This is a genomic window from Ohessyouella blattaphilus (assembly GCF_024721265.1).
Lineage (GTDB): Bacteria > Bacillota > Clostridia > Lachnospirales > Lachnospiraceae > Aequitasia > Aequitasia blattaphilus_A.
In genome coordinates this window covers 230685-346027 of sequence record NZ_JAMXOC010000001.1, presented here as the reverse complement: position 1 = coordinate 346027, position 115343 = coordinate 230685, and the positions used below count along the sequence as shown (strand labels likewise).

Annotated in this window: 99 protein-coding genes, 4 tRNA genes, 1 pseudogene and 1 other annotated feature (2 of these 105 cut by a window edge); of the genes and pseudogenes, 83 read left to right on the top strand and 21 right to left on the bottom strand. The window is 45.2% G+C overall.

Translation table 11 applies throughout. The features are described from left to right. The 14 genes and pseudogenes from NHH16_RS01420 to NHH16_RS01355 form a co-directional block, all read left to right on the top strand. Window positions 1-1071 carry the 3' portion of a type I restriction-modification system subunit M gene (locus tag NHH16_RS01420; protein WP_262067813.1) on the top strand. The gene continues 549 nt to the left of window position 1, outside the view, so the window shows 1071 of its 1620 coding nt (coding positions 550-1620); the start codon falls outside the window, past its left edge; the stop codon is at window positions 1069-1071. 142 nt (window positions 1072-1213) lie between these two features. Beyond that, complete coding sequence (locus NHH16_RS01415) at window positions 1214-2191, top strand: beta-ketoacyl-ACP synthase III (protein ID WP_262067812.1); 978 nt, start codon at window positions 1214-1216, stop codon at window positions 2189-2191. Window positions 2192-2252: 61 nt separating this feature from the next. After that, the gene (gene acpP / locus NHH16_RS01410; protein WP_262067811.1) at window positions 2253-2477 is read left to right on the top strand and encodes an acyl carrier protein; all 225 of its coding nucleotides are present in this window, start codon (window positions 2253-2255) and stop codon (window positions 2475-2477) included. Between the two features lie 30 nt (window positions 2478-2507). Then, window positions 2508-3446 carry an enoyl-[acyl-carrier-protein] reductase FabK gene (fabK, locus tag NHH16_RS01405; protein WP_262067810.1) on the top strand — a complete coding sequence of 313 codons (939 nt, stop codon included), beginning with the start codon at window positions 2508-2510 and terminating at the stop codon, window positions 3444-3446. Continuing rightward, window positions 3439-4347, top strand: coding sequence for an ACP S-malonyltransferase (gene fabD, locus NHH16_RS01400; protein ID WP_262067809.1), 909 nt, complete (start codon window positions 3439-3441; stop codon window positions 4345-4347). The genes fabK and fabD overlap by 8 nt, the downstream gene beginning before the upstream one ends. After that, entirely contained in the window at window positions 4340-5074 is a 735-nt protein-coding gene (gene fabG, locus NHH16_RS01395) for a 3-oxoacyl-[acyl-carrier-protein] reductase (protein ID WP_262067808.1), read from the top strand. The genes fabD and fabG overlap by 8 nt, the downstream gene beginning before the upstream one ends. A gap of 27 nt (window positions 5075-5101) precedes the next feature. Next, window positions 5102-6340, top strand: a complete 1239-nt coding sequence (gene fabF, locus NHH16_RS01390) for a beta-ketoacyl-ACP synthase II (protein WP_262067807.1) — start codon at window positions 5102-5104, stop codon at window positions 6338-6340. Between the two features lie 14 nt (window positions 6341-6354). Then, on the top strand, window positions 6355-6783 hold the full coding sequence (gene accB / locus NHH16_RS01385) for an acetyl-CoA carboxylase biotin carboxyl carrier protein (protein WP_262067806.1): 429 nt from the start codon (window positions 6355-6357) through the stop codon (window positions 6781-6783). 13 nt (window positions 6784-6796) lie between these two features. Continuing rightward, on the top strand, window positions 6797-7225 hold the full coding sequence (gene fabZ / locus NHH16_RS01380; protein ID WP_262067805.1) for a 3-hydroxyacyl-ACP dehydratase FabZ: 429 nt from the start codon (window positions 6797-6799) through the stop codon (window positions 7223-7225). Between the two features lie 7 nt (window positions 7226-7232). Beyond that, a complete protein-coding gene (locus NHH16_RS01375) occupies window positions 7233-8588 on the top strand; it encodes an acetyl-CoA carboxylase biotin carboxylase subunit (protein ID WP_262067804.1) in 1356 nt (451 codons plus the stop codon). Then, window positions 8579-10282 carry an acetyl-CoA carboxylase carboxyltransferase subunit alpha gene (locus NHH16_RS01370; protein WP_262067803.1) on the top strand — a complete coding sequence of 568 codons (1704 nt, stop codon included), beginning with the start codon at window positions 8579-8581 and terminating at the stop codon, window positions 10280-10282. The genes NHH16_RS01375 and NHH16_RS01370 overlap by 10 nt, the downstream gene beginning before the upstream one ends. A gap of 11 nt (window positions 10283-10293) precedes the next feature. Then, complete coding sequence (locus NHH16_RS01365; protein WP_262067802.1) at window positions 10294-11352, top strand: NAD(P)H-dependent flavin oxidoreductase; 1059 nt, start codon at window positions 10294-10296, stop codon at window positions 11350-11352. A gap of 90 nt (window positions 11353-11442) precedes the next feature. Then, entirely contained in the window at window positions 11443-11832 is a 390-nt protein-coding gene (locus tag NHH16_RS01360) for a MarR family winged helix-turn-helix transcriptional regulator (protein ID WP_275982017.1), read from the top strand. Between the two features lie 2 nt (window positions 11833-11834). Continuing rightward, window positions 11835-11924, top strand: a pseudogene (locus NHH16_RS01355) (MerR family DNA-binding transcriptional regulator); the annotation flags it as partial. Window positions 11925-12012: 88 nt separating this feature from the next. Here NHH16_RS01355 and NHH16_RS01350 read toward each other — a convergent pair. The 5 genes from NHH16_RS01350 to hydE form a co-directional block, all read right to left on the bottom strand. Further along, on the bottom strand, window positions 12013-13695 hold the full coding sequence (locus NHH16_RS01350; protein ID WP_262067799.1) for an ATP-binding protein: 1683 nt from the start codon (window positions 13693-13695) through the stop codon (window positions 12013-12015). A 123-nt stretch (window positions 13696-13818) separates the two neighbouring features. Further along, complete coding sequence (locus NHH16_RS01345) at window positions 13819-14466, bottom strand: putative ABC transporter permease (protein WP_262067798.1); 648 nt, start codon at window positions 14464-14466, stop codon at window positions 13819-13821. A 72-nt stretch (window positions 14467-14538) separates the two neighbouring features. Continuing rightward, window positions 14539-15726, bottom strand: a complete 1188-nt coding sequence (hydF, locus tag NHH16_RS01340; protein ID WP_262067797.1) for a [FeFe] hydrogenase H-cluster maturation GTPase HydF — start codon at window positions 15724-15726, stop codon at window positions 14539-14541. Window positions 15727-15741: 15 nt separating this feature from the next. After that, entirely contained in the window at window positions 15742-17163 is a 1422-nt protein-coding gene (gene hydG / locus NHH16_RS01335) for a [FeFe] hydrogenase H-cluster radical SAM maturase HydG (RefSeq protein WP_262067796.1), read from the bottom strand. Next, the gene (gene hydE, locus NHH16_RS01330) at window positions 17156-18196 is read right to left on the bottom strand and encodes a [FeFe] hydrogenase H-cluster radical SAM maturase HydE (protein ID WP_262067795.1); all 1041 of its coding nucleotides are present in this window, start codon (window positions 18194-18196) and stop codon (window positions 17156-17158) included. The genes hydG and hydE overlap by 8 nt, the downstream gene beginning before the upstream one ends. Before the next feature lie 54 nt (window positions 18197-18250). Between hydE and NHH16_RS01325 the strand changes: the two genes are divergently transcribed. The 7 genes from NHH16_RS01325 (at window position 18251) to NHH16_RS01295 (ending at window position 28743) form a co-directional block, all read left to right on the top strand. Continuing rightward, window positions 18251-19195 carry an AEC family transporter gene (locus tag NHH16_RS01325; protein WP_262067794.1) on the top strand — a complete coding sequence of 315 codons (945 nt, stop codon included), beginning with the start codon at window positions 18251-18253 and terminating at the stop codon, window positions 19193-19195. Between the two features lie 62 nt (window positions 19196-19257). Continuing rightward, window positions 19258-19476, top strand: a binding site (T-box leader). A 59-nt stretch (window positions 19477-19535) separates the two neighbouring features. Then, window positions 19536-22187 (top strand): valine--tRNA ligase, encoded by a 2652-nt coding sequence (locus NHH16_RS01320; RefSeq protein ID WP_262067793.1) that lies wholly within the window; start codon window positions 19536-19538, stop codon window positions 22185-22187. A gap of 17 nt (window positions 22188-22204) precedes the next feature. Further along, entirely contained in the window at window positions 22205-24388 is a 2184-nt protein-coding gene (locus NHH16_RS01315) for an LTA synthase family protein (protein WP_262067792.1), read from the top strand. After that, window positions 24385-25605 (top strand): bifunctional folylpolyglutamate synthase/dihydrofolate synthase, encoded by a 1221-nt coding sequence (locus NHH16_RS01310; RefSeq protein ID WP_262067791.1) that lies wholly within the window; start codon window positions 24385-24387, stop codon window positions 25603-25605. The genes NHH16_RS01315 and NHH16_RS01310 overlap by 4 nt, the downstream gene beginning before the upstream one ends. After that, window positions 25592-25726 carry a hypothetical protein gene (locus tag NHH16_RS01305; RefSeq protein ID WP_262067790.1) on the top strand — a complete coding sequence of 45 codons (135 nt, stop codon included), beginning with the start codon at window positions 25592-25594 and terminating at the stop codon, window positions 25724-25726. Before NHH16_RS01310 ends, NHH16_RS01305 begins: the two co-directional genes overlap by 14 nt. A gap of 16 nt (window positions 25727-25742) precedes the next feature. Beyond that, window positions 25743-27074, top strand: a complete 1332-nt coding sequence (locus NHH16_RS01300) for a tetratricopeptide repeat protein (protein WP_262067789.1) — start codon at window positions 25743-25745, stop codon at window positions 27072-27074. Between the two features lie 25 nt (window positions 27075-27099). Then, window positions 27100-28743, top strand: a complete 1644-nt coding sequence (locus NHH16_RS01295) for a Na/Pi cotransporter family protein (RefSeq protein WP_262067788.1) — start codon at window positions 27100-27102, stop codon at window positions 28741-28743. A gap of 52 nt (window positions 28744-28795) precedes the next feature. Here NHH16_RS01295 and NHH16_RS01290 read toward each other — a convergent pair whose 3' ends face one another. Continuing rightward, window positions 28796-29059: a hypothetical protein gene (locus NHH16_RS01290; RefSeq protein WP_262067787.1), complete on the bottom strand. Its 264-nt coding sequence runs from the start codon at window positions 29057-29059 to the stop codon at window positions 28796-28798. 97 nt (window positions 29060-29156) lie between these two features. Between NHH16_RS01290 and NHH16_RS01285 the strand changes: the two genes are divergently transcribed. From NHH16_RS01285 to pepI, 13 genes are all read left to right on the top strand, one after another. Beyond that, window positions 29157-29600 carry a protease inhibitor I42 family protein gene (locus NHH16_RS01285; protein WP_262067786.1) on the top strand — a complete coding sequence of 148 codons (444 nt, stop codon included), beginning with the start codon at window positions 29157-29159 and terminating at the stop codon, window positions 29598-29600. Between the two features lie 226 nt (window positions 29601-29826). Further along, the gene (locus NHH16_RS01280) at window positions 29827-30891 is read left to right on the top strand and encodes a PTS sugar transporter subunit IIC (protein WP_262067785.1); all 1065 of its coding nucleotides are present in this window, start codon (window positions 29827-29829) and stop codon (window positions 30889-30891) included. Between the two features lie 14 nt (window positions 30892-30905). Continuing rightward, on the top strand, window positions 30906-31430 hold the full coding sequence (locus tag NHH16_RS01275; protein WP_262067784.1) for a cob(I)yrinic acid a,c-diamide adenosyltransferase: 525 nt from the start codon (window positions 30906-30908) through the stop codon (window positions 31428-31430). 56 nt (window positions 31431-31486) lie between these two features. Then, window positions 31487-32149, top strand: coding sequence for a GTP pyrophosphokinase (locus NHH16_RS01270; protein WP_262067783.1), 663 nt, complete (start codon window positions 31487-31489; stop codon window positions 32147-32149). A gap of 109 nt (window positions 32150-32258) precedes the next feature. Then, window positions 32259-33149, top strand: coding sequence for a substrate-binding domain-containing protein (locus tag NHH16_RS01265; protein WP_262067782.1), 891 nt, complete (start codon window positions 32259-32261; stop codon window positions 33147-33149). A 134-nt stretch (window positions 33150-33283) separates the two neighbouring features. Then, window positions 33284-34156, top strand: a complete 873-nt coding sequence (locus NHH16_RS01260; protein ID WP_262067781.1) for a substrate-binding domain-containing protein — start codon at window positions 33284-33286, stop codon at window positions 34154-34156. Beyond that, entirely contained in the window at window positions 34153-35028 is an 876-nt protein-coding gene (pstC, locus tag NHH16_RS01255; protein WP_262067780.1) for a phosphate ABC transporter permease subunit PstC, read from the top strand. The genes NHH16_RS01260 and pstC overlap by 4 nt, the downstream gene beginning before the upstream one ends. Then, window positions 35021-35854 (top strand): phosphate ABC transporter permease PstA, encoded by an 834-nt coding sequence (gene pstA / locus NHH16_RS01250; RefSeq protein ID WP_262067779.1) that lies wholly within the window; start codon window positions 35021-35023, stop codon window positions 35852-35854. The genes pstC and pstA overlap by 8 nt, the downstream gene beginning before the upstream one ends. A gap of 12 nt (window positions 35855-35866) precedes the next feature. Continuing rightward, window positions 35867-36631 carry a phosphate ABC transporter ATP-binding protein PstB gene (gene pstB / locus NHH16_RS01245; RefSeq protein WP_262067778.1) on the top strand — a complete coding sequence of 255 codons (765 nt, stop codon included), beginning with the start codon at window positions 35867-35869 and terminating at the stop codon, window positions 36629-36631. 1 nt (window position 36632) lies between these two features. Beyond that, window positions 36633-37289, top strand: coding sequence for a phosphate signaling complex protein PhoU (phoU, locus tag NHH16_RS01240; RefSeq protein WP_262067777.1), 657 nt, complete (start codon window positions 36633-36635; stop codon window positions 37287-37289). Then, window positions 37290-37961, top strand: coding sequence for a response regulator (locus NHH16_RS01235; RefSeq protein WP_262067776.1), 672 nt, complete (start codon window positions 37290-37292; stop codon window positions 37959-37961). Window positions 37962-37970: 9 nt separating this feature from the next. Then, on the top strand, window positions 37971-39293 hold the full coding sequence (locus NHH16_RS01230) for a sensor histidine kinase (protein WP_262067775.1): 1323 nt from the start codon (window positions 37971-37973) through the stop codon (window positions 39291-39293). Between the two features lie 37 nt (window positions 39294-39330). Next, complete coding sequence (gene pepI / locus NHH16_RS01225) at window positions 39331-40215, top strand: proline iminopeptidase (protein WP_262067774.1); 885 nt, start codon at window positions 39331-39333, stop codon at window positions 40213-40215. 81 nt (window positions 40216-40296) lie between these two features. Here the strand turns inward: pepI and NHH16_RS01220 are convergent, their stop codons facing one another. Beyond that, complete coding sequence (locus tag NHH16_RS01220) at window positions 40297-41760, bottom strand: carbon starvation CstA family protein (protein ID WP_262067773.1); 1464 nt, start codon at window positions 41758-41760, stop codon at window positions 40297-40299. Window positions 41761-41868: 108 nt separating this feature from the next. Here NHH16_RS01220 and NHH16_RS01215 point away from each other — a divergent pair, with 108 nt between their 5' ends. Further along, a complete protein-coding gene (locus tag NHH16_RS01215) occupies window positions 41869-42429 on the top strand; it encodes a cyclase family protein (RefSeq protein ID WP_262067772.1) in 561 nt (186 codons plus the stop codon). Window positions 42430-42449: 20 nt separating this feature from the next. On the opposite strand, the gene NHH16_RS01210 is transcribed toward NHH16_RS01215, so the two are convergent. Then, entirely contained in the window at window positions 42450-44570 is a 2121-nt protein-coding gene (locus tag NHH16_RS01210) for a PTS sugar transporter subunit IIC/EAL domain-containing protein (protein ID WP_262067771.1), read from the bottom strand. A gap of 145 nt (window positions 44571-44715) precedes the next feature. Between NHH16_RS01210 and NHH16_RS01205 the strand changes: the two genes are divergently transcribed. The 10 genes from NHH16_RS01205 (at window position 44716) to NHH16_RS01160 (ending at window position 59298) form a co-directional block, all read left to right on the top strand. After that, window positions 44716-45927, top strand: coding sequence for an FprA family A-type flavoprotein (locus NHH16_RS01205; protein WP_262067770.1), 1212 nt, complete (start codon window positions 44716-44718; stop codon window positions 45925-45927). After that, on the top strand, window positions 45928-47259 hold the full coding sequence (gene glnA / locus NHH16_RS01200; protein WP_262067769.1) for a type I glutamate--ammonia ligase: 1332 nt from the start codon (window positions 45928-45930) through the stop codon (window positions 47257-47259). 34 nt (window positions 47260-47293) lie between these two features. Beyond that, complete coding sequence (locus NHH16_RS01195; protein ID WP_262067768.1) at window positions 47294-47842, top strand: ANTAR domain-containing response regulator; 549 nt, start codon at window positions 47294-47296, stop codon at window positions 47840-47842. A gap of 21 nt (window positions 47843-47863) precedes the next feature. Next, entirely contained in the window at window positions 47864-49078 is a 1215-nt protein-coding gene (locus tag NHH16_RS01190; protein ID WP_262067767.1) for an LL-diaminopimelate aminotransferase, read from the top strand. A gap of 220 nt (window positions 49079-49298) precedes the next feature. After that, entirely contained in the window at window positions 49299-49988 is a 690-nt protein-coding gene (locus NHH16_RS01185) for a response regulator transcription factor (RefSeq protein WP_262067766.1), read from the top strand. A 13-nt stretch (window positions 49989-50001) separates the two neighbouring features. Then, entirely contained in the window at window positions 50002-50673 is a 672-nt protein-coding gene (locus NHH16_RS01180) for a response regulator transcription factor (protein WP_262067765.1), read from the top strand. Window positions 50674-50699: 26 nt separating this feature from the next. Beyond that, the gene (locus tag NHH16_RS01175) at window positions 50700-52109 is read left to right on the top strand and encodes a histidine kinase (RefSeq protein WP_262067764.1); all 1410 of its coding nucleotides are present in this window, start codon (window positions 50700-50702) and stop codon (window positions 52107-52109) included. Continuing rightward, on the top strand, window positions 52106-52807 hold the full coding sequence (locus NHH16_RS01170; RefSeq protein ID WP_262067763.1) for a hypothetical protein: 702 nt from the start codon (window positions 52106-52108) through the stop codon (window positions 52805-52807). The genes NHH16_RS01175 and NHH16_RS01170 overlap by 4 nt, the downstream gene beginning before the upstream one ends. 140 nt (window positions 52808-52947) lie before the next feature. Further along, entirely contained in the window at window positions 52948-58398 is a 5451-nt protein-coding gene (locus NHH16_RS01165; RefSeq protein WP_262067762.1) for an InlB B-repeat-containing protein, read from the top strand. 141 nt (window positions 58399-58539) lie between these two features. Further along, window positions 58540-59298: an SDR family NAD(P)-dependent oxidoreductase gene (locus tag NHH16_RS01160; RefSeq protein WP_262067761.1), complete on the top strand. Its 759-nt coding sequence runs from the start codon at window positions 58540-58542 to the stop codon at window positions 59296-59298. Window positions 59299-59347: 49 nt separating this feature from the next. Here the strand turns inward: NHH16_RS01160 and NHH16_RS01155 are convergent. The 3 genes from NHH16_RS01155 to NHH16_RS01145 all read right to left on the bottom strand — a co-directional run bounded on the left by NHH16_RS01155 (window position 59348) and on the right by NHH16_RS01145 (window position 60345). Then, window positions 59348-59421 (bottom strand) — tRNA-Pro (locus NHH16_RS01155). A 34-nt stretch (window positions 59422-59455) separates the two neighbouring features. Further along, window positions 59456-59526 (bottom strand) — tRNA-Gln (locus NHH16_RS01150). Between the two features lie 138 nt (window positions 59527-59664). Next, the gene (locus tag NHH16_RS01145; RefSeq protein WP_262067760.1) at window positions 59665-60345 is read right to left on the bottom strand and encodes a response regulator transcription factor; all 681 of its coding nucleotides are present in this window, start codon (window positions 60343-60345) and stop codon (window positions 59665-59667) included. A 152-nt stretch (window positions 60346-60497) separates the two neighbouring features. On the opposite strand from NHH16_RS01145, the gene NHH16_RS01140 reads away from it, so the two are divergent. From NHH16_RS01140 to nadC, 10 genes are all read left to right on the top strand, one after another. Next, the gene (locus tag NHH16_RS01140) at window positions 60498-62111 is read left to right on the top strand and encodes an ABC transporter permease (RefSeq protein WP_262067759.1); all 1614 of its coding nucleotides are present in this window, start codon (window positions 60498-60500) and stop codon (window positions 62109-62111) included. Window positions 62112-62125: 14 nt separating this feature from the next. Continuing rightward, window positions 62126-62755 carry an ABC transporter ATP-binding protein gene (locus NHH16_RS01135; protein WP_262067758.1) on the top strand — a complete coding sequence of 210 codons (630 nt, stop codon included), beginning with the start codon at window positions 62126-62128 and terminating at the stop codon, window positions 62753-62755. A gap of 112 nt (window positions 62756-62867) precedes the next feature. Then, the gene (locus tag NHH16_RS01130; protein WP_262067757.1) at window positions 62868-63620 is read left to right on the top strand and encodes a glucose 1-dehydrogenase; all 753 of its coding nucleotides are present in this window, start codon (window positions 62868-62870) and stop codon (window positions 63618-63620) included. Window positions 63621-63694: 74 nt separating this feature from the next. Further along, entirely contained in the window at window positions 63695-64402 is a 708-nt protein-coding gene (locus tag NHH16_RS01125; RefSeq protein WP_316043918.1) for an MIP family channel protein, read from the top strand. Between the two features lie 72 nt (window positions 64403-64474). Continuing rightward, complete coding sequence (locus tag NHH16_RS01120; RefSeq protein WP_262067756.1) at window positions 64475-65830, top strand: MATE family efflux transporter; 1356 nt, start codon at window positions 64475-64477, stop codon at window positions 65828-65830. Window positions 65831-65902: 72 nt separating this feature from the next. Beyond that, the gene (gene asnA, locus NHH16_RS01115) at window positions 65903-66910 is read left to right on the top strand and encodes an aspartate--ammonia ligase (protein ID WP_262067755.1); all 1008 of its coding nucleotides are present in this window, start codon (window positions 65903-65905) and stop codon (window positions 66908-66910) included. A 3-nt stretch (window positions 66911-66913) separates the two neighbouring features. After that, the gene (locus tag NHH16_RS01110; RefSeq protein WP_262067754.1) at window positions 66914-67531 is read left to right on the top strand and encodes a hypothetical protein; all 618 of its coding nucleotides are present in this window, start codon (window positions 66914-66916) and stop codon (window positions 67529-67531) included. Next, on the top strand, window positions 67531-68454 hold the full coding sequence (gene nadA, locus NHH16_RS01105; RefSeq protein WP_262067753.1) for a quinolinate synthase NadA: 924 nt from the start codon (window positions 67531-67533) through the stop codon (window positions 68452-68454). The genes NHH16_RS01110 and nadA overlap by 1 nt, the downstream gene beginning before the upstream one ends. Before the next feature lie 9 nt (window positions 68455-68463). Beyond that, window positions 68464-69723, top strand: a complete 1260-nt coding sequence (locus NHH16_RS01100; protein WP_262067752.1) for an L-aspartate oxidase — start codon at window positions 68464-68466, stop codon at window positions 69721-69723. Next, window positions 69716-70564 (top strand): carboxylating nicotinate-nucleotide diphosphorylase, encoded by an 849-nt coding sequence (gene nadC / locus NHH16_RS01095; protein ID WP_262067751.1) that lies wholly within the window; start codon window positions 69716-69718, stop codon window positions 70562-70564. Before NHH16_RS01100 ends, nadC begins: the two co-directional genes overlap by 8 nt. A 60-nt stretch (window positions 70565-70624) precedes the next feature. On the opposite strand, the gene NHH16_RS01090 is transcribed toward nadC, so the two are convergent. After that, window positions 70625-70697, bottom strand: a tRNA-Ala gene (locus NHH16_RS01090). 107 nt (window positions 70698-70804) lie between these two features. Between NHH16_RS01090 and NHH16_RS01085 the strand changes: the two genes are divergently transcribed. Beyond that, the gene (locus NHH16_RS01085) at window positions 70805-71092 is read left to right on the top strand and encodes a putative quinol monooxygenase (protein WP_262067750.1); all 288 of its coding nucleotides are present in this window, start codon (window positions 70805-70807) and stop codon (window positions 71090-71092) included. Window positions 71093-71098: 6 nt separating this feature from the next. Then, window positions 71099-71186, top strand: a tRNA-Ser gene (locus NHH16_RS01080). Between the two features lie 48 nt (window positions 71187-71234). Here the strand turns inward: NHH16_RS01080 and tpx are convergent. Then, entirely contained in the window at window positions 71235-71729 is a 495-nt protein-coding gene (gene tpx / locus NHH16_RS01075; RefSeq protein WP_262067749.1) for a thiol peroxidase, read from the bottom strand. Window positions 71730-71909: 180 nt separating this feature from the next. Here tpx and NHH16_RS01070 point away from each other — a divergent pair, with 180 nt between their 5' ends. Both NHH16_RS01070 and NHH16_RS01065 read left to right on the top strand, forming a co-directional pair. Beyond that, the gene (locus NHH16_RS01070) at window positions 71910-73154 is read left to right on the top strand and encodes a GGDEF domain-containing protein (protein WP_262067748.1); all 1245 of its coding nucleotides are present in this window, start codon (window positions 71910-71912) and stop codon (window positions 73152-73154) included. Beyond that, a complete protein-coding gene (locus NHH16_RS01065) occupies window positions 73154-74014 on the top strand; it encodes a DUF4767 domain-containing protein (RefSeq protein WP_262067747.1) in 861 nt (286 codons plus the stop codon). The genes NHH16_RS01070 and NHH16_RS01065 overlap by 1 nt, the downstream gene beginning before the upstream one ends. Window positions 74015-74078: 64 nt before the next feature. Here NHH16_RS01065 and NHH16_RS01060 read toward each other — a convergent pair whose 3' ends face one another. Continuing rightward, window positions 74079-77786: an ATP-binding protein gene (locus NHH16_RS01060; protein ID WP_262067746.1), complete on the bottom strand. Its 3708-nt coding sequence runs from the start codon at window positions 77784-77786 to the stop codon at window positions 74079-74081. A 172-nt stretch (window positions 77787-77958) separates the two neighbouring features. Here NHH16_RS01060 and NHH16_RS01055 point away from each other — a divergent pair, with 172 nt between their 5' ends. From NHH16_RS01055 to NHH16_RS01030, 7 genes are all read left to right on the top strand, one after another. After that, a complete protein-coding gene (locus NHH16_RS01055; protein ID WP_262067745.1) occupies window positions 77959-79410 on the top strand; it encodes a Y-family DNA polymerase in 1452 nt (483 codons plus the stop codon). Beyond that, window positions 79407-79814, top strand: a complete 408-nt coding sequence (locus NHH16_RS01050) for a hypothetical protein (protein ID WP_262067744.1) — start codon at window positions 79407-79409, stop codon at window positions 79812-79814. The genes NHH16_RS01055 and NHH16_RS01050 overlap by 4 nt, the downstream gene beginning before the upstream one ends. Window positions 79815-79976: 162 nt before the next feature. Next, the gene (gene pckA, locus NHH16_RS01045; protein ID WP_262067743.1) at window positions 79977-81581 is read left to right on the top strand and encodes a phosphoenolpyruvate carboxykinase (ATP); all 1605 of its coding nucleotides are present in this window, start codon (window positions 79977-79979) and stop codon (window positions 81579-81581) included. A gap of 124 nt (window positions 81582-81705) precedes the next feature. Then, entirely contained in the window at window positions 81706-82677 is a 972-nt protein-coding gene (locus NHH16_RS01040) for a metal ABC transporter substrate-binding protein (RefSeq protein ID WP_262067742.1), read from the top strand. 12 nt (window positions 82678-82689) lie between these two features. Beyond that, window positions 82690-83160 carry a metal ABC transporter ATP-binding protein gene (locus NHH16_RS01035; RefSeq protein WP_330643404.1) on the top strand — a complete coding sequence of 157 codons (471 nt, stop codon included), beginning with the start codon at window positions 82690-82692 and terminating at the stop codon, window positions 83158-83160. Beyond that, window positions 83133-83387, top strand: coding sequence for an AAA family ATPase (locus NHH16_RS15605; protein WP_330643403.1), 255 nt, complete (start codon window positions 83133-83135; stop codon window positions 83385-83387). Before NHH16_RS01035 ends, NHH16_RS15605 begins: the two co-directional genes overlap by 28 nt. Continuing rightward, a complete protein-coding gene (locus tag NHH16_RS01030; RefSeq protein ID WP_262067741.1) occupies window positions 83387-84226 on the top strand; it encodes a metal ABC transporter permease in 840 nt (279 codons plus the stop codon). The genes NHH16_RS15605 and NHH16_RS01030 overlap by 1 nt, the downstream gene beginning before the upstream one ends. Window positions 84227-84366: 140 nt before the next feature. Here NHH16_RS01030 and NHH16_RS01025 read toward each other — a convergent pair whose 3' ends face one another. From NHH16_RS01025 to NHH16_RS01015, 3 genes are all read right to left on the bottom strand, one after another. Beyond that, the gene (locus tag NHH16_RS01025) at window positions 84367-85977 is read right to left on the bottom strand and encodes a DUF975 family protein (protein ID WP_262067740.1); all 1611 of its coding nucleotides are present in this window, start codon (window positions 85975-85977) and stop codon (window positions 84367-84369) included. Between the two features lie 91 nt (window positions 85978-86068). After that, on the bottom strand, window positions 86069-86983 hold the full coding sequence (locus NHH16_RS01020; protein WP_262067739.1) for a nucleotidyl transferase AbiEii/AbiGii toxin family protein: 915 nt from the start codon (window positions 86981-86983) through the stop codon (window positions 86069-86071). Beyond that, complete coding sequence (locus NHH16_RS01015) at window positions 86967-87593, bottom strand: DUF6088 family protein (protein ID WP_262067738.1); 627 nt, start codon at window positions 87591-87593, stop codon at window positions 86967-86969. The genes NHH16_RS01020 and NHH16_RS01015 overlap by 17 nt, the downstream gene beginning before the upstream one ends. Window positions 87594-88067: 474 nt before the next feature. Between NHH16_RS01015 and aspS the strand changes: the two genes are divergently transcribed. Genes aspS through gatB form a run of 5 tightly spaced genes read left to right on the top strand, consistent with a single transcriptional unit; the run spans window position 88068 to window position 93638 of the window. Then, window positions 88068-89375, top strand: a complete 1308-nt coding sequence (gene aspS, locus NHH16_RS01010; RefSeq protein ID WP_262067737.1) for an aspartate--tRNA(Asn) ligase — start codon at window positions 88068-88070, stop codon at window positions 89373-89375. A 15-nt stretch (window positions 89376-89390) separates the two neighbouring features. Next, window positions 89391-90422 (top strand): hypothetical protein, encoded by a 1032-nt coding sequence (locus tag NHH16_RS01005; RefSeq protein WP_262067736.1) that lies wholly within the window; start codon window positions 89391-89393, stop codon window positions 90420-90422. 12 nt (window positions 90423-90434) lie between these two features. Further along, window positions 90435-90722 (top strand): Asp-tRNA(Asn)/Glu-tRNA(Gln) amidotransferase subunit GatC, encoded by a 288-nt coding sequence (gene gatC / locus NHH16_RS01000; protein WP_262067735.1) that lies wholly within the window; start codon window positions 90435-90437, stop codon window positions 90720-90722. 11 nt (window positions 90723-90733) lie between these two features. Further along, window positions 90734-92212, top strand: coding sequence for an Asp-tRNA(Asn)/Glu-tRNA(Gln) amidotransferase subunit GatA (gene gatA / locus NHH16_RS00995; RefSeq protein WP_262067734.1), 1479 nt, complete (start codon window positions 90734-90736; stop codon window positions 92210-92212). After that, entirely contained in the window at window positions 92205-93638 is a 1434-nt protein-coding gene (gene gatB, locus NHH16_RS00990) for an Asp-tRNA(Asn)/Glu-tRNA(Gln) amidotransferase subunit GatB (RefSeq protein WP_262067733.1), read from the top strand. The genes gatA and gatB overlap by 8 nt, the downstream gene beginning before the upstream one ends. Before the next feature lie 51 nt (window positions 93639-93689). On the opposite strand, the gene NHH16_RS00985 is transcribed toward gatB, so the two are convergent. Next, the gene (locus NHH16_RS00985; RefSeq protein WP_262067732.1) at window positions 93690-94199 is read right to left on the bottom strand and encodes a CarD family transcriptional regulator; all 510 of its coding nucleotides are present in this window, start codon (window positions 94197-94199) and stop codon (window positions 93690-93692) included. Window positions 94200-94426: 227 nt separating this feature from the next. Here NHH16_RS00985 and NHH16_RS00980 point away from each other — a divergent pair, with 227 nt between their 5' ends. The 3 genes from NHH16_RS00980 to htpG all read left to right on the top strand — a co-directional run bounded on the left by NHH16_RS00980 (window position 94427) and on the right by htpG (window position 100456). Beyond that, window positions 94427-95128 (top strand): ABC transporter ATP-binding protein, encoded by a 702-nt coding sequence (locus NHH16_RS00980; RefSeq protein ID WP_262067731.1) that lies wholly within the window; start codon window positions 94427-94429, stop codon window positions 95126-95128. A 20-nt stretch (window positions 95129-95148) separates the two neighbouring features. Further along, window positions 95149-98349, top strand: coding sequence for an FtsX-like permease family protein (locus NHH16_RS00975; RefSeq protein WP_262067730.1), 3201 nt, complete (start codon window positions 95149-95151; stop codon window positions 98347-98349). A gap of 115 nt (window positions 98350-98464) precedes the next feature. Then, a complete protein-coding gene (gene htpG, locus NHH16_RS00970) occupies window positions 98465-100456 on the top strand; it encodes a molecular chaperone HtpG (protein WP_262067729.1) in 1992 nt (663 codons plus the stop codon). Window positions 100457-100509: 53 nt separating this feature from the next. Here the strand turns inward: htpG and NHH16_RS00965 are convergent, their stop codons facing one another. Further along, window positions 100510-100935, bottom strand: coding sequence for a DUF5721 family protein (locus tag NHH16_RS00965; RefSeq protein ID WP_262067728.1), 426 nt, complete (start codon window positions 100933-100935; stop codon window positions 100510-100512). A gap of 66 nt (window positions 100936-101001) precedes the next feature. Between NHH16_RS00965 and NHH16_RS00960 the strand changes: the two genes are divergently transcribed. The 4 genes from NHH16_RS00960 to NHH16_RS00945 are packed head-to-tail and all read left to right on the top strand — an operon-like array spanning window position 101002 to window position 105411. Then, the gene (locus NHH16_RS00960; RefSeq protein ID WP_262067727.1) at window positions 101002-101760 is read left to right on the top strand and encodes a pseudouridine synthase; all 759 of its coding nucleotides are present in this window, start codon (window positions 101002-101004) and stop codon (window positions 101758-101760) included. Continuing rightward, window positions 101696-103681 carry an NAD-dependent DNA ligase LigA gene (gene ligA, locus NHH16_RS00955; RefSeq protein WP_262067726.1) on the top strand — a complete coding sequence of 662 codons (1986 nt, stop codon included), beginning with the start codon at window positions 101696-101698 and terminating at the stop codon, window positions 103679-103681. Before NHH16_RS00960 ends, ligA begins: the two co-directional genes overlap by 65 nt. A gap of 10 nt (window positions 103682-103691) precedes the next feature. Beyond that, on the top strand, window positions 103692-105113 hold the full coding sequence (gene clpX, locus NHH16_RS00950) for an ATP-dependent Clp protease ATP-binding subunit ClpX (protein ID WP_262067725.1): 1422 nt from the start codon (window positions 103692-103694) through the stop codon (window positions 105111-105113). A gap of 22 nt (window positions 105114-105135) precedes the next feature. Next, the gene (locus NHH16_RS00945) at window positions 105136-105411 is read left to right on the top strand and encodes a hypothetical protein (protein ID WP_262067724.1); all 276 of its coding nucleotides are present in this window, start codon (window positions 105136-105138) and stop codon (window positions 105409-105411) included. Window positions 105412-105459: 48 nt separating this feature from the next. On the opposite strand, the gene NHH16_RS00940 is transcribed toward NHH16_RS00945, so the two are convergent. After that, the gene (locus NHH16_RS00940) at window positions 105460-106395 is read right to left on the bottom strand and encodes a D-2-hydroxyacid dehydrogenase (RefSeq protein WP_262067723.1); all 936 of its coding nucleotides are present in this window, start codon (window positions 106393-106395) and stop codon (window positions 105460-105462) included. A gap of 117 nt (window positions 106396-106512) precedes the next feature. Here NHH16_RS00940 and NHH16_RS00935 point away from each other — a divergent pair, with 117 nt between their 5' ends. From NHH16_RS00935 to NHH16_RS00920, 4 genes are all read left to right on the top strand, one after another. Then, window positions 106513-107376 carry a C39 family peptidase gene (locus NHH16_RS00935; RefSeq protein WP_262067722.1) on the top strand — a complete coding sequence of 288 codons (864 nt, stop codon included), beginning with the start codon at window positions 106513-106515 and terminating at the stop codon, window positions 107374-107376. A gap of 115 nt (window positions 107377-107491) precedes the next feature. Further along, window positions 107492-110074 carry an ATP-dependent chaperone ClpB gene (gene clpB / locus NHH16_RS00930; protein ID WP_262067721.1) on the top strand — a complete coding sequence of 861 codons (2583 nt, stop codon included), beginning with the start codon at window positions 107492-107494 and terminating at the stop codon, window positions 110072-110074. A 1-nt stretch (window position 110075) separates the two neighbouring features. Next, a complete protein-coding gene (locus NHH16_RS00925; protein WP_262067720.1) occupies window positions 110076-111179 on the top strand; it encodes a Y-family DNA polymerase in 1104 nt (367 codons plus the stop codon). A gap of 29 nt (window positions 111180-111208) precedes the next feature. Further along, the gene (locus NHH16_RS00920) at window positions 111209-112087 is read left to right on the top strand and encodes a YitT family protein (RefSeq protein ID WP_262067719.1); all 879 of its coding nucleotides are present in this window, start codon (window positions 111209-111211) and stop codon (window positions 112085-112087) included. A 42-nt stretch (window positions 112088-112129) separates the two neighbouring features. Here the strand turns inward: NHH16_RS00920 and pepT are convergent, their stop codons facing one another. Further along, window positions 112130-113347 (bottom strand): peptidase T, encoded by a 1218-nt coding sequence (gene pepT, locus NHH16_RS00915; protein ID WP_262067718.1) that lies wholly within the window; start codon window positions 113345-113347, stop codon window positions 112130-112132. A gap of 129 nt (window positions 113348-113476) precedes the next feature. On the opposite strand from pepT, the gene priA reads away from it, so the two are divergent. Further along, a protein-coding gene (gene priA / locus NHH16_RS00910; RefSeq protein WP_262067717.1) for a replication restart helicase PriA crosses the window boundary here: on the top strand, window positions 113477-115343 show its 5' portion. It continues 362 nt past the right edge of the window; the window shows 1867 of its 2229 coding nt (coding positions 1-1867); its start codon is at window positions 113477-113479; the stop codon falls past the right edge of the window.

Sequence of the window (115343 nt, the reverse complement as noted above, 5' to 3'; positions counted from 1 at the left end):
AATGCTGGCAAGAAAGGCGGCGAGTTCTATACGCCCCATGAAGTTAGCCAAATTTTAGCTAAAGTCGTTACTAGCGACGCTAAAGACTGTAATGAACAGTTTCGGGTATATGACCCCACAATGGGTTCAGGCTCACTTTTGCTTACCGTTCAGAAGGAGCTTCCGAACGGCGATAAAGAAGGTAGTGTTGATTTTTACGGACAAGAGCTAAATACCACGACTTATAACTTGGCTCGCATGAATCTAATGATGCACGGTGTAAACTATAAAAACATGGAACTAAGACGCGCCGACACTTTAGATGCCGACTGGCCTTTTGCCGAGAAAGATGGAATTCAGACCCCGTTAAAGTTTGATGCGGTGGTGGCTAATCCCCCTTATTCTCAGAAATGGGATATAAAGAATATTGATCGGGAGAAGGATGTTCGCTTTAAGGGCTTTGGCGTAGCGCCAGCTTCAAAGGCAGACTATGCATTTGTTCTTCACGGTTTGTATCACCTAGATAAGACGGGAACGATGGCGATTGTATTGCCCCATGGCGTTCTGTTTCGCGGAGCTTCTGAGGGTAGAATCCGTCAGAATATCATTAATGAAAACTTGCTTGATGCGGTCATCGGCTTACCGGCAAATCTTTTCTATGGAACAAGCATCCCTACGTGTGTCCTAGTATTTAAAGGGCGGGAAGCTCGTGGTGAGTGCAAGGACATTTTATTTATAGATGCTTCGGCTGAGTTTGAAAAGGGTAAAAACCAAAATAAATTGACGAAGGAAAACATCGACAAGATTATTGAGACTTTCCATAATCGTAGCGATGTTGAGAAGTATGCACATGTGGCAGGGATAGAAGAGATTAAGGAAAATGACTACAATCTTAATATCCCTCGTTATGTGGACACCTTTGAAGAAGAGGAAGTTGTTCCCTTGCCGGAAATAGCGAAGGAGTTAAAGGAAGTTCGTGAGGAAATTCAAACGACTACGGCAGAACTATATAAACTCATGGGAGAATTAGAAGGGACATCAGATGAAGCAAAGGCGGAGCTACAAAGTTTTATGGAACTTTTAAAAATGTAGTCGACGACTGTTAAACAAAGCGTATTAACCGATTAAATCCTGGCTTAGGCTGGGATTTTTTTGTTGACAGATTTTTCTCTTGTGATATACTTTGATAGTCAAACTAATTTAAAATCAAAGTATCTATAGACGAGGAAATGAGATGACAGGAAAGATAATCGGTACCGGTTCTTATGCACCGGCCTATATAATGGATAACAATGAATTAGCAACCTATGTAGAGACTTCCGATGAGTGGATCAGGGAGCGAACAGGGGTTGCGAGAAGACATATCGCTGGTGAAGAGACGGTATCTTCGATGGCAGCAGCGGCAGCGAAAGCGGCACTAGCAGATGCGAAGGTGGAGGCAGCGGAGATTGAACTGATTATCTTGGCGACGAATTCACCAGACGCCTTGATTCCGGCCTGCTCTTGCCTAGTACAAAGAGAAATCGGCGCAGTGAATGCGGTCTGTTTTGACATAACGGCAGCGTGCACCGGTTTTGTGCTAGCTTATAACACCGCTCAGGCTTACATTGCTTCTGGGTTATATAAGAAGATTCTTATTATCGGAAGTGAGACGTTGTCTAATATTATTGATTGGAGCGATAGAGGAAGTTGCATTCTCTTTGGCGATGGGGCAGGTGCCGCAGTTGTTGGTGCTAGCGAGGGAACTTATTATACACCGGTTGCCCATACCGACGGAAGTAAGGCAGAAGCTTTGACACTGACGAATCGCTTTGTGGGAAATAGTATTACAAAGAAGCAGGAGACGACTTATACTAGTCCAGAGTTCTTTATGCAGATGGACGGGCAAGCGGTGTTTAAGTTTGCCGTTTCGAAAGTAACAGAGGTCATCGGTGAGGTGCTAGAAAAGAACAATCGGCGACCAGAAGAGATTGATTACTTTATTTTACACCAAGCCAATCAGCGGATTGTGGAGGCGATATCAAGACGGATGAAACAGCCGATTGAGAAATATCCGATGAATTTAATGGATTACGGCAACACTTCAAGTGCTAGTATTCCGATTATCTTAAGTGAACTAGGCCGGGATGGCACGCTAAAGCCAGGTGATAGAATCGTGATTGCCGGTTTTGGTGGCGGGCTAACTTGGGGTGCGAGTATTATTGAATGGTAACCACGCCGTACGCGGCGATGTTATATAAATCTTATTTTCAAAATAAAAGGAGAATGGAACTATGTTAGAAAAATTAAAAGAAATGATCGCAGAGAACTTAGGAGTTGACGCAGCAGACGTAACGGAGACTTCAAATTTTAAAGAGGATTTGGGTGCGGATTCTTTGGACTTATTTGAGCTAGTGATGGCGATGGAAGAAGAATTCGGCGTGGAAATTCCTACCGAGGATTTAGAAAAAATCGCAACCGTAGGTGATGTAATTGAGTATATCAACGCTCATAAATAATTAGTAAGTTATAAGAAAGGGCAAAAGTTTATGAAAACGGAAGTGACAAAAATATTAGGAATCGAATATCCAATTATTCAAGGAGGAATGGCTTGGGTGGCTGAGTATCACTTAGCTGCCGCTGTTTCTAATGCTGGCGGCCTCGGGTTAATTGGCGCCGCTAGCGCTCCGGCGGATTGGGTAAGAGAGCAAGTCCGGGAAGCAAAAAAGCTGACGGACAAACCTTTTGGGGTAAACATTATGCTAATGAGTCCTTATGCCGATGAAGTGGCAAAAGTGATTGTAGAAGAAGGTGTCCCAGTGGTTACCACCGGTGCAGGAACTCCGGAGAAGTATATGGAGATGTGGAAAGCTGCCGGCATTAAGGTGATTCCTGTAGTTGCTTCCGTCGCTTTTGCTAAGAGAATGGAAAGAGCTGGTGCGGACTGCGTTGTCGCCGAAGGTAGCGAAGCCGGTGGTCATATCGGCGAAAGCACGACCATGGTACTTGTTCCTCAGATTGTGGATGCCGTTAATATTCCAGTAATTGCCGCTGGCGGTATCGCTGATGGTAGAGGGATGGCAGCTGCTTATATGCTAGGAGCAAAGGGCATGCAGTTAGGGACTCATTTCGTGGTTACCGATGAAGCTCAGGTCCACGATAATTACAAAGAGAGAATCATTAAAGCCAAGGATATCGATTCCCGAGTGACGGGAAGAAGTACGGGTCATCCAGTCCGGGCTTTGCGAAATGAGATGACGAAGAAATACATTGACTTAGAAAATAATGGTGCAAGTTTTGAAGAACTTGAATTACTTACCCTAGGTGGCCTTAGAAAAGCGGTGGTCGATGGGGATATAAAAGCCGGCAGCGTAATGGCCGGTCAGATTGCGGGAATGGTGAAAGAACGCATGTCTTGTCAGGAGCTGATTCAGAAGCTGGTTAAAGAAACAGATGATTTAATCGGAGGGATGGGCTTTTATGAGTAAAATTGCTTTTATATATCCGGGACAAGGTGCCCAAGCAATCGGGATGGGGAAAGATTTTTATGACCGCAGCGAGGCGGCGAAAAAGATTTATGAAGAGTCCTCAGCTGCTTGTGGACTAGATCTTGCGTCCCTTTGTTTTAACGATAATGACAAGCTAGATATTACCGAGTATACCCAGCCAGCGATGGTGGCAACGTGTCTGGCGATGACAGCGGTCTTTATGGAACAGACTGGGATACGCCCAGATGTCTGTGCTGGTCTTAGCCTGGGGGAATACGCGGCTATTGCTACCTGCGGGGCCCTAAGTGCTCAGCAAGCGGTAGCCTTGGTTCGCAAAAGAGGAATACTAATGGAGCATGCCGTTCCTACGGGAGAGGGTGCTATGAGCGCCGTTATCGGTATGGAAGCCGAAGGGATTGCTGCGATTACAGAGACCATCGGCGGGGTTAGTATTGCTAACTATAACTGTCCAGGGCAGATAGTGATTACAGGAGAAAAGGCAGCAGTAGAAGCAGCGGGTATTGCTCTAAAAGAGGCGGGAGCGAGAAGGGTTTTGCCGCTTAAAGTAAGTGGCCCTTTTCATTCGCCGATGCTAAAAGGGGCTGGCGCGGAGCTTAGGAAAGAGCTGGAATCAGTGGCTTTTGATAAGCTGGAAATTCCCTATATTACGAATGTTACGGCTGACTATGTAGAGGATAGCAGTGAGATTAAGGAACTACTCGTTAGCCAGATTAGCTCGTCTGTTTGCTGGGAGCAATCCATGAAAAGGCTAATTGCTGATGGGGTAGAGACCTTTATTGAGATTGGTCCAGGAAAGACTTTGAGTGGTTTCCTAAGAAAAATAGATAAGAGCGTAAAGGTGAGAAATATCTCGAAGTGGGAGGATTTGCAGAATGAGTAAAGTGGCAGTAGTAACTGGGGGCGCTAGAGGAATTGGAAAAGCGATTGCCAGACGCCTTGCTAGTGATGGCATGAAAGTAATCATCAATTATAACGGTTCTGCCGATCAGGCGGAAGCTTTAAAAAAAGAGATTGAAGAAAACGGCGGCGAAGCTTCCACGTATCAGTGTAACGTCGCTGATTTTACCGCCTGTGAAGCGTTTATTAGCGAGGTGATTAAAACCGAAGGTAGCTTAGATGTGCTGGTTAATAACGCAGGGATTACTCGAGACAATCTGTTGATGAAGATGTCGGAAGCGGATTTTGATGAGGTTATCAATACCAATTTAAAAGGAGCCTTTAATACGACCCGCTTTACCGTTCGTCAGATGCTAAAGCAAAGAAGCGGCCGAATTATCAACATCTCTTCCGTGGTGGGTGAAACAGGGAATGCGGGACAGGCCAACTATGCGGCTTCAAAAGCAGGGGTTATCGGGCTGACGAAAGCAACGGCGAGAGAAGTCGCTAGTAGAGGGATCCTCGTTAACGCCGTAGCTCCAGGATTTATCAGCACCGATATGACGGAGGAATTATCCGATAAAGTAAAAGAAGCCACCTTATCCCAGATCCCTTTAGGGACTTATGGTAGCCCTGAAGATGTGGCTGGCGTGATTTCTTTTTTAGCAGCAGACGAGACAAAGTATATAACCGGTCAAGTCCTTAATGTAGACGGCGGCATGGTGATCTAGAGGAATCTGGAGATAGGAGAAAAAAGGATGAAGAAAAGAGTAGTGGTAACTGGGCTAGGAGCCGTAACACCTATCGGAAATAACGTGGAAGAATTCTGGTCTGGCATTCGTGCAGGCAAAGTGGGGATTGAGGAGATCACCCGCTTTGATACAACCGATTATAAAGTAAAGTTAGCCGGAGAGGTGAAGGGCTTTGTAGCGAAAGAGCATATGGATTTTAAGATGGCAAAAAGGATGGACTTATTCGCTCAGTATGCCGTCTGTGCAGCTCTAGAGGCTCTTAAAGATTCGGGAATTGAAATCGAAAAGGAAGACCCGTACCGGGCTGGTGTGATCGTGGGTTCGGGAATTGGCTCCTTACAGGAGCTAGAGAGAAGCTATCAGAAGCTAAAGGATAGAGGCCCGTCAAGGGTCAACCCGCTACTAGTACCGATGATGATTTCTAATATGGCTGCCGGTAACGTCTCCATTGCCACCGGATTTAAAGGCAAGTGCACCAACGTGGTAACCGCTTGTGCCACAGGGACTCACTCTATCGGAGACGCATACAGGGCGATTCAATATGGCGATATGGACTTTGGTCTAGCAGGTGGCGCAGAAGCGTCGATTTGTGAAATTGGTACCGCCGGTTTTCAGGCGCTTACGGCTCTTTCCACCAACCCTGATAAGGAGACAGCTTCTAGACCTTTTGATAAAGACCGTGATGGCTTTGTTATGGGCGAAGGCGCTGGGGTGGTGATGCTGGAAGAATTAGAGCATGCTAAGAAAAGAGGGGCAAAAATCTACGCGGAGATTGCCGGTTATGGGGCGACTGCGGATGCCTTTCACATTACCTCACCGGCAGAGGACGGTGCTGGGGCGGCGAAAGCCATGGAAATTGCGATTAAGGAAGGCGATTTGGTACCAGCGGATATTGATTATATCAATGCCCACGGAACCAGCACACCGCTTAATGACAAATTCGAAACCCGGGCGATTAAGCTGGCCTTTGGCGAGGCCGCAAAAGACGTGGTTATCAACTCCACCAAGTCCATGATTGGCCATCTTCTTGGCGCCGCTGGCGGAGTGGAATTTATCACCTGCGTGAAGTCCATTGAGGAGGGCTTTATCCATCAGACAGTGGGAAGTGTAGAGCCTGAAGAAGAACTAGATTTAAACTATGCAATTGACGGTCCAGTTGAGAAGGAAGTGAAGAATGTATTGACAAATTCCTTGGGATTTGGTGGTCATAACGCGACCTTGCTACTGAAGAAGTACGAAGGTTAAACGAGGAGAAGATTATGAAGCAAGAGCATATTTTAGAACTGATAAAAGCAGTATCGGCATCAAATTTGCAGACGTTTAAATACGAAGAGAGCGAAACCAAATTAGTATTATCGAAGCAAAAAGGTAGTCAGGTTAGCGTCTCCAGCGTTGAGGCAGTACCAGTAGAAGCCGTACCAGTGGTCGCTCCGGAAAGCGCTGCCGAAGTTTCAGGAAAGGTGGTAACCTCTCCCCTTGTAGGGACCTTCTACGCTGCTCCTGGTGAAGAGGAGCCACCCTTTGTAAAGGTAGGGGATACCGTTAATAAAGGCCAGACGCTAGCAATTGTCGAAGCCATGAAGCTGATGAACGAAATCGAAAGCGATTACCAAGGGGTTATTGCCGAGGTACTAGTGGAAAACGGTGAGATGGTGGAGTATGGCCAACCGCTATTTAGAATAAGCTAAGGAGGAGAGGACGATGAAGCATTTAGGAATTGAGGAAATTCAGGAGATTATTCCTCATAGACATCCCTTTTTACTACTGGATTATATTGAAGACTACGAACCAGGAGAATACGCTGTGGGATATAAGTGCGTATCTTACCGAGAGGAATTTTTTGCAGGACACTTTCCCCAGGAACCGGTTATGCCAGGGGTATTAACGATTGAAGCCCTAGCCCAAGCGGGGGCGGTGGCGATTCTTTCCAAAGAAGAGAATAAAGGGAAAATCGCTTACTTTGGCGGCATTAACAAATGCAAGTTTAAAGGCAAGATTATTCCCGGCGATAAGATTCGCCTAGAGACGAGAATCATTAAGCAAAAAGGCCCTGTGGGAATTGGCGAAGCCAAGGCCTCAGTGGACGGGAAAGTAGTTGTGAGCGGGGAATTAACCTTTATGGTTGGATAGGACGATTATGATTAAGAAAGTACTAATTGCAAATAGAGGAGAGATTGCCGTCCGGATTATCAGGGCCTGTCGTGAAATGGGCATTGAAACGGTGGCGGTATACTCAGAAGCCGATAAGGAAGCGTTGCATACTCAGTTAGCCGATGAAGCGATTTGCATCGGCCCAGCACCAGCCACTAAGAGTTACCTGGAGATGGAAAAGATAATCAGCGCAACCTTAGTATCCGGTGCAGATGCCATTCATCCAGGGTTTGGTTTCTTATCAGAGAACGCTAAGTTCGCCGAGCTTTGTGAAAAGTGTAATATTATTTTTATCGGTCCGAAAGCCGAGGTGATTGCTAGCCTTGGCAATAAGCAAGAAGCCAGGAAGACCATGATGGCAGCGAACGTCCCGGTTATCCCCGGGACCAAGGAGGCGGTTTACGACTGGGAGACTGGGTTTACACTGGCGGGAGAGATTGGTTATCCGGTTATTATTAAAGCTGCCCTTGGTGGCGGTGGTAAAGGAATGCGAGAAGCCCATAGGGAAGAGGAGTTTGAGCAGGCGTTTAAGACGGCACAACAAGAGACCCGTAACGCCTTTGGGGATGACACGATGTACATTGAACATTTTGTACAAAATCCTCGTCATATTGAATTCCAGATCTTGGCAGATGAACACGGTAATGTAGTTCATCTCGGGGAGCGTGATTGCTCGATTCAGCGTAATCACCAGAAGATGATCGAAGAATCTCCTAGTGTGGCCTTAACGAAAGAGCTACGAAAAGCTATGGGTGAAGCGGCTGTGCGGGCGGCTCGGGCAACGAACTACCAAAATGCGGGAACGATTGAATTCCTACTTGAGAAAGATAATAATTTCTATTTTATGGAGATGAACACCCGTATTCAAGTGGAACACCCGGTGACAGAATGGGTTACGGGAATCGATCTTGTGAAGGAGCAGATTCGCATTGCCAGTGGCGAACGCTTAAGCGTTACCCAGGAGGATGTTCGTCTTTCCGGTCACGCCATTGAGTGTCGTATTAATGCGGAAAATCCCAGGAAGAACTTTGCACCTTCTCCCGGTACGATTAAGGATATGTATCTGCCAGGCGGTAAGGGGATTCGCATTGACTCGGCAATCTATAGTGGCTATACGATTCCGCCGTACTACGATTCTATGGTGGCGAAGCTGATTGTCTGGGCGAAGAACCGGAAAGAGGCGATTGCCAAGATGCAAAGTGCCCTAGGTGAGGTAATCATTGATGGGGTCGAGACAAATGTAGATTATCAGTATGAAATTCTCAGTAACGAAGATTTCTGTAAGGGAGATATCGATATTGAGTTTATCGAGAAACATAAAGGTGAAATCTTATGCAGTTAACGAATGTTTTTAAAAAAACAAAGACCGTTCATAATACTCGCAAAACTCTGCAGACGATTAAGCAGGAGAAACCAGAAGTGCCAGAGGGGCTGCTGAGAAAGTGCAATAAATGCGGAGCGGCGATTATTACCGATGATGTAAAAGAAAATTTTTACACTTGTCCTAAGTGTGAGGGCTATTTTCGCGTCCATGCCAGAAGGCGAATTGAAATGGTGGCCGATAGCAACTCGTTCGTTTCTTTTGACGATGATTTAGTTACTAAAAACCCGTTAAACTATCCTAAATACGAAGATAAAATCGCCGAAATTCAGACAAGGACCAGCCTGCAAGAAGCGGTTATTACCGGCTCCTGCCAGGTGGAAGGAAATCCAGCTATAATCGGAGTGATGGATGGTCGCTTCCTGATGGCTAGTATGGGTCAAGTAGTAGGTGAGAAGATTACTAGAGCAGCAGAGCGAGCCACCAAGGAGAATCTGCCGCTGATCCTTTTTGCTTGCTCCGGCGGAGCGAGGATGCAAGAAGGCATTGTTTCTCTCATGCAAATGACCAAAACCAGCGCGGCTCTTAAGCGCCATAGCGATAGCGGGAATCTTTTTATTTCGGTCTTAACGGATCCCACCACCGGCGGGGTCACAGCTAGCTTTGCCATGCTAGGCGACATTATTCTGGCAGAGCCAGGAGCGTTAATCGGTTTTGCCGGTCCGAGGGTTATTGAACAGACCATTGGGCAGAAGCTGCCAAAAGGCTTTCAGCGAGCTGAGTTTTTAAAGGAACACGGTTTTGTAGATAAAATTGTCGCTAGACCAGAACTAAAGAAAACGTTAGCCGAGATTCTCAGTCTTCATTCACAAACGCCGACTACTTTGCTAGCGGCAGCGCCGCTAGAGAGTGCCAGCGAAGTGAAGAATGAGATTGCTGGTGCTTGGGACAGGGTGCTACTTTCGCGAATGAAGGATCGGCCCGTAGGTGAGGATTACCTAACCCATTTGTTTGAGGATTTCACCGAGTTTCACGGCGATCGTTATTACGGCGACGACGAAGCGATCATCGGCGGCGTGGCTCGCTTTAAGGGCCTACCCGTAACGGTCATTGCTCAGGCCAAAGGTAAGGATACGAAAGAAAATATCCGCCGCAACTTTGGCATGCCCTCTCCGGAAGGGTATCGCAAAGCTCTTCGGCTAATGAAGCAGGCGGAGAAATTCGGTCGTCCGATTATCTGTTTTGTGGATACACCGGGAGCCTTTTGCGGCCTGGAAGCGGAAGAACGGGGCCAAGGAGAGGCAATTGCCAGAAATCTCTACGAGATGTCTGCTCTTAAGGTGCCGATTTTATCCATTGTTATCGGTGAGGGTGGCAGTGGTGGAGCTCTTGCGATGGCGACAGCCAATGAGGTCTGGATGCTGGAAAATGCCATTTATTCGATTCTTTCTCCGGAAGGCTTTGCCAGTATCTTGTGGAAGGATGCTAGTCTTGCTAAAGAAGCGGCAGAAGTAATGAAGCTGACAGCGAAGGATTTACTGGAAATGGGGATAATTGAACAGGTCATAGAAGAGCCAGGTCATTTTACTTTGCAGAATTTAGGAGTAGTAACCAAGCAGTTAGAGCAGGGTATTACGAGATTTTTGCAGGATTATCAGGATTTAAGTGGGGATGAAATCAGCGAACGTAGGTATCAGCGATTTAGGGAGATGTAGGAGATATTGACATGAAGGTGACACCTTTGCAGATAGGTGATTTAACAGCGGAAATTCCTCTGATTCAAGGGGGAATGGGCGTTGGGATTAGCCTCGGTAATCTAGCCGGGGCCGTAGCAAAAGCTGGCGGTATTGGCGTGATAAGTAGTGCCCAGATTGGTTTTCGCGAGCCGGATTTTGACACAGATGTAAAAAGTGCTAATGATAGAGCCCTGAGAATGGAGATTAAGAAGGCGAAAGCAATAGCTCCAGACGGTGTTGTAGGGGTGAATATTATGGTAGCCCTTAAGCATTATAAGGAACACGTAATGGCGGCAGTAGGGGCTGGTGCGGATATTATTATCTCCGGAGCCGGGTTACCGGTTGAGCTGCCAAAGCTTGTGGCTGGAGCGAAGACGAAGATTGCTCCGATTGTTTCTTCCATAAAAGCAGCAAGTGTCATCCTTAAGCTGTGGGATAAAAAGTACCAAAGAGTGCCTGATTTAATCGTGGTTGAAGGTCCAAAAGCCGGTGGTCATCTAGGTTTTTCAAAAGAAGATGTGGAAAGTTTGGACGAATTGACTTATGATAAAGAAGTAAAAGGCATCTTGGAAGTGGTGAAGGAATACGCATGTAAGTATCAGAAGAAAATTCCGGTGGCCTTTGGTGGCGGGATTGAATCAAAAGAAGATGCTAAACGGGCATTTGCTTTAGGGGTAGACGCCGTTCAGGTGGCAACTAGGTTTATCACTAGCAAAGAGTGCGATGCCGATTCCCGTTATAAGGAAGCATATCTGGCCGCTAGCAAAGAAGACGTGGTGATAACTAAGAGCCCAGTAGGGATGCCAGGACGTGCCCTTAGGAATCAGCTAATGGAACGGGTAGAAGCCGGTGAGCAGATTTCTCACTCACCTTGCCATCAATGCTTGGCGCGTTGCAATCCTCAGGATATTCCCTATTGCATTACCGATACCTTGGTGGCAGCGGCCAAAGGAGAAGTGGATCAGGGCTTGCTCTTTTGCGGCGCCAATGTGTATAAGCAAGAGAAGTTAGAGACGGTGCCAGAAATTATTGCCAGTATTTTTGAATAAAGAATAATAGAGACGGAAAGGAGGTTGTTGCTAGTGGAATTAGAATACTCTTCATTGAATGAAGTATTAGTGAAACTTTTTAATGAGATTATGGAAGAAGAAGGCAAAGCGATTATCAGCGGCGAGTTTAAAGACTTGACGAATAACGATATGCACGTGATTGAGGCGATTGGCTTGTCCGAGCAGAAGAATATGACTTCTATTGCTTCTCATTTGGGTATCACGGTGGGTTCCTTAACAACAGCCATGAACTCTCTAGTTAATAAAAAATACGTTGAGCGCTTTCGCAGCGAAAAGGATCGCCGAGTAGTCTTCGTAAAGTTAACAGAAAGCGGAATGCGGGCGTTTCACCACCATGAGGAGTATCACCATCAGATGACAGAAGCGATTCTAAAGCGCTTAACGCCGGAAGAGATGCCGGTTTTGATGAAGCTTTTAGAATCTCTTAACGAATTCTTTAAAGAACGAAAAGGTGAGTAGCTTTGCAGACGTACAGAACATCCCAAGTAGCGGCGATTGTTGGCGTTCACCCCAATACGGTTCGCCTGTATGAAGAGTTAGGCTTGATTCCAAACTATATATACAGGCAAAGAAAGCGACCGGCTAATCATTATCCGGTCGCTTCGTTGTGCCAATTATTCTCTTGAGGCCCAGATGCTCTTAGAGATATTTCTTTAGCTTCATCATCACTTCATCAATATCTAAAGGCTTGCCAATATGGTCATTCATACCTGCGGCTAAGCAAGTCTCGATATCTTCTCGAAAGACATTTGCCGTCATGGCGATAATCGGAGTATTACAAACACTCGGGTTTGTCGTAGAACGAATGGCTTTCGTCGCTTCATATCCATTCATTTCTGGCATCTGTACATCCATAAGAATAATATCATAAGGAGTCGTTTCCTCACGTAGGAGAGAATCATAGGCGATGCGGCCGTTCTCAGCGCTTTCAAGGGTGGCACCGGTATCTCTCAACAGGGCGTGAACAATCTCACGGTTAATTTCATTATCTTCGACCACTAAGATACGTCTTCCGGTAAAGATTCCCTTAGTTTCTTCAGTCAAATCTTTCCCTTTTTTCGTATCAGTATTTCCGACAGCGCCCCTTTTAACCTGAGCGGTAAATTTAAAAACGGAGCCTTTACCAACATCGCTTTCTACCCATATGTCGCCATTCATTTGCAGAATAATGCTCTTTGATATGGCAAGACCAAGACCTGTTCCGCCATATTTGCGGGAGATACTAGAATCTGCTTGTTGAAAAGACTGGAATAGCTGCTTTTGTTGTTGTTCTGATATACCAATCCCGGTATCAGCTACATCGACCTGAAGTGTACAAATGTCATCCTGCTCGGATAGATTGCGAATACGTAAATCAATACAACCACCTTCGGGAGTGAATTTTATCGCGTTGGAAATGAGATTAGTGATAACTTGAGAGAGCCGTTGTTGATCGCTGATAATAAAAGGAGGGACATTTTTATCGACGTCAATGGTGAATTTCTGTAGTTTCTCATTTACTTTAAAACTTGTGACGGTCACAATCTGCTCGATTAAGTCCTCAAAGGCAAATTCGGAATCAGAGAGTGTAAATTTGCCGGCTTCTATTTTGGACATATCGAGAATATCGTTAATAACGCCCAAAAGGTGGGCAGATGCACTCTCTATCTTTGTCAGACATTCGTCCTTTTTGTTGATTTCGTTTGACTCTCTAGCAATATGAGTCATACCAATAATCGCATTCATGGGTGTGCGTATTTCATGAGACATGTTTGCGAGGAAAATTCCTTTGGCTTCACTGGCTTTTTTTGCATCTTCACGAGCGATACTAATATCTGTCACGTCGATAAAAAGTAAGATTGCACCAATAGCTTGACCACGTGTGTCCGAAAGAGGGCGAACGTATTTTTTATAATAGCGTTTTGAAGTACCAGGTATAAAGGAGAAGAAAATCTCTTCTTCAATAGTAATACCGCTTTCCATTGCATCGATTAGTTCTTGCTCGGCGCTGCTAATCGCCTGTGCGTTTGGATATTCAAGTCGCTCGGGAATCGCCGGCGTTCCGATGATTTCGTCATAACTTTTCATGCCAGCTGCCGCTAAATACGATTCTGAACACATAATAACCTTTAAGTCGGTATTGATAAAGAGTACTATTTCAGGCATTATTCGAAGAAGAGAATTTAAGTATAACTCCCGCAAAGGTTCTTTCTCTTCATTCATTTTTTGTTCGTATTTTTCTATTTTTTCATTTGCAGAAGCTAATCTGCCACGAAGATTTTGAAGCTCTGCTTCCAATTCTGACAGACGAGTATCTTTGTCATGGTTATATTTGTTTATCATCGAGACCTCTCCCCTCGCTAAAACTCTGCGTGTTCACTCATCAAATTATAACATAACAGTTTGTTTTTTAGAAGACATGGATTGGCAGATATGCTGTAAAAAGCGGAGTCTGAGGTAATTCCCTCAGGCTCCGTTTCTGATAAGTGGTGAAATTGTATGAAAGACTGTATAAGTAACCCCTCGACCCATATTTGGCGCCTGGGAAGAGGTGATGATATCAAAAATCAAGAGGAACAACAGGAGAAGGGCTAAGGCGCTGATAAAGCGGCTAGAAAAGCGCTCGGTAAATTCATCGATTCGCGGGGCAGCAATATAGACAATAAATAGTCCGGCCGTGCCGAAGAAGATTAGACCCCGTAGACAAATTCGTCCGTGTAGCTGAAAGGTCAAATCCCGGTAGTCCCACCACCGCATACCATAGGTCTTTTCTAAAAAGACGCCGGTAGCGTACTCGATGATTCCTGCAAAAAGCATAATCGTTCCCAAAAGATAGGTTGGTCGCTTGTTTTTAAGCAGCTGGTACACTAGCAGGGACATCACCGCTCCTGTACCGTAGACCGGGAGCCAAGGTCCGTTTAAGACGCCGCGATTGGCGGCCTGGCCTTCTGTTAGGTATGTATATAATATTTCCCATAACCAGCCAATGCAGGAAAAAGTAAAAAAGATAATCACATAGCTAGTCTTCTTATACGTTCGTTCGTAATCGTAGCGCTGGGCTGCGTTTGTAGCAGTATTGCTTAGATACTCTAAGCCACGTGCAATTGTATTCATAAAAATCCCCATTTCCTTATAGATAACAAAGTATATCATACAGGAAAATGGGGAGAAAATAAAGAGCGAATTTTACTTCTGTTTTGCGAGAGGTGCTAAGCTTTCAGCGAGAATACCCTTCATCTGGGCAATCGCCATCCCGTAATTGGTAATAGGAACATTTGCCGCCTGAGCTTTAGCGATGCGGTATTTCATTTCCTTTTCATTTAACATGCAGCCACCGCAGTGGATAATGAGATCATACTCGTTTAAATTCTGAGGAAATTCACTGCCGCTGGTAAAGGAGAGAGTAAGGTCTTCTTTCGTATATTCCTTTAGCCACCGGGGGAGCTTTACGGTGCCGATATCATCGCATTGACGATGATGGGTACAGCCTTCGCTAATTAAAATCTTGCTATTAGCCGTTAAGGAATCTAGCGCCTTAGCACCCTCCCATAACGGCTCCAAGTCGCCCTTATAGCGGGCGAATAAAATGGAAAAGGAAGTCAAGGGAAACCGCCGGTTATTGATGCGACTAACAGTGCCAAAGACTTGGCTATCGGTAATAATAAGGGCGGGCGCTTGGCTTGTTAGTGCGCTTTCGAGGGCGTCTTCTTTGACAATGGTTACTAGGTTACCGTGATCTAGTAAGTCACGAATGGTCTGTTGCTGGGGAAGGATTAAGCGTCCTTTAGGGGCGGCAGAATCGATGGGTACAACCAGGAGTACGAGGTCTCCAGGGGTAACTAAGTCAGCTGCGATAACGTTGTCCTTTTCTAGCGCCGGTGCCAGCGCGCCGAGCGCGTTTTTTAGTTCCTCAATGCCATCCCCGGTTTTGGCACTTACTACTAATGAAGGGTTAATGAGCGTCTTAGGTGCTTCATCTTTTAAGTCGCTTTTATTATAGACCACCAGATAAGGAATTTCTTTTTCTTTAATCAGTTCTAAAATTTCCAGTTCCGCTTCTTGGAAGCCGGTATTTATATCCACAACTAAGAGCGCGATGTCCGTCTTATTTAAGACTTGATACGTCTTCTTTACCCGTAGTGCCCCAATTTCCCCGGTATCGTTCAGTCCAGGGGTATCGATAATGACGACGGGGCCAAGAGGCAACAATTCCATTGCTTTTTGAACCGGATCTGTGGTGGTTCCTTTGATTTCGGAGACGATGGCTAGGTCTTGGCCGGTAAGGGCATTGATTAAGCTTGACTTACCGGCGTTGCGATTTCCAAAGAGACTAATGTGGACGCGTTCGGAACTAGGTGTGTTCTGTAAACTCATATATTGCTTATCTCCTTAAAATACAAAATCTCGTTTGTTGTTATTACGGATTAGGTCTAAGTTGCGGATCACGATCTCTCTAGCTTTTTCACTAGGGACGTTGCTAATCTCTCGGTCGATGATTTTTTCACCGATAATCTTTGTCTCGGGAGATGCGTAATCCATCAAATACTCCTGAAGAGTCATTAAGGCGTTAGGATGACAGCAGTTTTGAATCTGTCCACTTTTTAGAAGAGACATAAACCGGTCGCCAGTACGACCCTCCCGGTAGCAAGCAGTACAAAAGCTAGGGATGAAATCCATTTCCATTAGCCAGCGTACGACCTCGTCTAAGGTCCTGGTATCACTTAACTCGAACTGGGAGGAGTCACCTAATTCAGGTTCGCTATCTACGTAGCCGCCCACACTGGTCTTGGAGCCACCACTAATTTGGGAAATACCCAGGTGAAGGACGCGTCCTCTAACATCCTGGCTCTCTCTAGTGGAGATAATCATGCCGGTATATGGAACGGCTAGACGGATACAGGCCACCAGTTTGGCGAAGGTCTCGTCATCAATACCGTTTGTAAAGGTAGATGCATCGATATCATCGGCATCCTTTAATCTAGGGACACTAATCGTATGAGGTCCCACGCCAAAGGCCGCTTCTAAGTGCTCCGCATGCATTAAAAGCCCGGCGAACTCATAACGGTATTTATCAAGGCCAAAGAGCACTCCGATGCCCACATCGTCGATGCCGCCGGCCATCGCCCGATCCATTGCCGTGGTATGGTAGTCGTAGTCGGACTTAGGACCTGTCGGGTGAAGTTCCTGATAGCTGGCTTTGTGATACGTCTCTTGAAAGAGAATATAAGTACCGATTTCCGCTTCCTTTAAAAGGCGATAATTATCCACGGTGGTAGCAGCGATATTCATATTTACCCGGCGGATAGCGCCGTTTTTGTGTTTCACGTCATAAATCGTGCGAATCGCCTCTAAGTAGTAATCCATGGTGTTATGAACGGGATCTTCGCCGGCTTCTAGCGCTAAGCGCTTATGCCCCATATCCTGGAGGGCGATGACCTCTGCCCGGATTTCTTCCATCGAAAGCTTCTTCCGGGGAATTGTCTTGTTCTTTAAGTGATAAGGGCAGTAGGTACAGCCGTTAATACAGTAATTAGATAGATATAAGGGGGCAAACATCACAATGCGGTTGCCGTAAAAAGCCAATTTGATTTCGTTTGCCAGTTTGTATATTTTTTCGTTGGTTGCTTCGTCCTCGCAAGCTAGGAGCACCGAAGCCTCTCGGTGGGTAAGGCCTTTCATCTTGGCGGCCTTTTCTAAGATAGTTTCAATTAATGTTAAGTTATTTTTGTTTTCATCGGCAAAGGCTAACGTCTCTTCGATTTCCTCGTGATTAATAAAGTCCTCTGCTAATTTTGAATGTGCATCATACATTTTTCGAGTCCCCTCTTTCTGATACAATTGCGTATCCTAATTGTTCTAGCTCTTTAAAGAGCGGGTTATCCGGGCTTAAGTCGATATCCTTGGCCCGTTCTTTGTTGTTGTAGAGAGTGTAATTTAATCGCTGGGCGCTAGGAGTCACGTTTTGCATGAGGACGTTGGCACCAGCGAGAACGCCCTTCTTGCGTCCGTCTAGTGCAAGAGCTCCTAGGGATGTAGTCGAAGGAAGTAAGACCTTTGGTAGCATTAGGCGCAGTAGGGCAATACACAGTAGTGTATCGGCCACGGTCCCCGAGGTCATTGCCCCAAAAGGCGTATCCTTATGAGCGATGAACGGGCCAATGCCAATCATTTGGGGATCCAGTTCCTTAAGATATAGAAAGTCCTCGGCTAAGTTTTCCGGAGTTTGGTAAGGAGAGCCCACCATAAAGCCGCTCCCTGCTTGATAGCCGATTTCCTTTAAGTCCGTTAAGCACTTCTGCCTGGCTTTGGCACTTAAGTTCTCCGGATGAAGCCTGGCATAGTGGCTAGGGCTATACGTTTCGTGTCTTAATAAGAAACGCTCGGCACCGGCTAAAAAGAAGGCTTCGTAATCCTCACGAGGACGCTCGCCAATGGAAAGGGTGATGGCCACCTCTGGGAACTTTCGGCGGATTGCTTCGATAATTTCACAGAGCCGTTCCTTGGTAAAGAAAGCGTCTTCACCGCCTTGTAAGACCACGGTACGAAAGCCAGCTTCGTAGCTTAGCTGGCAACAATCGAGGATCTCTTCGGTTGTTAGACGAAAGCGGGATACCAGTTGATTTCCCGAACGAATACCGCAGTAATAGCAGTTATTACGACAGTAATTGGTAAATTCGATTAAACCCCGAACGAAAATTTTATGCTCGTAGTGTTCGTAAGTTCGCGCTCTGGCAAGGGCGAATAGCTCCTCCCTATCGATTAAATCCCGGTGCTCAAAGAGCCAAATCCATTCCTCTTTTTCAAGTGTACTTTTCTCATCCAGTTTTCTGATTAAATTTCTCATATACCACAGTATATCACACATGTTATAATGAAAAAAACCAAAATGGAGCTAATTATGGAAAACTTACTATTTAGTATGGGCGCTACCATGCCCATTTTTTTAATGATGATACTGGGAGCTTTCTTACGAAAGCAAGGGATAATTGACGAAGAGTTTGCTGCCAAAATCAATCGTTTCGTCTTCTTAGTCCCTTTGCCAGCGCTGGTGTTTAACGACTTACGAGGCGAGGATTTTCGGCGAGTATTCGATTTGCCCTTTTTCTTGTTTTGTCTAGCAGTCACCATTCTTTGTATTTTAATTGCCATCGGCTTGTCTCTTTTCCTAAAGGAGCGGGGCCTGCGAGGAGAATTTATCCAGGCGAGCTATCGCAGTTCGGCCGCCCTTATCGGTATGGCCTTTCTCCAAAGTCTATATGGAAAGACGACAGCGGCCGCCGTAATGATTATCGCTAGCGTCCCCCTTTATAACGTAGTAGCGGTGATTGTCCTTTGTCTGTTAAAACCAGGGGAAGGCAAAATCGACAAAAAAAGGCTTAGAGAAACCTTAGTTGGCGTTATCAAAAATCCGATTATTATCGCCATCGCCATCGGGATTCTGTGGTCGTTCTTCCGAATTTCGATGCCGCCGGTGTTAGAAAAAAGCGTAGAAAGTGTGAGCAATCTAGCCACCCCTCTCGGTCTGATGGCTATGGGAGCGTCATTCACCTACAGCGCCTTAGACAAGGAGAAGGTGCCGGTGCTTTGTGCCACCTTTTTAAAGCTAATCGGGTTTGCCGCTTTGTTCTTGCCGGTAGCAATCGGCTTTGGCTTCCGCGCGGAAAAGCTAGTTACTATTCTCGTGATGTTAGGCTCAGCGACCACAGTTACTTCTTATATTATGGCCAAGAATTTGGGAAACCAAGGTAGTCTCACAGCCGGAGCGGTAACGCTTACCACCTTTCTTAGCCCCTTTACGCTGACAGCGTGGCTCTTTCTACTGCGTACACTTAGGCTTGTGTAGAATTAAGGCACGTAAATCTTGACAGAAAGCGGTTTTTTTCGTAAGATAAGGGTAGTTTAATAGCAAATGCGTGGATAAAGAGGAGTACGTATATTCCCCCTGTTAGAGAGAACGGTTCGTGGCTGAAAGACGGTTCCTGTGGCGGTATACGGAAGGTAGCTTTGGAGCAGGGTGGTTGAACCGTGTAGTAGATCACTTCGGAGTCGTTCCCGTTAACAGACATGATGAGATATGCCGTAGGCATAAATGAAGGTGGTACCGCGACTATAATCGCCCTTTTTGATAAAGGGCGTTTTTTTATGTAATAGAATGTGTTGATTGTGTGAAGGAGATGAAGACGATGAGTCAAAATTTAGAAACTACTTATAATCCGAAAGGAATGGAAGACCGTTTGTACAGCAAATGGTTAGAAAAGAAATATTTTCATGGGGAAATCGATCGTAGCAAAAAGCCGTTTACGACGGTAATGCCGCCCCCGAATATTACCGGAAAGTTGCATATGGGTCATGCCCTTGATAATACCTTGCAGGATATCTTGATTCGTTACAAGAGAATGCAGGGCTTTAATGCGCTTTGGATTCCGGGAACGGATCATGCGGCAATCTCTACGGAAGTAAAGGTTACCGAACAGCTGAAAGAAGAAGGCATTGATAAAAGAGAGTTAGGTCGTGAGAAATTCTTAGAGCGAACCTGGGAGTGGAAAGAAGAATATGGCGGCACCATTAAGAATCAGCTGATGAAGCTAGGTGTTTCCTGTGACTGGGATAGAGAGCGCTTTACTTTAGATGAAGGATGTTCGGAGGCCGTGGAAGAGGTCTTCTTAAAATTGCATAGAAAAGGGTTTATTTATCGGGGCAACCGCATCATCAACTGGTGTCCCGTATGTAAGACCTCGCTTTCGGATGCAGAAGTAGAACATGAGGAACAAGCCGGTTCTTTTTGGCATATCAAATATCCGTTAAAGGACGGGGAAGGCTTCTTAGAGATCGCGACCACTAGACCGGAGACCATGCTTGGGGATACAGCGATTGCTGTTAATCCTGAGGATGAAAGGTATACGGACTTAATTGGCAAGATGGCGATTTTACCCCTTGTGAATCGGGAGATTCCCATTATTGCTGACGAATATGTGGATAAGGAATTCGGTACGGGAGCCGTAAAGATTACACCGGCACACGACCCAAATGACTTTGAGGTGGGACAGCGCCACAACCTGCCAGAGATTAATGTGATGAACGACGATGCCACTATTAACGAAGAAGGTGGTAAATACGCAGGTATGGACCGCTACGTGGCTCGTAAGGCGATTGTTGCCGATTTAGAGGCCGCTGGACTTCTCGTTAAAGTAGAAGAGCACATTCATAATGTAGGTACTCATGATCGCTGCGGGACAACGGTGGAGCCGTTTCTTAAAAAGCAGTGGTTTGTGCGGATGGAAGAGCTGGCCAAACCAGCGATTGAAGCCCTTAGTAACGGGGATTTAAGCTTTGTTCCTGAGCGCTTTGATAAAGTGTATTTGAACTGGTTAAATAATATTCGCGATTGGTGTATTTCTCGGCAGATTTGGTGGGGACACCGAATTCCTGCCTACTACTGCGATAGCTGCGGCGAAATCGTGGTGGCGAAAGAGAAGCCGGCGACTTGTCCGAAATGTGGTGGTACTAGTTTTACTCAGGATGAGGATACTCTAGATACCTGGTTTAGCTCAGCCCTTTGGCCTTTCTCAACTCTTGGTTGGCCAGAAATGACAGAGGATTATCAGTATTTCTACCCAACTGATGTGCTAGTTACCGGTTACGATATTATCTTTTTCTGGGTAATCAGAATGGTGTTCTCCGGTTACGAACAGACGGGAAAATGTCCGTTTAATACCGTGTTTATCCACGGTCTTATTCGCGATTCCCAGGGAAGAAAGATGAGCAAATCTCTTGGAAACGGTATCGATCCCCTAGAGATTATCGATCAGTACGGTGCGGATGCTCTTAGAATGACCCTAGTAACGGGAAATGCACCGGGCAATGATATGCGCTTTTATATGGAAAGAGTAGAGGCTAGTCGTAATTTTGCCAATAAGGTTTGGAATGCGTCTCGCTTCATTATGATGAATATTGAGAAAATCGGGGTTAGTGAACCAAAGTCAGCATCTACCGATCCAGCCGATCGCTGGATTATCTCCAGGGCCAATGAACTGGTGCGGGATGTAACCGAAAATATGGATAAGTTTGAGCTAGGAATCGCCCTTTCAAAGATCTATGAATTCCTTTGGGACGAGTTCTGTGACTGGTATATTGAGATTGCGAAGTACCGGATTTACCACGCGGATGAAGATAAGGAAAGTGCGAATCAGGCCCTTTATACATTAAAGAGCGTGTTACAAATCGGACTTAAGCTTCTGCATCCCTATATGCCGTTTATTACCGAAGAAATCTACGACAAACTGGTTCCTGAAGAAGAGTCATTAATGATTTCCGCTTGGCCAGTTTTTGATGAGAAGAAGGAAGCGCCTGCAGAGGTGCGCGTTTTAGAACACTGCAAAGAGATCGTGCGTAGCGTGCGAAATATCCGTTCAGAAATGAACGTGCCAAATGGTCGTAAAGCAACAATCTATGTGGTGACAAAAGATGAGCAACTAAGCGCTGGGCTTAGTGAGCTTAAAGAGGCGATGAAACTAATTGCTAGTGCCGCAGATGTGGTTATTCAGGTAGATGAAGAGGGCATCGCCGAAGACGCTGTATCCGCAGTTGTACCGGATTGTGTGGTTTATCTGCCACTTAGCGATTTGGTTGACTTTGAGCAGGAGCGAGAGCGACTTGCCAAAGAAAAAAATCATTTGCAAGGGGAAATCAAGCGGGCGACGGGCATGCTGGCCAATGAACGCTTTGTCTCGAAAGCTCCAGAAGCGAAAGTGCAAGAAGAGAAAGATAAGCTCAAGAAGTTTGAAGAAATGTTAAAGCAAGTAGAAGAGCGCTTAGAGGCGTTAGCCGGTAAATAGGCGAAGGAGAGATCTGCGTGAAGAAATTTAATTTAAAAAAGTTTAATCTTAAAGATTTTTCGTTGGCAGATTTAAAGGAATGGTTCAGGAAGAGGGAGATTCGCCGGGCAGAAATATTAGAAAAGCGGCGAAATAGTGAGTGGGCAAAGAAGATGGCCCCAGTTTACACATTTTTAAATAGATATTCATTGTTGTTTCATATCGTCTTGGCGATTGTTATTAACTTGGTAATTGAGGCCCTTTCTCGGCACTCGCTTTTTAAAGCGATCGGTTTTTTGGCTGGGTCCCCCCTGGTGTTCCTCTATAATGCATTTATGATTTTTTGTACGCTTTCCATTGTCTATGCTTTTAGAAGACGGACCTTTGCCAGAATTATCATTACGGTTTTATGGTTTGTACTAGGAGTAGCGAATGGTTATATGCTTTTAAAGCGGGTAACGCCTTTTAATGCTCAGGACCTTACTAACGCTAAGGACGGCTTGAGCCTAATTACCAATTACTTTAGCGGTTTTGAGATTGTTGTTCTAGCGGTAGGTCTTGTGGCCTTGGTGCTATGGGTGGTTTCCATGTATAAAAGAGGCGCTCAGTTTCAAGGACGGATGCACCGCGTTGTCGCGCTAATCGGGACGGGAATCTTTTTTGGAATCTTTTTTCTTGTCTCTAGCCTGGCCGTAGAAAAGCGAGTGATTTCCACCTATTTTGGTAATATCGCCTTTGCTTATGAAGACTATGGTCTGCCCTATTGCTTTATGACTAGCGTGTTTAATACCGGGATTAATCAGCCTAACGGTTACGACGAAGAGGCGATGGCGAAGATTAATGAGAACGACGAGCTAACTAAGTCAGAGACAGGGCGGGCGTTAGAGTCAAGGCCGAACATCCTCGTGGTCCAGTTAGAATCTTTCTTCGACGTAAATGAGGTGGAATTTTTTGACACTAATGTAGATGCCCTACCGAATCTACGCAGTATGTTTGAAAACTATTCCTCAGGTTACTTTAAAGTGCCCTCAATTGGGGCAGGGACGGCTAATACTGAGTTTGAAGTGTTAACGGGAATGAATTTGCGTTACTTTGGGCCTGGTGAGTATCCGTATAAGACGTATTCTAAGGAAAAACCCACGGAAAGTGCGGCGACGGCACTTGCGAGCCTTGGTTATAGCACTCATGCTCTTCATAACAACGGCGGGAATTTTTATAGCCGGGCCAAGGTTTTTGACAATATGGGCTTTGATTCCTTTACCAGTAAAGAGTTTATGAATATCTTACAGACCACGCCAAACGGTTGGTCTAAGGATGATATCTTAGTTCAGCACATGATGGATGCCATGGATACGTCGGAGGGGACGGACTTTGTCTTTACGATCAGCGTGCAAGGACACGGGGATTATCCAGAGGAGAAAGTCATCGAGAATCCGGTGGTAGAGGTTACTGGCATTGAAGATGAGGCTTTAAAAAATAAATGGGAATACTACGTCAACATGGTCTATGAGATGGATCAGTTTGTGGGACGTTTGCGAGATGCGGTAGAAAAGCGGGGAGAGCCAACGGTAATCGTATTTTACGGGGACCATTTACCCACTTTAGGTCTCGAGTCAGAGGACTTGCATAGCCGCTATCTCTACAATACGAATTACGTAATTTGGGATAATATCGGGCTTCCAAAAGAGGATGAGAATGTGACCTCTTATCAGCTTTTAGCGGATCTTTTTAATCGCCTCGACATTCATTCAGGAACGGTGTTTAATTATCATCAACAGCGCCGAAAGACTAGTAAGTATCTGGAGGATTTGGAGCTGTTGCAATACGACATTCTCTACGGAAAACAATATGTCTACGACGGGGATCCGCCGATTACTGAAGGGCATATGATGATGGGTGTAAAAGACGTGACACTGTCAAATGTAATCGAAGTTCCCGAAAAGGGCTATAGTCTCTACGGGACTAATTTTACCAAAGGAAGTAAGGTGTATGTTAACGGCGAAAAGCAGAAATCTACCTTCTTAAATAATACCCATATTACGTTACCAGAGACTACTCTTTCAGATGGCGACGAGATTGTAATTAAGCAGATGGGCTCTAGCAATACGGAATTTCGGCGAAGTAATCAGTATATATATGAAGACGGAGCGTTAACAGAGGTACCGGATACAAAGACGGATTTAACCACTTCTTGGGTGCATCAGCAGCAGGAGGAAGAATGATAATTAGCGAAGCCTATGAGTATTTAGCAGGGATTCCCAAGTTTACCAGGAAGCATCCCCTAGAGCATACGCGAAAATTAGTTGCTCTTCTAGGAAATCCCGGTGGGAACAAGAAGGCAATTCACGTGGCCGGAACCAACGGAAAGGGCTCGGTGTGTCACTATCTACAAGCCATAATTTTGGCTGGTGGCCATACCACAGGGATGTTTACCTCGCCACACCTGGTGCGGGTTAATGAGCGCTTTATGATAAATGGCGAAGAGGTATCTGATAGCTTATTCCTACAGGCCTTTACGAAAGTCTTAACGGTTGCCCAAGATCTTGAGGAAGCAGGAGAAGGACATCCTTCTTATTTCGAATTTTTATACGCCATGGGGCTACTGATTTTTGAGGAGAGCCAGGTAGAATACCTTATCTTGGAAACGGGTCTTGGCGGTCGCTTAGATGCCACCAATAGCTACCAAATGCCTCTTGTCAGTGTAATAACTTCGATAAGCTTAGATCACCAACAGATTTTAGGAGAGACCATTGCCGAAATTGCCGGTGAGAAAGCAGGGATTATTCGCGAAGGCGTGCCGGTAGTTGCCGATGGCAGTAGTCCAGAAGCCCTTGCAGTCATTAGCCAGGTGGCAAAAGCAAGAAGGGCCCCTCTTAAGGTGGTTACACCAGAGGAAGGAAGAGCCTTATCTTGGCAGCTTAGCGGTAGCGATTACCAGCGGATGAATGGCACCCTAGCGGTTGCCGCTGCCGGGTATTTGCCCCTTTCCCTTGAGCGAGAGAGCCTGCGAAGAGCTCTCGAAGAAGTGCGCATACCGGGACGCATGGAAGAAGTGTTGCCGGGAGTATATGTAGAGGGCGCCCACAACGAGGCTGGAATCGCTGCTTTTTGCCGAAATATTCAGAGGGAAGTAGCCCCGGTGATTTTATTTTCGGTAGTCAGCGATAAAGATGTGAGTGCGCTAATTAAAATTTTATGCGATAATATAGAAGCGACTGCTTTTGTCATTACGGGAATTAAGGATGCCAGAAGGGCGTCCACAGAAGCGCTGGCAACTGAGTTTGCCAAATATACAAAGTGTCCCATCTACCAGGAAGAGGATTCTCTAGCGGCCTTTCGCTTAGGCTACCGTTTAAAAGGAGCTAAGAGGAAGCTATACTGTGTGGGTTCGCTATATTTGGTCGGTGAAATAAAGGAGGCTCTAGATGTTGGATTTTGATGAAGAATTAAAGAAATTTCAGCCTAGCTTGGAAGTAGAAGATGTGGAAGATGCGGTGTATCAGGATGATTTGACCGATATGACCGATATTCTAAAAGAAGTAATCGAAAATATTAAATAGCTTAAAAGGACGAGCCATGGAATATACAGAAAAGGTCATCTACCAGTCTAACTACTGGTACAATGATGGTTTAAAAAAAGCAAACATCCGTGACCTATCAGGGGCGATAACCTCCCTCAAGCGCAGCCTGCAGTTTTACAGCGATAATATTGCTGCGCGTAACCTCTTAGGTTTGGTTTATTACGGCCGGGGGGAAGTGATTGAAGGCCTAGTAGAGTGGATTTTAAGTGCCAATTTAAGGCCAGAAGATAATATTGCGATTCATTACATACGCACCCTTCAAGAGGACCGAGATGGGTTGCAGATAGTTAATGGCGCTATTAAAAAATACAATTTAAGTCTGGATTTGGCAAGGCAGGGAAGCGATGATTTGGCGATTATCCAGTTAACCCAAGCGGTAAAAGAACACCCTACGTTTGTGAAAGCCTATCAGCTCTTAGCCCTTATCTATATCCGCAAGGGTGATAAGAAAGAGGCTAAGGATTGCCTTAGGGTAGCTCATAGTCTTGATAAGACCGACGAGCGCACCCTGCGTTATACCCATGAGTTAACTGAGCTAGGAAAAGAGCCGAACCGTGTGCGCCGGATGCCAGGGTTACATGTGCAGAAAAGCAAAAATGCAGTTTCTTACGCCAATGGCAATGACACCATTATCCAACCAGTCTTAGGGGCGTTTAAAGAAAGCACCCGTCTCCAGACCTTACTTAATATCATCGTGGGAGCGGTGATTGGTGTAGCGGTGATGCTGTTCCTGATTATGCCTGGGATTATCTATAACAACCAAAAGGACATAAATAAGCAGATTTTACAGTTTAGTGAAGATATAGCTACGAAAGATACCCAGATCAATGCTCTTAAAAAGGAGCTGAGCGTTTACGTCTCCGATAGCGATACCAATGCCGCAAATGCGGCGACGGCAGAAACTACCAGACAATCATATGAGATTGTGCTGAGCGTCTACCAGCATTATCAGGCGAATGATATGTCGGACTTTGATATGGTGTCCCAGTTAGTGAATGTACTTCCTGATGCCTTAGGTGAAAGTACTAGGGCCCAGTACGATGAAATGGTAAGCGCAATTTACCCCCGCTCCATAGAGCGGATGAGCGTAGATGGCCGCTCGGCCTTTGACGCTGGCAATTATCCTGAGGCCATTAATCAACTAAAATTGGTGGTGGGGATGGATCAGAGTGCAGAAGAAGGCGCGATTTATTTGTTACTAGCAGAGGCGTATGAAAAAAGTGGCGATAATGACAATGCCAAGCTAGCCTATGAAACCATAGCCGGCAATTTGGGCGGCACCGAGGCCGCGACGACGGCGTCAGCAGCATTAGAGAGACTTCAGTAGGAAAGAGAGTATTTCGGAGGAAAAAATGGATTACTTAACAATTTTATTAGGATTTGTCGGTGGACTAGGAATGTTCATTTACGGCATGCAGATTATGGCAGGAGGCCTTGAGAATGCTGCCGGTAGCAAGATGAAGACGCTTCTTGAAGCGCTCACAAAAAACAAGCTGATGGGCGTACTACTAGGAGCAGCGATTACCGCCGTTATCCAAAGCTCTTCGGCGACCACCGTTATGGTGGTAGGTTTCGTAAATGCCGGAATCATGAATTTGACCCAGGCGATGGGTGTTATTATGGGTGCCAATATCGGTACCACAGTTACCGGTTGGCTCGTATCTTCAGTGGAGTGGGCGGAGTTTTTAAGCCCAGCTAAGCTAGCCCCCGTTGCTCTAGCCCTTGGTGTGGTGATGATGGTAATCGGAAAGCGTCAGCGTTCCAAAGACATTGCCAATATCGTAATTGGTTTTGGTTTGCTTTTTATCGGTATCACGACTATGTCAAATTCCGTATATCCCTTAAGAGATGCTCCAGCTTTCCAAGAGGCTTTTATAAAGCTTGGCAAGAATCCTTTCCTCGGTATTCTTGCCGGTCTAGCAGTTACCGCAATTATTCAAAGTTCTTCTGCCTCAGTAGGTATTCTTCAGTCGTTAGCCGCAGTTGGTCTAGTACCTTTTGGCGCGGCTGCCTACATTATCATGGGTCAGAATATCGGGACCTGTGTAACGGCGATTTTATCCAGTATCGGCGCTAAAAGAAATGCCAAGACAGCAGCGATTATGCATTTGCTTTTTAATATCATCGGTACAGTTATTATCGGTGGTCTGGCGATGATTTACCTAGAGTTTATTAATCCGGTGATGGCAGCAGGCATGATTAGCCAGACCCAGATCAGTGTAATCCATACCTTGTTTAATATCGTGACCACAGTTGTGCTTTTCCCTTTATCCAATTGGATTATCAAGTTGGCCAAGAAGATTGGCCGGGTGGACGAAGAAGGAGTGGATCCAGGTCAAGTATACTTAGACGATCGTATCTTAGAGACACCGAGTATCGCGCTCCAGTCAACGGTTAAAGAAATCGGTCGTATGGGCGATTTGGTTGAACAGGCTTTAGATGTGTGTAAACGCGTCCTTTTTACCCGTAAAGATGAGGATATTAAATATCTAAAAGAAGAAGAAAGTGTGGTTGATAAGCTGACCAATGGCATCTCTGATTACGTTATCAAGATCAGTATGAAACAGATTAGCGAAAAGGAACATCAAGAGGTGGCGCACATGCTGCAAATCGTTTCCGATATGGAGCGAATCAGCGACTATACGGAGAATATCTCCGAGTTTGCCGAAGCTCTTAAAGATAAGAAGGTAGAGTTCTCCGATGTGGCGAAAGCCCAGCTAGAGGAGATGCTAGATGTGTGTGTGTCTAGCTACAGCTACGCTCTAAAAGCGTATGTGGATCAAGACAAAGAAATGGCCCTTAAAGTGATTGAGCAAGAGACGAAGGCCGATGATCTAGAGGTTAAGCTTCGTAGTTCCCACATTAAGCGACTGGCCCAAAATCTATGTAATACCCATGCCGGCATTGTCTTCTTAGATGCTCTCGTGTGTTTGGAACGTATTTCTGACCACGCACGTAACATCGCCGAAGAAGTGCTGCAACAGGTAGCAGAATAAAACAAAATAGAATTTGCTTACATAAAAGAGTAGGGCGGACAAAATGTCCGCCCTACTCTTCAATTACATGAATTTCCAAAAAATCAAAATCAATGCTATCCACAAAGTTATCCGCGTAGAAGCGGGTCTTATCTAAGCGCTTAAACTCAGCGATATTCTTATCTAGCCAAATTGGTTTGCTCAAATCAAAGGCGTAGCAGATGTCATCAACAGCGGCAAAGATCTTCTTGGTGCGGCTTTCCTCGCTATCATTTTCTACCACCATGTCTTTTAGCATGCGGTTGTCTTTAAATTCTTTAGCCCATATTCTAAACATTCTTTTTCTCCAATATCTTTAAAAATCTAGCATTAAGTATACCACATGCAGTATAATGGTAAAAGAATTATAAGAAAATAAAGGGGGATTTGTTTTTATGAAAAAAGTAAGTATGATGGTGGCCGTTCTTTTGCTAGCACTTGGGCTTATTGCCTGTGGTAAGAAAGAGCCTAGTGAAGTGGAGATTACCTTAGCCTCTAACCCGACGACGGGTTACGTCTGGGAATTGACAGAGGACAAAGACGAAGTCTTGAAGTTTGAAGAGATGGAAGAGGATTATGATACCGATGAGGACGCTGCTGGTACCGCAGGTAGTGAAAGCTATCAGTTTGTTGCTAAAACCGCTGGTGAGGCAACGATTGTCTTTGAGTATTTAAGACCGTGGGAAGATGGAGAAAAGGCGTATCGCGTTACCTATGATTTTAAAGTAGATAAGGATCTCCAGGTGGAGTTTGTGAATAAGAAGATCGAAATCCTCGATGAAAGTGTAGAGACGGAAGCGGAACTTGATAAGAAGCTTAAAGATCCCGTGATTGACTAAGGAGTTTTGATATGCAAAAGAGATGCGGCCTCATGGCCGCATCTCTTAAGGAAAGGAAATGAAAAAAATAATTTAAAGGATAAAAAGGAATAAGTAAATAGTAATTATTTACTTATTTGTATAATAAGGCTTAAATATGTATAATGTATGTCGGATAAGTAAAAAAAACCTAAAATGAAGAACAATTTAGTTTAGAAATACGTTATGAATGGAGAAGAATATTTTTATGAAACCAGTTAAAAGCATTTTAAATCACCTCTTTATAGACGGCTTAAGCGCCATGGCACAGGGGCTTTTCGCAACTTTGATTATCGGTACCATCATTCAACAAATCGGTTTATTTGTGGGTGGGCCTCTTGGGGCTCTATTGGTAACCGTTGGCAAGGTGGCCGCGAGCATGACCGGCGCCGGTATCGGGGTGGCGGTCGCTACGAAGTTTGGGCATCCGCCACTAGTTACGGTCTCCGCCGGGGTGGCGGGCTTAATCGGTGCTTTTGCCGGGAGCGTTGTTTCCGGTGGAGTGCTCGGTGAAGGGGCGATGGTCTATGCGGGACCAGGTGAGCCTCTAGGTGCTTTTATCGCCGCCTACGTCAGCATTTTAGTGGGCGGGATTATTTCCGGGAAGACGAAGCTCGATATCGTGCTGACGCCAATTGTAACCATCGGCTCAGGTAGTGCCGTGGGCTTACTTATCGGACCGAGTATTTCAAAGTTTATGGCCTTTATCGGCTCTTTGGTTAATTGGGGGACAGAGCAGCAACCATTCCTAATGGGCATCGTGGTATCGGTCCTGATGGGCATGATTTTAACGCTTCCCATTAGCTCGGCGGCGGTAGGTATTATTCTTAATTTGTCTGGCCTTGCAGCGGGAGCGGCTACCGTTGGCTGTTGCTGTAATATGATTGGCTTTGCTGTAGCTAGCTTTCGGGAAAATAAGTTTGGTGGTCTGCTAGCGCAAGGAATCGGGACCTCCATGCTACAGGTACCCAATATTGTCCGAAAGCCGATTATTTGGTTACCGGCTATTATTTCCAGCGCCGTTCTCGGACCAGTAGGAACGATGCTCTTTAAAATCACTAGCAACGCTACCGGATCGGGTATGGGAACGGCCGGTCTGGTGGGTCCGATTATGGCTTACCAAACTATGATTGTGGGAGAGCCAGGGACAGTCGTTCTTATTAAAATCGTTGTCTTACTCTTCCTGTTGCCGGCCGTAGTAACGCTGGCGGTTTCGGAAGGGATGCGCAAGTTGAATTTGATTAAGCCAGGGGATATGAAGCTGGATTTGTAAAGGAGAGGTAGAAGATGAGAGGAACCGGTCGAGTACATATTTATTATGGATATGGAAAAGGAAAGACCACAGCGGCCATCGGAGCCACGGTCCGGGCAGCAGGGGCTGGTCTAAAGGTTTTATTCTATCAGTTTTTAAAAGACAATTCCTCGTCTGAACGAGCTATCCTTGAGGAAATGCCGAATGTGACTTGCCTACCGGGGAAAGAACATGTGAAATTTTACACCCAGATGAACGGCGAGGAGAAAAAAGAATATCGACGCTATTATACCAAGGCTTTAGATGAAATCGTTAAGTTTTGTTCGGGATTTGATGTGCTTGTGCTCGATGAGATCCTCGACGCGGTAGCCCTAGGCGTTATTAGTGAGCAGAAGGTGCTTAGCTTCATTGATCACAAACCTCGGGGCTTAGAACTGGTGCTTACTGGCCACGATATTTCGGAGGAGATGGAGGCTAGAGGCCATTACATTACCTATTTTGAGAAGGAAAAGCATCCTTATGATCTGGGGATAATCGCCCGGGAAGGAATTGAGTATTAGTAGGAACTATGCTATACTTTTTAATGTAAGATCTATGGAGAAGACGAGGTAGATTTATGGAAGAAAATAACAACGGCTACGACAGCGTGGACAGTTGGAAGACGATTATGTTCCTCTACAATTCGGCGCTGAAAGAAGTGGGAACGAAGCTGGAGATTCTTAATGATGAATTTCAGTACGTGCATCAGTATAATCCCATTGAACATATTAAAACCAGAGTCAAGACGGCAGAGAGCATCGTCCAGAAGCTACGGCGTTACGGCTATGAATCATCGATTGATAATATGGTTAAGTATGTCAACGATATTGCTGGGGTAAGACTGATTTGTTCCTTTACTTCAGATATCTATGTGTTGGCAGAAATGATCGGTAAGCAGAGTGACTTAAAAGTTATTTCTATTAAAGATTATATTAAGAATCCTAAGGAGAGCGGTTACAAAAGCTATCATATGTTAGTTACGGTACCGATTTACCTTTCAGATAGTGTGGTAGATACGAAAGTTGAGATTCAGATACGAACCATTGCCATGGATTTCTGGGCAAGTTTGGAGCATAAGATTTACTATAAGTTTGAAGGTAACGCTCCCGAGCACATCAGTCAAGAGCTGAAAGAGTGTGCGGACATGATTTCGGTGTTAGATGAGAAGATGCTCACCCTCAACTCAGAGATTTTGAGTTTTGCGGCAGAGGAAAAGAGAGAAAAGGAAGCTGAAGGGTAAAACCTTCAGCTTTTTACGTTACTTTAACGAGACGCCGAAGCTAGCTTTACAATCATCCTCTAAGATAAGCTTTGTAAAAAGTTGAATTTTAGAGGAGGACTTAAACGAAATGAAAAGAAGAATTGTAGTAAGTTTGTTAGTGGCCGCAATTGCTGCTGTGAATTTGACAGGCTGCCAAAAATCGGTGCAGGCTGGTAGTGACGGAGCAGAAGTCCTTTCTGGGGATATTACCGTTATTTCTAGAGAGGAGGGGTCTGGCACGCGCGGCGCTTTTGTAGAGCTTATCGGTATCGAAGAGAAGATTGATGGTGAAAAGGTGGACCAAACCACCCCGGATGCTCAGATCACTAATTCCACTTCGGTAATGATGACCACCGTTGCTGAGGATGAGAACGCTCTTGGTTATATCTCCCTAGGCTCTCTCAATGACACGGTTAAAGCCATTAAGGTAGACGGCGCCGCAGCCACCGAGGAGAATATCAAGAAGGGCACGTATAAAGTAGCACGTCCGTTTAATGTAGTGAGAAAAGAAGGGAATAAGAACGCCGTTGTAGATGATTTTATCGACTTTATTTACAGCGAAGACGGCCAGGCGCTGGTGAGTGATAACGGTTATATCCCTACCTTGGAAAGTGTCGTTTTTGAAAGTGCTAAGCCGAAGGGGAAGGCGGTAATCGGCGGTTCTTCGTCCGTCTCGCCGTTAATGGAAAAGCTAATCGAAGCGTATCAGACTATCAATCCCCAGGCTTCGCTCGAACTTCAAACAACGGATTCGACGACGGGGGTAAGTAGTACTTTAGATGGTAGTTATGACTTAGGAATGGCTTCTCGGGAGATTAAGGCAGAAGAGATAAATAAAGGGGCGATACCTTTAGCTATCGCTACCGATGGCATCGCCGTGATTGTCAATAAACGCAATTCCCTTGAAGATATTACCAGTACCGACCTTAGGGCTATTTACGTAGGGGAGATACTTGCTTGGGATGAAATAGTTAGATAAGAAGAAAGAGGTATTTGCCCGGAGCAAATACCTCTTTCTTTACATAGATTTAACAGAAAGCTGGCGGTAGACTTTACATAGACTTAATACAATTATCTCATCAGACAGCGGTTAAGCATTTGGGAGATATGATTATGTGTAGAAAATGTAAAGTTTTAATTCTTTGGCTTGTCCTCGTTCTAATCCTTAGTGGTTGTGGACACGAGGAAGTGTGGAATCCCGATAACGATATTACCATTGTGGCCAGAGAAGATGGTTCGGGGACGAGAGGCGCGTTTACAGAACTGTTTGCCCTAGAACAAGAAGAAGGTGGCAAGCTCCTTGATATGACTACCTTAGAAGCGCAGATCACTAATTCCACCGCGGTTACTATCGGTACGGTGGCAGAAGACGAGTACGCGATTGGCTATATCTCTTACGGTTCTCTTAATCAGTCGGTAAAGGCACTGGCGATTGACGGTGCCAAGATTAGCGAAGAGACCATCAAAAGTGGGGACTATCAGATTGCGAGACCTTTTAATATCGTTACAAAGACGTATAAAGAAAGTTCAGAGGTTGCCGATTTTATCCATTTTATCAAAAGCCGTCAAGGACAAAAGGTGGTAAGTGAGGCTGGTTTTGTCTCCTTAGAGGCAGATGCGGATTATAAAAGTTCAGGACTTTCGGGGAAACTCGTGGTAGGCGGTTCCTCTTCTGTTAGTCCGGTAATGGAGAAGTTAATAGAAGCGTATCAGCAGGCGAACCCCCAGATGGAAGTGGAGATGCAAAGTACAGACTCGACGACAGGGGTTACGGCGACGCTAGAAGGTGGTTATGATATCGGCATGATTTCCCGGGATCTTAAGCCTTCAGAAGGCAGCCGCGGCCTACAGGCGACGGTGATTGCCGTTGATGGCATCGCCATTATCGTCAATAAATTAAACGACTTAGACGCTCTTACTAGCGCCGAAGTGCAAAAGATATATCTAGGAGAAGCGATGACTTGGGAGGCGGTGACACAGCGATGAAGTTAAATAAGTTTAAAGAATATTTTATGCAAGGGGTGTTTTTCTTAGCAGCCTGTGTTTCCATTCTAGCGGTTGCCATCATTTGCTACTTCCTCTTTGAAGGCGGCTTACCGGCGATTCTCAAGATTGGTCCTCTAAAGTTCTTAGGAGGTCAGGTATGGCGACCAAATAACGATATGTACGGGATCTTCCCAATGATTGTGGGAAGCCTTTACGTAACAGCAGGTGCTCTTCTCTTTGGTGTGCCTATTGGAATCTTGACCTCTGTCTTTATGGCGATGTATTGCCCAAAGGTTCTCTACCGGCCACTAAAGACCGCTATCGAGCTACTAGCAGGCATTCCTTCTGTGGTCTACGGTTTCTTTGGCCTAGTGGTATTAGTACCGGCGATTCGCAGTATCGGCCGCACGCTAGGGCTTGGCGGCAATGGCAACAGTATTTTGACCGCTTCGTTATTACTGGGAATGATGATTCTGCCAACGATTATCGGAGTTACCGAATCCGCCATTCGGGCAGTGCCTTCTTACTATTATGAAGGTGCGTTAGCTCTTGGTGCTACCCATGAGCGGGCGATTTTTCGCACCGTGTTACCGGCGGCAAAGTCAGGGGTGGTGGCTGGTGTGGTCCTAGGCGTGGGCCGAGCGATTGGGGAGACGATGGCGGTCATCATGGTAGCTGGTAATCAGCCTCGCTTACCAAACGGTCTCCTCCGGGGCATCCGAACTTTGACGGCTAATATCGTCTTAGAGATGGGCTACGCGACGGATTTACACCGGGAAGCGCTGATTGCCACAGGCGTGGTGCTTTTCGTCTTTATTTTACTAATTAATGTGAGTGTGTCATTGCTTAACAGGAGGGATAAAAATGCTTAAAAAATACAAAGGTCATCCCGGTTCGCTAGTGGTGATGCTATTAGTGGTAGGAGCAGCCTTGATCACGTTTACCGTCCTTCTATTTCTGGTGGCGTACGTCTTGATAAAGGGAGTACCGCATTTGCGACCGTCCTTATTTTCCCTGTATTACACTTCGGAAAATGTTTCGCTGATGCCGGCTCTAATCAACACCGTATTAATGACGCTCTTATCGCTAGTGATTGCGGTACCAATTGGAGTGTTTAGCGCCATCTTTCTGGTAGAATACGCCAAAAAGGGCAATCGCTTCATCGGCCTTATTCGCCTAACCACCGAGACGTTAACGGGAATTCCTTCTATTATCTACGGTCTCTTTGGAATGCTATTTTTCGTCACTACCTGTGGCTTTGGCTTTTCCTTATTAGCAGGAGCCCTAACCTTAGCGATTATGATTCTTCCTTTAGTTATGAAGACGACCGAGGAAGCGTTAAAATCGGTGCCGGACTCCTTTCGAGAAGGAAGCTTTGGCTTAGGCGCAGGGAAGCTACGAACGGTCTTTAAGGTAGTCCTCCCCTCGGCTATTCCCGGAATTTTGGCCGGTATCATCTTAGCCACTGGGCGGATCGTGGGAGAGACAGCAGCCCTTATTTACACCGCCGGGACGGTTGCCAAGGTACCGACTTCGGTGATGGAGTCAGGGCGTACCCTAGCCGTGCATATGTATAATTTATCCAGCGAAGGCTTACATATGGATCAAGCCTACGCGACCGCGGTGGTACTGCTAGCTTTAGTCTTAGGTATCAACACGCTGTCAGGATTCGTTGCCAAAAAACTTACGAAAGTATAAGCGAGGACAAACATGGAAAAAAACGAAACACCGAAAGTTGGTGTCAACAATCTAAATTTATATTATGACGACTTTCACGCCCTTAAAAATATCAATATGAAGATTGAGGAAAAGAAGATAACCGCCTTTATCGGTCCCTCCGGCTGTGGTAAATCCACCCTCTTAAAGTCTATTAACCGGATGAACGATCTAGTAGAAGGCTGTCGCATCCAGGGAGAGATTTATTTGGACGGCGAAAGTATTTTTAAAGGGATGGATGTGAACCTGTTGCGCAAAAGAGTCGGCATGGTCTTTCAAAAGCCTAACCCGTTCCCGATGAGCATCTACGATAACGTGGCGTATGGACCGCGGACCCACGGAATCAAAAGTAAGGCTAAGCTGGATGAGATTGTGGAAAAATCCCTAAGAGCAGCGGCTATTTGGGAGGAGACGAAGGATCGTCTTAAAAAAAGTGCCTTAGGGATGTCAGGGGGGCAGCAGCAGCGTCTGTGTATCGCTAGAGCCCTAGCAATTGCCCCTGAAGTGCTGCTAATGGATGAGCCCACTTCGGCTCTTGATCCTATCTCCACCAGCAAAATCGAGGACCTTGCGATGGAACTTAAAAAAGACTATACTATAGTCATGGTTACCCATAACATGCAGCAAGCCGCCAGAATATCAGATAATACCGCCTTTTTTCTAATGGGTGAGGTTATTGAATATAATGATACAGAGAAGCTATTTTCGATTCCGTCAGACAAACGAACGGAGGACTACATTACAGGGAGGTTTGGTTAATATGCGTAAGGGTTTAGACAGACAATTAGAAGAACTAAAGACACAGCTTACACAGATGGGAGAGCTGTGTGAAGTAGCGATAAATAAAGCCACCAAAGCCATTAAAAATGGGGACGTGGAACAGGCGAAGAAAATCCGCAAGGCCGACCAGGCCATTGATAGCATGGAAAAGGATATTGAGGCTTTGTGTATGAAGATGCTTTTAGAGCAGCAACCGGTTGCTCGGGATTTGCGTCAAGTTTCTGCAGCGCTTAAGATGATTACCGATATGGAGCGGATTGGCGATCAAACCTCCGATATTGCGGAAATCGTTATCTCGGAGAATTTTTCCGGCGAAGTACCGGTTCCTGTAGAGAGCTTGACCGAGATGGCAGTTGCCGCTAGTCAAATGGTAAAAGATAGCGTAAAGGCCTATGTAAATCAAGATATCGCTTTGTCACGGCAGGTAATTGAAGCCGATGATGTGGTGGATCGACTCTTTTTGGAAAATAAAAAGCAATTGATTAAATACCTATCAAAGGATAAAGGCAAGCACGGCGAGCGCGCTCTTGACCTGGTAATGGTGGCGAAGTACTTAGAGCGGATTGCCGACCACGCGACGAATATCGCCGAATGGGTGGAATATTCCATTACCGGCATCAGAAAAGAGGGAAACTAGATGATTTTTTGTGTAGAAGATGACAGCAACATCCGTGACCTTGTGGTCTACACTCTAGAAACCACCGGTTTTACCGCCAAAGGTTTTGAAAACGGACGGGACTTTTTAAGTACCCTAGCCTTTGAAACACCGGAGCTGGTGCTCCTAGATATTATGCTCCCAGGAGATGACGGAATTACGCTTTTAAAGAAGCTTAAGAGTTCGGCAAAGACGAAGGAAATTCCAGTGATTATGATTACGGCGAAGTCGACGGAATACGATAAAGTTATCGGCCTAGACCTAGGTGCAGATGATTACGTAACGAAGCCCTTTGGCATGATGGAGCTGATATCGCGAATTAAGGCGGTCCTGCGCCGGAGCAATAAAGATGCAGCGAAAGAGAAAGTATTAGAAGCAGGTGACCTGATTATGGATCACAAGAAGCGCGAAGTGACTGCTGGCGGCCAGGTGGTGCCCTTAACCCTTAAAGAGTACGAGCTGTTACACCGTTTGCTAAGCCATCCCAATATCGTCCTGACAAGAGATCAACTCTTAGAGGATATCTGGGGCTATGACTTTGACGGCGAGACTAGAACCATCGATGTGCACATCAGAACCCTGCGACAAAAACTTGGCAATTACGCCTCGCTAATCGAAACGATTCGCGGCGTGGGCTATCGCATCAGCAAGTAGGAGACCAGTATGAAATTACAGAAGAAAATCGGACGAAGTATGTTGCTGATGATTATCCTTACCTTGGTAGTCAGCTATCTGGCAACGACGATTATCGTCTATCGACAGACTATAGATATTGTGGAAAATGAATTGGAACAAGAGGCCGACTATATGATTGCCGCCATGGAGATGGCTGGCGAGGATTACTTGGCTCAGATCGATGCCGTTCGGCGCCCCACGAGGGTGACTTTGATTGACGAAAACGGAACGGTTCTTTATGATTATAATGAAGCGGCACTACAGGAAAATCACAAAAGCCGTCCCGAAGTTATCAGCGCCATGAAGACTGGCGAAGGGCGAGATATCAGGCGCTCTAGCACCCTTAATAAGGATATGGTTTACTACGCTAAGGAATTAAAAGATGGCCGTATTTTCCGGGTTTCGAAAAGTGTAGATACGGCATTTATTCTTTCCCTGCGCGTTCTCCCTTATATCGGTATTATCGTGCTCATAATGGCGTTAATCGCCTGGCGACTTTCCAAGCGCCAAGTAGCGAAGATTATTGAACCGATTAACAAAATGGATGTTGAAAATCCTCTTCACAATGAGATATACGAAGAGCTGACGCCACTTCTCGTAAATATGGACGAGCAGATCCGGGAGAAAGAATTAGTGGCGAAAATGCGCCGAGAGTTTACCGCTAATGTATCTCATGAGCTAAAGACGCCACTTACATCTATTTCCGGCTATGCGGAGATTATGAAAGACGGCATTGTTAGACCAGAAGATATGCAGAATTTTTCTGAGCGTATTTATAAGGAAGCCAGCAGTCTGATTTCCCTAATCGATGATGTAATCAAGCTCTCACGCCTTGATGAAGAGCGGGTAGTAAAAACCGAGCCGGTGGATCTCTTTCAGCTTTCCCATGGGGTAATCACTAGGCTGACACCACTGGCGAAGAAGAGTAAGGTACGCCTAGAGCTTACCGGTGAGCCGGTAGAAATTATGGGAGATTATCGAATTCTTGATGAAATGATTACCAATTTGGTGGAAAATGGTATAAAATATAACCGTGAAGGTGGAAGCGTAGCAGTTTGGGTCGGAAAAACCCTACAAGGAGTTAGAATTTCCGTTTCCGACACCGGCATCGGCATCCCCAAAGACCAACATGAGCGTATCTTTGAACGCTTTTACCGAGTGGATAAAAGCCACTCAAAAGAAGTGCCGGGCACAGGTCTTGGCTTATCTATTGTCAAGCACGGAGCCGCTCTCCATAAGATGGGGATTTTCGTAGAAAGCGAAGAAGGCAAGGGCACGACGATTATACTGGGGACAGAATACTTCAAATAATGAAGTATTAATATAAATGTCAAGGAGGAAGTAACAAATGAAGATTCAAGAAGGTTTTATGCCCTTTGGGGAATTCAAAACGTATTACCGCGTTGTGGGCGAAAAAACTGGAAACAAGAAACCCCTATTATTACTCCACGGAGGACCAGGGTCTACTCACAATTATTTTGAAGTGTTAGACCGCTTAGCTGAGGAAGATGGCCGCCAGATCGTTATGTACGACCAAATCGGTTGTGGCGAGTCCTTCATCGAAGGCCATCCGGAGCTCTTTACTCCAGAATCTTGGGCAAAAGAGTTGATTGAGATGAGAAAGCATTTAGGTCTTGATGAGGTTCACATCTTAGGCCAGTCTTGGGGTGGTATGCTTTTACTAGATCACGTGTGTAACTATGACCACGATGGTGTAAAAAGCGTCATCTTATCCAGTACCCTACCAGCGTCATGGATGTGGGGTGAAGAACAGCACCGCTTGATTAAGTATCTGCCAGAGGATTACCAAGAGGCGATTGCTAAAGCAACATCCACAGGTGACTACAGCGATCCGCTATATCAAGCAGCTGAAGCTGAATATATGCGTCGTCACGCTGCAGGAGCCGTTACTGAGGATTCACCGGAATGCTTACGTCGCCCTGTTAAAAAAGGCGGCGAGGCTTACGTAGTAGGCTGGGGCCAGAATGAATTTACCCCAACGGGAACGTTAAAAGACTTCGATGTAACCGCTCAATTAAAAGACATCAAAGAACCAACCCTCGTTATCGATGGTGGCGATGATCTTTGTACGCCATATATTGCTAAGTATATGTATGACCGTATTCCGGGAGCAGAGTGGGAATTATTCAGAACTTGTCGTCATATGTGCTTTGTAGAAGACAACGATAGATATGTGGAACTGATGAAAGAATGGTTAAATAAACACGATTAATACCATCGGGGACACACTTTTTTCAAATTTCAAATGGGGAGGTCGTTTTTTTAAAAAAACGACCTCCCCATTTACCAATTATTATCTTGATAATTTTAGTGGTACATCTTCAAGGTGTTTTCCCTTTAGGGCAGGAATTAAGGCTCTAAAGAGATAAATTAAAGCGAAGAGAACGGCAACAGCTATGCCAACGGGATAAGCGATGCCAGTACCTAAGCGTAGTCCTTCATCAGCATAGATGATATACGTGATGCTTACTGCTGACATAAAGGTGGCAGGAATGGCTGCCATAAGCCCTGATAACGGTTTCTTGGTATACAGGGTTAAGTAAGTTGCGCCGGCCCAAAGTGCCATCATGGCTAGAGTTTGGTTTGACCAAGAGAAATAACGCCAGACAACTTGATAGTCAATCAGTGAAATCAGATAACCAACGGCGAGTAAAGGGAAGGTCAAGGCTAGACGTTTGACCTTATTACTTTGATCGATTTTAAACCAGTCCGCAATTGTTAAACGTGCACTTCTAAATGCGGTATCACCAGAAGTGATAGGGCAGGCAATTACGCCGATCATAGCTAGAACGCCACCTACTGGTCCTAGAAGACCGATAGACATCTCATAGACGGTTGTGGAGTTACCACCACCCATAGCTAAAAGTCCTGTCATAAGTCCGCCCTCTGTTTGGTAAAAGGCGCAGCCGGCAGCGGCCCAGATCAGAGCGATAATTCCTTCCGCAATCATGGCGCCGTAGAATACTCGACGACCTTGTTTCTCGCTAGATAGAGTACGCGCAATCATTGGTGACTGAGTAGCGTGAAAGCCAGAAATAGCTCCACAAGCAACAGTAATAAACATCAGTGGCCAAATGGGTTTACCTTCTGGATGGAGGTTAGCTAAAGTGATTTCCATCATTGGTCTGGTACCGTTATTAAAGATAGTCGCACCACCAATACCAAGAGCCATGACAATTAGTGCAATACCAAAGACAGGATATAGTTTACCGATTATCTTATCAATTGGTAATAGAGTTGCCAAGAAGTAGTAAATCAAGATGACAACCGTCCAGAAGGTCACGTTTAAGACATCTGGGGTCAGTAGGGCGATGAGTCCAGCCGGTCCAACCATAAAGACAGTACCGACCATCACTAGAAGGACTACAGAGAAAACGCGCATAACTTGCTTCATGGCAGGTCCTAGGTATTTGCCTACAATTTCGGAGATACTAGCGCCGTCATTACGGATAGAAAGCATACCCGATAAGTAGTCGTGAACGGCACCGGCGAAGATGGAGCCAAAGACAATCCATAGGAAGACAGAAGGTCCCCAAATGGCACCGGATAAAGCACCAAAGATAGGTCCAAGGCCGGCGATGTTAAGAAGTTGCACCAAAAAGGCGCGCCAAGGTTTCATCTCCACATAGTCCACACCATCAGGGTGCTCGACAACGGGTGTTTTACGGTCATCAGGATGGAATACTTTTTCCACAATTTTACCGTAGATGAGATACCCAACAATAAGTGCCGCAAGGCACAAAAAAAATGATATCATAGCTATTATTCTCCTTTAGAATTATTTTAATATCAGCCACAGTATAGCACTTTATTCGGAAAGAGCCAGCTTTTGGCGAAAATTCTACAAATAGGAAAGGAATTGTGTATGAAAATTTTTGATATTACTAAAAATTTGTTCAATTTGCCAGTATATCCTGGAGATCCGGAACCGAAATACTCAATTGTAAAGGATATGAAACAGGGCGACGAGTATAATCTTACCTACGTCTGCCTTTGTCCTCACAATAGCACTCACGTGGACGCCCCGAAGCATTTCATAAATAACGGCGAGACCATTGAGAGTGTAAGTTTAGAAGATTACTTAGGGAAATGTCAGGTGGTTATCGCAGAGGGAGAGGTTGATAAAGAGCGGGTGCAAAGCCTAGTAAGCGATGGCACCAAACGACTATTATTAAAGGGAAAAGCGACTCTTACCATAAGTGGTGCACATGAACTAGTTAAAAGAGGGGTGGTGCTCGTAGGCATAGAATCGGGTTCGATTGGTGATACGGCCATTCACCGAACGCTTTTAAAAGCCCAGATGGCTATTTTAGAAAACGCGGACTTAAATCTAGTAGAAGCTGGTGAATACACGCTAGTTGCCCTACCGCTAAAATGGGAGGGGATAGAGGCTTCGCCGGTACGCGCAATATTGATTGCTGAATAAACAAGAGAAAAGCCGATTCTTTACGAATCGGCTTTTCTCTTGTTTGCTGAAAAAATCGTGAGATAATCTAAGAGCTCATTAATCGGTAGGGGACGGCTAAAATAGTATCCTTGATAAACGTAGCAGCCAAGCTCCTCTAAAAGATCGCGCACGTCCTTCGTCTCCACAAATTCAGCGATGATCCGGAAGTCAAGGGTGCGGGCGAGTTGGACGATACTAGCGACAATCTCTTGGGAGCGCGGGTTATCCACTAGTTGAGTCACGAGAGAACCGTCTAATTTCACTTCGTCGAAGCTTTGTTCTTGTAGTCTTAAGATGGAACTATGCCCCATTCCGAAATCATCGATACTAAATTCGTTTCCTTGCTTTTGCATATCTTTAATAACATTAAGCTGTTCTTCACCGGCGGTCATAACCGTTCGTTCAGTAAATTCAAGTACCGGATGGATACCGACTTCCTTCGCGTTTAACATTAGGTGGTTAGCATGAGCTAAAAAGGCTTGACTCTCCATATGTTCGGGAGAAATATTAAGGGAAATGTAGACTTCTTGCCCCATTTTCTCCACCATCTTGGCCCCGTCTTGATTGGCTTTTCCCATTAAATAAAAGGTAAGCTCATCCAAAAATCCTGATTCACTAGCAAGAGCCACAAGGAGGGGCGGCGCGATATAGCCAAAGCTTGGATGTTTCCACCGCAATAATCCTTCGACGCCGTGTAAGGTGCCCGTGTTGGTTATCTGAGGCTGATAGAAAAGCACCGGTTCGCCCTTCATTAAGCCAACTCGCAAATCTTCTGCCAGAGTTTTGGCATAGTAACTGTATTTATAAGTATTAGATAGAAGCTTTAGAGCGCTATTGTTAGCTTCGCTGTCAAAGACGTCTTGCTCTAGTTTTTTAACAATATCCTTATACGAATCCACCTGAGCGTTTTCTGTAATCTTGATAAAAGGAATGTAGATGGCAATTCCGATAACAAGGTTAAATAGCTGTAAGAGAGCGCCGCTAAAGGATTTGGTACTCATATAGCCACTGAGAATAAGGGGAACCGTCCAGCCTACCGCTTCGGTAGGAATTGGAACCAGACCCGTTACCATCGCCACATAGGAGGTTAAGGTTAACACCACCGGCGTCAGCACAAAAGGTATAAACATAGTCGGTGAAAAGACAATCGGAAAGCCAAAAATCGGAATCTCGCTGATATTAAATAGGGTAGTGGATAGGGAAAATACCCCCAAGCGTCGATTGTGATTTTTTTTCGAAACTAATAATAAGGCGATTACGAAGGCCAGTGCCGTCCCGCAGCCCCCGAGAAAGACGAAGGAATCAAGAAAAATCCGGTTAAAGATTTCCGTAGGCGCCTTGCCAGCGGCAATCAGCGCTTCGTTAATCTCAAAACTCGGTCCAAATAAGTCGATGGCCACCGCCTCTAACGTATTCGTGCCGTGAATTCCAAAGAACCAAAGAATATGCACCAAGACCACGTAGAGGATTACTCCTGGTAGGGTAGCACCGATATTTCTGAAGACCCGGACAAAGATGTAGGAACCAAAGTTATTCACGTTAGCATCGCCCGTTAAGTTTCGGAGAATAAAACCAAGTAAAGCCAAGGTGCAGATAATTGCCAGTAGCGGCAGAATATAAGTGATGGCTAGGTTGTAGTAGTAACCGGCACCGGTAGAGTATAGGGGGAAGTTCTTTATTCGACGCTTTTCAAAGAAATGAAAATATTTGCAGGCGATAATCGTAACTACCATCGCTGTAAAAATCCAAGTGGCATTGAAAATAGAAGATTCATAATCGGTCAGTCCGCCACAAAAAGCCATAAAAGAAATCAGCGAAAAGACCGGATAGAGGAAGTAAAGTTCTGAACCGATCATTTGTCCATAGGAGACACTGATAGTTAAAATCAAAAGCAAAGCTAAAGAATCTAACGTTACGCTATAGACGGTTATTAAAAATTGAGAGATGATGCCATCAAAGAAACTTTCCTTAATAAAAGTCTGAAAAGCATCAATAGGAAAATTATTAATTAATAGTGCGAAAGAACCAATAATAAGAAATGGAATAGTTAACGTGAGTCCTCGCTGGATCGCGCCACTAAGTACCCCCCCGGTTACTTTCTGAGATAGTTTTAGTCGCATGTCACACTCCTTGTTTGCCTGAGATAAGTTTAACTGTAAAGTATCTAAAAGTCAACGCTACCACCTATTAAATAAGGTTTACAGAAATTAATAATATGTTTATAATTACAAAGTACGACAACTTACATATAGAAGGAGGATCAGCATGCAAATTACTAGAAAAATCAGCGATGATATAGTATATGTGGGGGTAGGAGATAAACGGTTAGCTCGTTTTGAGAACCTGTTTCCCTTGCCAAGTGGCGTCACGTACAATTCATATCTGATTTTAGATGATAAGGTTGCGCTTATGGATACCGCGGACAGCGATGTTACCGATCAGTTTATCGATAATATTGAGACCGCTTTAGAGGGGAGAACCATCGATTACCTTGTAGTACATCATATGGAGCCCGACCACGGTGCCAATATTAAGCGTTTATTAGATCGGTATCCGCAGATGAAAGTAGTAGGGAATACCAAAATCGAGACGATGATTCATCAGTTCTTTGATGTGGATCTAACAGATAGAATGGTGATAGTAAAAGAAGGCGATAGCTTGCCTCTTGGAAAGCATGAACTTACCTTTGTGATGGCCCCGATGGTCCATTGGCCAGAAGTGATGGTTTCCTATGATAAGACCACGAAGACCTTGTTTTCTGCCGATGCCTTTGGCACCTTTGGCGACTTAGATGGTGCCCTTTTTAATGACGAGGTAGATTTTCCGGAGGATTACCTAGACGAAGCTAGAAGGTACTACGCCAATATTGTGGGCAAGTACGGAATGCAGACTCAGGCCTTGCTAAAAAAAGCCGCCGGTCTTGAAATCGAGATGATTGCTCCTCTTCACGGTCCCGTTTGGCGTAGTAACCTTGAGTACTTTATCGATAAGTACCAAACTTGGAGTAGCTACGAGCCAGAGGAAAAAGGCGTACTAATCCTGGTGGGTTCGATTTACGGACACACACACAGAGCGGCCGATAAGCTAGCCGCGGCCCTTAAAGAGGAGGGTGTAAGTAAGGTGAAAATGTATGATGTGTCCAAGACCGATGTTTCGTACTTAATTTCAGAAATATTCAAATATTCTCACGTAGTCCTTGCTTGTGCTACTTATAATAACGGGATTTTTCCGAAGATGGCGGACTTCATCCACGATTGCCAGGCTCTGTGCGTACAAAATCGTCAGGTGGCGATCGTTGAAAATGGGAGCTGGGCTCCGGCCAGCGGTAAGCTCATCCGTGAAGAACTAGCAAAGATGAAGAAGATGGAAGTCTTAGAGCCCCAAGTAACCATTAAGTCATCGCTTAAAAAGGAGCAGGAAGAAGAACTCTGCCAACTGGCTAAGGTATTTGCACAGTCACTGAAAGAAGGAGAGTAGATGAGAAATTATACCAGAGAAGAAATAATGGAACTAGTGGAGGAAGAGGATGTAGGCTTTATTAGGCTACAGTTTACGGATATCTTCGGCAATATGAAAAACATGGCCATTCCAGTAAACCAACTGCCAAAGGCTCTAGATAACCGGATTGTGTTTGATGGTTCCTCCATCGACGGCTATGCCCGGATGGAAGAGTCGGATATGTATTTGTATCCCGATTTAAACACCTTTGAAATCTTCCCCTGGCGCCCCCAACAGGGAAAGGTTGCCCGCTTTATCTGCAATGTATATAAAACCGACGGCACCCCATACTCCCAAGATCCGAGGCAGGTCTTAGCAAAAGCGATTGCGGAGGCCAAGGAGCTGGGTCTAAGTTTTCGTGTTCGTCCAGAGTGTGAGTTTTTCCTTTTTCACACAGATGAAAATGGGATGGCTACTACCACAACCCACGAAAGAGCTAGCTATTTTGATGTAGGGCCTTTAGATATGGGAGAAAATGCCAGACGGGATATCGTCCTTACCCTAGAAGAGATGGATATTGCCGTTAAGTCTTCCCATCACGAACATGCGCCAGGGCAGCACGAGATTGACATGGAGTTTGCCGAAGCCTCTTGTATGGCGGATGATTTAATGACCTTTAAAACGGTGGTTAAGACGATTGCCAAAAGACATGGTCTTCATGCCTCCTTTATGCCTAAGCCGTTAAGCAGCGTCCACGGTTCAGGAATGCATCTTAATATGTATATGAGAAGAGACGACAAGAATATCTTTACTGATCAAGGCGATGCCTATGGTCTAAGTAAAGAAGCGTATTACTTTATCGCGGGGATTATGAAGCATATCAAGGCCATTACCTTTATTACCAATCCCCTAGTGAATTCATATAAGCGGTTAGTTACGGGCTATGAAGCTCCTAGCCACATCGCTTGGTCACCGATAAATAAGACTCAGCTAATCAGGATTCCTTCCATTCGCGGGGAGAGTACGAGAATTGAGCTGACTAGCCCCGATCCGGCCGCCAATCCGTATCTAGCCTTAGCGGTGTGTTTAAAGGCAGGACTTCAAGGGATTAAAGATAGGCAGCTACCCCCTAGTGCCATCGACCAAACAATTGCTAAAATGTCGGCAGCAGAAGTGGCCACAGCGCAAGTGGAAGCTCTGCCGAGGACCCTTTTAGAAGCCGCGGGGGCTTTTGAAGAGGATGAATTTATCCGTAGCGTGGTCGGCGAAGAACTAGCCCGAAAGTTAATAAAGGCTAAAAAAGCAGAGTATCTTGACTATGCGGAAAAAGTCAGTACCTGGGAAATCGAACAATACCTACACCGAATCTAGCAACTAGAAACGGCTAAGAGAGGAGGCGAAGGTCTTGTTCGGAGTAATTGTTGTTTTTCCCAACAAAGATAATGGGATTAATATACGTAACCTATTAACCAAAAATGGAATCGAAGTACTAGGCGTATGCACTACTGGTGCGCAGGCGCTACAACTTACAGAGACCCTGGAGAGAGGCGTGGTCATCAGTGGCTATCGCCTAGCGGATATGATGGTCCTCGAGTTGCGGGACTATTTGCCTAAGGACTTAAATATGCTTTTGATTACTGCGCCGGAGAATTTAGCGGGCGTAGCCAGTGAAAATATTATTGGTCTGCCGATGCCCCTTAAAGGGTACGAGCTCATCAATACGGTGGGCATGTTAATCAACGATTATGCGGTCTACCGAAAGAAAAAACGTAAACAAAAGAAGATGCTCACAGAGGAAGAGAAGGCAATCGTCGCCCAGGCGAAAGAGCTTCTGATTGGCCGCAACCAAATGACAGAGGAAGAGGCCCACAGATTCTTGCAAAAATCCAGTATGGACAAAGGCCAGCGCCTGGTGGATACAGCCTTAGAAGTGATTAGTATTAGAGACGAGTAAAGACGAGAAAGGACGATTAGAATGTTTAAAATTAATGAGGATTATTTGAAATTACCGGGAAGCTATTTGTTTTCCACCATTGCGAAAAAGATCAACGCTTATCAGGAGGAAAATCCAGAGAAAGCGCTTATCCGCTTGGGTATTGGCGACGTGACGCAACCTTTGGCACCAGCCATTATCGAAGCTCTTCACGGAGCGGTAGAGGAGATGGGAAATGCATCTACCTTTCATGGCTACGCTCCAGATCTTGGCTACGAGTTTTTAAGAAGTGCGATGGCTCAAAACGATTATCAGGTTCGCGGCTGTGATATTAAAGCGGATGAAATCTTTATTTCCGACGGCGCTAAGGGCGATTCCGGTAATATTCAGGAAATCTTTGCCAAGAATAATAAGATTGCAGTATGTGATCCTGTATACCCAGTATATGTAGATACGAATGTTATGGCTGGGCGCACAGGCACCTATGACCCTCAGACAGAAAAGTGGAGTGATGTCATCTACATGCCTTGTACCAAGGCCACTAACTTTGCGCCTGAGCTACCAAAAGAGGTGCCGGATATTATCTATCTATGCTTTCCGAATAACCCGACGGGCTCAACCATTACGAAAGCTGAGCTACAGAAATGGGTAGACTACGCCAATGAACACAAAGCGGTGATTATCTACGATGCGGCCTATGAAGCCTATATTACCGAGGCGGATGTACCGCATACCATCTTTGAATGTGAAGGTGCACGGACCTGTGCCATCGAACTGCGTAGCTTTTCCAAGAATGCCGGCTTTACCGGTGTGCGCCTAGGGGCAGCAGTCATTCCTAAAGATATCAAATCAGGGGACACTACGTTGCACTCTCTGTGGGCTAGAAGACACGGAACGAAGTATAACGGAGCTCCTTACATTGTACAAAAGGCCGGCGAGGCAGTCTATTCACCGACAGGAAAAGTTCAGCTAAAGGAGCAAGTAGCGTATTATATGAATAATGCAAAAGTGATCTACAACGGCCTTAAGGAAGCTGGCTACACCGTTTCCGGTGGTGTAAATGCACCTTATATCTGGCTGGAGACACCAAAGGGGATGACTAGCTGGGATTTCTTTGATTTCCTTCTGGAAAAAGCCAATGTAGTAGGTACCCCAGGATCAGGCTTTGGTCCAAGCGGGGAAGGGTACTTCCGCTTGACGGCTTTTGGCACCTACGAGAATACCGTAGCGGCTATTGACCGAATTAAAAAAGCGTAATACCATAGCAAAAAACAGCGCCTCGACGTAAAGAGGCGTTTTTTTTTGCGAAAAATTTTACAAAAAATGGGAATGGTCTTGGTAAAAAGACACGAAAAAGACACAAAGTAAACAAAACGAACAAACATGATTAAGATGTGTTTGTGTATGGAAAGCGGCTTTGCTAAGATAGAAATGTGTCAATAATGCGGAATTGCGCTATTAGGGGAGGGAAAAGCCAATGAAAATGAAAAAGCGAATTTTACTAGTAGAGGACAATGAATACTATGCGAAAAATTTACAAAAGGAATTAGAAGATAAAGGTTTTGAAGTGACGTATATCGCGAGCCCAGTAGATGCAGTTGCTCAGTACGTTAAAGAGCCTTATGATATTGTCGTTTCCGATTACCGGATGAAGGAAATGGATGGGATTAAAATGTTTTCGATTTTAAAAGGTATTAATCCAGCGGTAAAAAGTATTATCTTAACGGCATTTCCAGAGGAAGACATTGAAATACAGGCGTTAGAAGTGAATGTGGATCAATACTTAAGCAAAGATAAAAGCTTTCATGTGACGATAAAGTATATTGAAGATTTGCTAAATAAAGAGATTATTCAGAAGGGAGATTCTGGGTATAAGCTGATCTCTAAAGAGGATAATCTGATAATTGATACCGGCAAGCGTCAAGTGTATAAGAATGACGTACCGGTGGAGGTTACGAAGAAGGAGTATGAGCTACTGGTATTGTTTTTAGAAAATAGGGGGATTGCTCTTAGTCGTGAAATGATAGCTGATAAGCTCTGGACAAAGGAGATTGAGAAGGTAGAATTGCGAGTGATTGATGGACATATTAAGCGACTTCGAGCCAAACTGGGAATCTATAGTATCTCTTCTGTTAGAGGCTACGGTTATAAATGGAAAGGACTTTAGAGAGGAGCAGCTTATGTACAATATTTTGCTGGTAGATGACGACCGGGAATATATAGACACGATTAAGTTAGCTATCGTGACACCGGGTTATCGTATCGTCACCGAATATAATCCAATCGAAGCTTTATCGAGGTTTACAAGAGAAAGCTATGATCTTGTGGTTACCGATTATAAAATGGAGAACATAGATGGGCTTAGACTAATTAAGACGATGAAGGAGATAAGACCTACTGTAAAAATAATCATGCTCACAGGCTATCAGGCGGAAGACATCGAACATATTGCTCTGAATCTAAAAGTGGACTTCTTTTTAAGCAAGGAAAAAAGCCTAGAGATGATCAATCATTACGTGCTTAGAATTTTGCGAGATGAGAGCAGTCGAAAGGAAGAAACGCTTTTTTGCTCGGAAGCGGAAGGTATCACCGCAGACAGTAAAGGATACGATGTGTATAAAGGGGAGAGACACATCGAGTTAACAAAAAAGGAGTTTGAGGTATTATTACATTTCTTAAGACATAAAAACAGAGCTTTTTCAAGGGACGAAATTATCGCTGAGTTATGGACTACCGAGATAGAAGAAATTGATCCCCGGGTGATTGATGTACACATTCGGAGGATACGAGAGAAGCTTCAAATATCATCACTAGTATCTATTCGGGGAGTTGGGTACAAGTGGAATGAATGAGAAGGCAAGGAGGGGAGACTTGATATATGAATAGGAGTAAAGTAAAGGGGAACAGAAGCAGACGAGAAATGGGCAAAGTCTTTATAATGTCCACACTACTATTTGCAATCGTAGTCATTTTTATCTTTAGTAATCTATATTTTTTCAGACAATCTTACCGAAATCAGGAACTCAAACACGTAGAAATTGTAAAAAAAGAAATCGACGAGGCTCTCCACTCAGAAGAAAGGGAAGAAGCTCTGCAGGATCTAATAGAGAGATACGCTGTAGAGATAGTCGTGGTGAATAAAGATAATCAGGTAGTCTTTGAAAGCTTACCTTTTGAAAAAGACGTGAAGCTCCAAGGTCTTATTAATAAGCAGGCCAAATTCGTGGAAGGCGGCGGTGAAGTTATTCTAGATGGCAAGCTGCATTACGTCTGGTACGTGATCTATCGCACCACCTTTGTGAACCAGCTAGAGGGATTTCTCTTAAGGCAGAACCTCTTAGTGGCAGTGATTTTTCTGGTGCTTTTTGTATTAATTATTCTCTTGCTTAAGAACCTTTTAAACCCTCTTTATCAGGTGGCGGAATCATTAGAGCAAGCAGAACAAGACAATATGGAACATTTCCAAGGAGTGAGTTCTACGGACCCTTTGAATGAACGGTTAGGAAATTTCTTTGTTAGACAGCGCAGTGCGCTCAAGGAAGTCTATAGTAAAAATACGAATCTAGAGTTGGCGCTTTCTGTAGAAAGCGACCGCCTAGAAAACACCATTCAGCTTTCTAGAGCGTTAGTTCATGACTTAAAGGGACCAGTACACCAATCGCTAATAGAAAATGAAATCAAGCTCAAGCATGACGAGCTAACGGTAGAGCGTAAAATTGCTCTTCGTTCGAACATAGCCCATTCTCAGAAGCTCTTACAAGAGATTAATGGGATTTTAAAGGTTATGCGAGAAGACCTTTACAATGTGGGGAGCAGTATTGAAACGATTGATATGGAAGAGCTTATTCTCACCTCACAGAATCACAACCGCCCGGAGATGGAGAAGAAGAAATTGCTGTTTAGCTACGAAGGACCGCAAGACAGTACTCTTAATCAGAGCAAAGCGGGGGTACAATTATTGATCCATAACATCTTAACGAATCTAGTTCACTATACGATTTCCGAGACGGAAATAATTGTTGATGTCCATAAGCGTGAAGAAGGTATTTTAGTCATCACCAAGAACCAGAGCGAAGGCAAGGATATTGATAGAATGCGACGTAGTGAACGAATGGACTACGTGGTAAAGAACCATACAGCAGACAAAGATCATACCTATAGTAGCGGCAATGGACTCTACTTGATTAAGGACTTAGCCCAGATGCTAGGCGGTGAATATAAGTATGAGATTACTGACGATTTGGTGACAGCCACCTTATTTTTACCAGATAAGGAGGGCGAGGAATGATTGGCACAAGAAAGATAATGGGAATACTTCTCTTAATCTTGCTAACTTGTCAGACCACAATAGTTAGCGCCCAGGAGGATAAGCAAAAGATCTATACTCCAGAAGAAGTTACCGAGGTTAAGAGAGCCGGCACTTATCCGGTGAAGATAGCGGCCCAGGACGAAGGGGAAGAGATTGAAGGGATTGTTTATATTACGGTGACCTATGATTACACAGTCACTTCAAAAGTTCACAGGGAAGGTATAGATGCTAGCGATTTTGAGTTTACCAAAGCCGAGGAAATGAAGGAGTTTACAAAGACAGAGATGATCCGGCGAGCGAGAGCTCACGCTTGGTCTTTAGAGGATGGTAGTGAAGTCCCTATTACGAAGGTGGTTACCAACCAGATAACAGAGAATTACGGGGAGATTAGTTATAGTACGCAGAGGGGAACAACGATAACGATTCATGCCTATCGTACCGGGGCAGAGATATTTAGTCGGAAAGATTTTATCTACATGAGTCTGGACAAGGAGAGCAGTCTTCTACAGTGGGAAGATGAATACATTCTGTGGTTCGCGATGGCAATTATTCTCCTAGTCCTAGTGCCGGTGATGCTGATTATGGCGTTGTACGTGTTCTTATCACGAGCACGCAACGAGCTTAGCGAATTTTTTATTTCTTATGCAAAAAAGAAGGATATCGAGATGAGGGAATGACATAAACGACACAAAAGACGCCGAAGAAAATACAAACCACCTATTGCGAGTTATTTTAATTTGGCGTTCTTTGATGCGAAAAACCTTCTTTGTTAGACTAACGGTGTAGACACACCCATTATTCGAAAAGGAGGAAGAGTATGAAGAAACAAAGAAAACAATGGTTACAATCTTTGCTTGGCATACTTCTGGCCTTGACGTTAGTTTGTGGTAGTATCACACCGGTATTGGCGGATGATGTTACTGCTCAGACAGAAGAGACTCAAGGCAGTAGTGAAGAAAAGGTAGAAGAAAATACAGAAGTAGTTGAAGAATCAGGAGAGGAATCCCTCATTACGGAAGAATTACCGAAAGAAGAACAGGGGACAGATAACGAAGAGGAAACGATTCCCCAGTTGGTGCAAGAAGAGGCCCCGGAAATTCCTCAAAAGGAAGGACGCGTTGCCAAAATTGGACCTCAAGATACGGGAAGCCTTAATTTGGTAGCAGAGCCATCTACTAATGAATACCAGACATTTGTAAATGAAGACTCTGGTAAAGCGCCGCAGCCCTTAACCGTAACGCTAAAGGCTTCCTTCCAATCAGGAATTACAGGTGCCCAAGTGGAAGTGCCCCTTACTTATCGACCGACCGGGGCAACCCATCCTAATTTTACAATGACGGATGATATCTTTGTTTTAGATGAGTCGTCTATCGACCTTAAAAGCGATTCGATGTATAGCGGCTATGAAATAGTAAAAGGCGCGGATGGCACGGCAGACACTCTGGTTTTGAAAATCAAAGACAATTTAAGTGCGGCAACCGTAGATTCTCTTACACTTCGTTTTGACTTTAATGCAGCTAAGTATCTGAAGACGGATGGTGCTGGTAAAGGGCTAGGTCTCATCGATAATGGTTCCGTTCTTTGGAACCTACAGCCAGTTTTAAGAGTAGATGGCGAAGTGAAGGTGACGGCGGCAAATCAAGAAATTAGAACCGTGGCCGATACTGTGATTGAACCGTTTGGACTTCCGCTGGTGCCGATAAACAACCAGTTTTCAGGGGGGATATTATCGCTTCAGGCGAATTACAAGCAATTCGATTGGTATCAAGCAGACTTTGATCCAAGTTATAAGAGTGTGATTTATATCGAGATTCCAGAAGAAGCGGAGATTAAAGATAGTCCTACATTAGAATTTTTTAATGAGGAGTTAGAAACCAATAGCGATAATCCAGCCGTCCCTGTAGGCTATAAGCGTTACACAGGCCAAATCGCCAATACGTCTGATAAGTGGAATGAGTGGCAGTACGGGGGAGCCCTCTATTACGCTGGATGCATGTATGAACCTCGAATCTCTTTTCCAGATACTATGGAAGATGGAACGAAATTTAAGATTACGATAGGGGCAGACTATAAGAAAATGAATGGCGCCATTCAGACCACGAGTGCTAGTCTTGGCTATGAAAAAGTGCCAGAGCAAGAATGGAAGTTGGAAAATACCGGCTTTCATTATACGAAAAGCGACTGGTGGTCAGTGGTTTCAAAGAAAACAGACAACCAGCCAGTAGGCATCTATGTATCGACGGACAAATACGTAGATAGAGCATCCACGAAGAACAGTGGCTCGAAAGCAATAACAGGAGTAAGCCTGGAACTGAATCAAGAATCTACCGGTTCTGGTAAAGTGAATTTTTCTCACTTTCTAGTTTATCCGGATTCCCTTGATCCGGATAAATATCCTACTCCCTACGTAAAGCTTACCTATCAAATAAAGGATGCTTCCGATCAGGTAATTAGTCAGGGAGAAACAGAACCTAGTAATGAATACGGTAAAAGGATAGAGCTTCCACCTTTGGCAGCTGGACATTACTATGATAATGTGACTGCTGTGCCTATGGGCACCGCGGGAAATGCAGAAGATGAAGGGAAGTTTCCACCAAAGACCTCTGTGGGCTTTTACTATGAGCCCAAGCAGTGGGCGGATTATAAGTGGCCCGATGGTACCGAGGTAGGCTACAATACGCCGCTTACCCTACAGTGGACCCTATTTTATGATACAGAAAGCGGAGACCCCACATCATGGCCAAGTCAAGACCACAAGGTGTATTATTCTGATGCCCCTTACGCTCGTGTCGATATGGTTAGCAGTAATGCCAACGGTAAGAAGCCAGGAGAGAGTGTAAGTTACGAAGTCCAGGGATATAACGATGGAATCAGGTCGGATGGTGATTTGCTAAATCCGCGAATCGTTATTGCTGTTCCCAAAGTCCTAGAATTGCAAGACATAGGTACACCAAAAGACTTTATCGACGTGGTGAATCAGAAGACGGAAACAGGTGCAGTAGCGGTGAGTCTTGTTAGCTCAGATGAGAATTATAATTACTATAACCTTCAAGCAGACGAAGGGCTTTGCGGGGCCATAGTGGAAAGTGAGGTTTCTTATAAGATACCTTTAGAATTTAAAGTTGCGGCGGGCGCACAGCCGGGATATTATCCGATTCCTGCGGTTGCCGTCACTCAGAAAGACGCAACCAAATATGAGCATATAAACGGCATATATCAGAATAACCTAGGGTCAGAGATGGCCACAGCTATGGGCTTTGTCGATGGTGATAATTACACGGGTATGGTGGACTATTACCATTCACCTCTAAGCATTGTGTCAGTGACGGCACTATCTGGTACTGGTAGCGTAAAGAGTGCGTCTACAGAAAATGCTTGGGTTACAGATGCTTTTGTTCCGGCGACACACGATGAAATCGTTGAGATGAAAGCGACGCTAACCAATACAGGAAATACGGACTTTGACAATCTAAAGATTTACAATATTTTGCCCTCGTCTACAGACGGACGCGGTTCGGATGGTAACGTTAGCTTTGAGGGTGTGAATGTACCAGATGCATTAGATTATAAAATTTATTATACAGATGTAGCGATTACAGAATTGCCAACATATGATGAGATTAATCTGGCCACATACGCGCCAAGCGAAGCGGATATCTGGAAAGAAAATGCGGAAGCGATTGGTGGTGCGGCAAAGGCTACGGCAATCTACATTGAATTTGGCACGCATACGATCGCTGCAGGAGAGAGCTTGGATGCGATACTTAAGTTCAAAATACCTAGCAGCGGCAGTCAGGTAGCCTATAATCAATTTAAATACTACGCCCTAGAAAAAGGGGACTCGCCAGTGTTCTTACAGGCGTATTCAAGCAAAGTTGGCTTTGGTACGCAATTAATTCAGTTGACATATGACCAGAATTTGCCAAGCAAATTGCCTAGTGACATAACGGGAGCAGAGAATATGCCGATAGCTTCCTCTGGTATTTATGGCATAGTTGCAGGCAATAAATTTGCCGTAAGCAATCAGGAACCAACGCTTGCCGGATACGAATTTATAAATTGGAAAGATGGAGCTGGAAATGAATATTCCGCTGGTGGAGAAGTCTTCTTTTCTGAAGCAGGCGAGATCATCTTGAAAGCTCAGTGGAAGGCTGTCAATGTCACCGTTAATTTTGATAAGAACGGTGGTGACACAGAGGCTTCGCCGGCGAGCATTGCTTACCCATATGGCTCGGCACTGACCGCTTCTGCATTACCGGGAACGAATCCAACGAGAGCCGGTCATGAGTTCCTCGGCTGGGCAACCACCAATGATGCCACTGTCGCTGATTTTGGCGACGGTACCGAGATTGATTTTATATCTGAGAAAACGGTTTACGCCGTTTGGAAACTTAACGAGTATAAAATCACTTATCACCTAGATGGCGGCGAAGCAACGAGTAACCCGACCAAGTACACCTATGGTGTTGGTGTTTCATCCTTTGCTCCAACTAGCAAGTCCGGTCACCTTTTCCTAGGATGGTATGATAGCGCTAGCGGTGGTACCGAAGTTGTAAAAATCGAACCAACGGATACGGGCGATAAAGAGCTATACGCATATTTTGCCAAAACAGATGTTAATGGCGAGAAGGGCAAAATCGGTGCTAGTCACTTTAGCTACGCAGTTGCCGATGAAAGCGGTACGGCAATGCCCCCTATTGATGCGGCAAAAGCAAAAGTACTTGCCAAGGTAGTAGTGGCTGGCTTTGAGGCGGATGGTAGCACGAAGCAAGAGCTTGATAAAGCAACTGTGGATTCGGCCCAGTTACAGCACATCAATGATCAAATCCTTGCAGGTATAAAGGGACAATATGAGCTGACCTTCTATACTCAGGATTATGATAAAGATGCAAATACCGGCGATAAGGTAACGATTACCGTGACCCTTACAGGCGTGGGAACAATTGAAGACGGTAAAGGCGCCATTGGGGGAACGAATTTTATCTACGGAGTCCATGTATCAGATACTAACTTAGCACAAGCCGATGATTTGACAGCCAACCTTGCTAAGGAGTTAGGAAAAGCCTGGGCCAACGATAAACACCAAAATAAATATCAAGCAGCAGATATTACGGTGAATGCTGATGAATTAAAAGCCATAAATAAGGCAAAAGGACAAATCTTTGCGGAAGGCAACAGATACAAAGGAGAGCGTAGCTTTAACTTAACCTTTGGTTCGCCAGATAATCTAACCGTCGGCATTCGCGTAACCTTATTTGATTACGTAAATACAGGTGATGACGGCCGTCGATTAGGTGCCAACGGAGTACGTTACGACGTTATTGGCGGGGAATTAGATGAGGCTAGTATGAATGCTTTATCTAATGTATATCTAGAAGATAAGTTTGGAAATGAGATTAAGGATGGTGTGGACACCTCGGTAGAAGATTTGCAGAAGATTAATAAAGCTATCGGGGAAAGAGCTTTGGGAGAGTATACTCTTGCTTACCAAACGACTGATAAGAAACTTGGTCTTACGATTCCGGTAACGTTAATTGGCACCGTACTTAGTGCCAAAGATGGAGATTACAATATCGACAAAGGTGCTCTTAGCGCCGATTCTATAAAAGAGATTTTAAAAACCAAGGCTGTGGATGCTGAGGGTGTGGACATAGCTAGGGGAGATATTGCTATTGACGAAACTACCATTCATGCTCTTAATGAAATGATTAGCAAAGAAAAGACCGGAAAAGTAAACATCACCCTTATTGCCCCAGATACAACAAGTACCACGGTAGTGCTTTCTCTGTATCGTTATGAAATAATAGGTGTCGATATCGAAATGAGCATATCGGAGCTGAATAAGATGAAGAAAGAGGGAACGCTAGAAGCTTATGTGACAAAAGAGACAAAGGCAGCAGCTAAAAAAGTGGTGGGAGACGAGGTGACCGACCTTGAAGTAAAACCAAATCTGGAGAATTTATTAGCGGCAACAGCGCCGATTACTACGACAGTGGTTCTCGAAGGCTATGAGATTCAAGAAGAGATTACTAAGCCAGGGTTAGAGCCACAGCTTAAAAAAGTGATTGAAAAGACGGTAAACGCTAAGATTACAGCAGATGCTAAGCCAGCTGGCGACGCCAACCTTAAGAATGGTGGTAAAACTTCGAAAAAATCGATTATCACCACGGGAGACAATTCCTGGATTGCTCTTTGGACGGGAATCGTAATCCTCGCACTCTTAACTTGTATCATCATCTTTTTAAGAAGGAAGAAATACGGTAAATAGAATACAAATACCGAGAGGCCTGCCGATTTTGGCAGGTCTTTTGGTACCCAAATGGTGCGGTGGGAGACAGCGGCAGATGATATTATAGTTAAACTACTCATCAGGCAGAAGGTCACATGGAAAAATTTAAGGAGGCAGAACATGAAGAATTATTTGGATCTTACGGGAAAAGTGGCGGTAGTAACAGGAGCGTCATCTGGTCTTGGCAATGCCTACGCCAAAGCACTTGCAGAAAACGGTGCCAAAGTAGCAGCGCTGGCTAGACGAACGGACCGTCTAGAAGAATTAAAGAAAGAGATTGAAGAAAGTGGCGGAGAGTGCTTGCCGGTAACGGTAGACGTAACAGATGAGGCCCGGGTAACAGAAGCCGTGGCGGAAATTATGGACCACTTTGGGAGAATTGATATTCTTATTAACAATGCCGGTGCCATTAAGGTAACGCCGACAGTTGATCTGCCACTTCAGGAATGGAATCAAGTGGTGAACATTAGCTTAACCGGTTACTTTCTCATGGCCAGAGAGTGCGGCAAGCATATGATTGCTAATAAGTACGGGCGGGTTATTAATACTTGCTCGATGTTCGGGATGATTGCTGGGCATCACATGCCCAATCTAGCATACAATGCCACAAAAGGGGCGATTCCCAATTTTACGAGAAGTCTTGCCCAGGAGTGGGCAGAGTATGGCATTACGGTTAACGCCATCGCTCCGGGAATGTTTCCTAGTGAAATGATGGTTATCGAAGAGGGCACAAAAGCCTTACTAGCGAATCGTTGTCCCCTCGGTCGTCCCGGTAGAGTAGAAGAGCTCTTAGCGCAGATGCTTCTGTTTGCCTCGGATGCTTCTTCCTACACGACGGGACAAACGGTAGTTATTGATGGAGGCTGGACAGCGGTGTAAAGTGATTGTTTTCAGACATGCGAAAACCCTTGCAAATGCAAGGGTTTAATCGGAGTGACGTGATTCGAACACGCGACCTCTACGTCCCGAACGTAGCGCTCTACCAAGCTGAGCCACACTCCGCGATATGCAATTTTCATCTTTAGTTCAAATAAAACTACGGATAGAGGATTTGAACCTCTACTAACAGAGTCAGAGTCTGCTGTGCTACCATTACACCAATCCGCATCGGTATCGAACAATATTCATTATATTCAAAAGTCGTGAAAAATGCAACAACTTTTTACGGAAATCAAGGACAAATCAAACATATAAAATTTCCGTCTCCTCACCGATAATTTGACTAAGTTCTAGAACGGTTTTCTCTTAATCTTTATATTCCAATTTATACCCAATCCCCCGAATGGATTTTATTTGCACCTGAGACTGAAGTGCGACTATTTTCTTGCGCAGGAAAGAGACGTAGACTTCGATGTTGTTGTATTCGGAGTCGCTGTTATAGCCCCAGGCACGCTCGGTTAATATTTCTTTGCTGAGAATGAGGGAGGGGTGAGCTAGAAAGGATTCCATCAAATACAGTTCTTTCGGTCCCAGGGTGATTGATTTATTAGTCTGCGTGTTGTGGAGTGTGCCTTCGGCGCTTCGAAGTTCCAGATCGTGAAAGGTGAGGAACTTATGCTCGCCGGTATTTTGACGCTTTAAGACCGCCCAGATTCTAGCGATAAGTTCCTTAGTCATAAAGGGTTTGGTGATATAGTCATCAGCCCCGCTTTCAAAGCCTGCGAGCTTATCATCTAACTCGGCTTTGGCAGTTAGCATAATGGCAGGCGTGTGTATGTTTTGTTGCCGCAATTTTCTTAGGATTTCAAAGCCGTTCAGGCCAGGAAGCATCACATCGATTAGAAAGAGATCGTATATGCCGCTTACGGCAAAATCATATCCGAGCTTTCCTTCGTGGACACAGTCTACAATAAAGCCTTCATTTTTTAGAAGTTCGGCGACTGCTTCCGCAAGTGCGCAGTCGTCTTCTATTAGTAAAATCCGCATTTAACTATACCTCTTTTGTGTTTTTTACGTTAGCTTATTATACGAAGAGCTCATGTAAAAAGCTTGAACACCTTGTGTAAAATCTGTGTTTCAAGGTTCATTCAAGGTTTCTAATATACAATCTGGCTTGCAAAAAGAAGGAGGTAGTTAAGATGTATATTATAAAGAACGCAATACGAAATGTGAGTCGAAATAGAGGGAGAAATATCCTGATTGGCATTATTATCTTTATCATAGTCCTGTCATCATGTGTCGGTCTATCTATTATGGGGGCCGCTGATAAGGCTAAGACGAGTAGCTTAGATACGATGACGATATCGGCTCAGATTAGCGTAGACCGGCAGGCGATGATGTCTGGCGGCGAAGATGGAGAAGCGCCGGACCCAGAAGCCATGCGGGAAAGGCTTCAGAGCACCGAAAGTCTTTCACTGTCAGAGCTAGAAGGGTATGCACAGGCAGAGGCGGTTACGGACTTTTACTATTCATCGTCTTTATCACTAAATGGAAGCGAGGAATTAGAAGCTGTGTCTACGTCTGTTCAAAGTGAAAGCAGTGATAATGGGAGCAGTAGTGAAGGTGAAAGAACGGATACGGGAATGATGCCAGGCGGTGATATGCCAAGTGGAGAGATGTCTGGTGGCGGTAGTATGCCTGGATTTGTACGAGGCGGCATGGGCACCCAGGGAGATTTTACGGTAGTTGGTTATGGAAAAGAAGAGGCGATGACGGATTTCATCTCTGGAAGTAGCAGTATTACCGAGGGCAGCTTTTTTGATTTTAATGAAAGCGATATGAACTGTGTGATTTCCGATGAGCTTGCTACCTATAATGACTTAGCTGTAGGAGATGAAATTACCGTAGAGAATCCGAATAATGAAGGGGAGACGTATATCCTTACTGTTAGTGGCATCTATCACAATGAGCAGTCTAGTAGTAATGGCGAGGGCATGATGGGCGGCTTTAATCCAGGAAATGATGCGGCTAATCGCATCTATATTAGCTATCCAAGTGCAGAAAGTATAATCAGTACCTCCACCAGTGTAGCTACCACATCGACAGATGAAACCACCGGTCTAGAGACGACTACGGCTTTACCGGAACAAGTTTCGGGAACGTATATATTTAAAGATTTAGATGCTTATTACGCGTTTGAGGAACAGGTGAGAGAGTTAGGGCTTTCAGAAGACTATCAGGTCACCTCCACAGATGTTAGCAGCTATGAAAATAGCCTGATTCCGCTAGAAAATTTAAGTAAGATGACGAGCTACTTTTTAATCGTAGTGCTGGGAATAGGTGCTGTTGTTCTAATCGTAATTAATATGTTTGCCGTCCGCGAGCGAAAATATGAGATTGGTGTTTTGACGGCCATCGGTATGAAAAAAGGAAAGGTAGCACTGTCGTTTCTATTAGAAACACTCCTAGTGACTATTTGCGCCATGGTAATTGGCACTGGTCTCGGTGTGGCTTTATCAGGGCCGGTTTCTAATTCCTTATTAAAACAACAAATAGAATCCATGAGTGAGCAGGAGAGCCAGCAAGAAGCGGCGTTTGGTAGGCCAGGTGGCGGCATGATGGACGGTCAAAGGGGTGAATCGGGGGCAGCTGAGGAAAGTAATTACTTAGACGAAGTAGATGCATCTCTTAATTTCACGGTGTTAGCTCAATTAATTGGGATTGGTTTGTTGCTGGGAATAGTGGCAGGTATGGTGGCAATTGTCTTTATTTTGCGCTATAACCCGTTGGATATTTTAGTAAACCGAGATTAGGTAGGAGGAAAGACATGAGTGTACTTAGATTAGATAATGTTAGTTATTCGTATGGAGAAAATGTGGTGTTAAATCAGTTGTCTCTAGATTTTGAAAAGGGAAAAATGTATGCTGTTGTCGGTAAGTCCGGAGCTGGTAAGACCACGCTTTTATCCTTGCTGGCGTGTCTGGCAAGACCTGATTCGGGAGAGATGTATTACCTGGGACAGGACGTAAAGAAAATCGATACCTATAAGTATCGCAGCAAATACGTGGGTGTAATTTTTCAGAGCTACAATCTGCTGACGAAGCTAACAGCTCTTGAAAATGTGGTGTTATCAATGGATATCGCCGAGATGAAAAAGGTGGACAAATCAGCAGAAGCCATGCGCCTATTAAGGAGTGTAGGGATTAGTGAGCAAGAAGCCAATCGCCGGGTGCTACAGCTTTCCGGCGGGCAGCAGCAAAGAGTTGCCATTGCTAGGGCCCTTGCGTATAATCCAGATGTTATCTTAGCCGATGAACCAACGGGTAACCTAGACGGCCAGACAGAGAAGGAAATTCTAGGGATTATGCGCCGTTTAGCTGACGAAGGCCGGTGCGTCATCCTGGTGACTCATTCCCCGGCGGTTTCGAAAGCTACCGACATTGTAATCAAATTATAAAACTTATAAAACTTTCAGATAACGACGCATAAAGCTTGTTAAAAAATAGATAAAGGCCTATAATTGAAATTGCAAACTATTAATTCGCTTCTATATAAAGGAGGATTTCGATTTGGGTAAATTAGATGGAAAGATAGCGGTAGTTACCGGTGCTAGCTCAGGAATGGGCCGAGAGATTGCGAAAGCCTACGCGACAGAAGGCGCTAAAGTGGTGGCAGTAGCTAGAAGAAAAGAAAAACTAGAAGAGCTAGCTGGTGAGTTTCCTAATATCGTGGCCTTTTCCGGAGATATGGCAAAGCCAGAAGATGTAACGGCGATGCTTGATTATGCAGTTACCGAGTTCGGTAAGTTAGATATTCTCGTTAATAATGCCGGTATTCTGGATAACTTTATGCCAGTAGGTGACTTGACCGATGAGCTTTGGGAGCGGGTGCTGCGAGTGAATCTGACGGCACCGATGGAAGCTATGAGAAAAGCCGTCAATATTTTCCTCGAAAGTGGCGGTGGCGTGATTATCAATATCGCTTCCGTAGGCGGTCTTAGAGGCGCTGCTGGGGGAGCGACGTACGTAACCTCCAAACACGCTTTGGTTGGCTTGACGAAGAACACCGCAATTATGTACGCGGAAAAAGGGATTCGGGCGAACGTTATCTGTCCTGGTGGGGTAGAGACGGAAATCGGCAACTTTGATCAGACCAAGATTTCTCCTTTAGGAATTGAAAAGGTGATGAAGGCCAATGCCGTAAATCCGCGTACGGGAAAACCAGAAGAAGTCGCTAAAGTAGCGGTCTTCTTAGCAACCGATGATGCTAGTTTTGTGAATGGTGTAGCGATGCCAGTTGATGGCGGCTGGATGGCCGGCTAAAAGGTGTAGCCAAAACTCCTAATTAGTGGTAGTATTACATTTGGAAAAAATTTGATTCGAAGGGAGAATACACTGTGAATATCAAGAAATATGTAGCAGAATTTATCGGAACAGCAGTATTAGTTATCTTCGGTTGCGGAAGTGCCGTGGCCGCCAACACCTTACTGGGAGGCGACTTAGGTGTGACAACCCCCCTAGCCTTTTCGACGCTTTTAATCGCCTTTGCCTTTGGCCTTTCTATCGTCGCAATGGCGTACTCCATCGGCAATGTTTCGGGATGTCACATTAACCCGGCAGTTTCTGTAGGCGTATTCTGTGCCGGCAAGATGTCAGTGACAGACTTTATCGGCTACCTAGTGGCTCAGTTCCTCGGTGGTATCGCTGGTGCAGGGATCCTAACCGTCTTCTTTGGTAGCAACGAAGCGCTAGGTCAGAACGGTTACGGAGAGGCAAGTGCTCTGGGAACAGAAATGGCAGGTGCCTTCTTAGTGGAAGTCGTACTAACCTTTGTGTTTGTATTACTTATTCTAGGAGTGACCTCTAAGGAAAAATACGGCTCTATCGCTGGTGTGGTAATCGGACTTACGTTAGTCCTCATTCACATCTTAGGTATTCCTTTTACAGGAACCAGCGTTAACCCAGCAAGAAGCTTTGGTCCAGCGTTATTAGTTGGTGGCGAAGCGCTTAAGCAAGTGTGGTTATTTATCGTAGCCCCTGTAGTTGGTGGTATTTTGGCAGCCCTTGTGTATCGCTTTTTATTAGCTAGTGAGGCAGATGCATAAAAGGCTTAAAATAAAGAGGATGTTCTTCATTTTTATATGGAGAATATCCTTTTTTGCTGTATAATGGAGCTTATGGAAAAAGATCGCTTAGAAGCTTGGCCTGTGCCTAAGCTCGTCATCACCCTGGCCTTGCCAGCAATTCTCGCACAGATAATCAATGTTTTATACAATATTATCGACCGTGTCTATATCGGTCGGATTGAAGGGATAGGGGAGAAAGCTCTTACTGGGGTAGGGGTGACATTTCCTATTCTTATTCTTGTGTCCGCCTTTGCCTATCTGATAGGTTCTGGCGGTGCCCCTTTAGCGGCCATTGAAATGGGCAAGGGGGACAAGAAGAAAGCCGAAGCGATGCTAGGGAATGCCTTTACTGCGCTCCTAATAATCAGCGTAGTTTTAACGGTGGTCTTTCAGGTGCTAAAGCGTCCCATACTTCTAGCCTTTGGGGCGAGTGAAGCCACCCTTGGCCACGGTCTGGATTATTTGAGCGTCTATCTATTAGGCACCGGGTTTGTTCAGCTATCCTTAGGGCTAAATCCCTTTATCAACTGTCAGGGAAAGTCTAAGACGGCGATGTTTACGGTATTAATCGGCGCCTTACTTAATATTGTTCTCGACCCGCTCTTTATCTTTGGGCTCAAGATGGGAGTGAAAGGTGCGGCACTGGCGACCATTATCTCTCAGGCGGTGAGTGCGCTCTTTGTGGTCGTTTATTTAAGTTCTAAGAAAAGTAATATTCGCCTGCGGCTAGATAATCTGCGCCCGAAGATGCCCCTGCTTCTTGGCATGATGGCTCTGGGAGTGTCGCCCTTCATCATGCAATTTACGGAGTCTTTAATTAATGTAGTCTTTAACAGTGGGTTACAAAAATACGGAGGTGACTATCACGTTGGGGCCATGACGATTATTCAAAGCGTTATGCAGATGATTTTTATTGTCTCCGCCGGTTTAACTCAAGGAATTCAGCCGATTATTAGCTATAATTTCGGGGCGAGAAAGGACGACCGGGTTCGCCAGGCTTACCGGATTGCCTTCATCTCCATTACGGTGGTGATGGTGGTTCTAACGGGGGTGGTCATGCTCTTTCCAAGCTTCTTTGGTCGCCTCTTTACCGACAGTGAGGGTATCCTCCAGATTGTAAGGAAAATGTTACCGCTTTTTGTCAGTGGTATGATGGTCTTCGGTATTCAGCAAGGAGCTCAGTGTGCCTTTGTGGGCTTAGGAGAAGCCAAGCTTTCCTTCTTCCTTGCTTGTCTGCGAAAAGTGATCTTGATTATTCCCCTAGCGCTTGTGTTACCTAAGTTTATCGGCGTACTGGGAATCTATTTGGCAGAACCGATTTCCGATGTGATTTCGGCGACTACCGCCGGTATTCTTTTTAAAAGGAATATTAATAAGATCTTTAAACGCCGAGATGAAACATCCTAGTAGTGGAAGAAAAAGGCGTTTTATGGTATTATATCCTACTAGTAGGACAAAGCAGTGAGGAAAGGTGAGAAGATGAGTAAAACAACAGTACCGGCAGGTTACCAGTCTGCCCTCGATTTATATGAAACCCAGGTGGCGATTGGAAAGCTGCGCCATATCTTTCAGGACAATTTGGCAGCTGCATTAGAGCTTAAGCGAGTTTCTGCGCCCCTTTTTGTGGATCCGAAGACCGGCCTTAACGATGATCTTAACGGCATCGAGCGCCCAGTATCCTTTGAGATGAAGGAGACCGGAAAAAGCGCTCAGGTCGTCCACTCGTTAGCAAAGTGGAAGCGAATGGCTCTAAAAGAGTATGATTTCTATCCAGGGAATGGCCTTTATACGGATATGAACGCGATTCGCCGAGATGAAGAGCTTTCGAATATTCACTCAGTCTATGTGGATCAGTGGGACTGGGAAAAAGTAATCACAAAAGATGAGCGGAATCTAGATTATTTAAAAGAAACGGTGGATAAAATCGTCGGTGCTCTTTACGATACCGCCACAAGCATCTGTGAAATGTATCCAGCCCTTACGAATACGCTTACCCGGGAAGTGTTTTATATTACTACCCAAGAGCTTGAGGATAAGTATCCAGGAATGACGGCGAAAGAAAGAGAAAACGCTATCTGTAAGGAGCATAAGACCGTATTCCTGATGCAGATCGGCGATAAATTAGAGTCAGGGAAACCCCATGATGGCCGGGCGCCTGACTACGATGATTGGTCCCTAAATGGCGATATCCTCATCTGGAACGAGATCTTAGGAACGGCTTTTGAAATCTCTTCCATGGGAATCCGGGTGGATGAAAAAGCGCTAGATGAGCAGCTTAATAAGGCAAACTGCAACGAGCGTCGTGAGCTCACCTTCCACAAGCTATTGTTAAATGGCGAATTACCTCTTACCATCGGCGGTGGTATCGGGCAATCAAGAGTGTGTATGCTGATTCTTCACAAGGCTCATATCGGTGAAGTGCAGACATCACTGTGGGATGATGAGACAAAAGCAATCTGCAAAGAGGCAGGAATTAGGTTATTATAAATCATGAATGAGTTAAGTTATTTTAGCGTCGATGGCGCTTACGGAGGAAATCAAGATTGGCACACGAATCTGGTGATGCATATGGGGGGCTGCGCAGCTCTTGTTGCCTGTGACAGCCTGATCTATTTTGCCAAGCATTTAGCGAGAGCCGATTTCTATCCCTTCGATTTAAAACAGGTGACGAAAGAGGATTACAAGGCTTTCGGCATGTTGATGAAACCATATATCAGCCCTCGCATCCACGGCGTTAAAAAACTCGCCTGGTATAAAGAGGAGCTAGAGCAGTATTTGACAGACTACGGTATCGCTTTTCCCTATCGGATAAAAGAATTTTCTGGTGATAACGAGCTTTCTCTTGCCAAAGAGAGGGTTCGTCGCCAGATAGATGGAGGAAAGGTGGTTCCTTTCTTGTTGCTAAAACATCAGCAAAAGAGTCTGTCTTTTTTCACGTGGCATTGGTTTTTACTAACGGGCTACGAGGAAGAGAAGAGCGGTGAAATGCAGGTGACGGTAGCCACATATGCCAAAAAGCACACCATTTCTTTTGATCAGCTCTGGGAAACAGGATATGAGGAAAAAGGTGGCATGATTTTGTACGAGGAAAAGGAAGGAAAGGTCTGATGAGCCAAGAAACAAGTATAAAAAAGGAAATTGAAGAACTAAAGAAACAGCGAAACGCGGTAATTCTCGCCCACTATTACGTGGACGGTGACGTGCAGGAGATTGCCGATTACGTAGGCGACTCCTATTATTTAAGCGAGGTGGCAGCCGGTGTGGATAAAGACGTTATCGTTTTTGCCGGGGTTTCTTTTATGGGCGAGTGTGCGAAGATTTTAAACCCAGAGAAGACCGTGCTTATGCCTGATGGCGGGGCGGATTGCCCGATGGCGCATATGGTGACGCCAGAAGAGATTGCAGCGGTCCGGGAAAAGTATGAAGACGTGGCGGTGGTAACGTACGTCAATTCATTTGCCAAGATTAAGGCTTTAAGCGATGTCTGTGTGACTTCTTCTAATGCCTTAAAGATTGTAAAAGAGTTGCCGAATAAAAACATCTTTTTTATTCCGGACCATAACCTTGGTGGCTTTTTAGCGAAACAGTTGCCAGAGAAGAATTTTATCTTCAACGAAGGACACTGCCCAACCCATGACCGTATTCAAGTGGCCGAAGTACAGGCTCTTAAAGCGGCTCACCCAGAGGCGATAGCCCTCGCCCATCCGGAGTGCCGGGAAGAAATCTGTAAAGAGGCAGATTACGTAGGCAGTACCAAAGGGATTATCGATTACGCTCTTAAGAGTCCAGCTAAGGAATTTATTATCCTAACGGAGAAAGGGATTATGCATCCTTTAACACAACAAGCGCCAGATAAGCGTTTCTATGGCTTAGACCAGGAAATTGTCTGTAGGGATATGAAGCTTATAACCATGGAGAAAGTGCGAGATGTGCTCCGGGATATGCCAGAGACAAATCAGGTGCAGATGGATGATCAGCTTATGCAGGATGCTCTTACACCTCTTGAGCGGATGCTAGAATTAGCAAAATAGGGTAAGAAAATGAAAAATTATTATGACGTTGTCATCATTGGCAGTGGAGTTGCCGGCTGCTTTAGCGCCCTGCATCTGCCAAAAGAGATGGATATCTGCATGGTGACAAAAGAACAACTGAATAAGAGCGATTCTTTTTTGGCTCAAGGCGGGATTTGCGTGGAAACGTCGGCAGATGATTATGAAGCCTTTATGGAGGATACGCTAAAAGCGGGGCATTATGAAAACGACCGGGAGTCCGTAGACATGATGATTAAATCCTCGGCAGAGGTAATCCATGAGCTGATTGACTACGGGGTCGCCTTTGAAACGAGGGACGGTGAACTGCTCTATACGAAAGAGGGCGGGCATTCGAAACCGCGAATTCTTCACTTTAAGGATGAGACGGGAAAAGCGATTACCCATACCTTGCTTGTCAAAACGTTAGAAAATCGCCATGTGCGGGTCTTTGAAGAGACCACGATGGTGGATTTGCTGGTAAAGGATGAGCACTGTATCGGCGTTCAAATCGAAAGCCCTGATGGTTTATTAAATCTTTATAGTAAGTTTGTTATCCTGGCTACAGGAGGTGTGGGTGGACTCTACGAACATTCCACGAATTATCGCCATCTTACTGGAGATGGAATCGCCATTGCGATGGCTCACGGGGTAGCGATGAAGGACTTAAGCTACGTGCAAATACATCCTACGACCCTGTATTCTGAGGAACCGGGTCGCCGGTTTTTAATATCGGAGGCAGTCCGAGGTGAAGGGGGCATTTTGCTTAATAAGGCAGGTGAGCGCTTTACCGACGAGCTTAAACCGCGAGACGTGGTTTCCAAAGCGATCCATGAGCAGATGGAAAAGGATAACCTGCCCTACGTCTTCTTGTCTTTTGCCGAGATAGAAACGGATGTAAAAGAGCGATTTCCCGCCATCTATGAACGCTGCTTACGAGAGGGCTACGATATTACGAAGGAGCCGATTAAGGTAGTGCCGGCTCAGCATTATTATATGGGCGGAATTAAAATTGATTTGGAGGGGCGCACTTCTCTAGAGTGTCTCTATGCGGCCGGTGAAGCGGCTTGCAACGGGGTGCACGGTGCCAATCGCTTAGCCAGCAATTCCCTGCTGGAGTCTTTGGTGTTTGCCAAGCGGGCAGCCCTTGATATCGCCGCTAGAGAAGACACCTTTGAACCGGTATTTCTAAGTAGCAAAGAGTATCAAGATGGCCGGGAGCTTTTAGAGGAACGACGAGAAAAATTAAAAGGAGTGTTGAGGAATGAATAAGATTACCGAAAAGATAAATGTAGACCGACTAATTATGATGGCTTTAGAAGAGGATATTTCTAGCGAAGACGTAACTACGAATGCCATTATGAAAGAGGCGACTACAGGTGAAGTAGAGTTGCTTTGTAAAGAGGACGGTGTTCTGGCAGGACTGGATGTCTTTATCCGCGTCTTTACTCTCTTAGATGAAACGACCACGGTAGAAACCTACAAAAAAGACGGCGAGATGATCAAGTCAGGTGAGAAAATCGCCTTGGTAAAAGGAGACGTTCGCGTTCTCCTATCAGGAGAGCGCACCGCTCTTAACTATCTTCAGAGGATGAGCGGAATAGCCACCTATACCAAACGGATTACGAGCCTCTTAGAAGGCTCAAAGACAAAGTTACTCGATACACGAAAGACCACGCCTAATATGCGGATTTTTGAAAAGTATGCCGTTAAAGTGGGTGGCGGCTACAACCATCGCTACAACCTATCTGACGGCGTTCTCTTAAAAGACAACCACATCGCTGCCGCTGGCGGCATCAAAAAGGCGGTGGCTATGGCCAAGGAATATGCACCTTTTGTTCGCAAAATCGAAGTGGAAGTGGAAAACTTAGATATGGTAAAGGAAGCTCTAGAAGCTGGAGCGGACATTATTATGCTAGATAACATGACACCAGCACAGATGAAAGAAGCCGTAGCTTTGATTGGCGATCAGGCGCTAACGGAGTGCTCAGGCAATATCTCCGAGGACAATGTGGCAAAGGTGATTGATCTGGGCGTGGACTACGTTTCCAGCGGTGCCCTTACTCACAGCTCCCCGATTCTTGATTTATCCCTTAAAAATATGAGAGTGTAAAGAAAAACGAGGTAGGATGCGTATGCAACCTACCTCATTTATATAGATATCTTATTTTAATGGAGACGATCGGGATCGAACCGACTACCTCTTGAATGCCATTCAAGCGCTCTCCCAAGTGAGCTACGCCCCCGTGCCTAGACAGTATAACACAGACATAAATTGTTTTGCAATATCTACCTGAATTATGGTAAAATAAATTCGTTGATGATATGGACGTTATTTCGAAGGAGGCTGCAGATGATTAGAGTCGTTGCAAAATTTCAATTGAAACCCGAAGAAAAGTTACCAGCAAGAGCCCTTTTTGAAGAGCTAATCGCTGCTACTAGGAAAGAATACGGATGTGCAGGCTACGATCTTGCTCAGTCAACAGAGGATGAGAATCTCTTAGTTGTCCTAGAATCATGGGAAAGCCAAGAAGCTTTAGATGTTCACGGCAAATCGGAACATTTTACTAGAATTGTGCCGCAACTAGTGGCGATGTGTCAAAATCCGCCGATGATTGATTCCTTTATTCAAATCATCTAACTATTAGGAGAAGTATCGAAGTGGTCATAACGAGCCGCACTCGAAATGCGGTTGTCGGGCAACCGGCACGTGGGTTCGAATCCCACCTTCTCCGCTAAAAAGAACCGCACCCCTTGTGGAGTACGGTTCTTTTTTTTGCTAATTATTTCGCTGTTCTCGCAGCCATGTATACTGATTCAAAGCTTGGTTGCTCGCCAATCTCAGGTACGTATTCAACGTAGGTAATCTCGTTATTGCTATCCACTACGAAGACCGCTCTTGCTAGTAGACCAAGTTCATTCACGTAAGTGCCTGTGGCCTTACCGAAGCTGCGGTCTTTAAAGTCCGATACGCTGATAACGTTATCTATGCCGTTAGCGCCACACCAACGAGTCTGAGCAAAAGGTAAATCCATAGAGGCTACGTATACACTCACATCGCCTAAAGAAGCCACCTCTTGATTAAATGTCCGTACTTCCAAATCACATACGGGAGTATCTAAAGAAGGGACGCTTAAGAATACGCGAACACCCTTCGTATCGCTTAAGTGCATCGGGGTCATATCATTTTTCATAACTACGAAATCTGGCATTTTATCGCCTACCTTAAGTTCACTTCCAGCTAAAGTTACTGGACTGCCTTTAAATGTAATACTCATAATAAAAACCTCCTTCATACAAGTTTGTTTCGACTAACTACATCTTACCACATCTCTATGAAAATACTGTGTCTTAGTCACACTTCCCGAAAAGTTTGTCCTAGTCCTTTATTGTCTGGGGTATAAAACCATGGTAAAATGAAGAAAACAATGGGGAATGGCGTGGGAGGACGACAACGAATGGAACGCAGAAAAAGCAGTTTTGGTGGGACTAAAAGGCGAGGACGCTCTTTATCTGTCTTTATCTTTGTAATTATTGTATCGATAATTATTATTAGCTCTACAATTCTTAATATTAGTAATGTGCGGGAGCAGCAGACAATTCTAGAAGAGAGCATCGAGGCTCAGATTATGTCGGTCTGCATCTCGGCACGGGATATTGTAAATGAATATCCTTTTGTAGAGTATAATAGCCAGAAGGACGTAGACGAGGACTGGGAGCAGTATTCAGAGCTAAGGTCGCGGCTGCGTTTGCTGGCAAAAGAGACTGGAGTCACCTTTATTTACGCCCTAAAAATGTTAGAGGGAGAGCCTCAGTTCGTAATCGATTCCGATGAAGCCGATGAAGAGCTCTTTATTCCCTACGAATTATCGCAGGTGCATATGGATGCCTTTGCCGGTCGCGAGGGAGCTGGGGTGATGAATGTGGTGGATATGTACGGCACCTTTAATAGCGGTGCCTTGCCGCTTTTTCACGAAGGGAAGTTAATCGGTATTATTAGCGTGGACATCGAAGATTCCTATATTCAGAAGAGTCGAAGCGCTGGTTTTCGTAATGAAATTATTTCCGTTGCGGCGATGATAGTGACCCTGTGTGCGCTCGCTTCCTTTGCTTATACGTTTTATCGTCGTACGAGAGATGAACGTAAGCGTTTAGAGGGGATTGCCCTTTTCGATGCGGTGACGGGCTTACCAAACCGGACAAATTTCGGCATCTATATGGAAGCCTTGCGAGAGAGAAGAGGAGAAAAATATCCATTTCTTTTGTGCTTTATCGATCTCGACAACTTTAAGATTATCAACGACGTGCTTGGTCACGACGAAGGAGACGTGGTTCTTCAAAGGATGGGAGCCTTTTTAGAAGGGCACAATAAAACGGCGAAAAAGAAGTGGGGCGATAGCAATGAAATCGGCATTTGTGCGCGGATTGGTGGCGATGAATTTTTATATGTTATCGGCGGCATTAACGATAAGGAGATAGCAAAAGACGTTGTGGCATCTCTATACGAGGAATACGAGAGCAGTGAGCTTAAGCACTATCATTTAGAGTATGGCCTAGGCTTTAGCGTCGGCATTAGCCATAGCCCTAGTGATGGGACGGAAGTGGATATGCTGATTAACAATGCGGATAATGCGATGTACGTGGCGAAGAAATCGGGAAAGAACCGCTACTTTGTCTTTGAGGAAAAGGAGAATGAGAGATAATGACTTGTTTTAACTGTGGCAAGGAAGTTAAGGATTTAAATTCAAAATTTTGTAGCAATTGCGGCGCCCCTATTGAGGAGCCAGACGAAGAATTAGAAAAAAAGGAAGCTAGTAAGCCGGAGAGTAAGCGGCAAAAGATAATCTTGCTTATCTGTGCGGTGGCGATTGTCTTAGCGGTCATAGCGGTGGTGATTACGGGAATTAATGCTGTCTCGCAGAAGAAGGCCGCTGCCGAGATAGAAGAAAAGGTTATGCAGGAAAAGAAAAAAGTAGAAGAGGCAGAAGCAGCCAAAAAGAAAATCGAGGACGAGGAAAAAGCCAAAGCCGAAGCCGACGAGGCTGCGAAAAAAGCCGCTGAAGAAGAGGCTAAGAAGAAAGCGGAAGCGGATGCTCAGGCCGCCGCCGAAGCTCAGGCCGCCAGAACTTGGACTGATGAGAAGACGTTAAAACTACGCGGGTTTATGAGCAGCTGGGGACAGACCATGGGACAGCAGTACCAGGAGTACTGGCCAGGGAAATCGGTAAACTTCTACGGAGTTAGGGTACCCGATGATATTACGGGGGTCAGGCCTCAGGGGATGATTGTCGCTGTCGATGGTGCGCCGATAGTCCTGCAGTGGAGCCAGTCCGGTGAAGAGCAAGGTGTCTATCATTTAGTGGCGGTTTATTCAGATATAGACTCAGGTGAGATAAAGCCTGGTGGTGGGCATTGTTACCTTTTCTGTATTTATAACGGACGGCCAGTGGCTCTTCATACTAGCCAGAACCAAGGAAATCCAGAAAACTATTTCCACTTTGCTCCAACGGAGAACGCCGACTTGAGTAACGGCTTTGCTGATATTCTGCAGGGCAGAAGATAATTAAGAAAACGCGCCGAAAGTAGTAAAAGTACTGCTTTCGACGCGTTTTTTGTCTTATTCGTTTTTAGCCGAGGAAACGATAAAGGGTCTCCATTAGCACGTTCTTTTCAATCGGCTTGGCCATATGTCCGTTCATACCGACTTCTGTTGCTTTATCAATATCGTCTTGGAAGGCGTGAGCCGTCTGAGCGATAATTGGGACACTTCCTGCATCCGCTCGGTCGAGAGCACGGATAGCGGCAGTGGCCTCGTAGCCGTTCATTTCTGGCATCAGAATATCCATAAAGATAATATCAAAGGCTCCTGGTGTTGAGGCTTTAAACCGCTTAAAGGCTTCTTTACCAGTGGTTGCTTCGATAATTTCAATGCCGGTATCTTCGAGAAGGGTCTTTAAGATAATCCGGTTAATCTCCACATCATCTACAAGTAGCATCTTCTTGCCAGCTAGGCGCCCAGTCATATCTGGGGTAGCAATGGTTTTTTCGATTACGGTAGAAGACTGCTTTAACCACAGTTCCATATAAAACTCACTACCTTCTCCAAAGGTGCTCTCTACGCGCAAATCGCCGCCAAAGAGATTGACGATACGCTTAGAAATCGCGAGACCAAGACCGGTTCCCCCATTTCGGAGAGCGGAATTGTCTCCAGCTTGTTCAAAGGATTCGAAGATGGCTTGCTGCTGAGATTTATCAATACCAATGCCGTTATCCTTAACGGCAAAGTAGACTAAGGTCTTACCGTCTTTTTCCCGTAGGCACTTGACAATGAATTCAATCCTACCACCCTCAGGTGTGAATTTCACTGCGTTTCCTAGAAGGTTAATCAGGACTTGACGCAGGCGCAGAGCATCTAAGTTAAAGGTATCTGGTGCAAAGGAGTCAAACGAAGGCACAAAGGTAATGGACTTTTCTTCACAGCGCGGCTGAATGATGGTGCCGACCGCCTCTAACACTTCCGTTAGATTGCTTGCCTCTTCTATAAGCTCAATCCGACCAGCTTCGATTTTGGATAAATCGAGAATGTCGTTTAAGAGGCTCAGTAGGTGGCCTGAAGAATCTTCAATTTTGTTGATGTTTGATTTAAGACCTTCTAATGCCGAGGTCTGTTCGGTTAGTTCCGAAACCTTCTCCTTAACGATAGCTGTCAGTCCGATAATGGCATTCATCGGCGTGCGAATTTCGTGGCTCATCCGGGCTAAAAACTCGCTCTTGTGTTGGTTGGCCGCATTGGCATCGGCAACGGCTTTTTCTAGTTCTGTTTGGGCTTTTCTAAGAGCGTCTTCAATCTCGACTCGTGAGCTAACGTCTCTGGCGTAGCCTAAAAGTCCGATTAGTTCACCGTTAGAGTCATAGAGCGGCGTCCGTACCGAATCTAAGTACTCCGTATGCTTATCGGCAAAGGTAATATGTTCTTCAGAGTAAAGAGGCACTTTTCCCAGGATGGCCTTTTCATCGTTTGCGGCAAAGCGTGAAGCGATTTCTGCCGGGAGGATATCCTCAGCGTTTTTGCCCACAAAGTCTTCCGTAGAAGTGCCAGCAATGGCCGCAAATCGCGGATTTACCGTTAAGTATTTGCCAGTTTCATCCATATACCAGATAAGGTCTGGAGAGGCTGAGAAGACCTTGTCTAGAAGCGCTCGCTGGGCTTCAATCTCTTTTTGTTCGCGAATGATTTCGGTCATATCGATGGATTCGATAATATAGCCGATTTGCTCGCCTTCGTTATCCAATAAGTAATTAGCCACGCCCTTTACGTAGCGATCGCTATCCTCCAAATAGATGACTTCTGCTTCCCGTCCCTCTTTCAGAGCCAAAATCGGATCGTAAGAGGTATTTGCTGGATAGAGGCTAATGTCTGGATACTGGCTGCCGGGCATTTCTTCAGCGGTGATATTCGCCACTCCTAGACCTAATTCGTTACAGTAGATGACGGTCTCCTCGTTATTGGTAATTACTAGCGGATTCGAAACGCTGTCGACCACACTGTCAGCCATGGCGTCAAAAGCATCGGATAGCTGTCCGAATTCGTCCTTTACCGGCGCTCGGTACCGAAAGTTACGCTCACCTGAGCGGAAGCGATTTAAGCCCTCCGTTAGGCGCTTAATATTGCCGGTAACGCTAGAAGCTACAAAAATGGCAATCAGGATAATTAGAATCATGAGAACGCCAGCGCTTCCTAGGAGCGCCATCGCCGTATCGTTTTGGTTCTTGGTGATGGTGGTAGTAAGAACACCTTCCATTTTAGTGGCCGGCTCGGTAAAGTCTTCAAGACCAGAACCGACGGCTACAAAACCAAAGCCTCTTTTGGAAAAATCGTTATGCTCACCAGGAGCGTATTGGCCGGTATAGTAAGGAATGGCGGCTGCGGTATTCAGCTTGTAGATGCCACTCCAAAGAATATAAAAGGAACCAGAACCCCCGTCTTTCGTCAAATCCATCCAACCGATACATTGGGGCGCATTATTGAGATAACGTCCGTCTAAGCCCACCAAGGAATTCTTCGTCAGTTCGGCCGCGGGGGTTTTTTCCCGGGATTGCTCATTGAATTCCGGATAGTCCTTTACGTAATCCGTCCAACTTTTTGACCCACTTTCCTTGAAGCCTTCGTAGATGGAGGTTTCTAGCCAAGGAATCTGTTGTTCGCCAGTGGCAGGATCATAACCGACAATGGAGTGGTGTCTAGGATGAACTATGCTGCGGCACTGATAGTCCCAGATAAAGGCGTAATTGCCTTCGTAAGCGCTGGAAACCTGAGTATAGCGCTCATTCATCGGCGTCAAGTGATCTACGAGCTCGGCGATGTGCTCGTGATTAAGGGCGAAGGTCACGTAGCCGGTGATCTTACCGCCATTATCCATTACCGGGGTAGCCCAGCGAACGATGCCTTCGAATTTCTGCCCAACGGGGTTTTCAGCACCAGAATAGGCTTGTTCTTCCGGTTTGTAGTCGATTTCGTAGCCTCTTTCCGAAGCGGCGGTGGCCACGTTTTCCGGCGTATACATACCGATATAATTGGTGCCCACATAGGTACCGATGACGTCGGAAACATAGATTTCTCCTGGCTCTAGCTGCCGTAGCTTAGAAAAGTAATTTTCACAGCCGATATAGGTGTTCTTTTTATCGGCGATATTCTTAAGCTCAGAATCAAAAGGATAGTTTATCTTTGTTGAATCTGGAGCTAAGTATTTGACTTGTTCACTGCCATCTAGGGCTACATACGTAATCTCATCGTAAAGAGAGACATCGACCTTAGGATAGTCAAAAGCCGGAATATGGTGAAAACCATCCATATCCTCATTTTCCTTATTCGTCGAGACGTTAGCCTTAGCTGCCTCTTCATCCGGAAGATCAGCTATTTGAATCCAAGCATTTTCCTCTTCGGAAAGCTCCCAGGTGGAGTCGGTAATAATACTACTTTTCTTAGCATTACTAAAGTCACGATAAGTATCATAGGAAGGCGAAAGCCCCGCTAAAGCGAGAATATCGTCGTCTCTAGCGTACAAAAACTCTGCCACCCGGTCTGCGGCATCGGTGGACATTCTTTCGATATTGGTTACGGCGCTGTCGTTAAGAGCGGTAGAGGCGTCGGCGACAGCTATTTCACGTAGGGTACTTCCCAGAACTTGGATTTGATGGTAAGACAGGCTCGTTAAGATGATGAGCGGTACAACTTGCACACAAAGAAAGATAATAATGAGCTTTAAGCGCATTCCTATCCCATGATTAGTTAAAAAACGATTAATACGTACACTTAATTTCTCCCGGTTGCTCAAATTTTATTCCCCCCAAAAATGATCAGCACATAGTCCTATATATTTTAACGTGTTTTTGATAGAAAAGCAAAGGGAACAAGTGTTCGAAAATGCGATTGACTTATTCTACTTTTTTCCTTATAATTTGAGCATAAGCAACGGACTATAATTCATAGGTGAGGAGGGAATTTTTATGAGCAGAACGAGGCAGTATATCGCCATTGATTTAAAGTCTTTTTACGCTTCGGTAGAGTGTGTCGAGCGGGGGTTCGACCCGTTAAAAGCACGGCTTGTGGTGGCGGATGCCAGTAGAACCAGTAAGACCATTTGCCTAGCGGTATCGCCGGCTCTGAAAGCTTATGGAATTCCCGGGCGTCCGCGCCTCTTTGAAGTGGAGCAAAAGGTGAAGGGAAAAAACGTGGACTACATTACGGCAGTACCGCGGATGAGTCTTTATCTAGAGTACAGCACCCGGATTTATAATATCTATTTAAAATACATCGCCCCTGAGGACATTCACGTATACTCTATCGATGAAGTCTTTATCGATGCCACTACTTATCTAAAGACGTATCAGCTAAGTGCCAAAGAGTTAGCCAGGAAGATGATCAAAGAGGTCTTAGCAGCCACGGGAATTACCGCCACGGCCGGCATTGGTACCAACCTCTACTTAAGCAAGGTGGCGATGGACATTATGGCTAAGAAAAGCCAAGCGGATGCCGACGGGGTGCGGATTGCCCAGTTGGATGAGCAGAAGTACAAAGAGGAGCTTTGGGATCATCAGCCCCTTCGAGATTTCTGGCGGGTAGGCTACGGCTACCAGAAGAAGCTCCACGCTCAGCAGCTTTTTACCATGGGGGATATTGCTAGGTGTTCGCTCGGCAAGGCCGACGACTACTATAATGAAGACTTATTATATAAGCTATTTGGTATCAATGCCGAGCTTTTAATCGATCACGCCTGGGGCTATGAGCCGTGTACCATGAGTGATATCAAGGCCTATAAGCCCGCTGCTCACAGCGTCGGAAGCGGCCAAGTCTTACATGAGCCCTATCCTTATGAGAAAGCTAGATTAATCGTCCGGGAGATGACGGAGCTTTTGGTTCTCGATTTGGTGGATAAAAAGCTGGTGACGGATCAGGTGGTGTTAACGGTAGGCTATGATAAGGAAAGTCTAAGCGATCCGCAAATCGCCAGGAGTTACCGAGGAGAGGTAAAGGTGGATTACTACGGGCGTAAGATTCCTAAGCATGCTCATGGAACGGCGAATTTAAGTCGCAAGACATCTTCTACTATGTTGATTGTCGAAGGGGTAATGGAACTTTTTGCTCGGATTGTGGACGAGCGCCTGTTGGTTCGCCGCGTAACCATAGCCGCGACTAGGGTGATGCCTGAGGCAGAAGCGAAGGAAGCTCAGCAAGGGGCGGCGGCATACGGTCAACTTGATCTATTTACCGATTACGAAGCTTTAAAAGCTCAGCAGGAAAAGGAAGATGAGCAGCTTGAAAAGGAGAAGCAACTGCAAAGGGCGACCCTAGCCCTTAAGAAGAAATATGGGAAAAATGCTGTCCTTAAGGGCATGAACCTTGAAGATGGTGGTACCACAATTTCCAGAAATGATCAGATAGGAGGGCATAAGGCGTGAGTAAATATACAGACATCATGCATTTAACAAGACCGCAGTCAAAAAAGCACCCACCCATGCCCCGTGGTGATAGAGCCGCGCAGTTTGCGCCCTTCGCCGCCCTTACCGGTCATGAGGAGAGTATTAAAGAGACCGCGCGGTTAACGACTCACCGTATCGAGCTTGAAGAAAGCGACCAGGAGCGATTAAATGAAACCCTCAGAAAGGCTTTAGCGTTCATTCAGGAGGGGCCTTTTTTAACCATAACGTATTTCGTCCCTGATGAGAAGAAGGCGGGCGGGGCGTATCAAACGGTAGCTGGTCGGCTCAAGAAGTACAAGGAGTATGAGCAGGTGCTGGTTCTCGAAGGTGAAGAGGAGATTGAGATTAAGGAAGTGGTGGCTATTGAAGAAGGAGAGGGTTAAACGGAAACAAAATATTGTCGATTATTGCTTTTTCGCAAGAATTTATATGTCTTGTAATAAATATACAAATTTCTTTGGATTTATTCCGAATAGGATTGACTTTTTATTCACAAATTGCGATAATAAGAGGGATTTTGTTAATGAAAGAAAGGTAGGTACAAAATGGCAAACATTGATTTGAGCAAGTACGGTATTACAGGAGTTACAGAGATTGTTCACAATCCTTCTTACGAAATGATTTTCGAAGAAGAGACAAAACCAGAATTAGAAGGTTTTGAAAAAGGCCAAGTAAGTGAACTTGGTGCAGTAAACGTTATGACAGGAATTTATACAGGACGTTCACCTCAAGACAAATTCATTGTAAAGGACGACACATCGAAAGACACAGTATGGTGGACTTCTGATGAGTATAAGAACGACAACCACCCAGCCACTCAAGAAGCTTGGGATACGGTTAAGAAATTAGCACAGGAACAACTCTCAGGAAAAAGACTTTTTGTTGTTGATTTATTCTGTGGTGCTAATGAAGATACTCGCATGGCTATCCGTTTTGTCATGGAAGTTGCTTGGCAAGCCCATTTCGTTATGAACATGTTTATCAAACCAACGGCGGCAGAGCTTGAGAACTTTGAGCCAGACTTCGTGGTTTACAACGCTTCCAAGACGAAAGTGGAAAACTACAAAGAATTAGGTCTTAACTCAGAAACAGCGGTTATGTTTAACCTAACAAGCCGCGAGCAAGTAATCGTTAACTCTTGGTACGGTGGGGAAATGAAGAAAGGTATGTTCTCAATGATGAACTACTACCTACCACTTAAGGGCATTGCTTCTATGCACTGTTCTGCTAACACCGACATGAATGGCGAGAATACAGCTATTTTCTTCGGTCTTTCTGGAACAGGTAAGACGACGTTATCTACCGATCCTAAGCGTCTTCTTATCGGCGATGATGAGCACGGCTGGGACGATCAAGGTGTCTTCAACTTTGAAGGCGGTTGCTACGCGAAGGTTATCAACCTTGATAAGGACTCAGAACCAGATATCTACAACGCAATTAAACGTGATGCGTTATTAGAGAACGTTACTCTTGATGCGGATGGCAAGATTGACTTCGACGATAAGAGCGTTACTGAGAATACTCGTGTATCTTACCCAATCGATCACATCGAGAAGATTGTACGCCCAGTATCAGCAGGACCAGCTGCTAAGGATGTTATCTTCCTTTCAGCAGATGCTTTCGGCGTATTGCCTCCAGTATCAATCCTGACTCCAGAGCAGACACAATACTACTTCCTATCAGGATTTACAGCTAAGCTTGCAGGTACGGAAAGAGGAATCACCGAGCCGACACCGACCTTCTCTGCTTGCTTCGGTCAAGCTTTCTTAGAGCTTCACCCAACCAAATACGCAGAAGAGCTTGTTAAGAGAATGGAAAAGAGCGGTGCGAAAGCCTACCTTGTTAATACAGGCTGGAACGGTTCTGGAAAACGTATCTCTATTAAAGATACTCGCGGTATTATCGATGCCATCCTTGATGGCTCTATCGCTAAGGCGCCAACGAAACAATTACCAATGTTTAATGTGGAAATTCCTACCGAGTTACCGGGCGTTGACACCAACATTTTAGATCCAAGAGATACCTATGCAGACGCTTCTGAATGGGAAGAAAAAGCAAAGGATCTTGCAGGACGTTTTGTTAAGAACTTCTCTAAATACGAAGACAATGCTGCTGGTAAAGCATTAGTATCAGCTGGTCCTCAGTTATAGGATTTTCGTTTAAAAGTTACCATAAAGAGACTTACCACAGACCCTATCAAGTTATGATGGGGTCTGTTTGACTTGTTTGCCAGATTGGGGTATGATAAAAAATCGGTATACGGGAGGACTATGAATGAAGAAATTTATAATATATCTGCTACTTGTGACCTTGTTGGTTATCAGTGCCTATGGTTGTGGGAAACAGGGCGAACAGACAGAGAAAGTCTCCGAAGAGAAGGAGAAATTAAACGTGGTGGTGACGATTTTTCCCGCTTATGATTGGCTCAGGGAAATTGCGGGGGATAAGGTTAATCTTATCCTTTTGCAAAAACAAGGTGTGGATTTACACAGTTATCAGCCGACCGTTCAAGATATGACAAAGATTTCCGATTCCGATCTGTTCGTTCACGTCGGCGGTATTTCTGATGAATGGGTTAAGGATGCTATCGCTACAGCGAAAAATGAAAATATCCAGACCCTAGATTTGCTAGAGGTCCTCGGGGATAAGGCAAAGCTTGAAGAGGTGGTGCCAGGAATGCAAGAAGAGCAGCATGAGCACGAGGAGGAAGAGGGGGAGGAAGTGGATGAGCATATCTGGCTATCCCTTCGAAATGCCCAGCTTGTTTGCCGGGAAATGGTCGATAAATTAGCCCAGCTTGACCCGCAAAACGGTCAGGTTTATCAGGACAATTACGGGATTTACGCAGGGAAACTACAGCAGTTAGACCAAGAATTCACCGAGGCCGTCAAGACAGCAGAGGTAAACACGGTAGTCTTTGGTGACCGCTTTCCTTTTCGCTACATGTTAGATGATTACGGGCTCGATTATTACGGAGCCTTTCCGGGGTGTTCGGCAGAGACAGAGGCTAGCTTTGAAACGATTATCTTTTTAGCGAATAAGGTGGATGAGCTTAAGCTTAAATACGTAATCGCTCTGGAAAATTCCAATGAGAAGATCGCCGAGGCCATTGTTAACAATACCCAGGATAGAGATGCTCAGATTGTAGTTCTCGATTCTCTCCAAGCGGTTACGGAAGAGAGTGCGACCTATCTGACGATTATGGAGCAGAACTTAGAGCAGCTAGAAAAGGTGTTGGCAAATTAGTAGGAGTTTAGTATGACGCTTTTAAAATGTGAGAATCTGGAATTAGGATATGAAGGAAGAACAATTGCTAAAGATATTAGCTTTTCTGTAGATAGCGGGGATTATCTCTGTATCGTCGGCGAGAACGGCTCGGGCAAGAGTACGCTGATGAAGACGATTCTCGGTCTTCATAAAGCGATGGCGGGCACCATTACCTTTTGCTCAGGGTTTAAGCAGACGAGCATTGGCTACTTGCCTCAGCAGACGGTAGTACAAAGGGATTTCCCTGCTAGTGTGGAAGAAATCGTACGCTCGGGTTGCCTTAACCATCAGCGGCTTCAGCTTCTTTATACGAAAGAGCAGAAGGGCTTAGCCAGAGATAATATGGAGAAGCTAGGAATTGCCGATTTGGCAAAAAGCAGCTACCGGGAACTTTCAGGTGGTCAGCAGCAAAGAGTACTTTTAGCAAGGGCGCTTTGTGCGACCCGGAGCTACTTTTATTAGACGAGCCGACAGCGGGCTTAGATCCAGTCGCTACAGAAGAGATGTATCAGGTAATTAAGTGTCTTAATGACGAGGGACTTACCGTTATCATGATTTCTCATGATATTGAAGGGGCTAAAAAGTATGCAAGCACGGTTTTGCACATGAGCTATACGCCGCTCTTTTTCGGAAAGGCCGCAGATTATGAGGTGTATTGTAATTCTCAGGAAAAAGGAGGGCAGAAGTAATGGATAATCTTTTTTCTCAGCTTGCTCTTTATTTTTCCCATGAATTCGTGGTATATGCTCTGATCGTTAGCGTGTTTATCGCCTTTTGTGCCTCTCTTTTGGGGGTGACCTTAGTTCTTAAGCGCTTTTCCTTTATCGGTGACGGTCTCTCTCACGTAGCCTTTGGAGCGGTGGCTATCGCCTCGGTTATGCAGCTGACAAACCAAGCCCTTTTAGTGACGCCAATCACGGTGATTTGTGCCGTTCTAATTCTAAAGACGGGACAGAATGCTAAGATTCGCGGGGATGCGGTGATTGCCATGATTTCCGTGGGCTCTTTGGCAGTGGGGTATTTATTGATGAATGTGTTCTCGACCTCAGCAAATCTGGCCGGCGATGTTTGCTCGACTCTTTTTGGCTCTACGGCGATTTTGACCCTTTCTTTAACAGAAGTCCTTCTTAGTATTGCGTTAGCGGTGGTGATTATCGTCTTTTTTACGTTGTTTTACCACAAAATATTTGCCGTTACCTTTGATGAGAACTTTGCGGTAGCAACAGGTATGCGAGCAGGTGTTTACAATACGCTGCTGGCGATGATTACGGCGATGGTCATCGTGTTGGCGATGAATCTGGTAGGCTCACTTTTATCCTCAGCCCTAATCGTCTTTCCAGCTCTTGCGGCCATGCGGCTATTCAAAAGCTTTAGAGGGGTCACGATCTTTTCGGTGGTCTTTTCTGTAGTTTGTTGTGTGCTAGGATTACTAATCGCTATTATCGCCGGAACGCCGGTGGGGGCGACGATTGTGACGGTGGATATTGTCGGTTTTCTGGTGTGCTTCGTCTTAGGCTTGGTGTTATAGAATTTGCGCTTGGCAAATTTCTGCGCCTTCGGCGCGTGCAGATGCACGAAATTCATTACGCCGAAGTGCGCCTCTATAGCGGAGCGCTTTTTATGTAACAGACGGGTTCGAAGAACCCGTCTGTTACATAAAAATGGATATCAGCTGATGCTGATATCCATTTTTTTAATGGTATGTGATTGATAATCGGTAATCCCTTTTCCTTTATTAGGATGGAAGTGAGAGTGTACCAAATCCGTTAGGAAAAGAGAGATTAAGATGGTTGCGATAATCCAGCCAAGCCGCCTTTCCAAGTGGCTAAAGAGGCTTTCAAGGAGCGGTGCTACTAGGTAGATAATCGCATAGCAACCAAGGCCAAAGACCAGGAGCCCTTCTAGGCAGACCCGGCCATTTATATTAAGCAGATAACCAGAGTAGTCCCACCATTTGGTGTGAAATTTCATATCGAGAAAATAACTGGTTCCGTATTCGATTACGCCGCAGACCAAAATCGCTAGAAAGAAAGTTAGCAGGTGGTTGTGTCTGAAGGGACGTAGAAGAATAAGTACCAAGACCGAACCGGCGCCATAAATAGGTAGCCAAGGTCCGAAGAGCACGCCCCTATTAACGAAGACGCCATCGGCGACCAAGTGCAGGGAGACTTCCCAAACCCAGCCCACAAAGGCGAAGGAGAAGAAAATCAAAATCAAGTGCTGAATAGGATAATTCACATTATAATCAATCTTTAGCCACTCCCTTTGCTTAGGAATGGGGAGATGGTATTCGTGAACAGGATAGGCTTCAGGAACCACCATTTCCGGATCTAGACAGACATCATTTAGTAGGTTGCTCCCTGGAAGATTCTTGGTGATAGCCTCTCGCCTAAGAAGCATGTAGACCTCGGTTTCGCAACAGGTCTTATAAGGATTAAAGTAAAAGATACCCACCAGACCAAAAGAGAGGGAGTTAAGAATATACCAGCCCATGAAGGAAAGCTCGAGTTTGCACATCTCCCATTTATGACCGTTCATCATGGTGCGGGAAAGAGCGATGGCCTCTTTGCCGGTGATATTAGGATTCTCTGCCAGGATGTAGGGTACTAGATAATAGGAGTACCGTTTAATAAAGGCACCGATAACGGTCAGCATCCAGAGAAAATTATAAATCTCTAGACGGATGAAAGCGAGGCCCAACTTAAGTACTCGGCGAATTTGAAAGGGAAATAAAATTCGTTCCATTTTAGTACCGGTATAGCGCCGGGACTCTAGGAATACGCGCTTTTCCCCAACGCCTAGAATCTTTGCGACAAATAGAGAAAATAGAATGCCTATGAGAAGGGCAGCGTAGATGATAATACCTTCTTGCAACTGTCCTTTAAAGGCGATGTGGTTAATAGCGTTTAAAGAGCCGGAGATAAAATCTCCCGAAGAACTGATGTTGTTAAAAAACTGGGCGAAGATACCACGAGTGGGCTTATAGGCCCGCATCTTTGTTAAAGTGTCATTTCTTACCTGATAGATATCGTTGACGCCCTTAACAAAATCGTCGACCGCTTGACTGTTTTTGGCGCTACTTGGAAGGCGGTCGAGGGTGGTTTGGGTGGTTTCTTCAGGAATGACGCTCGGCTCGGCCGCACTAAAGAGAGCATCTCTAGTGCCTGTGTAACCGCCGCCGATAAGCAAGACAATCAGACAGACGATAACGTATTTTCGATAGTTTAGCTTTAAGGTTTGTTTCCCGGTGGTTTTGATCTTTTTACGATTAAAAATCACGATATAGAATCTCCTTTAATTAGCTTTTTATTTTACTATAGCAGTTTGGAACAAATAAATAAACACAATATATAGGTAAATGGTGAGGCGATTACTTAAAATAACCAAGCTCAATAATCTGTTTCAAACTGGTGATGACAGCTTCATAAGAGACAGGTGCAAAGAGCAGTCGTTCTGTAATATTGTGATAGTCTTTTTTATATACAGATTTTTCAATAATTTCTTTTAAAACCTGATTGATATCCACTTCTTTTGCAGCAGAAGGACAAAGAGACAGCGGTTCTCGCAAGAGACGAACTTCATGAACGAGATCAGCTAATGCAGGAGTAAAAGGTGTTGAAGAACATATTTTATGTATATCATATAGGTGACGAGAATGTTTATCTGTTTTACCTGTTAAATAGTAATCACAAATGGCAAAGACTTTATCTACAAAGGTGCGCTCGATTGCCTGTGTTGCAACGGAAAAAGGCATGAGCTCGTACTCTTGTGCAAGGTGCTCCATATTCTCGGTTTCTAGAAAATGATGAATATAATTGTCAGCGGATCGTTTGACGGTAGGGAATGGAAGAAGAGTAATGTAAGTCTCAATGATTAGTTCGGGTTTAATGGACAAAATCGGAGAATAGATGGAAGTATAATCCACATGGTAACAGTTGTAGTTGCGTCTGCTCTGGATATCATCAAGTTTTTTGATTTGTAAGTTCAAAGCATCCATAGCGGCAATAACGGATTTCTTTAAGCTTCGCTTCCTGCTTTCCCCAGGAATCCCATCTTCAGCAGAAAGGGAAATATCAATATCTTCTGAAAAACGGTCAATAATTTGGTAGCACTTGGAAAGCGAAGTTCCCCCTTTAAAGACCATTCCAGGAATACGCTGGGACAATTCTTTTAATGCTAAGGTCACATAATAATCCTTCTCAACAATAGTGGTAGGAATATGAAGTACGTTTGAAGTGGCAGTAATCAGCTCTTCGAAAGCTTCTTTGTCATGGTGTAAAATCATAGATGAGCCCCCCTTCTATCAGCTTTTTTGCAGTCGTACCAGTTAAAGCAGGGACAACACAGAGCAATTGGGAACGGCTGAATTTTTGCTTTTTTATATAATGTCTCAAAATAGTTTGGACTTCATTGCCCGATAGTTCAGCATACTTGTCAATCTGAGAAAACGCTTCTAAAAATTGCAGAAGAGGGGCATTCTCCGAAGTGATTTCCAAAGCAGGACGTTTCAGGCGAACTTTCTGGTTGCCAATTGTGATGAGCCTGCCTTTTGTGGCTTCTTTGTTAGTAGCAATTTCTAAAATAGCCGGCATTTGTGTGGTTACGCCCAATTGATTTGCAAAGGTTGCACCTGTGAAATATCCAAATGTTTCAGTATTGTTTTGAATATACTTTCGTACAATAACTTTTAACGGGTCTAGATAGCTTTTATTTAATAATCGAGAGGCCTTTGGCAGATAATAGATTCCAGTGTCAAAGCGCAACAAGGTGCCCGATTTAACCATGCGTTTTACGGATTGACGAAGGGCATTTGCATTTGCTGTCTTAGCGGTCAAATCGGTCAGGAAGATGGGCTCGTTATAACCATAGGTTTTTTCTAAATACTCTTTTAACATATGCTTATCCACTCCTTTCATAATTATAGTACCATTCTTATACAAATAAAGTCAATAAACATGTCGATTTATTCATAACCGATCTATTTTTTTCTTTTCAGGGCTAAAAAACTTGCACAATGAATGAGGCTGTGCTATCGTTAAGAACAATTAAAAGCAAAGAAAGAGACTCGAGTCTCCCCCTACTTGACAGGAATGTGGCGTCACCGACTGAGAGCGCTGCTAGAGGAAGAGAGATGAATGGGAACACTCTGGAGCCGACTGATTGAACGAACTATTAGGAGTAGGTCAGTACGTTTCGTCCTCGTTACGGATTAAAAGTGGAGCGCTTAGCTAAGGGCTCAAGACGGGTGGTACCGCGGATATTTATTATCATAATAATCCGTCCCGGAATGCAGATATGTATTCCGGGGCGTTTTTTGTTTCCAAATGTTCCTCAGAATACATTCAACTTTCAAAAAGGAGGAACAAAGAATGGAACTAGTTACTGGTGTAAAAATGGAAAAACCTATGGAAATAGGGACAGAGGTGCAGGTAAGAGGGAGTGTGTATGCGCTTCGGGATATGGGAAATCTGATTTTTCTCATTTTGCGAAGACGGGAAGGGCTGCTTCAAGGTGTAATTAGCGGGGAAGGAGCAAAATCCTACTTAAAAGATGTGGGCGAAGCTGATACAATAGAAATTAGCGGGATTCTTTCTGAAAATGAAAAGGCACCCGGAGGGGTAGAGGTAATTGTTGATGGGGTGAATGTTCTTAGCAAAGCCACAGGCGAGATGCTACCCCTACCGATTTCTAAATGGCGGTTGCAGACATCCCTAGAAGCCAAGCTTAACTACCGGGCGATTGCCCTGCGAAACCTTCGGGAACGAGCTAAGTTTAAGTTGCAAGAGGGCCTAGTACGAGGGTTTAGAGATTATCTATACGCCCACGGTTTTACCGAGATTCATACGCCGAAGTTAGCGGCTAGGGGCGCCGAAGGCGGTGCGAATATGTTTCGCTTAGATTACTTTCACAAACCGGCCGTTCTTTCCCAGAGCCCCCAGTTTTATAAGCAGATGATGGTAGGGGTTTATGACCGGGTCTTTGAGACGGCGCCAGCCTTTCGAGCGGAAAAACACAATACGAAGCGCCACCTAAACGAATATATCAGTCTCGATTTAGAGATGGGCTATATTGATAGCTTTACGGAGATTATGGAGATGGAGACGGGCTATCTACAGGCGGCGTTTGCGCTACTGAAAGCGGAGTATCAAAAGGAACTTCGGATCCTAGATTTAGAGCTCCCGAAAGTGGAGGCAATTCCGGCGGTAAGATTTAGTGAGATCAAAGAGTTAGTAGCACGAGAGTATGGTCATAAGATCAAAAACCCCTTTGATTTAGAGCCGGAAGAAGAAGTGTTGATAAGTCGTTATGCCAAGGAAAAGTGGGGAACGGACTTTGTTTTCGTCACCCATTACCCGACGAAAAAGCGCCCCTTTTACGCGATGGAAGACCCTGAAGATAGAAACTATACCCTAAGCTTCGATTTGTTGTTTAGAGGGATGGAGATTACCACCGGTGGTCAACGTATTCATGATTATCATGAACTGTTAGAGAAAATTGCTAGTAGGGGTATGACTACTGAGGGCATGGAACAATACTTAATGGCGTTTAAGCACGGCATGCCGCCTCACGGAGGCTTAGGTATCGGCTTAGAGCGCTTAACGATGAAGCTCTGTCAAGAGGAGAATGTACGGGAAACCACGCTGTTTCCCCGAGATATGAGTAGGTTAGAACCCTAGAATGAGGAGGAAGAAATGAGGAATTGTAATTTGTGTGGGGGGAATGTAGATTCCCAGGGTGTGTGTAAGGAATGCGGAATGCGCTATCAAGAAAACGAGACGGTTGCCGAGATTAATAATGAGGCAAAGCCAGTAGGGACGGCGCAGAATAGCTCCACTAAACCCCAAAAGACATGGGCAAGTCCTCAGCAAGTGGCACAGAAGAATAAGGGAAAGAAGAATAAGGGAAAAAAAACCAAACTTTTGGCAGGAATTATCACTATTTTATTGGCACTAGCGTCAATCTTGCCGAATGTGATGGATATCTATAGGGCGAGGATAGAACCCCATATAGAACTACCAAAGGATTTTAATCTAAACTTTGACGACGACGGGGAAGCCTTTAATTACGATCCTTATAAATATACAGAAAAGACCTTGCCAGAGACAGGACAGGAGTTTGCAATCGAGTTAGCCCCTGGGTTTTACGTAGTCGGAAGGGATTTACCAGAGGGGACTTATGTGGCTACCACGGTGGATGATTTCGACACGGTTCAGGTGCGTGATTCGGAAAACATGATTAATTTATTTGAATATAGCTATGAAGAAGAGAATTATCTAGATGACCTTCGCCTCTTTGAGGGGGCAGTGGTATTTATAGAGGGAGAAAACCCGATTCACTTCCGAAGCGAGAATGCCAGTTCTGAATGGGTAGCACCTTTGGCGAATCCGAACGCCGGTGAGCCAGCGATTAGTCAGAAGTTAACGGGTAAGAAAATTCTGGTTGGTGAAGATATCAAGCCAGGAACCTACGATATTACCCTAGTAAGAGGAGAGTATCTCTTTCTTAACTTGAAACAGGATGTAGGTGGTGAGGAATACAATCTAGATAATTTTGAAATAACCACAATTGGCAAGCGCAATGTGGTTCTAGCAGAAGGGATGTATTTGTTTGCTGAAGATACGGAAGATGAGCTAGAGATTCTCTTGACACCTAGTCAGACGATTTTAAGTGAGGATCCGGCCAGCGATGCGGTTCTGCTTTATAGCAATTACGTAGTAGAGTAAGGAGAAAAGCGAATGAAAATTACAGATGAGACAATTGCCCATGTAAGCCTTTTAGCTCAATTAGAGCTAGGAGAAGAGGAGAAGAAAAAGGCAGCAGCCGAAATGGAAAAAATGCTGACTTATATTGAAACGTTAGAGACGCTAGATACGGAAGCGGTAGAGCCGCTTACCCATTTGTTTGCGTCTGACAATGTTTTTCGCGAAGACATTCCTAGTGGTGAAAACGGCGCAGAGGCAGCGCTTAAGAATGCACCATTAGTGAAAGATGGAATGTTTAAGGTGCCGAAAACGATAGGATAAGGAGGAGCAAGGTGGATGTATCAAAGATAACGGCAAGTGAGCTTGCCGCGAAGATAAAGACAGGAGAGTATCAAGCCCCAGAGGTGGTGACTCAGTATTTCCAGCGCATGGAAGCGTGTGAAGATAAGGTGAATGCGTTTGTCACCTTAGATAAAGAAAGGGCGCTAGCGAAAGCGGAAGACGTACAAGCAAGAATTGCTAAAGGAGAAACACTAGGTGTGCTAGCAGGAGTGCCGGTAGCGATTAAAGATAATCTTTCTACGAAAGGACTTCGAACTACTTGTAGCTCGAAAATGTTAGAGAACTACTACCCGACCTTTAGTGCTACGGCGGTGGAGCGACTAGAGGCAGCTGGCGCCATCGTCATTGGTAAGACCAATATGGATGAGTTTGCCATGGGTTCGACTACGGAGACGTCTGCTTTTGGCGTGACCCGTAACCCCTGGGATCTGACCCGGGTTCCGGGCGGTTCTTCGGGCGGTAGTTGTGCAGCAGTAGCGGCTGGAGAGTGTGCTTTTTCGCTAGGGTCTGACACCGGTGGGTCGATTCGTCAGCCGGCAGGTCACTGCGGCGTGGTGGGATTAAAACCCACCTATGGGACGATTTCACGGTATGGTCTAATTGCCTATGGGTCTTCCCTAGATCAGATTGGTCCCGTTACCCGCTCGGTTGCCGATGCGGCCCTTATTCTAGAAGTGCTAGCGGGCCCAGACGAAAAGGATGCTACAAGTGTAAGACGAGAGCATTATGATTTTAGAAGTGCCTTAACAGAAGATGTGAAGGGACTTAAGATTGGCGTTCCCAAGGAGTATTTTAGTCAGGGCTTAGATACAGAAGTAGCCGAAGAGATTAAGAAAGCGCTAGATATTTTGGCGGATAAAGGGGCCATCGTAACGGAATTTGCGTTAGGTCTCACCGAGTATGCTGTGCCTGCCTATTACGTTATGGCTTCTGCGGAAGCAAGTTCAAACTTATCCCGTTTTGACGGGGTTAAGTATGGTTACCGTACGACCGTTTACGATGATTTGGCCCAGATGTACAAGCGAACCAGAAGCGAGGGCTTCGGAGAAGAGGTTAAGCGCCGGATTATGTTAGGCTCTTTCGTCTTAAGTGCTGGCTATTACGACGCTTATTATCTGAAGGCATTAAAAGCAAAAGCCTTGATAAAAGAAAGATTTACTCAGGCTTTTTCTCAGTTTGATGTGGTGGTCGCTCCCGTGGCACCGACGACGGCGCCTAAGTTAGGGGAGAGTCTAAAGGATCCGCTACAGATGTACTTAAGCGATATCTATACCATTTCGGCCAATTTAGCCGGGCTTCCAGGCATTACCCTGCCCATAGGAAAAGACTTAAAAGGCTTACCGATCGGTATCCAAATTTTAGGAGACTGCTTTCAGGAAAAGGCGATTTTAAAGGCTGCCTATGCCTTAGAAAAAAGCCGGCCTTATCAGGCGCCGGCGATTGGAAAAGGAGGGGAAGTAGATGAGTAAAGCATACGAAACGGTAATCGGCCTGGAGGTACACGTAGAGCTTCAGACCAAGACCAAGATTTTCTGTAGCTGTAAAAATGACTTTGGCGCTTCTGCGAATACTCATACTTGTCCGGTGTGTACCGGCATGCCAGGGGCGCTGCCGGTTCTTAATCGGCAAGTGGTAGAGCATGCACTGGCCATTGGTTTGGCGCTAAACTGTGACATTACTCCGGTTACGAAATTTGACCGCAAGAACTATTTTTACCCGGACAATCCCCAGAACTATCAGATTTCTCAGCTGTATTTGCCGATTGCCAGAAATGGCCAGATCCAGATTCAGGTGGATGCAGGGCCTCGCATTATTCGCATCCATGAGATGCATATGGAGGAAGATGCGGGTAAATTACTTCACGATGAGTGGGATGATACTTCATTAGTGGATTATAACCGGAGTGGTGTACCTTTAGTGGAGATTGTATCGGAGCCGGATTTGCGAAGCGCCGAAGAGGTAATCGCGTATTTAAATGAGTTGCGGACAATTATTCGTTATCTCGGTGCCTCTGATTGTAAATTACAAGAGGGATCGATGAGGGCAGATGTGAATCTATCGGTTAGACCTGTAGGGGAAGCTAGTATGGGAACTCGCACCGAGATGAAAAATCTTAACTCCTTTAAGGCCATTAGCCGAGCGATAGCCGGGGAACGAGAGCGCCAAATAGAGCTTTTAGAAAGTGGAAACACAGTTATTCAAGAAACCCGGCGCTGGGATGATAATAAAGAAACCTCCTATTCTATGCGCTCGAAAGAGGATGCTCAGGATTACCGATATTTTCCTGATCCAGATGTACCGCCAGTTCATATTGACCAGGTCTGGGTTCAGAGAATCAAGGATAACCAACCTGAGCTTAGAGCAGAAAAGCTCAGGCGTTATAAAAAGGAATTTGACATACCAGAATACGATGCCCGCATATTAACGGAGACCAAGCGAATGGCTGACCTTTTTGAAGCGACGAGTAGCCTCTGTCATAAACCAAAGAAAGTAAGTAACTGGCTAATGGTGGAGACCCTACGTTTAGTGAAAGAGCGTGGCCTAGAGGCGGAAGACGTGAACTTTTCGCCAGCGCATTTAGCGGAGTTGATTGATTTGGTTGATCAAGGATTGATTAATGGCACCGTTGCTAAAGAGGTCTTTGAACATATTTTTGACGAGGACGTCAGTCCGCGAGAATATGTGGAAGAAAAGGGCTTAAAGTCGGTAAATGACACCGCTGCCTTAGAAGAGATTGCCAAGGAGGTGGTAGCGAAGAATCCTAAGTCGGTAGCGGATTACCAAGGGGGGAAAGAAAAAGCGCTGGGCTTTTTGGTGGGTCAGACCATGAAGGTCTTAAAAGGCCAGGGAAACCCGGGAATGGTGAATGAGATATTAAGGAAACTATTAAGTTGATGTTTAAAGGGCCCCGGCGCTTATTAATAAGCGACGGGGCCCTTTGGCTCCTTATTCTGACTTTACTTTAAGATTACTCAGAATTAAGTTACGAACTAAATCATCCTCTACACCAAGCACAGTTTGAAGTTCACTGTAGACAATCTTCTCGGCTTTTTGCAAGCTGGATTTGTCTAAAAGATTAAGTTTCTTGCCGTGTTCTTCCAGGTCTAGTTTTTTGATATACAAATACTTAATTAAGCTGACGATATCGCGTAAATCGCAGCTCTTTAGAACTTGTCGATATTCTCTCTCACGATCCTTTTCGGTCTGGACATTAAAGGGTGTGATAAAAGGGATATCGCTGACTAAGTCCTTACAGACGCATTCACTTAAGACTTTGCGGATGACGGTTTTTTCACTGTCAACGGGGGCATAAATCTGTGAATTCTTCTGATTTAAGGGTGATAAGGTATAATAGGCCTTATCACTTTTAGCACTGGGGATGTTTAATTCGCCGACAGCATCAACTGTGCATAATCCAGAGTTGCCGTAAACCACTAACTCATTTACACTAAACATATCTACCTTCCGATCTTTAACTGTGTGGGCGAACTACTATTGTATTATAGCATTTTTTTGGAGACAATATAAGGTTTATCAGGGAATTTCGTGACTATTGCTAGTTTCGCTGAGGCAAATGATGGTAATTCATCACAAAATTTTCATCTTTTCCCATAATTGTTGTGTTATGATGAAATATACGAAGAATTTATCAGGAACGAATTAGAGGTTTAAGGAGAATAGCCATGAGTTTTGTGGAGCTTAATAATGTGCGAAAAGTATATAAAGTAGGAGAAGTTGAGATCCCGGCGGCTGACGGAATCGATTTTCAGATTGAACAAGGTGAGTTTGCGGTGGTGGTAGGTCCTAGTGGAGCAGGGAAAACCACCGTTCTTAATATTCTCGGAGGTATGGATGTGGCCACCTCTGGTGAAGTATTAGTGGATGGTCACGATGTGGCAAAGTATAGCCCGCGCCAGTTAACCACCTATCGGCGAGACGATGTGGGCTTTGTCTTTCAGTTCTATAATTTGATTCCCAACTTAACCGCTCTTGAAAACGTGGAGTTGGCGTTGCAGATATCTAAGCATCCAATGGATGCCAAGGAAACTTTAGAGGACGTAGGACTTGGCGCCCGGATCAATAACTTTCCGGCCCAGCTATCAGGGGGAGAGCAGCAGCGGGTTTCCATTGCTAGAGCCTTAGCCAAAAATCCTAAGCTGTTACTGTGTGATGAACCCACCGGGGCGCTGGATTACCAGACGGGGAAAGCGATTCTAAAGCTTCTTCAAGACACCTGTAGGGAGAAGGGGATGACGGTGATTTTAATCACCCATAACTCGGCTATTTCCCCAATGGCAGACCGAATTATCAAGATTAAAAACGGTAAGGTGTCATCGATGAGAGAGAATGAGAACCCGATTTCGGTGGAAGAAATCGAGTGGTAGAAAGCACAAGGAGAAACACATTGGGTAAGAAAGCGACATTTATCGATTTTGTCAGAGAAATAAAGAATAGTCCGGGAAGATTTTTATCGATCTTCTTTATTGTGGCCCTAGGCGTAGCTTTTTTTTCCGGAATCAGAGCAACGGAGCCGGATATGCGGGTGACGGCTGATACGTATTACGACCGCACGAATTTGGCGGATGTAAAGGCCTATAGTACCTATGGCATTACGGAGACGGAAGTAGAGGCGCTAGCTAAGGAAAAGGATATAGAGAAGGCGACCGGTAGCTACAGCAGCGATTTTCTCTGTGAAAAGAATGAGAAACAGATCGTTCTTAGGGTATCTTCCTATTTGCCAGAGATTAATCAGGTAAGCTTAGAGAAAGGCAACTTACCGGAAAAAATCGGAGAGTGTGTGGTAGATTCTGATTTGGGCTACAAGGTAGGCGATGAGATTCACCTTTCACTAGAGGGTGATAAGGAGGTAAAAGATACCCTTAAGCAGGACCGCTTAAAGGTAGTGGGCATTGTAAATAGCCCAGCCTATATCGGCTTTGAGCGTGGGAATACCAATATCGGTACCGGTGTGGTTAGTGGCTTTTGCTTGGTTAGCGAAGAGACCTTTTCGCTGGAAGTGTATACCGAAGTCTACTTAAGCGTAAGCGGTGCCAAGGAGTTTTTAGCCTATACCGATGAATACGATCAGCGGATCGAAGAGGTGATAGATGACTTAAGCCCGGTGGCTGATAAGCTTGCTAGTACGCGCCAAGAGGAACTGGTAGAAGAGGCGAATGAGGAGATTGAGAAGGCGCGAAAAGAGGCCGATGAAGAGATTGACAAGGCGAAGAAAGAGTTGGCTGATGGCGAAAATCAGCTGAATAATGCGGAGGCGGAAATCGTTTCTGGGGAGGCCCAGATTGAGGCTGCCTGGGCCCAGTTATATGCCCAGGAACAAGAGCTTAACCAGGGTTGGAGTGCTTATTATGCCGGTATGAACGCCTTAGCCGAAGGAAAAGCCAAATACGAAGCGGGAGAGTCTGGGTATTCTCAGCTAAGCGACCAGATTCAGCAGTTGCAGGCTAGTTACGATGAACTCACCGGGGGGATAACCCAGATTGAGGGTCAGATTGCGATTCTAGAAGAAAAGGCCAGTAACGGCAGCATAACGGCTGATGAGGCGGCTCAGTTAGCCGGCTTAAAAGCCCAGTTAGGAGTGATGAAAGAAAATCAAGGTCAGCTAGGCGCCACCTTATCCCAGTTAAATGCTCAGGCCCAGAGTATCCGGCAGCAGCTGGATGCTTCAAAGGCGGAAATTGCTAGCAATGAGGCCGTGCTTCAGGCGAGCTATCAGAAATTAGCTAGTGGGACGAGCCAGTTAGAAGCCGGTAAAAACGAACTTTCAGCCAGAGGCACACAGCTGGCCTCAGGAAGAGCCGAGCTAGACGTGAGAAAGAATCAGCTAGATAGTGGTATGAAGGAACTGACCGAGCAGTCAAAGGAGGCAGATAAAGAGCTTTCTGAAGCCGAAGCAAAAGTCAACGATATTAAGAAGCCCAAGTGGTATATTGAGGACCGCTCAACCTTTCCCGATTATACAGGATATGGCGATAATGCCCTGAGAATAGGAAAAATCGGCGAGGTATTCCCGGTGATTTTCTTCCTGGTGGCCGCTCTCGTTAGTTTAACCACTATGAGCCGTCTTGTGGAAGAGCAGCGAATGGCCATTGGTACCATGAAGGCCCTTGGCTACAATAAGCCGAGTATTGCCATGAAGTACATCGGTTATGCCCTCCTAGCAACGGTGACGGGAAGTATCTTCGGGGTGCTCTTTGGTGAAAAGATATTCCCCTATATAATTATCTATTCTTACGGAATGATGTATCGGCATCTGCCGGATATTATCGTGCCGTATAACTTGCCTCTAGGTTTGTTTGCCACGGCTTTAGCAGTCTTTAGTACGCTGCTAGCGACCATTTTTTCTTGCTATAAGGAATTACGGCAAAGACCGGCAGTGCTGATGCGACCGCCGGCACCGAAAAAGGGAACCCGGGTGTTCTTAGAGCGGATCGGGTTTATCTGGAAGCATTTAAGCTTTATCTGGAAATCCACTATCCGCAATTTAATGCGGTATAAAAAGCGCTTCTTTATGACGGTCTTTGGTATTGCCGCTTGTATGGGGCTGTTGATTACGGCTTTTGGTATTCGGGATTCCATTTACGACATTACCTACGTCCAGTATACGGATTTGCAACAGTATGAGGGGCAAGCGATTTTTACCGAGGATGTGACCGAAAGCGAAGAGGCAGATATCTTAGATTATGCCTTAGACGATAGTAATATTACGGCCGCGCTTCCCGTCTACATGAAGAACGTTACCCTGACGAAGGGGAAGACCAAGTGGGATGCTTATATCTTTAGCCCGGATACCCTTAAGGATTTGGAGGATTATATCCACTTCCGGGACCGGAAGAGTCACGAAGAGTATCGCTTGGATGACAAAGGGGCGATTATCTCCGAGAAGACGGCGAAGGAACTAGAGGTAGAAGTGGGCGATACGATTAAGATTAAAGAGGTGGAGACGCCGGTTAAGATTGCCAATATTTGCGAAAATTACGTCGGTCACTATCTCTACTTATCCCCTGGGTACTACGAGGAAATCTTCGGCCAGGCTCCCGATTACAATAGCATGCTCTTTAATACGAAGAGCGCGGACTACGATCGCATTGAAGAGTCTGGTGAGCGTCTCCTGACTCAAGACGGGGTTTTAAGTATTCAGTACTCGAAGGACTTAATGCGGCAGATGGATGATATGATTAAAACCCTTAATCTGGTTATTATCGTTTTGATTATCGCCGCCGCGCTCCTAGCTTTTGTGGTGCTCTATAACTTAAACACCATCAATATTTCGGAGCGTCGCCGAGAGTTAGCGACGATAAAGGTCCTTGGCTTTTATGATATGGAGGTAGCGAAATACGTGTACCGCGAGAATATCGTGTTGACGGTTATTGGCGCGATTTGTGGCATTGGTTTTGGCTACTTCTTGCACCAGTATATTATTCAGACGGTAGAAGTAGAGTACGTAATGTTTGGCCGGGTGATTAATTTCCCTAGCTATATCTACAGCATCCTCTTTACCGTATTCTTTTCCCTGATCGTTAACGTGGTGATGTTCTATAAGCTGCGAAATATCGATATGGTGGAATCACTAAAAAGCGTGGAATAAAAATAAAAAATCACGATTACTAGCACTCGCTTAAAAAGAGTGCTAGTTTTTTGTTGACTTTTGCCTTTAACGGTATTATCATATGATTTAGAAAATACGATAGGAGTGAATATACATGAGTGCGAAAAAAGGAAGCTTAAAAATCAGTAGTGAAAACATTTTTCCAATCATTAAAAAATGGGTGTATTCCGACCACGACATCTTTGTGCGGGAGCTCATTTCTAATGGTACGGATGCCATAACAAAGTTAAAAAAATTGGATATGATGGGCGAGTATAGCTTGCCGGAAGATTACAAAGCCCGGATTGACGTGGAGGTTAATACGGAGGAGAAGAGCCTTAAGTTTACCGATAACGGACTGGGAATGACCGCTGACGAGGTGGAGGAATTTATTACCCAAATCGCCTTTTCCGGAGCGACTCAGTTCTTAGAAAAATATAAAGATAAGACCACCGAAGATGATATGATCGGTCATTTCGGTCTCGGTTTCTACTCGGCCTTTATGGTGGCCGACGAAGTGCAGATCGATTCTCTTTCTTATAAAGAGGGAGCGACTAGCGTTCACTGGGTAAGCGACGGCGGTACCGAGTATGAGATGTCAGAAGGCAATAAAGAGGGTGTGGGTACTACTATTACCTTATTTATCAATGACGACAGCTTAGAATTTGCCAACGAATACCGGATTAGAGAAGTTATCCAGAAGTACTGTGACTTTATGCCAGTGGAGATTTTCCTAACCAAGGCAGGCGCTGAGACCGAGTACGAGACCATCGATAAAGATCAGCTACTTGATAGCGACGAAGTGGTCGAAGAGATTAAGGACGAAGAAAAAGGCGAAGAAAAAGTCAAAATCGTTAAGCGCGAAGTTTCTCTTAGCGATACTACGCCGCTGTGGACGAAGCATCCCAATGAGTGCAGTGAAGAAGATTACCGGGAGTTTTACCGCAAAGTCTTCTTAGACTATAAAGAGCCTCTCTTCTGGATTCACCTAAATATGGATTATCCTTTTAACTTAAAGGGGATTCTGTATTTTCCAAGAGTAAATACGGAATACGATAATTTAGAAGGAGTGATTAAGCTCTATAATAATCAGGTGTTTATTGCCGATAATATTAAAGAGGTGATTCCTGAGTACTTAATGGTCTTAAAAGGCGTAATCGATTGCCCAGACCTACCCCTCAACGTTTCCCGTAGTGCCCTGCAAAACGACGGCTTTGTTAATAAAATTGCTGAGTACATCTCAAAGAAGGTGGCTGATAAGCTGGCGGGCATGGCGAAGACAAAAAGAGACGAGTATGAAAAATACTGGGATAACATCAATCCATTTATCAAATTTGGTTGCTTAAAAGACGAGAAGTTTGCCGATAAGATGAAATCCGCTATTCTTTTTAAAAACTTAGAAGACAAGTACCTTACTTTAGAAGAGTGTGTGGAAGCAAACGGCGGTAAGGTGGTAGAAGAGACTAAGGGCGAAGACGGCGAAAATGAAGTGGTAGAGGATGAGCTGAAGACGACGATTTACTACGTATCGGATGTTCAGCAACAAAGTCAGTACGTAAAGATGTTTAAGAACCAAGGAAAAGATGCGGTTATCTTGGATGCCAATATCGATTCCGCGTTCATTACTTTATTAGAGCAGAAGTATAAGACGGTTCGTTTCCAGAGAATCGATGCCGGTCTTACCGATGATGCCAAAGAAGAAATTGGCGAAGAAGAGAAGGAAGCCTTTGATAAGCTATCCGCTAGTTTGATGGAAGTGTTCCGCAAAGCCGTTGATAACGACAAGCTAGATATTAAGGTAGAGAAGTTAAAAGATGCTGACGTGGCTTCCATGATGGTCTTAGCCGAAGAAAGTCGCCGGATGCAAGATATGATGAAGGCTTACGGCATGGATCAGATGGATATGGGCGGTCAAGAGACGCTGATTTTAAATGCCAACCACCCACTGGTTAAGTTTGTGGTAGAGCATAAGCGTTCTAAGAGCGTACCGGTTATCTGTAAGCAACTCTACGATTTGGCAATGCTTTCTCACAAGCGCTTGTCACCGGAAGAGATGACCGACTTTGTAAAGCGTAGCAATGAGATTATGCTACTGTTAACGAAATAGTATTATAAAGAAGCAAAAGGAACTGCTGATGCAGTTCCTTTTGTAAAATACCTCTATAGCTTTTCGTAGGGAATCCCTTTTTTCCGGAGGAACGCTTCTACGTATTCGGCGAAGAGAATGTCGGTACTCTTATCAAGGGAAAAGGTTTTATAAGCGGTACCGGTAGTAAGGGTTAAGACGTTTTCTTTAAAGTGGAGATTGAGATAGAGACCCTCTAACTCGGGATTCGTACTGACGCTACTTATCATCTCCTCGTTAAGGGCAAAGATTAGGTGCATTGCTAGCGGCGTGCGCTTTCCTTTGATTAGGGAGAGGACGTAGGGCTTAGCCTCTTCCCAGCGCGCGAATTGGTGGCCAGGTGCCTCGTCAAAATAGGCAACATTAAGACGCCCATCCAGGGTGTGGGTAAATCCGGTGCGGATTTCACCAGTCACCAAGAAAAAGGCGTCAAAAGTGGTTCCTAGGAGTATTTGGTTCATAGAAATTTTCGTATCGATTATATAAGTATTCATATCTATGGTATTATAACATATGGAGGAACAACAATGATACGATTAAATAAGTTTTTAAGCGATGCCGGGGTAGCTTCCCGGCGCGGCGCCGATAAACTAATCGCGCAGGGCCGGGTGAAAGTTGACGGCCAAGTAGCGACTATGGGTATGCAAGTCGATGATTCCATGGAGATAACCGTGGGGAAAAAGGTGATCTCTGGGCCAGCTACGAAAGTGGTGCTGATGTATAATAAGCCTCGCGGAGTAGTCTGTACCGAGGATAAAAGAGACCGCCATAATATTATTCGGGTCATGAATTACCCAGAGCGAATTACGTATGCCGGGCGCTTAGATAAAGACTCCGAGGGCTTAATGATTATGACGAATGATGGGGATTTGATTAATCACATTATGCGTGCTCGTAATCACCACGAAAAGGAGTATCAAGTAACCGTGGATAAAGAAATAGATACTGCCTTTAAAAAGGCCATGGAAAGCGGTGTTCATATCTTCGATGAAGAGAAGCGCTTAGACGCCGTAACGCGACCAGCTAAGGTAGAGATTATTGGAAAGAATACGTTTACCATTGTTTTGACCCAAGGGCTTAATCGCCAAATTAGACGAATGTGTAGCGCCCTTGGATTTCAGGTGAAGACACTTAGGCGTACTCGGATTATGAATTTGGAACTGGGTAGCCTACCGGTAGGCGAGTACCGCAAACTACGAAAAGAGGAGATCGAGGAGTTATATGGAGAACAAGAAGAATCCCCAGGGAATGGCGCGCATGGAAGCGCTCGTCTCCCTTTTAAATAAAGCGAGCAAAGCGTATTACGTGGACGCCGATGAAATGATGAGTAACTATGAGTACGATACTCTTTATGATGAGCTGGTGGCTCTTGAAGCGTCACTGGGTACGTATTTACCGGAATCCCCGACGAGAAATGTGGGATATGAGACGGTGAGCAACCTACCCAAGGAGCGACACGCCTCCCCCATGCTTTCCCTTGATAAGACGAAAAGCGTGGAGGATTTAGAGGCGTTTTGCGGTTCCCAGCCGGTGTTGGTTTCTTGGAAATTAGACGGTCTAACGGTGGTGCTTACCTACCGAGATGGTCGCCTTTATAAGGCGGTAACCCGTGGAAACGGCACCGTCGGAGAAGTGGTAACCAATAACGCCAAGGTCTTTAAGAATTTGCCTCTAGCCATTCCTTATAAGGGGGAAGTGGTGATTAGAGGGGAAGCTATTATCGGCTACCGGGATTTTGAAAAGATTAATGAAGAGATCCCCGAGACGGAGGCCAAATATAAGAACCCTCGTAACTTATGTAGCGGGAGTGTACGCCAGCTAAGTAACGAAGTAACGGCTAAGCGTAGCGTACATTTTCTCGCCTTTGCCTTACCTTCTGCTGGCGACGTGGATTTTCACAACTCCAGAGAGCAGCAATTCCAGTGGCTAAAAAGCCAAGGATTTGAAGTGGTAGAGCATGTGAGGGCCGATAGAAAGTCGATTGCCGGGGAAGTTATGAAATTTTCCGAAAGAATCAAGGAAAACGATTTTCCCTCAGATGGACTTGTGGTACTATATGATGACATAGAGTACGGTCAGAGCCTAGGGCGAACGGCCAAGTTTCCGCGGGATGCTATGGCTTTTAAATGGGCCGATGAAATCAAAGAGACGAAGCTTTTAGAAATCGAGTGGAGTCCTTCTAGGACAGGGCTGATTAACCCGGTGGCCATCTTCGAACCAGTGGAGCTAGAAGGGACCACCGTTAGCCGAGCTAGCGTCCACAATCTCAGTGTGTTAGAAGAGTTAAAACTAGGGATTGGCGATGAGATTACTGTTTATAAAGCCAATATGATCATTCCCCAAATTGGGGAGAATATTACGCAGTCAGGCAATCTTGAGATTCCCAAAACGTGTCCCGTCTGTAATGGCCCCACCCAGATTCGCCAGATTAGCGAAGCTCAGTCCCTTTATTGTGCTAACCCGGACTGTCAGGCGAAGCACGTGGGAAATTTTGTGCACTTGGTTAGCCGAGATGCGCTTAACGTGGAAGGCCTTTCAGAGGCGACGCTTACAAAGTTTATCACTCACGGGTTTATCAAGGAGTACCGGGACATCTTTCGGTTGGCTAGGTATCAAGAGGAGATTGAGACTTTAGAGGGCTTTGGTAAGAAGTCCTATGAAAATCTCGTTGCCAGCGCCGAAAAAGCCCGGAAGGTAGAACCGGCGAATTTGATCTACGGACTGGGAATCGAAAATGTGGGGCTGGCTAATGCGAAAGTGATTTGCCAGGCGTTTGCTAACGATATTAACCGGGTGATTCAGGCTACGCCTGAGGAGCTGGTTTCTATAAATACCATCGGCGAGGTAATCGCCAGTACGTTCACTAGCTATTTTGCCGACGAAAAGCACTTACAGGAATTCAAGGACCTACAAAGGGAGCTAGAAGTCGTCAAGCCAGAGGCTAGCGGTAATCCGCTAATCTTTGCGAACCTTAACTTTGTCATTACCGGGGAGGTCACTCATTTTAAAAACCGGGGAGAGGTAAAGGCGCTAATTGAAAGCTATGGTGGTAAAGTAACAGGATCGGTTACGAGCAAAACCTCGTATCTAATCAACAACAATGTAAATTCTACTTCCTCGAAGAATAAGAAGGCAAAGGATCTTAATGTACCGATTATCACCGAGGAGGCTTTTCTGGACTTAGTGGCAGAAAAGCAGGGGAAATAAGGAGATTTCTATGTCAGATAAAGAATATACGAATGACGAAGAACTGGAAGTTAATAAGGGCGTTGTAGAAGAGACAGAAGAAAATAAAGTCGAAGACGACGAGTACGAAAAAGTGTGTTTCGTCTGCCATCGTCCCGAAAGTACGGCGGGGAAGATGATTGAGTTACCAAATCGCATCTATGTGTGCAACGATTGTATGCAGAAGAGCTTTGATGCCATGAGTAGCGGTCGTTATGATTTTTCCCAATTAATGGATAATCCCAATGTGCAGATTTTTAATATGGATGATTTGCCAAAGGATATTCCCAAGCAGCAAAAGCTTAAAAAGAAAAAAGAAGACGAAGAGGTGGTTCCGTTAATTGATATTAATAATCTCCCGGCCCCTCATAAGATTAAGGCCAGCCTAGATGAGTATGTGATCGGTCAGGAACAAGCGAAAAAGGCCATGTCGGTGGCGGTCTATAACCACTATAAACGAGTGGGAACAGACACCATGGACGACATCGAAATCGAAAAGTCCAATATGCTGATGATTGGACCTACAGGCTCTGGTAAGACGTATTTGGTCAAAACCTTAGCGAAGATTCTCGAGGTCCCGCTAGCGATTACCGATGCCACGTCACTGACGGAAGCCGGTTATATCGGTGATGATATCGAAAGCGTGGTTTCTAAGCTTCTAGCGGCTGCCGGTAACGACGTGCAAAAGGCCGAGCAGGGGATTATCTTTATCGATGAGATTGATAAGATCGCCAAGAAGAAAAATTCCTCTCAGCGGGACGTTAGCGGTGAGTCAGTTCAGCAAGGAATGCTAAAACTTTTAGAAGGTAGCGATGTGGAGGTTCCAGTTGGCGCTAATAGTAAGAATGCCATGGTGCCGTTAACCACGGTGAATACTCGGAACATCTTGTTTATCTGTGGCGGTGCCTTTCCGGATTTAGAGAAGATTACGAAGGAGCGATTGCTTAAGAAATCTTCTATCGGTTTTGGGGCAGACCTTAAAGATAAGTATGATAACGATAAGAATCTTCTGGATAAGGTATCGGTAGAGGATCTGCGAACCTTCGGTATGATTCCAGAGTTTATCGGGCGTTTGCCGGTGATTGTTACCTTGAAGGCTTTAGACGAAGAAATGCTAGTAACGATTTTAAAAGAACCACGAAATGCAATTTTGAAGCAGTACCAAAAGCTTCTGGCCCTAGATGAGGTTCAGCTAGAGTTTAATGAAGAAGCCCTTCACGCTATTGCTAAGCGAGCCATTGAAAAAGATACCGGAGCTCGTGCCTTGCGGGCGATTATCGAGGAGTTTATGTTAGATATTATGTACGAGGTTCCTAAGGACAGCAATATCGGTAAGGTTATTATTACGAAAGAATATATAGAAGGTACCGGCGGACCGGTGATTCGCTTACGCAACCAAAACGTTATCGGTTAAGCTAGAAGAAAGGAGAATGGTTATGGAAGACTTTATTAGAGATTTTGGTAAGAAAGCCAAGGATGTGGCCAGTGACTTAGGGAAGAAGGCTGAGGAGGTTATCGAAGAGCAGAAGATCAAAAGTGAGATACGCTCCATAGACCGGGCCAACGAACGTGACTTTGCTCATATCGGCCGGATTGTATTCGAGAAATTTGCGGCTTCGGAATCTATCGAACCCGAGTATATCGCCCTTTGCGAAAGCATTGAAGCACGGAATTTTGAAAAGAAAGAAAAAGAAGATTCTCTAGGTATTTAAGAGTAGAAAAGAACCGGGACATTTGAGCAATCGTCCCGGTTCTTTTTCTTATACTTCTAAAAATTCTTTGATCTGTCCATGGATGGTCGCCATCAGCCTAGTTCGGGCTTCCACGCTTGCCCAGCCGATATGGGGGGTAATAAGGAGCTTGCGGCTATCCTTTATCTTTAGCAGAGGATTCTTTTCACTCATGGGTTCTGTCCGCAGCACATCGAGACCAGCGGCGGCGATTACGCCATTTTCAAGGGCTCCGGCTAAAGCGTCTTCGTCCACAATTTGCCCTCTGGCGAGATTGAGGAGAATAGCGGTCTCCTTCATTTGGGCCAGACGTTCCCGGTTGATTAAGTTCTCCGTAGCCGGCGTTAGCGGCGCGTGAATGGAGACGATATCCGCTTCTTTTAAAAGGGTATCAAGGCTTACCTGGGTATACCCTTCCTGAGGGGGTGCGCCACTAGGGGAAGCGTAGATGGTATTTAGGCCAAAGGCCTTAGCTACGTGATAAACGCTGCGCCCGATATTTCCCAGGCCGATAATGCCAAAGGTCTTTCCCTTAAGCTCTCTAAAGGTTTCGCTAAAATGAGAAAAAATCACGTCGCTTACGTAGCCCCCGGACTTTACGTAGTGGTCGTAGTAGCTGAGTTTTTCATAGAGATAGAGAAGCATGGCAAAGGTATGCTGAGTGACTGAGTCAGTTGAATAGCCGGCCACGTTTCGCCACTGGATGCCTCGCTCCTTTAGATAGTCCTTATCTAGGTTGTTTGTCCCGGTAGCCGTTACGCACACCAGCTTTAAGCGGTCTGCTTTTTCCGTCGTGTAAGCGTTTACGGGGGCCTTGTTAATCACCAGGATATCGGCGTCTACGGAGCGCTCTCTAGCCTCGGCAGCCGTCGAAAAATCGTATTTCGTAACCTTTCCGAGCTCGTCGAATGAGCTTAAATCAATATCATCGCCGATGGTTTTTGCATCTAAAAATACTATATTCATAAGTCATTACCTCCTAAGTATTGTTCCATTATACCACGTTTCCGGAGCGGAGTGATTTGATTCTTGTAGAAGTTTGGGGTATAATGCAGGATAGCTAGAAGAGGAGTAACACGTTTTATGAGCAGAAGAAAAAATACCCAATTAAGAAGACAAAAAGTTTTAATAAATAGAGCGATTATCGCTGTACTGGTGCTAGTAGCCGCTTTTATCATTATCTGTATCGCCACAGCGAAAGACGACAAAGAGACTGAGCCAAAGACCAAAGCGACGGCGGAGAATGATCAAAGTAAGGAAAAGGAAAAAACGAAAAAGCAAGATCCTAGCCTTAGTGAAGAAATTGAAGAAGTACGAGCTGAGGCCACAAAGCAGGGATACCCAGCTGAGATAATTGAACTTCTAGACCGGAACCCAGAGACGGTGGATTACGTTGCCAATTACGGTGAGAAAAAGGATGACGCCCCTGCTGAGGACATTGGGGCAGACTTTGTGGCTGGCAATATTCCTACCCTTTTCCAGTGGGATGAACGCTGGGGATATACGATGTACGGCCCTTCGCCCATGGGAATTACCGGGTGCGGTCCTACGTGTCTGTCGATGGTGCTGATTGGCGTCACAGGAGATCCTGCGATAACCCCTGATAAGGTGGCGGCGTATTCGACCCAGCAGGGCTTTATTACCGAGGACTCCGGTAGCCTTTGGCAACTGATGTCCGACGGCGCTAGAAACTGGGGCGTTCAGGTAAGTGAAGCCTACCCAGGTGACGAGGAGTATATTAAGAACACCCTTCAAAGCGGAGCACCGATTATCTGCAGTATGCAAAAGGGTACATTTACAGACGTGGGACATTTTATCGTCTTAACCAGCTATGAAGAGGGATATGTGACCGTTCACGATCCTTTTAGAAAATCCAATTCTCACAGCAATTGGAAGTACGCGGATATTATGCCTGAGATTAGCGCCTGTTGGTCCTATTCCAAATAGTAAAAAAAATATAAAGATGATCAAAAATTAGCACTCTCGACTTGAAAGTGCTAATTTTTGTGTTATACTATACTTGTGTTATATAAAGACTATAACAGAGGAGGACTATACATTTATGAATATTAATAAATTTACGCAGAATTCCATGGCTGCCGTGCAGGATTTGGAACGGATTGCTTTGGAATATGGAAATCAAGAAATTGAACAGGAGCATTTGCTTTACGCGCTCCTAAATCAGGAAAACAGCTTAATTATGAAGCTGCTCACGAAGATGGGCATCGATAAAAATGTCCTAATGACTCGCGTAGCGGAAGCGCTAGCAAAGCGGGTGAAAGTTAGTGGAGGTAACCCTTATATTGGCAGTGACTTAAATAAGGTCCTGATTCATGCTGAGGATGAGGCGAAAGCCATGGGAGATGAGTACGTTTCCGTGGAGCATCTTTTCTTGGCGCTGATGAAGTATGCAGGCAAAGAAGTGAAGACTATTTTCCGGGAAATGGGTATTAAAAGAGATGATTTTTTAAAGGCCTTATCCAGTGTCAGAGGCAACCAGAAAGTAACTTCTGATCATCCTGAGGATACCTACGATACCTTGACGAAATACGGAATCGATCTTGTAGAGCGGGCGAGAGATCAGAAGCTTGATCCGGTAATCGGCCGTGACGCTGAGATTCGTAACGTGGTGCGTATCTTATCGAGAAAGACGAAGAACAATCCCGTTCTTATCGGTGAACCTGGTGTTGGTAAGACGGCAGTTGTAGAAGGGCTTGCCCAGCGAATTGTTCGCGGGGACGTTCCGGAAGGTCTAAAAGAAAAGACGATTTTCTCTTTGGATATGGGAGCTCTAGTAGCCGGTGCTAAGTACCGGGGCGAATTTGAAGAGCGGTTGAAGGCTGTTCTTGAAGAAGTAAGAGGCTCTGACGGGCGTATTATCTTGTTTATCGATGAGCTTCATACGATAGTAGGTGCCGGTAAGTCAGATGGGGCCATGGATGCTGGCAATATGTTAAAGCCAATGCTAGCAAGAGGTGAACTTCACTGTATCGGCGCCACCACCCTAGATGAGTACCGTCAGTATATCGAAAAGGATGCTGCCTTAGAGCGTCGTTTTCAACCGGTTATGGTTACAGAACCAACGGTTGAGGATGCCATTTCTATCCTTAGGGGATTAAAAGAACGGTATGAAGTGTTCCACGGGGTAAAGATTACCGATGGTGCCTTGGTCGCGGCGGCGACGTTATCAGATCGTTATATCTCGGATCGTTTTCTACCGGATAAAGCCATCGACCTGGTGGATGAGGCTTGTGCCCTGATTAAGACTGAGCTTGACTCGATGCCGGCCGAGTTAGATGAGCTTCAGCGAAAGATTATGCAGCTAGAGATTGAAGAGGCAGCGCTTAAGAAAGAGGACGATCGCTTAAGTAAGGACCGTTTGACTCATCTACAGGAAGAACTCAGTGTCCACAAAGAAGAGTTTGCGGGCAAAAAGGCCCAGTGGGATAACGAAAAAGTAGGTGTAGAAAAGGTTCAGAAACTCCGGGAAGAAATCGAAGGGGTGAATAAAGAGATTGAGAAGGCTCAGCAGTCCTATGATCTTAATCGGGCAGCAGAGCTCCAATACGGCAAATTGCCACAGCTACAAAAAGAGTTAGAGGTTCAAGAAGAGCTAGTTAAGGAAGAAGACAATACCCTTGTTCATGAAAGTGTAAGCGATGAAGAAATCGCGAAGATTGTGTCGCGCTGGACGGGTATCCCTGTTTCGAAACTAAATGAAAGCGAACGCAATAAGACCTTACATCTTGCAGATGAGTTACACAAACGGGTAATCGGACAAGAAGAAGGGGTTGACCTGGTGACAGAAGCGATTATTCGGTCGAAGGCAGGGATTAAAGACCCTAGCAAACCGATTGGTTCCTTCCTCTTCTTAGGTCCTACCGGTGTTGGTAAGACGGAGCTTGCGAAGGCGTTAGCAGAAAGTCTCTTTGATGACGAAAGCAACATGGTGCGTATCGATATGAGTGAGTATATGGAAAAGCATTCCGTTTCCCGTTTGATTGGAGCGCCTCCGGGATACGTAGGTTATGATGAAGGTGGCCAGTTAACGGAAGCCGTACGTCGTAAACCATACTCCGTGGTACTTTTTGATGAAATTGAAAAAGCCCATCCCGATGTGTTTAACGTACTTTTACAAGTTCTTGATGACGGTCGTATTACCGATTCTCAAGGCCGGACAGTAGATTTTAAAAACACGATTTTGATTATGACCTCAAATATTGGTTCCTCCTATCTTTTAGAGGGGATTGATGAAGAAGGACATATTAAGGAAGAGGCTAGTGAAAGGGTTATGGATGCCCTAAAGGCTCATTTCCGCCCAGAGTTTTTAAATCGCTTAGACGAAATTATCAGCTTTAAGCCGTTGACGAAAGGTAATATTTATGACATCATTGATTTACTAGTAGCCGATGTAAATAAGCGCTTAGCCGACCGCGAAGTAGAGATTGTGCTAACACCAGCGGCGAAGGAATTTGTGGTTGAGGGTGGGTATGATCCTTTGTACGGAGCAAGACCACTGAAGCGCTTCTTACAGAAGCATGTAGAGACCTTGGCAGCGAAGTTAATGCTACAAGGAGACATTAGCGCTAACTCGATTATTGAGATAGACGTAGCAGACGGAAAGCTTGTGGCAAGAGGTAAGTAAAGTGTCAGTTATCTTTCACATTGATGTAAATAGCGCGTTCCTTAGCTGGAGCGCCGTGGAAGAATTGAAAAAAGGTAGCACTATCGATTTGCGGGAAGTGCCCTCCATCGTTGGCGGTGACCAAAAGTCTCGCCACGGAGTGGTACTAGCCAAGTCGACACCAGCAAAGAAATATGGCATTCGCACAGGGGAACCTGTTGCGAATGCCTTTCGTAAGTGTCCAAAACTATTGATGGTAAAGCCGGAACACGGTGTCTATTCTCGCTATAGTAGGGAGCTGATGGCATACTTAGAGACGATTAGTCCGCTGATTCAGCAAATGAGCGTGGATGAGTGTTACCTAGATATGACGGCCGTACTTAGCGATTATGAATCCCCCGAAGCCGCGGCCCAGATGATTCGCCGGGAAGTGAAAGAGCGTTTTGGCTTTACCGTTAATGTAGGCATTTCCACCAGGAAGATTTTGGCGAAGATGGCGTCGGATTTTACGAAGCCCGACCGCACCCACACCCTTTTCCCTGAAGAAATAGAGGAGAAGATGTGGCCTTTACCGGTGGAGGAGCTATATATGGTAGGACAATCCAGTGTAAAGATCTTGAAAAATTTAGAAATCAATACCATCGGTGACTTGGCCAAGACGGATATCGGTATTTTAGAACTGCATTTAAAGAAGCACGGTCGCAAGATGTGGGAGTATGCCAACGGCTATGACGAGAGTAAAGTAAAGAGAGAGCGCCGGGAGGCAAAGAATGTGGGGAATTCCACCACCCTTTCGGCGGATGCGGTAACCTTAGACGAGATCCAAGGAATTCTTGCGAAACTTGCGGCAAAAGTGGCAACGCGCTTACAGAAGAAGGGGCAAAAGGCTGGTAATATCAGCGTGGAAATCAGATACCACGATTTCACCAATGTGTCCCATCAGCGCCAGCTTGAAAGCCATACCAGTGAGGCCGGCGAAATCTACCAGGTAGCGGCAGAACTCTTTGAAAGGATCTGGGATAAAGAACCGGTACGTCTCTTAGGAATTCGTACCTCAAAACTTGTAGATGCCAGCGAACCAGAGCAATTAACATTGGGACTAGAAAAAGGGAACGATATAGGTTAGAATAGCAAGGTCAGAAGAGGAGGTTTTATATGAACAAAAAATACAATTTAAAAGAGTTGGGGCTGGATTTGCTATTTGACTTAGTGGCCGGTTTTCTTATTGGTATCGGCTTACATAACTTTGCCCTTAATGCCGCGTTCCCAGTAGCGGGATTTTCTGGTATTGCAATTGTGCTATATCATTTATTTGGGCTACCGATTGGTATCGGAACCTTGCTACTTAATATCCCAGTGGCGATTTTGTGTTACAAATTCTTGGGGAAGAATTTCTTTTTCAAATCTGTTAAAAGTATGGTTATTTCTTCGATAATGATTGACTACGTAGCTCCCCTTTTCCCGGTGTATGACGGGAACCGGTTATTAGCGGCCCTGTGTATGGGTGTGCTTTGTGGCATCGGCTACGCCATGATCTTTATGCGAGGATCATCTACTGGCGGTCAAGACTTTATTTCGGTGTCAATTAAGCAGATAAAGCCTCACGTTACCTTAGGGGTAATTACTTTTTTCTTAGATGTGGTCACAATTGTTATCGGGTTTGTGGTGGTCTTTAAGGATGTAGATGCTTTAATCTACGGAATCCTGGTTACCTACCTGTTGGCAGCGGTAATGGATAAGATTCTCTACGGAGCAGACGAAGGTAAGATGACGTTAATCGTTACGGAAAACGGCGAAGAGATCGCTGAGAAAATCGACGCGTATTCTGGACGCGGCTCGACAATTATCCACGGACACGGAAGTTTTTCCAAAGAAAAGAAAGACGTAGTAATGTGTGCTTGTAACAACAAGCAGATGTATGTGATAAAAAAGATGGTTCATGAGATTGATCCCAAAGCCTTTACCATTATTGTAGAATCAAACGAAGTGGTTGGTGAAGGGTTTAAAGAAGAACTAAAAGATCTTCAGTTGTAAAAAGGGAGGTCGTTTTTTGAAAAAAACGACCTCCCCATTTGTTTAGATAGTATTGATTTTAACGATTTCTAAGGCCATTGCGGTTGCTAAATCCATACCTTCCACGGTGATGTGTTCGAGAGGACCGTGATAGGCGTGGCCGCCGGTGCCCAGATTAGGGCAAGGAAGACCCATAAAGCTTAAGGTGGCGCCGTCGGTGCCGCCGCGAATCGGACGTACGAGAGGCTCGATGCCCACTTTTTCGGCGGCGGTCTTGGCATTTTCGATTAACTGCATGCAACCTTCGATAATTTCTGCCATATTGCGGTACTGATCTGTAATGGTAAGCTTAACGGTGCCAGCACCCCATTTTTCATTCAAATCTTTTTCGATTAAACGTAGTGTATTCTTGCGGGCTTCAAAGGCAGTGGCGTTGTGATCGCGAATGATATACGAAGCGGTGGCATTCGCCACGTCACCGGTAAAGCCGTCGAGATGGTAGAAACCTTCGTAATCTTCCGTACCTCTAGGGGTCTCGCAGCCAGGAAGGAGGCTGTTGATTTCCATGCCCACGAGAGAAGCGTTAATCATCGTATTTTTAGACGAGCCTGGATGGACGCTGACGCCAGTAATTTCAAATACCGCTTTTGCCGCATTAAAGTTTTCATACTGGATTTCTCCTTCCGTGTCTCCGTCTAAAGTATAGGCGTATTTGGCGCCGAATTTATCCACGTCGAAGTTATGGGCGCCTAGACCGATTTCTTCATCAGGGGTAAAGGCGATGCTAAGAGGACCGTGAGGAATGTTCTCATTGATTAGGCGCTCCACCATCGTGAGAATTTCGGCGATACCCGCCTTATCATCTGCGCCGAGAATCGTCGTACCGTCACTGGTTACCAGGGTTCGACCTTTTAAACCCTTTAGATGAGGGAACATACTGACGCTGAGTACATTGCCGCTATCCCCAAGAGGCAAGTCACCACCGTCGTAGTTCTCAGTTACCATCGGCTTAATTTCGTGGTCGCAGTAATCGGAGACCGTATCCATGTGGGCGATAAAGCCGAGACGGGTATGGTCCTCATAGCCAGGAGTAGCAGGAAGCTTACCATATAGGTAGCACTTGTCATCCAGTTCCACATCGGTTAACCCCAAATCTTTCATTTCTTGCTCTAGGACTTTCGCCAGATCAAATTGGACCTTGCTAGAAGGAACCGTGTCCGCACCGTCATCGCTAGGAGTGCGAATCACCGTGTAGCGAAGTAGTCTTTCTAAATTACTCATTTTCATACCTCCAAGTTAGTTGATACTCATAAGATAACACTTGCTCGTTCGGATTTCAAGGGAGTGGCAAAGACCTATAAATAGTGATATAATTACTAAGCGCAAAATGTTAAAAAAGTGGGGCAATGGATGTTTGCAGATATTATTATAGATGTTACGAGTGGGAAGTTAGACCGGATTTTTCAGTACCGAATCCCAGAAGCTTTGCAGGAAAAAGTAAAGATTGGTAGCCGGGTGCAAATCCCTTTCGGTAAAGGCAATCACGAAATCAGTGGTTACGTGGTAGATATTACCGATAAGACCGATTATGAACCTACAAAAATCAAGGATATCGCCGGGATTCTAGAAAAAGATATCGCTCTTGAGGGGAAAATGGTGGCTTTAGCGGCCTGGATGAAAGAGCATTACGGTGGCACCTTTGTGGCGGCGCTAAAAACCGTTATGCCGATCAAAAAGCGGGAAAATAATAAAGAAGAAAAAAGTGCCAGTTTGGCCGTATCGAGGGAAGAGGCGGTGGCAAAGCTTGAGCATTTATTGCTTTATAAAAACCAAAAGGCCCGGGTGCGGGCACTGGCCGCCCTGTTAGATCACGAACGCTTAAGTTTTAAGACGTTAAAGGATGCGTATCAGGTGACACCAAGCGTTTTAAAAGCCTTAGCCGATCAAGGACTGGTGAAAATCGAGACCAAGCGCGTCTTTAGACTGCCCCAGATGAGCGGCGAAGAGGGGAGCGATGAAGCCTTAACGAGTGAGCAGCAAAAGGCTTTAGACATTTTTTTAGAAGATTATCGCAGGGGTGAGCAAAAGAGTTATTTGATTCACGGGATTACCGGCAGCGGCAAGACTAGACTCTATTTAGAGATGATTGAAGAAGTGGTAAAAGAAGGCTCTCAGGCGATTATGCTGATTCCGGAGATCGCCCTGACTTATCAGACGGTACGCCGCTTTTATAGCCGCTTTGGTGAGCGACTGGCGATTATCAATTCTAGGCTTTCCCTAGGGGAGCGTTTTGATCAGATGGAACGGGTTAAAAACGGCGAGGTAGATGTGATGATCGGTCCTCGTTCTGCGCTTTTTACCCCTTTTGAAAAACTAGGGCTTATCGTCATCGATGAAGAGCACGAAAGCAGCTATAAAAGCGAGCAGATGCCTAGGTATCACGCCCGGGAGGTGGCCCGGCAAATAGCCGAAACCGAAGGGGCGGCCTTGGTACTGGGCTCAGCCACACCGTCGCTAGAAGCGTATCACGCTTGTGAAACCGGTAAGTATACCCTTTTAAAGCTCCCGAACCGGGCGACGAAAGGCCTCCTACCGGAGGTGCGAATCGTGGATATGAAAGCAGAGCTTAAAGAGGGCAATCGTTCGATTTTAAGCGAAGACTTACAGGAACAGATAAGGGAGCGGTTAGCGCGAAAAGAACAGACCATGCTATTCATTAATCGGCGGGGCTACGCCGGGTTTGTGAGCTGCCGGGAGTGTGGGTTTGTCTATAAGTGCCCCCACTGCGACGTGTCGTTAGCGGCTCATAAGAACAATCGCTTAGTTTGTCATTACTGCGGATATGAGACTCAGAATCAAAGCCTTTGCCCGGAGTGCGGTTCCAAATACATCGGCGGCTTTAAGGCCGGCACTCAGCAGATTGAAGAGCTTTTGAAAAAGGAATACCCAGAAGCTAGGGTGCTGCGAATGGATAGGGATACCACAAGAGAAAAAGGAGCTTTTGAAAAAATTTTGAAAAGCTTTGGCGAAGGCGAAGCGGATATCTTAATCGGCACCCAGATGATTGTAAAGGGTCACGATTATCCAAACGTTACTTTGGTGGGAATATTGGCAGCAGACATGTCCCTGTACGGAAATGATTATCGCAGCAGCGAGCGGACGTTTCAGTTACTCACCCAGGCGGCAGGAAGAGCCGGCCGAGGCGAGAAAAAGGGGGAGGTCATTATTCAAACCTACACCCCTGAGCATTTTAGCATCCAGCTAGCCGCCAATCACG

Bases quoted from the DNA above. Each gene is read 5' to 3' on its own strand.
- hydF (WP_262067797.1), bottom strand. From the start codon at position 15,726: ATGAGTTTACAGAACACACCTAGTTCCGAACGCGTCCACATTAGTCTC.
- nadC (WP_262067751.1), top strand. From the start codon at position 69,716: ATGAATAAGATTACCGAAAAGATAAATGTAGACCGACTAATTATGATG.
- fabG (WP_262067808.1), top strand. From the start codon at position 4,340: ATGAGTAAAGTGGCAGTAGTAACTGGGGGCGCTAGAGGAATTGGAAAA.
- NHH16_RS01220 (WP_262067773.1), bottom strand. From the start codon at position 41,760: ATGATATCATTTTTTTTGTGCCTTGCGGCACTTATTGTTGGGTATCTC.
- ligA (WP_262067726.1), top strand. From the start codon at position 101,696: ATGGAGAACAAGAAGAATCCCCAGGGAATGGCGCGCATGGAAGCGCTC.
- pckA (WP_262067743.1), top strand. From the start codon at position 79,977: ATGGCAAACATTGATTTGAGCAAGTACGGTATTACAGGAGTTACAGAG.
- NHH16_RS01175 (WP_262067764.1), top strand. From the start codon at position 50,700: ATGAATAGGAGTAAAGTAAAGGGGAACAGAAGCAGACGAGAAATGGGC.
- clpB (WP_262067721.1), top strand. From the start codon at position 107,492: ATGAATATTAATAAATTTACGCAGAATTCCATGGCTGCCGTGCAGGAT.
- NHH16_RS01365 (WP_262067802.1), top strand. From the start codon at position 10,294: ATGAAGGTGACACCTTTGCAGATAGGTGATTTAACAGCGGAAATTCCT.
- NHH16_RS01360 (WP_275982017.1), top strand. From the start codon at position 11,443: ATGGAAGAAGAAGGCAAAGCGATTATCAGCGGCGAGTTTAAAGACTTG.
- NHH16_RS01190 (WP_262067767.1), top strand. From the start codon at position 47,864: ATGTTTAAAATTAATGAGGATTATTTGAAATTACCGGGAAGCTATTTG.
- NHH16_RS01260 (WP_262067781.1), top strand. From the start codon at position 33,284: ATGTGTAGAAAATGTAAAGTTTTAATTCTTTGGCTTGTCCTCGTTCTA.
- pstA (WP_262067779.1), top strand. From the start codon at position 35,021: ATGCTTAAAAAATACAAAGGTCATCCCGGTTCGCTAGTGGTGATGCTA.
- NHH16_RS00945 (WP_262067724.1), top strand. From the start codon at position 105,136: ATGGAAGACTTTATTAGAGATTTTGGTAAGAAAGCCAAGGATGTGGCC.
- NHH16_RS01100 (WP_262067752.1), top strand. From the start codon at position 68,464: ATGAAAAATTATTATGACGTTGTCATCATTGGCAGTGGAGTTGCCGGC.
- NHH16_RS00920 (WP_262067719.1), top strand. From the start codon at position 111,209: ATGAACAAAAAATACAATTTAAAAGAGTTGGGGCTGGATTTGCTATTT.
- fabZ (WP_262067805.1), top strand. From the start codon at position 6,797: ATGAAGCATTTAGGAATTGAGGAAATTCAGGAGATTATTCCTCATAGA.
- NHH16_RS01320 (WP_262067793.1), top strand. From the start codon at position 19,536: ATGAGTCAAAATTTAGAAACTACTTATAATCCGAAAGGAATGGAAGAC.
- acpP (WP_262067811.1), top strand. From the start codon at position 2,253: ATGTTAGAAAAATTAAAAGAAATGATCGCAGAGAACTTAGGAGTTGAC.
- hydE (WP_262067795.1), bottom strand. From the start codon at position 18,196: ATGAGAAATTTAATCAGAAAACTGGATGAGAAAAGTACACTTGAAAAA.
- NHH16_RS01185 (WP_262067766.1), top strand. From the start codon at position 49,299: ATGAAAATGAAAAAGCGAATTTTACTAGTAGAGGACAATGAATACTAT.
- NHH16_RS01165 (WP_262067762.1), top strand. From the start codon at position 52,948: ATGAAGAAACAAAGAAAACAATGGTTACAATCTTTGCTTGGCATACTT.
- NHH16_RS01415 (WP_262067812.1), top strand. From the start codon at position 1,214: ATGACAGGAAAGATAATCGGTACCGGTTCTTATGCACCGGCCTATATA.
- NHH16_RS01210 (WP_262067771.1), bottom strand. From the start codon at position 44,570: ATGCGACTAAAACTATCTCAGAAAGTAACCGGGGGGGTACTTAGTGGC.
- NHH16_RS00985 (WP_262067732.1), bottom strand. From the start codon at position 94,199: ATGTTTAGTGTAAATGAGTTAGTGGTTTACGGCAACTCTGGATTATGC.
- fabF (WP_262067807.1), top strand. From the start codon at position 5,102: ATGAAGAAAAGAGTAGTGGTAACTGGGCTAGGAGCCGTAACACCTATC.
- NHH16_RS00935 (WP_262067722.1), top strand. From the start codon at position 106,513: ATGAGCAGAAGAAAAAATACCCAATTAAGAAGACAAAAAGTTTTAATA.
- pepT (WP_262067718.1), bottom strand. From the start codon at position 113,347: ATGAGTAATTTAGAAAGACTACTTCGCTACACGGTGATTCGCACTCCT.
- NHH16_RS01370 (WP_262067803.1), top strand. From the start codon at position 8,579: ATGCAGTTAACGAATGTTTTTAAAAAAACAAAGACCGTTCATAATACT.
- NHH16_RS01275 (WP_262067784.1), top strand. From the start codon at position 30,906: ATGAGAGGAACCGGTCGAGTACATATTTATTATGGATATGGAAAAGGA.
- NHH16_RS01310 (WP_262067791.1), top strand. From the start codon at position 24,385: ATGATAATTAGCGAAGCCTATGAGTATTTAGCAGGGATTCCCAAGTTT.
- NHH16_RS01350 (WP_262067799.1), bottom strand. From the start codon at position 13,695: ATGATAAACAAATATAACCATGACAAAGATACTCGTCTGTCAGAATTG.
- asnA (WP_262067755.1), top strand. From the start codon at position 65,903: ATGAGTAAAACAACAGTACCGGCAGGTTACCAGTCTGCCCTCGATTTA.
- clpX (WP_262067725.1), top strand. From the start codon at position 103,692: ATGTCAGATAAAGAATATACGAATGACGAAGAACTGGAAGTTAATAAG.
- NHH16_RS01345 (WP_262067798.1), bottom strand. From the start codon at position 14,466: ATGAATACAATTGCACGTGGCTTAGAGTATCTAAGCAATACTGCTACA.
- NHH16_RS00940 (WP_262067723.1), bottom strand. From the start codon at position 106,395: ATGAATATAGTATTTTTAGATGCAAAAACCATCGGCGATGATATTGAT.
- nadA (WP_262067753.1), top strand. From the start codon at position 67,531: ATGAGCCAAGAAACAAGTATAAAAAAGGAAATTGAAGAACTAAAGAAA.
- NHH16_RS00960 (WP_262067727.1), top strand. From the start codon at position 101,002: ATGATACGATTAAATAAGTTTTTAAGCGATGCCGGGGTAGCTTCCCGG.
- NHH16_RS01145 (WP_262067760.1), bottom strand. From the start codon at position 60,345: ATGCGGATTTTACTAATAGAAGACGACTGCGCACTTGCGGAAGCAGTC.
- hydG (WP_262067796.1), bottom strand. From the start codon at position 17,163: ATGTATGATGCACATTCAAAATTAGCAGAGGACTTTATTAATCACGAG.
- fabK (WP_262067810.1), top strand. From the start codon at position 2,508: ATGAAAACGGAAGTGACAAAAATATTAGGAATCGAATATCCAATTATT.
- aspS (WP_262067737.1), top strand. From the start codon at position 88,068: ATGGAACTAGTTACTGGTGTAAAAATGGAAAAACCTATGGAAATAGGG.
- NHH16_RS00980 (WP_262067731.1), top strand. From the start codon at position 94,427: ATGAGTTTTGTGGAGCTTAATAATGTGCGAAAAGTATATAAAGTAGGA.
- NHH16_RS01085 (WP_262067750.1), top strand. From the start codon at position 70,805: ATGATTAGAGTCGTTGCAAAATTTCAATTGAAACCCGAAGAAAAGTTA.
- NHH16_RS01135 (WP_262067758.1), top strand. From the start codon at position 62,126: ATGAGTGTACTTAGATTAGATAATGTTAGTTATTCGTATGGAGAAAAT.
- NHH16_RS00965 (WP_262067728.1), bottom strand. From the start codon at position 100,935: ATGAACCAAATACTCCTAGGAACCACTTTTGACGCCTTTTTCTTGGTG.
- fabD (WP_262067809.1), top strand. From the start codon at position 3,439: ATGAGTAAAATTGCTTTTATATATCCGGGACAAGGTGCCCAAGCAATC.
- NHH16_RS01180 (WP_262067765.1), top strand. From the start codon at position 50,002: ATGTACAATATTTTGCTGGTAGATGACGACCGGGAATATATAGACACG.
- NHH16_RS01065 (WP_262067747.1), top strand. From the start codon at position 73,154: ATGACTTGTTTTAACTGTGGCAAGGAAGTTAAGGATTTAAATTCAAAA.
- NHH16_RS01110 (WP_262067754.1), top strand. From the start codon at position 66,914: ATGAATGAGTTAAGTTATTTTAGCGTCGATGGCGCTTACGGAGGAAAT.
- NHH16_RS01030 (WP_262067741.1), top strand. From the start codon at position 83,387: ATGGATAATCTTTTTTCTCAGCTTGCTCTTTATTTTTCCCATGAATTC.
- NHH16_RS01170 (WP_262067763.1), top strand. From the start codon at position 52,106: ATGATTGGCACAAGAAAGATAATGGGAATACTTCTCTTAATCTTGCTA.
- htpG (WP_262067729.1), top strand. From the start codon at position 98,465: ATGAGTGCGAAAAAAGGAAGCTTAAAAATCAGTAGTGAAAACATTTTT.
- glnA (WP_262067769.1), top strand. From the start codon at position 45,928: ATGAGAAATTATACCAGAGAAGAAATAATGGAACTAGTGGAGGAAGAG.
- NHH16_RS01300 (WP_262067789.1), top strand. From the start codon at position 25,743: ATGGAATATACAGAAAAGGTCATCTACCAGTCTAACTACTGGTACAAT.
- NHH16_RS01020 (WP_262067739.1), bottom strand. From the start codon at position 86,983: ATGATTTTACACCATGACAAAGAAGCTTTCGAAGAGCTGATTACTGCC.
- NHH16_RS01295 (WP_262067788.1), top strand. From the start codon at position 27,100: ATGGATTACTTAACAATTTTATTAGGATTTGTCGGTGGACTAGGAATG.
- NHH16_RS01040 (WP_262067742.1), top strand. From the start codon at position 81,706: ATGAAGAAATTTATAATATATCTGCTACTTGTGACCTTGTTGGTTATC.
- pstC (WP_262067780.1), top strand. From the start codon at position 34,153: ATGAAGTTAAATAAGTTTAAAGAATATTTTATGCAAGGGGTGTTTTTC.
- NHH16_RS01140 (WP_262067759.1), top strand. From the start codon at position 60,498: ATGTATATTATAAAGAACGCAATACGAAATGTGAGTCGAAATAGAGGG.
- NHH16_RS01055 (WP_262067745.1), top strand. From the start codon at position 77,959: ATGAGCAGAACGAGGCAGTATATCGCCATTGATTTAAAGTCTTTTTAC.
- NHH16_RS01285 (WP_262067786.1), top strand. From the start codon at position 29,157: ATGAAAAAAGTAAGTATGATGGTGGCCGTTCTTTTGCTAGCACTTGGG.
- NHH16_RS01015 (WP_262067738.1), bottom strand. From the start codon at position 87,593: ATGTTAAAAGAGTATTTAGAAAAAACCTATGGTTATAACGAGCCCATC.
- NHH16_RS01305 (WP_262067790.1), top strand. From the start codon at position 25,592: ATGTTGGATTTTGATGAAGAATTAAAGAAATTTCAGCCTAGCTTGGAA.
- pepI (WP_262067774.1), top strand. From the start codon at position 39,331: ATGAAGATTCAAGAAGGTTTTATGCCCTTTGGGGAATTCAAAACGTAT.
- NHH16_RS01280 (WP_262067785.1), top strand. From the start codon at position 29,827: ATGAAACCAGTTAAAAGCATTTTAAATCACCTCTTTATAGACGGCTTA.
- NHH16_RS01070 (WP_262067748.1), top strand. From the start codon at position 71,910: ATGGAACGCAGAAAAAGCAGTTTTGGTGGGACTAAAAGGCGAGGACGC.
- NHH16_RS01005 (WP_262067736.1), top strand. From the start codon at position 89,391: ATGAGGAATTGTAATTTGTGTGGGGGGAATGTAGATTCCCAGGGTGTG.
- accB (WP_262067806.1), top strand. From the start codon at position 6,355: ATGAAGCAAGAGCATATTTTAGAACTGATAAAAGCAGTATCGGCATCA.
- NHH16_RS01205 (WP_262067770.1), top strand. From the start codon at position 44,716: ATGCAAATTACTAGAAAAATCAGCGATGATATAGTATATGTGGGGGTA.
- NHH16_RS01160 (WP_262067761.1), top strand. From the start codon at position 58,540: ATGAAGAATTATTTGGATCTTACGGGAAAAGTGGCGGTAGTAACAGGA.
- NHH16_RS01290 (WP_262067787.1), bottom strand. From the start codon at position 29,059: ATGTTTAGAATATGGGCTAAAGAATTTAAAGACAACCGCATGCTAAAA.
- NHH16_RS01270 (WP_262067783.1), top strand. From the start codon at position 31,487: ATGGAAGAAAATAACAACGGCTACGACAGCGTGGACAGTTGGAAGACG.
- tpx (WP_262067749.1), bottom strand. From the start codon at position 71,729: ATGAGTATTACATTTAAAGGCAGTCCAGTAACTTTAGCTGGAAGTGAA.
- NHH16_RS01375 (WP_262067804.1), top strand. From the start codon at position 7,233: ATGATTAAGAAAGTACTAATTGCAAATAGAGGAGAGATTGCCGTCCGG.
- NHH16_RS01215 (WP_262067772.1), top strand. From the start codon at position 41,869: ATGAAAATTTTTGATATTACTAAAAATTTGTTCAATTTGCCAGTATAT.
- phoU (WP_262067777.1), top strand. From the start codon at position 36,633: ATGCGTAAGGGTTTAGACAGACAATTAGAAGAACTAAAGACACAGCTT.
- NHH16_RS01035 (WP_330643404.1), top strand. From the start codon at position 82,690: ATGACGCTTTTAAAATGTGAGAATCTGGAATTAGGATATGAAGGAAGA.
- gatB (WP_262067733.1), top strand. From the start codon at position 92,205: ATGAGTAAAGCATACGAAACGGTAATCGGCCTGGAGGTACACGTAGAG.
- NHH16_RS01325 (WP_262067794.1), top strand. From the start codon at position 18,251: ATGGAAAACTTACTATTTAGTATGGGCGCTACCATGCCCATTTTTTTA.
- NHH16_RS01120 (WP_262067756.1), top strand. From the start codon at position 64,475: ATGGAAAAAGATCGCTTAGAAGCTTGGCCTGTGCCTAAGCTCGTCATC.
- NHH16_RS01265 (WP_262067782.1), top strand. From the start codon at position 32,259: ATGAAAAGAAGAATTGTAGTAAGTTTGTTAGTGGCCGCAATTGCTGCT.
- NHH16_RS01230 (WP_262067775.1), top strand. From the start codon at position 37,971: ATGAAATTACAGAAGAAAATCGGACGAAGTATGTTGCTGATGATTATC.
- gatC (WP_262067735.1), top strand. From the start codon at position 90,435: ATGAAAATTACAGATGAGACAATTGCCCATGTAAGCCTTTTAGCTCAA.
- pstB (WP_262067778.1), top strand. From the start codon at position 35,867: ATGGAAAAAAACGAAACACCGAAAGTTGGTGTCAACAATCTAAATTTA.
- NHH16_RS01235 (WP_262067776.1), top strand. From the start codon at position 37,290: ATGATTTTTTGTGTAGAAGATGACAGCAACATCCGTGACCTTGTGGTC.